This window comes from Allomuricauda sp. XS_ASV26 (assembly GCF_041224615.1).
Taxonomy (GTDB): domain Bacteria; phylum Bacteroidota; class Bacteroidia; order Flavobacteriales; family Flavobacteriaceae; genus Flagellimonas; species Flagellimonas alginolytica.
Map to the genome: position 1 here is coordinate 403,701 of NZ_JBGFGK010000031.1, position 115,343 is coordinate 519,043.

Here is a 115,343-nt window from a genome sequence, read left to right on the forward strand (position 1 = left end):
CGCAAACAAAGAAGGGAAACAAGAATATGTCTGGGCAACCTCATGGGGTGTTTCCACCAGATTGATGGGAGCCTTGGTAATGACGCACAGCGATGACAATGGTTTGGTGTTGCCCCCTAAATTGGCACCGATCCAGGTAGTTATTGTTCCGATTTATAAAGGGTTGGATCAGTTGGATGCCATTTCAGAAAAAGTGGATCCATTGGTGAAAGAGTTAAGGGATAGGGGGATTACCGTTAAGTATGACACTCGCGATACTCATAAACCAGGCTTTAAATTCAATGAATATGAGCTTAAGGGCGTGCCTGTTCGTTTAGCCGTGGGCCAACGGGACCTTGCCAATGGTACTTTTGAGGTTGCGAGACGGGATACCTTGACCAAGGAAATCGTAAAAGCCGAAGAGGTTGTGGATAAGGTAGTCTCTTTAATGGGTGATATTCAGGAAAACATTTTCAAGAAAGCTTTGGATTACCGCAAAGAACATATAACCCAAGTAGATTCTTACGATGAGTTTAAAAAAATAATCGAGGAAAAGGGCGGATTTGTTTCGGCCCATTGGGATGGTACCACAGAGACGGAGGATAAGATAAAAGAGGAGACCAAGGCCACTATTCGCTGTATCCCATTGAACGCGGAAAAGGAGGAAGGTAGCTGTATGGTAACAGGAAAACCTTCTGTTCGGAGGGTGTTGTTTGCAAAGGCCTATTAAACAGATGTCAAAAAAACAAAATTACTGTTGCAAGACTTAAAAATAGTTGTATTTTTGCATCCGCAATTATGCAAACATAATGGCCCGTTCGTCTAGGGGTTAGGACGCCAGGTTTTCATCCTGGTAACAGGGGTTCGATTCCCCTACGGGCTACAAAGGTTGTTGAAACCTGTATATTTGGGTTGTCCCGGATAGTATTGAAATCAATGGCCCGTTCGTCTAGGGGTTAGGACGCCAGGTTTTCATCCTGGTAACAGGGGTTCGATTCCCCTACGGGCTACAAAAAAAAGGATTAAGAAAGAATTAATTTTTAGCAATGGCAAACCATAAGTCAGCATTAAAGAGAATCAGAAGAAACGAAGCAGTGCGTTTGCGTAATAGGTATCAGCACAAAACTGTGCGTAACGCCATCAAAAAATTACGTAACGAAGAAGATAAAAAAGCTGCTGAAGCTTTGTTGCCCACTGTTGTTGGAATGATAGATAAATTGGCAAAGAAAAACATCATTCATAATAATAAGGCGGCAAACCTTAAAAGCAAATTGATGACCAAGGTTGCAGCGATGTAAATCTTGATTTATTATAATATCAGCGCCTCCCATCGGGAGGCGTTTTTGTTTGGGCTTATTTTTATCTAAATGCCCTTCTACGGTGAATCAGGACCCCGATTAAAAACGAACCGTACATTATCAAAATAAGAATTTTGAGGACTTCCCTAAAATTATAGGTTATCCAAATATTGGGAGCCTCGTAACCAATAATTATAAGGTAGGGAAAGAAAAGTTGAAAAATGGCCAACCCTGCACTTGTCCAAAACAATAGGTTATATCTTAATGGATAAGGACTTATTTCTGCCTTCTTTTCTTTAAGGTATAGCCAAATACTAAACAAAAGTACCCACGAAGCCAATAAGTCGGCATAGTAAAGGTCGGAATAAAAAGGGTTCTGAAAAAAAAGACTGATGGCATATCCGGTTAAGCTGATGCCTGCTCCATAACGTATCCATTTTTTGTGTTTTTCTTCTTTTACCGTTTTCCAATAGATATAATAAAAGAACAAATAGGATAGGGTGAGATATATGTTGTAGATTATTACGTTGTACCAATCGTAATCGTTATTGCTCACTATTTGAAACTCTTCGTGGAACTTGATAAAATATCCCAATATTTCTGTCATAAATGTGTACATCAGATATATGGGGTAATATTTTAATTGGGTATCAAAATAAGTACGGTATCTTGCCATGGCCACTAGCCAAACTATAAGATAAAATGGGAGGATGTAATGTTCGCGTAAAAAAGTGAATAGCTCCTCCATGTGTGGGCAACAGGCTAAGTGTCAAGGTTTTTAAAAGAGCTAAAATAAGGAATATAAGTCTTTGTGCTTTATTGATTGATGAAGATGTAGTTTATCGGAACGCTTTTCTTTTACCAGCGATCAATCCAACAATGATCAAACCGTACATTAGGGCTATTGAAGTGAGGAGTATAGGTCTAAAATATATTTGTACGCCAATATTGAGTTTTAGTAGATAAATCATCGATATTATTGGGAAGAAAGTGTAAAATATGGTCAGGCCGGAACTTAGCCAAAACATCAAATTGAATTTAAGAGGGTATGGTGATTCCTCCAAGTACTTTTCCCTAAAATAGATAACGAGTACATAAAGTAAAATCAGAGACCCGATAATGTGGGCATAGGTGGTTTGGTTGTGCAGGGGATTATAGGCGATAGCATTGATTGTATAGGAAAGAACGCAAACAATGTTCAAGTAGCGAATCTGCTTTTTGACCTTCTTGCTCTTGATTACTTTTTTGTATACCTGAAGGAAAAAAACGAAGAACACTACTTGGTAGATATTATAAATTATTACGTTGTGCCAATTGTATCTCCCATCGGAAAAAAATTGATACTCATCATTATACTTGATAAAATATCCCAATACTTCGGTGAAAAAAGTATAAATGATGAGTATCGGTAAATGTTTTAGGGCAGTGTCAAAAAAACTTTTGTAGCGCCATAGTGATATCATCCACGTTATAAGATAAAGCGGAATATAAAACTGTTTTAAAAGAAAATCCAGGCTAAAAAAGCTTTCAAACATCATGCACTATTGAAAATCGGTATATGGCGGAGGACCAGAGTTGCCATGGTTTAAGTTTAAGCTCGTTCCGTCATCCTGAAAAAGAGTGGGAATCATACTGGCCTTGGCAGTGTTCCCTTCGTCGTTTCCTTGGTCTTCGGAACTGCCCACCACGTTTTTAATAGGTTTTGCTTTTCCTTCAGCATCAATGTAAAACCCGAGCTCTTCCCCATCAATAATAGTGGTGGGAACAATAAAAATAGAGTTTTGTCTTGGGTGGACCACCTTCTCTCCGTCGGGAAAATCAGGTTTGTTGGGGTAATTGGCAAAGTATAGTCTTAAAGAAGCAACTTCTACCCCTGCCTCTTTGGCTTCTTGCTCTACGTAAGCCATATAATTTTTCATATCGGCGTAGGTAAAGGAGGTGAAGCGTGCGGCATCGAATTCTTTTTCGGGCTCTCTCTCCGCTTCGAACTCTTCGATCATGTCCACTCTGTTTTTCGTGTAATTGTCGTAAAGTGATTTGGATTCCTTTAAGGAGATTATGCCTTTTGGCGGTGGAACAGGTTCGGTTTGTTCTGCTGTAGGATTGGCAGGTTCGGTCGATTCTTCTTTTTTGTTGCCCTGTTGGCAGGAGGCCAAAAATAGTAAGCTGGCCCCAAAAATAGCAAGGAGGGCTCTTTTGTTGTTTTTCATAGTTAAGTATTTAATGTTCAGTTTTGAGGAAACCGAAATAAAGATATGCCTTTTCTACAAAACGGGTCAAAAAAAGCCCTTCAAAATATTGAAGGGCCTTTAATCTTATTTTATAAAGTACTGTATGTTTTTACTCACTCATGGTAAGTAAAAATTCTTCATTGTTTTTTGTTTGTTTAATGCGCTGCTCCATAAACTCCATAGCTTCAACCGGGTTCATGTCCGCAAGATATTTTCGCATTATCCACATGCGTTGAATGGTATTTTCATCCAATAATAGGTCATCTCTTCGAGTAGATGAAGAAATTAGGTCGATAGCAGGGAAAATTCTTCTGTTGGATATTCTTCTATCCAACTGAAGTTCCATGTTGCCAGTACCCTTGAACTCTTCAAAAATCACCTCGTCCATTTTAGAGCCGGTCTCCGTTAGGGCTGTGGCGATAATGGAAAGGGACCCGCCATTTTCAATATTACGTGCCGCACCGAAGAAACGTTTCGGCTTGTGCAGTGCATTGGCATCCACACCACCACTCAATACTTTACCGGAAGCTGGCTGTACGGTGTTGTAGGCACGGGCCAAACGGGTAATGGAATCCAACAGGATTACCACATCGTGGCCGCATTCCACCAATCTTTTTGCTTTGTCCAGAACAATGTTTGCAACCCTTACGTGCTCTGTGGCTTCTTTGTCAAAAGTAGAAGCAACTACTTCACCTCGCACATTGCGTTGCATATCTGTAACCTCTTCTGGGCGTTCATCGATCAAAAGAATGATTTGGTAAACCTCTGGGTGGTTGGCTGCGATTGCGTTGGCAATATCTTTCAACAACATGGTCTTACCTGTTTTGGGTTGGGAAACGATCATTCCCCTTTGTCCTTTTCCAATAGGAGAGAACAAATCCATGATTCTTGTGGAAAGTGTACTTTGTTTTTCGGCTAAATTGAACTTTTCCTGAGGGAACAATGGGGTAAGGTGCTCAAAAGCTACCCTGTCACGAACCACTTGGGGGTCGAGTCCATTTATTTTGTTCACTTTGATCAAGGGGAAATATTTTTCACCTTCCTTTGGCGGCCTTATGTTCCCGAGAACAGTATCCCCGGACTTAAGTCCGAACAATCGAATTTGTGATTGGGAAACATAAATATCATCCGGTGATGACAGGTAGTTGTAATCCGAAGACCTTAGGAACCCGTAGCCATCCTGCATAATGTCCAGGACCCCTTCACTCTCGATAATGCTATCGAACTCATATTCAGGTTCTTTGTACCTGTTTTTTAAATCCTTATCGAAATTGCTGTTCTTTTTATCGTGATGGCCTTTGTTATGTTGTTTGGTCCTTCTGTTATTTTGATTTTTTTGCTGGCCGCCCTCGTTTTGTTGAGGGGTGTTGTCCTTTTTTTGAGGTTGCCCTTGTCCTTGATTTTTTCCTTTGGCGTTGTCGTTGGAACTCTTGGGCTCTCTTTTCTGTGGGGCTTTTTCCGTGGTTTCTCCCTCTTTGCTTTTGGTGTCGGTAGTTTTAGGTCGGGGAGTTCTTGTTCTTTTTGGTTTGGGCTCTGGCGCTGGTTTCTCGTCTTTGTTCGCAGCAACGGTTTCTGCAACCGCTTTTGGGTTGGAGGCCTGTACGTCCAGAATTTGGTAGACCAGGTCCAATTTTTTTAACGATTTGTATTTGGGAACATTAAGATCCTTTGCAATTTCTTGCAACTCAGGAAGCTTTTTAGCTTTTAGATCTGAAATCTCGAACATTAAGTAATGGAATATGTTAAACTTGTGTGATGCTAAATATTAGAAGTAAAGTTATTTTTGAATGCTACTGGAGAAAGAATTCCGAGGTAGGTGCTTGCTAATAACGCAACAATATTACAAATAAATTTTGAAGAATTAGGCCTTATTTATCAAAAAAGACTTCTATTTTTGCATTTGGAAAGCAAATTCAACAATGATTCAGCGGATACAAACGTTATATTTACTGATTGTAGGTCTTATTTCGGGAATACTTCCGTTTTTTCTGAATCTATGGGTCGAAGTAGACGGAAAAGAGGTATATGCCCAGGACCAAGTGCTTGTTAGCCTTGTTTTTTATGTGGCCGCCGTACTTTCCGTGGTTTCGATTTTATTGTACAAAAAGCGACAAAATCAATTTGTGGTAAACAGATTGAATATGATATTGAATCTTTTTTTACTAGGATTTTTCGTTTATCGATCGCTAAGTTTATCCGGAGAAACTGTAGTTTCTGAGAAGGGTATTGGGATGCTGATTCCTGTATTTTCTATCGTTTTTCTGGTCCTGGCCAACAGGGCTATCAAAAAGGATGAAGATCTTGTAAAATCTGTTGATCGCTTACGTTGAACCTAACATCTTAGTAGTATTAGTGCGAAAAAACCCTGGCTTAGGCCGGGGTTTTTATGTTTTGGTCAGCGCTTTCCCAACTCTACAACCTCCAGGTCCGATATTTTGTCGCCATCGATCACAAATCGCAACATGGTACGTACTTGATGGAACCCATGTTTGCCACATGCTCCGGGGTTCATGTGCAATAGGCCTAGTTTTTTATCATGCATCACTTTTAAGATATGGGAATGTCCGCAGATAAAAAGTTTTGGGGGATTGACCTTGATCTCTTCACGAACCCGCACATTATATTTGTTGGGGTAGCCCCCAATGTGTGTGATCCAAACATCCACGCCTTCGCACATAAATCTATTATTTTCCGGAAATTCCTTCTGTATTACATGGTCGTCAATATTGCCATGTACCCCTCGAACAGGTTTCAAAGCTTCCAATTGGTCGGTTACGGATAGACTTCCAATATCTCCGGCATGCCAGATTTCATCGGCCTGCGCAGCATACTTTAAAATGGATCTATCCATGTGTCCGTGGGTATCGGAAAGCAATAAAATCTTGGTCATAACGCTAAAAATATGCTAAAAAAATAGGGTCGGATTCGTGTTGGGTAGGATTGAATTATCTTTACCGACCTAAAAGTAAGGGATTCCATTGAGATACTTCATCCAATTTTCATATTTCGGAAAAGCATATCACGGTTGGCAAAACCAACCGAACGCCATAACCGTACAAGAAGTGTTGGAGAAAGCGTTAAGCACCTTGCTTCGTGACAAAATTGATGTGGTTGGTGCTGGCAGAACCGATGCAGGTGTCCATGCCAAACAAATGTTCTGTCATTTTGATTTTGATTCGATTGACGATAAAAAGGATTTGGCATACAGGCTAAATGCATTTTTGCCAGATGATATTGCAGTACAAGAAATTAGAACCGTTGTTGATGGCGCCCATGCCCGGTTCGATGCCATTGAACGCACTTACGAGTATTGGCTGGTACGGGAAAAAGACCCTTTTCTTTTTGATTATGCCCATTGGGTGAAGCATCCATTGGATTTACCCGCCATGAACGAGGCGGCAAAAATGCTCTTGGAGTACACTGATTTTGAATGCTTTTCCAAATCCAATACCGATGTAAAAACGTTTAATTGTGATGTACGCCAGGCTTACTGGGAAGCTCGCGCGGACAAATGGGTGTTTACCATTACTGCAGACCGTTTTTTGAGAAATATGGTTCGGGCCGTGGTTGGTACCTTGCTGGATGTTGGGTTGAAGAAAATCAAAAGTGAAGACATGCACCGAATCATAGCAAGTAAAGATAGGAGCGAGGCTGGCGTGTCCGTCCCTGCAAAAGGGTTATATTTGACCAAGGTTATCTATCCAAAAGATATTTTTTGATGAGCAAAAAAGAGGAAATAGGAAAAGCGTTCGATTTTAGATTGTTCAAGCGTGTTTTTTCAAGAACAAGACCTTATCGGGGTATTTTTTGGTTGGTTGCGGTAGTAGCCATACTCTCGGCAGCGTTTGCTATCGGAATCCCGTTGTTGGTCAAAAATATCATCAATCAATCATTGGAGAGCAAAGATGCGGCCCAATTGCTGAACCATGTGCTGTTAATGCTGGTGTTTTTACTAGGTCAGGTAACCACCCAATTGTTGTTCAACTATTATGCAAACTTGTTGGGCGAATCCGTTATAAAAGACATACGGATCAATCTTTTTGAAAAGATGACCAGCTTTAAAATGACCTATTTTGATAATTCATCGATCGGCGTTTTGGTCACTCGGGCCGTTGCCGATATGCAGCGAATAGGGGAAATTTTTAGCCAAGGATTTTTTATGATCGTCGCCGATGCCTTAAAAATGTTGTCCGCGGCCGTGATCATGGTGGTGATCAATTGGAAACTGGCCTTGATCGTGTTTGCCATTCTTCCCGTAATTTTAGTGGCTACGCGTCTTTTTCAGCAGGCAATGAAGGTGGCCTTTATCGAAGTGCGCGCCCAAGTATCCAACCTAAACTCCTTTGTTCAGGAGCGGATAGCCGGAATGAAGATCGTACAGCTCTTTAACCGAGAGGAAATAGAAAAGGAAAAGTTCAGGGTCATTAACGAAAAACACCAGAATGCATGGTTGAAAACAGTATGGTACAACTCCATATTTTTTCCTGTGGCCGAAATATCCAATTCAATTGGTATTGGTTTGGTGGTATATTTTGGTGTAATACAGAATATCGAAAATGTAGGGCTCGACAATAAAGGGGCCATCGTAGCTTTCTTTTTCTTGATGGATCTTTTGTTCCGTCCACTGCGTCAGATTGCGGATAAATTCAATACCCTGCAAATGGGAATGGTGGCTGCGAATAGGGTGTTTAAAATTTTGGATACCGATAGCCATATCGACGACAACGGTACGGTAGAAAAGCAAAGCGTAAAGGGAGATATCGAGTTTAAAGATGTACATTTTGGTTATGTGCCGGATGAAGAAGTCCTTCATGGTATATCGTTCAACGTAAAAGCAGGTGAAACTGTGGCCATTGTGGGGGCCACAGGAGCAGGAAAATCTACAATCATAAATTTGCTCAACCGATTCTATGAGATAAATTCAGGTAAAATTATGGTGGACGGCGTATGCTTGGACGACTATACTTTGAAGTCGCTCCGTTCCCATATCGCCATTGTGTTACAAGACGTTTTCCTGTTTGCCGATACCATAGCACACAATATTTCGCTTCGTGATGAAAATATCTCTACGGAAGAAATAGAAGCTGCCGCCAAGCAGATCGGGGTACACGAGTTTATTTCCAGTTTACCGGGCGGTTACCAATACAACGTTAAAGAGCGAGGAACCATGCTCTCCAGTGGGCAACGTCAATTGATCGCATTTTTACGCGCTTACGTGAGCAATCCCAGTATTCTTATTTTAGATGAAGCTACTTCTTCCGTGGATACGTATTCCGAGCAGTTGATCCAACAGGCCACCGACAAGATTACCGAAGGCAGAACATCAATTATAATTGCCCACCGTTTGGCAACTATTAAAAAGGCGGATAAGATCATAGTGATGGATGCTGGTAAAATCATAGAAACCGGTACTCACAAAGAACTTCTGGAGAAAGGCGGTTACTACAACGACCTGTACAATGCCCAATTCTTGGCCGAGGAAGTGGCGTAATCAGTTTTGGGGAGGAGGTGGTACTAAATCTTGTAAACTTATTTCTCCGATCAAAAGCATGATGATCGGTATAAGCAGTGAACTCAGGAAATAGAGAATTCCAAAAATCATATAGAACAAGAGTAGTCTTGCGATAAGGGAAACTCCTTTGGAGTTGCTGATTCTAATGATTACATATCCAACATAAACCATCATTACCAAAACACTTACCAATGAAAATGACATATAGATTTCCGGAGCAAAAAGGAGAATGGGTAGAGAAGGTATAAAAATGAGAAGACTATAATGGGCAAGTGTATAAGTAAAAATAATGATGCGCTCTGCAAAATTGTACTTCTTCTCATCAAAACATAACCAACCCGATATCGCCGTTAATGGAATGTAAAGGATGAATATCAAAGTTTGATAATCCAAAATAAAACCCATTAATTTTTCTTGGTAAACCGATTGGGCCTCCGATTCCAAAAAACCAAAATCTATACTATCCAAAGATTTGGACATAATAAACATGAGCAATCCAGAAAGTGTTAATGCAATACCAACATAGCTGATGGGATTTAGATATTTTCTGCGAATCCCCTGCAAATAACCCTCGATGACCACTTCGGGTTTACTGAACAAATGGATAAAGGTTTTTATAAAAGTGTTGTCGAGATTAAAATATCTTTCTAAAAAATCAACCCAAAGATTTTTAATGGTAATTCTGTTGCGAACCACTTTTGCGCCACATGCCGGACAATACAAAAAATCGGTTCGAAGTCTTGCTTCACAATTTTTGCAGGTCATTGTTCCAAGTCCTTTTTAATTCGCTTAACCAATTCTTCCTTACCTTTAAATGGTATAAACTCACCATTTTTTATATATGATATTGAACCGGTTTCTTCGCTCACGACAAGGGAGAGTGCATCTGTTTTTTCGGTAATGCCCACAGCGGCCCTGTGCCGTAAACCAAATCTTAACGGAATATTACGGTCGTTGGAAACGGGCAGAATTACCCGGGTTGCCGTAATAAAATTGTCCTGGACCACGATGGCGCCATCATGCAACGGACTATTTTTAAAGAAGATGCTTTCTAAAATGGGTTGGGTAACCTTAATGTTCATGGCGTCGCCAGTGGATTTTATAAAATCCAAAGAATTGTTGCGCTCAATAACGATCAAAGCTCCCGTTTTGGAAGTTCCCATACGTTCGCAGGCACTTATTATGGCATCTACATCTGTATTGGTGGAAATAGCTTCCTGTTTTAGGAACTTAAAATGTTTAAATATGTTTCTTTTGGAAGCAAAGTTAGTGGAGCCGATCATCAACAGGAATTTCCTGATCTCTTGCTGAAAAACTATAATCAATGCAATCAGGCCAATGTTCATAAACCCGCCCACCATGCTGCTGATCATCTTCATTTGGAGTAGTTCGGTAAGTTTCCAAAGTGCCCAGACAATAACAATTCCAATAAAAATATTGATGGCCACGGTTCCCTTGACCAGCTTGTAAATATAATAGAGCAATGCGGCGACCAGGACTATGTCGATGACATCGGTAATCTTAAATTCGAGAAAGTTTAAAAAATCCAACTGCAGCGTTTTTGTAAAATTAGCAAAATTAGGAGAACATCAAATCAGAGGGCATTCTCTTTTAGAGCTTTCACAAGTTTAATACATTCCGATACTTCTTTTACATCATGTGCACGAATAATGTTGGCTCCTTTTAAAAGGGCAATGGTGTGCAAGGCCGTTGTTCCGTTCAATGCTTCTTTCGGGGATGATTCCAAAATTTTATAAATCATTGATTTTCTGCTCAAACCGATCAAAATGGGCAAACCAAAGGTTTGGAACATGTCTAAATGGTTTAAAAGAGTATAGTTCTGGGCCGTGGTCTTTGCAAAACCAAATCCTGGATCTAGAATAATATCGTTGATTTTTTTGCCGGAGCTTTCTTTTACTTTTTCAGAGAAATAAAATCTAAGGTCATTGATCAAGTCCTCGTAAACAGCTTCTTTCTGCATGGATTGTGGAGTGCCTTTCATGTGCATCATAATATAAGGGACCTGATGCTTGGCAACCGTATCAAACATCTTCTTATCCAAATTTCCCGCAGAAATATCGTTGATCAAGGCCGCTCCGTGCTCAATACTTATCGATGCCACCTTGCTCCGAAATGTGTCCACTGATATTAAAGTATCTGGAAACTTTTTCAGGATAAGATCCATAATGGGAATCAATCTTTTTAATTCTTCATCTTCGGGTACGTGCTCGGCACCTGGTCTTGAACTATAGGCGCCCATATCTATAAAGGCGGCTCCATGGTTCAACATATAATCGACCTGCGATAGTATGGACGTTTCATCTTTGTACTTTCCACCATCAAAAAACGAGTCTGGTGTAAGATTAAGAATTCCCATTACTTTGGGAGATGATAGGTCTATTAATTCACCTTTGCAGTTTATCGTCATAAAAAATATCTGCTTAGTTGGGTTTCATTATCTTTGGCAATGTGCTTTTTTGGCACAAACAAGTTGGACGAAATTTACGCAAATTAGCAACAATACATGCAGCATACTTCCCAACAATACGATGCGGTGATACAAACCTGCCGGGAATTGTTTTTAAAAAAGGCCAAGGATTATGGCACAGCTTGGAGAATCCTGAGGTTACCATCCTTAACAGATCAGATTTTTATTAAGACACAACGTATCCGAAGCCTTCAGCAAAATGACGTGCGGAAAGTGGACGAGGGCGAATATTCAGAGTTCATTGGAATTATCAATTATTCCATTATGGCCTTGATCCAACTTAAGAAAGGAGTGGTGGACCAACCGGATCTTACCGCAGATGAAGCCATTGAGCTCTACGATGCGGAAGTTGCCATCACCAAAAAATTGATGGAAAACAAGAACCATGATTATGGTGAAGCTTGGAGGGATATGAGGGTAAGTTCGTTGACGGATCTGATTTTACAAAAATTGTTGCGCGTAAAACAAATTGAAGACAACCAAGGTACGACCTTGGTAAGCGAAGGCGTGGATGCCAACTATCAGGATATGGTTAATTATGCGGTTTTTGCATTGATTCATTTAAAAGAAGAAGAATGAAATATTTGGTTTGGATATCAAGAATTTTTGTGGGCATATTGTTCATTATAAGTGGACTCATCAAGCTCAACGACCCCATGGGTTTCTCTTTTAAATTGGAGGAATATTTTAGCCCGAGTGTGCTAGATCTTACCTTTTTTACACCTCTGGCCTTGGAAATTTCCATTTTTGTGGTGATTGCAGAGGTAATTCTAGGGATTTTGTTATTGATCGGGTTTAAACCAAAATTCACTGTTTGGAGTCTTTTGCTAATGATCGTTTTCTTCACATTCCTTACATTTTACTCCGCGTATTTTAATAAAGTAACGGATTGCGGATGCTTTGGAGATGCAGTTAAACTTACACCATGGGAATCCTTTACCAAAGATGTGATTCTGTTGGTGTTTGTTCTAGTACTTTTCTTTGGTAAAAAATATATTACACCCATGTTCAGTTCCAAAGTAAATTGGATTATTGGGGGAGTTGCCCTTTTGGCATGTATGTTGTTCGCCAACCATGTGTTGGCCCATTTGCCCTCGGTGGATTTTAGACCCTACAAAATCGGTGCGAACATACAAGAAGGAATGTCCGTTCCAGAAAATGCACCTAAGCCAGTTTACGAATATGCATGGCGATTTAAGGTCAACGGGGAAGAAAAAGTAATTGTGACCGAAGGAGATTATCCATCCGTTGATGGTGAATTTATCGATGTGGAGACCACCGAGATCCAAGCTGGATACGAGCCGCCAATACACGATTTTACCATTGAGCAAGAAGGACAGGATTATGCGGCAGAATTACTTGAAGAGGAGAAATTGGTAATGGTTATAGCCTATGATATGGCAAAAAGCGATTACGAGGCCTTTGAGCAGGTGGCCAAAGTTACTGCCGAAGCAAAGCGTAAAGGCTACAAAGTAATAGGAATGTCAGCGTCCAGTAGTGATACGGCCGAAAAATTGATAAAATCCTACGGCTTGGACTTTGAGTTCTACTTTACGGATGAAACTACCTTAAAGACCATAGTGCGTTCCAATCCGGGTATCTTGGTGTTGAACAAGGGGACTATTCGGCAAAAGGCACATTACAATGATTTTGAAGAACTTACTTTCTAAATATAAAACTGAGAAAAACCAGAGAAAATGAGAACAAAAATAGTGGCAGGAAACTGGAAAATGAACAAGAATCTTCAGGAAACAGAAGAATTGTTGGCCGAGCTTTCCGCTAAATTACCCGATACCGATGCAGATATCATAGTAGCGCCCACTTTTGTAAACCTTCAAGCAGCAAAGGAAGCATTGCAAGATTCAAAAATACAGGTCGCAGCACAGAATATGCACTTTGCCGAAAATGGTGCATACACCGGCGAGATTTCTGCCGATATGCTACTTGCCCTCGGTGTGGACACTGTAATCATCGGTCATTCCGAAAGGCGAGCCTATTTTGGGGAAGATGATGCGCTTTTGTCCAAAAAGGTAAGAACGGCCGTAGAAAAAGGACTTAAGGTAATCTTCTGTTTTGGAGAAGAATTGGAGGATAGAAAATCCGACAAGCATTTTACCGTAGTGGAAAACCAGTTAAAAAATGCCCTTTTTGATTTAGATGCCAGCGCATGGAGTAAAATTGTACTTGCCTACGAGCCTGTTTGGGCCATTGGTACTGGCGAGACCGCGAGTCCGGAACAAGCACAGGAAATGCACGCTTTTATAAGAAAAACTATAGCAGATGGGTTTAATTCCTCCATTGCGGAAGATGTTTCCATACTATATGGTGGAAGCGTAAAACCGGCAAATGCATCGGAAATTTTCTCCAAGCCCGATGTGGATGGAGGTTTGATCGGTGGCGCATCCTTAAAAGCTACAGATTTTTCCGAAATAATTAAGGCTATTTAAAATTTGGCACTTGGTATACCTCGAATACGATTTTAAGATCGACCCGCCCCAACCCGCAACAGATATTTTGATTGCGGAGTTGGGAGAATTGGGTTTTGAAAGCTTTGTGGAAAACGAAACAGGGCTGTTGGCCTATGTTTTAAAGTCGGAATGGAAGGGGGGCATGCTAAGTGAACTGTTCGTTTCCCAAAACCCAAATTTTAAGATAAGTTGGACCAGCAAGGAAATTGAGCAGCAAAACTGGAATGCCGAATGGGAAAAGAATTTTCACCCCATTAAGGTCGGTGACCAATGTATGGTTCGGGCACCTTTTCACGACCCAGCTAAGGTAGAATACGATATAGTGATCGAGCCAAAAATGAGTTTTGGTACGGGACATCATGAAACTACCCATATGATGCTCGAGCATATCCTCGTAAACGATTTTGAGGGTAAATCGGTTTTGGATATGGGGTGCGGTACCGGTGTGTTGGCTATTTTGGCAAAAAAACGCGGTGCTACGGATGTGGATGCCATAGATATAGATGAATGGTGCTATCTGAATACCCAGGAAAATGTGGAACGAAACAATTGTCCCGAAATCAAAACCTATCAAGGAGATAGCAATTTGCTCAAGGATAAAAAATATGATGTTATTTTGGCCAACATCAATAGAAATATTTTATTGGAGGACATTCCGATATACGCAGATTGTTTAGCAAAAGAAGGTACGCTTTTTTTAAGTGGTTTTTATTTGGAAGATTTAGATGCAATATCTTCAAAATGTGCGGCACATGGTTTGGAATTTGAAAAAAATCTGGAGAAGAACAATTGGATTGCAGCAAAATATGTAAATTAGAATAGCATAAACCTCAAGTATTATGGGCACTAGGGAAAAGGAATTGGAAGATGTCCTTCTGGAAGAAGAAACGGTGAAGGAGCACGAGATCGTACTTTTTAATGATGACGTGAATACTTTCGACCATGTTATCGAAACCCTTATCAATGTGTGCGAGCATACGCCCGAGCAAGCGGAGCAATGCTCCATAATTGTTCATTATAAAGGAAAATGTACGGTTAAAACGGGTGAATATTCCTATTTAGAGCCCAGATGCAGCAAACTTTTGCAGGCAGGTTTGAGCGCAGAGATTTTGTGATAGACCGGTTTTACCCTTTTTAGTATTACTATTTTAATTGTTTTAAAAGAATCTGATTAAGCAATAATTTCATGAATTCTTTACCTTGACCTAGAACTTTTTGCCGTCCCACTTCTTTATTTTTAGCCTAAACAACCATAACCAACCCAATAACGCCCATTTTTAAAAATGAGTGAATTTTTTAAGGCAGAACTAAAAGATCGTTTTTTGGAATATGCTTTGGACCGAAACGACTATTTTCAGATCCACACACTTTACGACGAATTTTTACGACCACATTATAGCTTGGAATATGTACAGAGGTTGGTACAGGAAATCCAGAATTACGATTCCACTTTACTGGATGTTATGGGAGGCAATGGAATGGATATGTTTATGTTGGCTTCAACGCCTAACACCCAAGATTTTTTGGACGAAGGAGGGTTTATGAACCTTTATGTAAAAGAGGAGGAAAAATGGGACACATTTTTGGGACATTTATCGAACACTCCAAAGCTCACCAAAGATGAGAGAAAACTGCTCAAGAAGAAAGCATCAACCTCCAAAAGGGAAAAAGCGTTGCTTATCGGTTTGGTCTCTGCGTTGGCAATCAGTTTTTTGTTTACGATAATCAGTATTTTTTCCGAGGTTTTTTTGCGTCCGGAATACGTGCCTGCCGATGAATTTGAACGTAAGATCAATCAATTGAAGGAACAGAGTATTTTGGAAAATCAAAAGCTCAAGAATCAACTGGAACTGACAAAGAAGCAACTGGATTCACTCAAAAATCTAAAAGATTAAAAAATCCGGGAGCATATTACAATTGGCCCATAATCTCGCCAATCTTACGTATGGTTTCCTTGATTTGTTTTTGGTTTACCGAGCAAAACCCCATAACCAGCCCATTGGCATCATTTGGTAAAATATAATATCTGCTCAATGCATGTACACGAATGTTTTGGTCCATTAACTTCTGTTCTATATATAGGTCACTCTGTTTTTTTTTGATATGAGCGATCAAGTGGAGCCCCAAACAGGACGTTTCTAGCTGGAACCAATCTCCTAAAATGGCATTGAATTGTTCTACAAAATATTCTTTTCTATGTTGGGCCGTGTCGATTACCTTTCTTAGGTGTTTGTTTAAATAATCTTTTTGGATAAAAGCGCTCATGGCTTTCTGGTCTTGTCTTGGTACGAACCTGCTGGACTGCTGGTACAGGCCACTTACAGGACCGATCAGTTGTTCAGGTAGAATTATGTAGCCCAACCGCAGGGATGGGTGTATCAATTTATTGAACGTGCCCAAATAGACCACTCTCTCCTGTAAATCCATTCCGAACAACGACCCCAATGGCTTTTCCCAATTACTGAATTCGTGGTTATAATCATCTTCAATGATATAGGTTTCATTCACTGTTGCCCAATTTAACAATTGGAATCTTCTGGACATGCTCATTTTTACACCAGTTGGGTACTGGCAGGATGGTGTGGTGTAAACAAATTTCGGGTTTGTGCAATTAATGCCTTTTAGATTGATTCCTTCATCATCTACCGGCGCGGGTTGTATCACGGCGCCCAAGTTTTTGAAAAGACTATGGGCCATTGGATACATTGGGTTTTCAACTACAATATTGTCATTTTTTTCAAGGAGAATGCTCGAGACCAAAAAAAGGGAATGTAATGATCCAGTGGTAACGATTATTCGATCGGGCGAACAATTAATGTTCCTATATACTTTTAAGTATTGGGAAATATTCTCTCTTAGACAATTTAGGCCCTTCGTATCACTGTAGGATAACTCAGAAGGAGTAATACGTTTCCAATAGTCGTCGATGAGTTTTTTCCAAATTTGGACGGGGAAAATATCCAAAGGAGGTAATCCCGGCCTAAAAGCGACCTCTTTTATGGAATCTTGTCCGGCCCAAAGATTGTTTTCCGAAAAAGCTATTCCTTGTTTGGATAGCTTTGGATGGCCACCTTTATGGTCGAGAGCGGAAATATTGAGCCTTATTTTTTTGTCTTCAGTTGCTCGAACATAATATCCAGAACCTCTTTTGGATGTAATATAATTCTCCACCAACAATAGGTCAATGGCTTTTAAGACGGTGCTTCGGGATATGCCAAGGTCCGTTGCCAGAACCCTGGAAGGGGGCAGTTTGGTACCGTTCTCGAGGGAGCGGTTCAATATAGCTTTTCTGAACGCCGTGTAGAGGTTGACATAAATTTGAGGTTGATTTGCATCCAAAAAAAAGCCATTTCTTTCTAAAAGGCCTTTAATGTTAAAGTGCATAATTGGTATGCTAAATCAAATAAGATTGGTATGCGGAAGGTAGTGGTTTATCTTTTAATTTTCAGTTTTTTAACAAAAGGTTTACAATGCAGTTCCCAAATCCTACAAGTAGAGCTTTGTTGTTCAAGTGCTATAGCGAAGTGGTTTTTACACCTGGCTTGAACGGTTGGACAAGCTTCTTTTTTGAATTTGATAGTTTAAGCTTTCATACTTGCTGGATCAATATCAGGCCTCGGCCTCAGTATCCCGAACCTGTTTTTTACAAACATCAAGACCAATCTAATCACGTTTAAACCTACTTACCAATGCCCATAAACCAAAATATATGCCTGTGTCTGCTTTTACTGTTTTCTTTCACTATAAACGCACAACGACAGATCAATGGAAAGGTAAGTGATGCCTCTGGGCCATTGCCCGGCGCCAGTGTTGTTGTAAAAGGTACCAGTGTAGGAACTACCACCAATTTTGATGGGGAATACACAATTACTGTTCAAAACGGAGCAGATGTTTTGGAATTTAGCTACATAGGGTTCACATCACAGGAAGTCGTTGTGGGCAATCAAAATGAGATCAATGTGCTATTGGTGGAAAGTACAGAGCTTTTGGACGAAGTAATAGTGACCGCCCAGGGAATTAAAAAGTCCAAAAAAGCACTTGGTTATGCCATTGCCAATGTAAAATCAGAAGAAGTTGAAAAAAGGCCCGAAGCGGATTTGGCGCGTACTCTGCAAGGTAAGGTCGCTGGTGTAGCGATAACCCCGGCCGATGGTCAAACAGGCTCATCTTCCACAATTCGAATTCGGGGAAATATTTCGTTGACTGGTTCTAACGCACCTTTGATAGTGGTAAACGATGTTCCGTTCAATGGACTTTTAAGGGATCTAGATCCAAACGATATCGAAAATATAAGCATCTTAAAAGGGTTCAATGCTGCTGTTCTATATGGTAGCGAAGGAAGAAACGGGGTCATCTTGATTCAGACCAAGAGTGGTTCGGCAAAAATAGGCGAAGCTAGCACAACGGTAACTTATGCCACCTCGGTGTACACTAATATGGTGTCCCAATTGCCAAAATACCAAAACACATATTCCAACGGACTGGAAGGGGTACAATTTGGCGCGACGATATTTTCAAACTTTGGACCGGCTTTTTCGGAAATGGACCCAGTACCGCACCCTTATGCCAATATGGGCGATATTTTTCCTGAGTATGCGGACAAAATGATCAAAATAGGCCCAAAACCGGATAACGTGAAGAATATTTTTAGAATGGGAATAGGAACAAATCATTCCTTGACCTTTTCAACATCCAAAGAAAAAGTGGGCTTTAACTTATCGGCCGGATATACCGATGAGTCTGGAGTAATTGACCACAACGATTTAAAGCGTTTTAATTTGAGCTTGGGAGGAAAGGCCCAGCTTGGTGAAAAACTGGATGTTTCCGCAAATATTGGGTATTCGACCAGAAAGGTAAATTTGATCAATGATGAGGATATTTTTAATCTGGTGTTCTATTTGCCCCGATGGATAGATTTAACAGAGTTGCCCTATCAGAACCCTTTGACAGGGGAGTCTGTCTATTACCGTAACGATACCAATCCACTTTGGATTCTAAACAATTCCGGGAATTATGATGATAAAGTCCGTGTTTTTGGAAATGTAACCGCAAATTATCAGCTCTCCAACTCGCTGAATGTTACATACCGCGCAGGTTTTGATTCAGAGAGCTATACGGGCTTCGATTTTTCCAATAAAGGCGGGTATGATGATGTGTATCAGCAAGGATATCTCAATATAGGGGATAGTAAGGAGGTAATTGTAAATCAAACTGCTATACTCGGGTTTAATAAGGAGTTGATCAAAAACTTGAGTCTGGAAGCACAGATAGGGCTCAACAGCCAAATAACGCGATACGTAGGAAATTCATCAAACTCGGATGGTCAAATTGTATATGGATTTTTAAGGCCGAGTAATTTTACCGTAACGGAATCCAGCTACAGCCGTACTAACGAGAATTTGGCTGGTGCCTTTGGTCAATTTCAATTTGCGTACAAGAGTTATTTGTATGCCACAATATCTGGTAGAAACGATTGGGGCAGTACGGTAGAAAAAGATAACCGATCACTTTTCTACCCAGGGGCATCCTTATCGTTTATTCCGACCAGTGCGTTTAATTTTGGAGGAAACACACTTAACTATCTTAAATTTAGGGGAGCGTATGCAACATCATCAGGGTATCCCGCGCCGTATAGAACGCGAAGTACATTGATCATTGATCCCTTGAGGTTTGCCGCTCCCGACGGAACCTATCCGGTAACCAATAGATATAGTACCCGCTACGCCAATCTAAATTTAAAACCAGAACTGCATAAAGAAATTGAGTTTGGTATAGAATCCAAACTGTTTCACAATAGAGCCTCTTTAGAGGTGTCCGTTTATCAACGCGTATCGGAAGACCAGATTGTAGAGTCGCCGGTAGCCCCCGCCACTGGATACGATGATCAGTTTATAAACTTAGGAAGAATAGATAGTGAAGGAATCGAGGTTGATCTAGGTGTCGATATTTTTCGAGGGGATAAATTTCGTTGGAATTTCAGGAACATAGTCACTGCGGACGAATCCATGGTTCGTGAAACCACGCCAACCGGAGCGGATATAAATATCCGTGAAGATAGATTTGCCGTGGAAGGCGAGCCTTTTGGTGTTATAAAAGGGGACTATGCCTTAAGGGATGAGGATGGAAACCTACTGATCAATGGCAATGGCTCGGCGACCAGAGTAGGTGAAGTAATTACCAGTAACGATATTGGCCTGCCTAACAAAGTTATTGGAGATCCCAATCCAGATTGGAGGCTTACCAATATAAATAGATTTGGTATCGGGAGTTTTTCGATCAGTGCTCAAATAGAATACCGCCATGGGGGCGAAATTTACTCCACAGCGGTAAAAAATATGCTTGAACGTGGCGTGGCAAAGGAAACCGAGGATAGAGAAGGGTCATTTGTGTTGCCTGGTTTTTTGGCGGACGATGTTACGGGCGAACCATTATTGGATGCCAATGGAAATCAAATTCCCAATAATATTCAATTAAATAGCGGAAGATTGGGTTATTCCAACTATTACAATGCTAACGATCTTGCCATGTGGGACACGTCGATCTTTAGGCTTAGGGAAGTGGCGGTAGGCTACACGTTGAAACCAAAAAAAGCTGACAGATTGCCGTTCAAAAGAATGGACCTTACCCTTTCGGCACGAAACTTATGGTATGTGGCCCCCAATTTTCCAAAATATATCAATTACGACCCGGAAAGTGATGGTCTGGATGGGGATAGCACCGTCCCATCAACAAAAAGGTTTGCCTTTATTGTATCAGTGTCCTTCTAATTCAAAAATAATTTAAACCACATGCGAAGAACAATAGAATATTTTGGTAGAATAGCATTGATATCCATAGCGTTGCTAGGGTGTGAAGTTTCTGATTTTGACTTACAGGACAACCCTAATTTCCTTACCCCGAAAAGCGCGGACCCTGAATATCTTTTGAACGAAATCCAGTATCAGTTTCAATCCCTAATGGGACTTATGATATTAAATACGGACGATCTTATGCGTTATGAAGCAATGACCGATACCTATGGTGATTTGGTCTCCGTAACAGTATTGGATACTGAATGGGAAAGCTATTTTGAGGCCCTGAACAATTCCAAGACCATAGAAGCTTTGGCAGAAAAGGATGAAACCTTATTATTCCATAACGCCATCAATAAATTGCTTTTGGGATACCTTACCATAACTATGGTGGACTATATGGGGGCAATACCTTACACTGAGGCGGTTGTCCCATCCGAATACCCGAACCCAGGATTGGAAAGCGGTATAGATATTTATAAAAAAGTCCTGAATGATATTGATCGGGCCATATTGGATATTGAGAACTCCACCTTCAACTTTTCTACAGATTTGTTCTATGATAGCGATAAGGATAAATGGATAGCTTTTGCCAATTCTTTTAAGCTCAAGATTTTGGTGCAGACCCGATTGGCGAGTTCTGAAATTGGGGTATCAGATATTGCATTGGCAATTAATGAACTGTTGGAAAAAGATTTGATAGATTCAGAAACTGAAGATTTCCAATACACCTTTTCCACTGTGGAGGAGCCAGAAAGTCGCCATCGTTATTTCCGTAGAGGGTATGTGAGCAATTTTGGACAATACATGGGCAACTATTTTATGTTTATGCTCAAAGATTCCAAAAGCGTTGCGGACCCACGGCTACGTTACTATTTGTATAGGCAGTCCGATTCCAGTCCGTTCAGTATTGTGCCCTATTCAACGTGTTTGCAAGAGTCCAATGTGGATTATTGTTATATCGGGGATTTTTACCGAGGACTGGACCATGGAGAAAGTCGTACTGGCTTTGGAGATAATGAGGAAAGAACAGTATATGGTTTGTATCCCGGAGGTGGAACATTTGATGAGGACCAGTTTGTATCCGCCCCAAAAACCTCTACACATTTGGATGGAGCGGGTATTTTACCCCTTTTAACATCTTCCTTTGTAAAGTTTTTAAGGGCAGAGGCAGCATTAATGCTGAGTACGGGCGAAGACCCGGAAAAACTATTAAGGGAAGCAATACAGGATTCTATGGACAAAGTTCTCTCTTTCGGAGAAGTAGATTCGGACTTTGAGTCCACGGATGAAGAAGTAGAAGCATATATTGATGAGGTTCTTTTCAATTTTAACAATGTGGCCACTAACGAACAAAAACTCGATATAATTATAACGGAGTATTATTTGGCAGCCTTCGGAAATTCGATGGAATCCTACAACGCATATAGAAGAACAGGATACCCTTCTAATATTCAAGTCCCCATAGATAACGATAACCCAACATTCCCACGAAGCTTTCCTTATTCGGCACGGGCGGTAGAGATAAACTCCTCATTAACCCAAAAGCTGAATACAGATAGGGTTTTTTGGGATACCAACCCGGAAGGGTTCATAAAATAACTAGAAAACTTGTCAATATGTATAGAAAAGTACTTTGGATTGTTGCATTGGTGTTGGCTCTATCCTGCGATAATGAGAACAATACTCTCGAGGATATTGCATTCAAGGGTGGTTATATCACATTTGTAGAAGCACCGAACCTTAGTTTTAATATTTTAAAGGTTGACTCGGAAGTGTTTACGGCGACGTTGCAAGACCCGAATCAGAATGCATCAAGCTATACCTTGGATGTATTGTACAAAGATGGCGAAGCGGTCATAGAAGATTATATCGAGATAAGTAGTTTTCCATATACCCTAACATTTGATCTCTCCGATGTACTTGAAGCTTTACAAGTAGAAGAAACCGAAGTAGAGCTAACGGATAGAATAACGTTTGTAGCAACTGTTGTGACCCCAACAGGAACCTTTAATGGAAGGTCGCCGGATTTTGATTTTAATTATATCAACCAAGGTGGACAAACCACAGACCGGTTAAAGCAATCTGAACATAACAATGCAATGGAATTTACCATTGGGTTCTATCAGCCGCCTGGTGTAAAGATCAGAGGAACTTCTTTCGAAGAACCTGCCGTAGCAGGAGATGAAGATGTTTACAATAGAAATGGTACAAACGATGAAACACTCGACCTGATCAATGGACCAAGTCCGCCCTACGTGGATTATGTAGCGCAAGGGTCCGGACCAGATAATGAGTTAGGCTTCGATACCGAGTATTTGGCCATTCCCAATATCAGTACCAGTAGCCTTGGCTTTTCGGAAGAACGCATAGGAGTAATGTCTTTATTCGAGGATTACGAAGAATATCCGGATGGAGTGCAGGGATTCCATTCGGAAGACGCTGATGGCGCTCTGAGAATAACTTTTGATACGGTACATGTTCCCGAAGGGCAAAACAACTCGGGAATCTCTTTTGAAGTTTTCTTTGGGGACACCAGTTGGGAGGACTTGGACGGTATCCACGCCTATGCAAATATAACCACAGACAATGGCGATGAGGTTTTGGAACTAATAAATATCTATAACGATGATGTAGAGGCCGTAGCTGGCCAATGGATGGAGGTAAACAGCGGGTTTCAAAAAGGAATTCGCTCGTATCAATTGGTTGTTCAAATACAATCAGGAGCCACGGCAGAATCGTTCGATTTGGATAATATCATTGTTTATGAAGCTGAAGACTAAACCTCATTAATTGGAGACTTAAATTAAAAGTTATGGATTTAATAATAAAAAGAAGAAGTTGTTCGCAAACAATCATCAGTTTTTTATGGCTATTGTTGGGAGCTATCTCTTGCTCATCCGAGGATAAAGAAAATACTGAAACAGCTGTAGATCTGGACCCCCCTACCATACCAGTAGGTTTAAAGGCCGAAAATATTACACAACGGACATTATTTTTGTATTGGAACCCCGCAGAAGATAATGTAAACGTAAAGAATTACTCCTTGTATCAAAACGGTGAATTTTTAGTGGGGTCGGGCAAGCCATCTTATTATTTGGATGATCTGGTACCGGGAACCGATTATACTTTTCAAGTACTGGCTACCGATGAAGCAGGAAACTCATCTAAACTCAGCGACCCTATCAATGTGCATACATCCGACCCCCTTGTGGCGGAACTGCAGTTTGCCTCCGGTAACTTGGAGGATTACTTAAGGGATTTGCTGGATATTGTGCCGGGTATATCGGCCAAGAAATACAAAGTCCCCACGGACAACGAATTGGATCAATGGGACTCCATTATAGATGCTATTTTGGATGAAGACATCACCAAAGCTGTTGATGAAGCCGTGTATCTAAATTATCAGATAGTGGAGTTTACGGATATTTATTCCTCTCCGAATCAAGTTTACTATATTATAAAGGAATATCAAGAAAGACAGAACTACTGGGGGACTTATGTTTTTAGCAAGACCCCAAAACGAAAAGACTTGGTTTTGGCTGCTCCTCACGTATTGCACGATCAAAAAACTGGATACCAGGCAGCATTCGCCTTTAGAAGGAACGTAGCTAGGGCATTGTTTTTAAGCGGGGCCCACCGATGTGATCAAGAAGGTTCCTCTACATGCGATGGCACAACCAAATCTTGTAGCTCATATTTTGGGGCATATAGGATATCGGATGTTCCACACAATACCAATACTACATTTCAGGTCACAACCGAAAATCTGTTTAATGCACTTCCTTCCAGTGTTTTTGTTCAACTTCATGGATTTGGTAAGGAGCCGACCGATCCTTACGTTATTTTAAGTAATGGAACCAATAAAACACCGGCAAAAGATTATGTGGTTATGCTTAGGGATGCCCTTCTTGAAGAAGATAATACCTTGACCTTTAAAATTCCGCACATCGATCTAAATTGGACACGATATGCAGCGTTCGATAATACCCAAGGCAGATATATAAACGGTTCGGCATCTCCTTGCAGTGTGCCGGCAACAGGGACAACAGGTAGATTTGTGCATATAGAGCAAGAGCGCTCAAAACTTCGGCAAGATGAGTCTGGGTGGATTAAAATCAGTAATGCATTGGGCAAAGTGTTTTAAAATGATAGGTTCAATGACAATTGAAACTATGACTTTGTTAGGTTTCACCTATATTTATGGATGATGAGGCAACTAATGAAACTCTGATCAATTGGGTGTAAAGATTAAATATAAGGTGTTTTGTGTCGGTGCAGTGCTCACATTGCTATTTGTTGCAGCCTGTATCCACCCTGCAATTAAAGCCGATATACTAATTAAAAACGGAACCGTGTACAATGGGATGGATACCGTTCCGAGTATAGTGGATATAGCCGTTAAAGAAGATAAAATCGCTTATGTTGGCAGTGCGGGCAAAGTTCAAATAAACGCTTCAAAAATAATTAATGCCGCAGGATTGACAGTATCACCGGGCTTTATTGATCCCCATACACATGCAACCAACGATTTGGTAAACGAAAATTTGTCGGACAATAAACCGTTTCTTTTTCAAGGCGTAACAACGGTAGTAGTGGGCAACGATGGTAGTAGCCCATATCCATTCGTAAAATATGCTGCCAAATGCGAAGAGCATGGGGTCGGTACCAATGTAGCAGTGTTTGTAGGGCATGGCACGGTAAGGAAAATGGTAGTAGGATCCAGCGACCGTAAGGCAACACAGCAAGAAATAACAAAAATGCAAAAGGTAATCCGAGCAGAAATGGATGCAGGGGCCTTTGGTATGTCCACCGGATTGTTCTATGCCCCGGGAAGTTATTCCGATACCGATGAAATAATAGCATTGGCAGAAGTCGTTGCCGAAACAAAAGGTGTTTATGATACACATTTGAGAGACGAAAGCACATACTCCATAGGATTGATCCCCGCAATAAAAGAAACCATAGAAATCGGAGAAAAAGCGGGTTTGCCCGTACATATTTCGCACATTAAATGTTTGGGAGTAGATGTATGGAAACAAAGTGATTCCATTATAACCATTATTGAAGCTGCACAAAAAAAGGGAATTCAGGTAACCGCAAATCAATATCCATATAATGCATCGGCTACTGGACTTCAAGCTGCAGTAGTACCACGCTGGGCAGAAAGTGGGGGTAGGGATTCGTTGGTTGTTCGTATTAATACCTCTGGGCAAAGAACTAAGATATTGGAAGAAACCAAAATTAATATCGCAAGAAGGGGAGGGCCAAAAACCTTATTGATCGTTCAGTCGCCCAACAAACTGTATGAAGGTAAAAATCTTGAGGAAATATCCGAGATTCATAATATGCCTCCAGAAGAAACCGTCTTTAAAATCTTGGAGGACGGTTATGCAAAGATCGCCTCCTTTAATATGACTAGGTATGACATTGCAAATTTTATGGATGAGCCATGGGTGGTAACAGGTTCGGATGGCGGTTCGGGACACCCGAGAAAGTATGGTTCGTTTCCAAGAAAATATAATACCTATGTTAAGCAGGATAGTGTATTAACTACAGCAGCCTTCATTAACCGAAGCAGTGCAGTAACCGCAGATATTCTTCGGATCCCTAATCGGGGTAAGTTGTTGGAGGGGTATTTTGCAGATATCATTATTTTCGACCCCGCTACTTTTATGGATAAAGCTACTTATGAAGATGCTTTTAAATTGGCCGAAGGGTTAAAATATAGTATCATCAACGGGAAGATTGCCATTGATGAAGGAAAATATACAGGACAAAAAAATGGTGCGGTTCTTAGGAAAAAACAAGAAAAAGGTGTCTAATTCTTTCTAAGACTTAATGCCTGTTTGAAAAATTTGGTTTTAAAGAATTCCACAAGGTAGATGCGGTTGGTTCTAACTTAGTTTTTTTGATGTTTATCGATATTTCAATTTAGGACTTATTGAATTTTACGGATAATTGCCTTTAATTTCAGAATCAAATCGCTAAAAATGTGAATTCGGGTATATTAATTTAAGTAAGCCATTGTTTTTTGTTAAATTGGTCTTGTCTTATCCAAAGAAATCTAAGAGCAATTGTATTGATGGGCGAACCGATTTGCCCTCGTAACCATCCAACTAAAACCAAAAAGATCATGAAAAAAATATTCCTTACACTGATTCTCTTTATTACTTTTTTTAGTTTATCCAATCAAAAAGCGATCGGGCAGTCCCAATTGGATGCCGAAACGGTAAACGATTTAAAAAATACGACCCAGTTCGCTATCGGCGTAAGTGACGAGCGACATTTTAAAGGAGCTTTGAGCATGTACGATTTTTTGGTGGAAAATGGGGTGGAAATAACCGACTACGAAATTGTGGTAAAAGGTAAAATTGTGGCAAAATTGGTAAAGGGATCGGAATTGGAGGTCTTTTTTCAAAAATATAGGTCAAAGGTGCGCGTAAGCCTTTGCAGTGTTGCCATGAAAAAACAAAATGTTACCAAAGAGCAGATTATCGAAGGTCTTGTTCCGGTCCCCACATGGTCCGTCCGAATCTTGCAGTTGCAGGCCAAAGGGTACAACACGCTTACCTATTGAATTCTGATTTAGAAGTATTTGTTTTTCTTTCATTGTAAAAGAATGTTGGCATAACAAATTATTATACTTTTGCTGATTGAATCAATGTATTTAAAATTGGTAAAAGGGCGAAAATCATATGTTTTTGTTGCATTGTTGGCAGTGTATGCTTGGGCGATGGCATTGGGGTATTCATCACTCCATTCGGTCCATGGATCTCCAAAGGCACTAAGTCAACAATGGTACCAATTGGACGATACGTCCGATGGCTTCCAGCACACATTGCCCGCTGTTTATTCCGATTATATTAACAGTGCTTCGGAGAACAATCAACATTTAGGTACAGATAGTCACATTGTCGCAGGTTTACATGGTCTATTGCATCCGATGGTTTCTCATCTAGATGCGCTTCCAATAAAATCACCAAATGGCCTCATTAATAAGAACAAGGCCAATTTACTTTATCCTTTCCATTTCTTTTTTTGAAATCTTTTTGATTTTTCCGTGACATGGATTGTGTCATACACATCTATTTAAGCCCTCACATACGTGCTGGGTTATATTATTTTATTTAAAAAATCAAAAAATGGAATTAGGAACAATTAGTATTGGGGTTGTAGTTATAGCCCTTTCCGCTATGCCATTTGTACTCATGGCAAAAGGAAAAAAGAGAAAACAAAAAGAACTTCTGGATAAATTAAAGAATATAGCTGCATCACTCGGGTCCGACGTTGCCAACGTGGATTATGGACGTAAAATGGCGTTAGGCATATCCAGCGCCAAAAACTATATTTTGTTTTATAAGGAAACCAAAGATAAGATTGTGGAAAAGACCGTGCCTGTAAATACACTACTTAAATGCGAGGTGAATGAGGCAAAGCAACGTGTTAGGGTGAACAAGAGAACCGAGGAAATTTTGGAAAGAATAGAACTTGTTTTTTACTCCAAGGACAAAAGTGCTGCACCGATCAGTTTTGAGCTTTATAATGCAGACGAATATTTACAACTGAACGGGGAACTTCAACTTGCCAAAAAATGGCATGGTATTACCAAAGAAGCGATGGAGTTTTATGCCCATTGATCAAACTGTGATCTTATTTTTAAGGCCTCTGGAATTTTCTGGGGGCTTTTTTGTTGATGGGCCTTAACTGATCTTGTGATTCGTTATTTGATACTTCCTCGGGAGAACCATCGGTTTTGAAATTACATCAACCGTTTGAGCAAAGCTTCTTTTCTTCGTACGGCGACCTCAATTTTATTGCCGTCGGACAGGGTTAAGTATCCGCCCTTCCCTTTATTGTAGGATTCTATGAATTTAAGATGTACCAAATGGGATTTGTGTACCCGGAAAAAATTTTGTCCTTCCAAAAGCTCCTCAAAAAATTTAATGGTCTTGGATGCCGTAATCTTTTTTTGGGTAGCGGTGTAAATATGCGTGTAGTTGGCATCGGACTGCAATCGTACAATGTTACCGGTGTCCACCATAGTAAAACCCTCAATGGTTGGGATTGCTATCCGTTTTGAGGAATCGTTGGTATCTTTAAAGTTATGGAAAAGGACATCAATCTTTTTTGATGTTTCCTTTAAGTTGTTTTGTTGTCGTAGTTTTTGAAGCGATTGGATAAAATCTGTTTTGTCGATAGGTTTTAAGAGATAATCCAATGCCGAAAATTTAAAAGCCTTTAATGCATAGTTGTCATAAGATGTGGTGAAGATTACTTCAAAATCGATTTGGGACAATTGTGAAAGTAGGTCGAATCCGGTGTTGTTCCCCAATTGAACATCCAAAAATAAAATATCGGGGGATTCACGTTCTATTTCTGATTTTGCCTCCTTAATGGAATGGCATCGTGCCAAAACATTTACATCGTTTCCATACTCTTGGAGTAAACCGTCCAGTCGGTTTATGCAATGTTGTTCATCGTCTACTATTATTGCTTTTAGCATAGGGAATTAAAATTGGGCTTCATACGGAAGTCTGATCTCTACACGGACCCCTTCGTTTTTATCAAACAATTTAAGTGATCCTTTGGTATTTTTTAAATGGTTGATAATATCTATTCTATTCTTTGTAATTTTTAACCCAAATGAGTTGTTCTTGTGCGTTTGGCCATGGTTTTTTAATCGTCCTACACCATTATCGTCCACGGAACAAACAAGCATGTCTTCAGCTTTTTTAATGGAAAGGTCTATTTGCCCAAGCCCGTTTTTTGGAGCGATGCCATGCCAAATACTATTCTCTATAAATGGTTGTAAAATAAAAGGTGGTATCAAAGTATTGTCGGTTTCAATGGACTCGTCAATGGTGATGGTATAGGTGAGTTTCTCTTCCAAACGCAAAGCTTCCAACTGTATGTAAAGTTCCATCAGTTCTAGATCTTCCTCCAAAGGAATCCATTTTTTTTCCGAGTTTTCAAGGATAGATCTGGTCAGCTTGGAAAATTTTACCAGATAATCATCCGCTTGTTTGATGTCTTTTCGTGCAATAAAATCGCTTATCGAATTTAGCGAGTTGAATATAAAATGGGGATTCATCTGAGAGCGCAGGGCCTTTAGCTCCGTCTCGGCCACTTTGGCATTAAACTCGGCTATTTTCTTTTTTTCCAAGGCATCTCGCCTACGTTTGTAAAAAACATATCCCAAGGCGCTTATGATCAAGAGCACCAATGTGCCGATCAAATAACCATTCTTCACCAAACGTTCTCTTTTTATTTCTTCTTGGGCTATGGCCTGTTGACGCTCCATTTTGAACTGCATTTCCTTTCGGGTCAGTTCCGATTTTTTTTCTTCGCTCAACACGCTGTCCCTTAGTGTAATATATTCCTTGTAAGCATAAAGTGCCTCGGCCAATTTGCCTTTGTTTTCAAAAGCACTGCTAAGGACTTTCCACGAATCTGCTTGCCACTCCACGGCCCCGATTTCCTTGGAAATGGAAAGGGCGCGATCGGCATTGGTCTCGGCAACTGAAAAATTTTGCAGTAGCGCGTTGATTTCTCCAATACTGTTCAGTGCAGAGGCTTCGATGTATTTGTTGCCGATTTGTTGGGCCAAGTCTGCGGCCTTTTGGTAGTTTACCAAGGCCTTTTCGTGGGCACCTGCTTTTTTTTGGGCCAACGCCAGGTTGTTGGTAATGGCGGCCACAAATAGATCATTGTTCTCTAGTTTGGCCAGTTCCAATGCTTTTTCCAAATACGAAATTCCTTCTTCAAAGTTTTCGGAGTCGTTGTACACAATGGCTATGTTGGAAAGTGCCTTAATTTCATCAGGTCGACTGCCCAATTCCCGGGCAGTATTAAGGTAAGCACGATAATTTTCCAGAGCGCGATCATACTCTTTTAGATCTGCATGTATATTGCCTATGTTGCTCAATAAGCTGGACTCAAGGGGTTTGTCCGATATATTCTTGCTCAGAAGCACTGCTTTTTGATAAGCGTCCAATGCATTTAGGTTGTCTCCCAATACGTAATAGAGGTTGCCTTTTTGCCGTAATCCCAAGGCTTCGCCCTTCGTCCATTTTTCATTTCTAGAAATCGAAATCGATTCATCAATTAAAGGGAAGGCCTCATTCGGGTCAGAATACGTCATTTCAGAAACGGTACGGATCAATAGGCTTGCTCTAACGGTGTCTTGTAGGGTGTGGTTCCGCAACTCGACCTGTAAGGAGTCTAGGGTTTTTTCTTGTGACCGGACTTTAAAAACAATAAGAAAAAGCAAACAAAAACAAAGACTATTTGGTATGGTTGGGCGCATGTTGAGAGGTTGGTTGCTTCCAAATTTAATCCTTTTGTCCAAAAAAATAACCATAAAGTGGGTATTGCGGATATCTACCCATCGGGTACGGTACGGTATTAAATGGGCACGTAGAATAAATCAAGGTGGTGTACTTCGTTTTAAAAATATAGTTTAGAGATTGCTATATACATAAACCATCAACTATATGAAATTTAAAACTATGTACTGCTTGTTATCTGCCATGTTTTTTTTGCTTTTTAGTTGCGATAACAACAACGAAGACGATAATGAGGACACACTGACCACAGCACAAGGGACCATACGTTTGTCAGGAAATGAAACGCAGGTACTGGGAACAAGCTTGACGGTCGGTAATTTGGAAGTTGGCAATGTTGCGTTGTCGGGTACCAATAAATCGGTAATCCTGATGTCGGAAAACATAGCGGTTGTGGATAACGAGCTCGTTTATGAAAATGACCAAAACGGGTTTGTAATCGTAGCTGCGGATTTCTCCACTGGAGGTTCACCAAATATAGACAAAAGTATATCCATGACCATAGTAAAAGATGGTGAAGAATATAGGCATGCCTGCACTTCTCCCTATCAAAACTTTTTTATTGCTTGTGGTGACGGGTATGAGGTTGATTTTGAGGCGAAAACCATTACTTTAGAGGAAACAACGGTAATCAATACCGATACCAATGTGATTTTGACCTTGGACGGAACCATTACTTGGGATTAAAATATGAAGGATAAAATTATGGCAAGATCAATTTTATACATCGTTTTCTGTTTTTTGGGAATTCTGGTCGGCAGAGCACAATCTACAAGTGATAAAGAACTGGTCGTGCTCCAAGCGCCTTCTGACAAATTTGTTTCCATAACATTGCAAACACATAAGGGCTTGCTGCGTTTCGGGGCTTTGAACATGTATCGGGGACAGGCTACTGGACAAAGACAGGGAATACGAGGGGGCAGACCGGTTCGTGGTGCCGGCGACCCTAATGGCATGCAGAAAAATAAAATCGTTGCTTCGGGCATGAACAATTTTGCCTTATTGGTCAGTCTAAAGTATCTACAACCGTTTATGAAAGATTTGGATCGGGAGCGGTTGACCACAATGACCTCCAATATGTCCGAAAAAGATGCGAATTCGGCCTTTTTACAACGGTTTTTAAGGCGTCGGGTGGCTCCAGATCTATGCTTGGCAGAAGAGTGTAAGAATGCCGGCCAAGGCAAAAATGAATTTGAAATTCTTCGCAACTATACGTCTTTCGTCGATAACTGTTTAGACCCACTTTTGGATTGGAGCAAAACTGTTATGAAGAACGATGAGTTGGTTGTTTACCATGTATCTATACTGAATATTGGCGGTACTTATGATTTTGATAAAAAAGGATATACCGTATATCACCTTCTAAAGCTAAATAACATTTTTCCGATGAAGCAGGGCATCTTGAACAAGGTGGAGTTCGAACCCGTGAAACCTTTCGAGTTAGCGCTCCGAAACGCGGTTGATAAGAGGATGGCCATCAAATTTTTACTTCAGATAGATGAACAAATGGCAGAGCAATTTCAGAAAGAAGGGATAAGACATTTGTATGCCGTGAAAAAAATAAAGGTAAAATGGGCGAACAAACCTATGGGGGCTGCTTCTGATCCCTTGGAATTTACATATTCGCACGAAAACGCCGATTTGGAAATTTATACCGACGAGGCACTGACACAACACTTTAAAACATTGTCCCTTGCCGATCTAACTCATTGATTTATGAAACAAATACTATTTATATTCATCGCATTTTCAGGGCTGTTTTCAGTTTGTGGGCAAGGAAAAGAGAAGGTCTACAAAGCCCCTTCACCCAATTTTATAGATCTGTCGCTACAGACGCATAACAACAAATTGCGTTTTGGGGTGCAAGATGAGTATTATTTAAAATCGGATGGTAGTTACGTAAAGCCGAGTGATGCAACGTATATGGATATCGACAAGCGATTCAGTCACAACAATGCCAGTAGACATGCTTTTGCAGAACTTTTAAAGATTAGGTTTAAAGAAGAGATGTTTGCGGCTATGGACAGGGATTATTTTACAGAGCGAACCAATACGATGTTCGAAAAAGATAAAATGTCCCATACCGCCCAGCAACATACTTTGCTTCTTGCTAATGCACTCAGCACCAATGAACACGCAATGAGCTATTTCTGTAATCAAAAAGAAGATTCGGATTGTACATCGAGATTTCCACAAGAAGGATATTACAACGAGCCAAGTAACATAAGGCCATGGGGTGGGAGGGGAGCCACCGATTTTCAGCAACTAAGGGCCTACACTACATTTGCCAAGAACGATTTGCCCGTGATCGTAAAATGGGGAAGTACGTTGCTCCCAGACAATACACTTAATGGTTACTATGTAACCAGGACCCATCTGGGGAAATACGATTTTAAGGCTGGGGGGTTTTGGTTGATAACACATCAATTTTACAATCAAGGATTTTTGTTAAAGTGGTATGGATTGCAGCCTGGCAATTCAGCAGAAAGAAAATTAATGCACCCCAACGGTGCCTCCATATTATTAAAAATGTCGCCTGAGAAAGCCGAAACCTTTTCGGAAAAAGTACAGCAGATACATTTGGTGTTCAATGTGACCGGAAAGTTGAACGGGCTCGAAAGTTATAGGGCAGACCAGTTAAAAACCACATTCAAATTGAACTCCCCGATAATTGAAATCTATTCGGATGACAGCTTGACAAAAAAGGTTGACGAAATTGATATTAATACGATGGTGACCAAAACCAGATAACAAATGATGAGAACCAAAAACACACAAACTATTCTATTGATCTTGTTCGGGGCAATGGTCTTTTTGAAGCCTATTTCTACGAATGCCCAATTTTTTAAGAAATTAAAAAAAAGTATAGAGGATAAGGTTGTAGAAACGGCAAACTCCAAAACGGATAAATTTTTGAACGGGGAAAACAATACTGCTTCAACCGGCCCTGTTGTACAATCTCCACCCAAGGTTGGGACCAACAATCCTGCTGACCAGGCAAAGCCAATCAACGTAAAAAATACTGGCCAGAATCAAGATCAGGAAGTATTGCGATTCCCGGCCCCATCCAAGGATTTTCGTGATATAGTTATTCAATCCCATAAGGGTTTGCCAAGATATGGAGCGCTACATTTCAAGAGAAATACACATAAACTGATTACCAATAAGGCCTATAAGGCTATTTTGGAGATGCGGTTTTTAGAGGAAACGCTCAAAGATATGGACCGTTCAAAACTCATTAAAAATCAACACTCAACAGGAGACCTGAGTAAAAGGAATTCGGAGTTTGCCCAGAATCATGTAAGGATCCTGGCAGGGGAAACGCTATCCGACGATAAATTGAAAGACTACTTTTGTGATTCCGAAGCAGCATCGCCCTGTAATTTCTATAATCCGTCAGGAGAGCGGATAAACGTTTCCTATTGGGGGGGCATGGGTAACAACGAGTTTGCCCAGAACCGCAGTTATACCGGTTTTGTGAAGAATTATTTCGACACTCTAAAGGATTGGAGTAAGACCTTCTATGCCGATGGTAGCGACGTTGCGTATTATGTGGCAAAGGGTATGGTGGCCGAAAAATATGATTTTAAAGAAAAAGGCTATTGGATAGGGAATCTATTTTCCATAGGAGGGGATTTCATACTACATCATTCCAATTTTATACCCTATACCGAGAACGAGAAAGCAATAAGGCACCAACGCAAAAAAATATTCTTGCCCATAGATGCCCAAAAGGCCAAGAACTACAAATTAATTCCAAGGTCACCGGTTTTTGTGGTGTTCAAGGTTCGGGTAAACCCCAAACCCTATAATACGACCTCTGTAACTTGGGAATACGAACTGGAGAGTCCGATCATTGAATTTTACAAAGATGTGGCACTTACCAATAAAATGGGCGAGGTGGATATAAATAGTGCAAATCTTAAACAATAATCAAAATGGGGAATAATCGGGCATATATGTTGATCATGGCGGGGCTAGTGTTTACCATATCGCCCAAGGCCAATGCCCAATTTTTCAAAAAGCTGAAACAACAAGCAGAAGAAAAATTGCTCAAAAAGGCAAACAATGGGATAGATGTTGTTTTTACCGAAAATAAAAGTGGCACTAAGGAAGCTGGGGACGCTAAAGGTCCTGTAACGGTCAAAAACGATCAAGATAAATCGGCATCCCCCAAGGCCGTAGAGCAATCAAAAACCACGTATAACGAATCGGATTATTTGGTGTACAAATCTCCGGACCCTGCCTTTAAGGATATAGTGATTCAAAAACACAAGGGACTTCCCCGATTTGGGGCCGTAGATTTTTATATGAAGCGGGACAACCCCAAGCAGGTAGACCTTTCAAAGGAGGCGGCGGACAAAAGAAACCTCACGGGCTTGGGCTATACGGGTTTTGCCCATTTGGTACGTATCCATATGTTAAAAGAGCATTTTAAGGCGATGGATAAAACGACCCTTACCCAACAGACCAAAGGAAAGATCATAGAACAAGAGGCGAAATCCAGTCTGGCGCAAAAAGTATTAAAAGAGTTTGCTTTTGATATGGGTACCGATGCCTTAAAAAGGGAATATTTTATGAACGATTGGAGCGGCGACGGAAAAAGTCCGTTTGTTCGTAAATGGGGCGGTCACCAGGCCGATGATTTTACCGAGAACGAAAGGTATGTTTCGTTTGTGGACAAGTATTTGGACACCATATTAAAATGGAGCGAAGCCTTTTTTTCGGACGGGACCGAAGATTTTCAGTTGGTGCATGATATAAAGTTTCACGGGCAATATGATTTTGACAAAGGTGGATTCTGGATTCAATTACCTTTAAGAAGCAAATCGATCAAGGTGTCTTCTTTGGATTATTTTTCTGAATTTTTGCCCCAGACACCGTATGGGCAAGAGATTGCCAATAAAACGAGCCAAGTGGAGTATATAAATGGGTATGTCCTCTTTAAGATAGCCCCGGAAAAGGCCGAGGCCCTGATCAATGATAAAAGCGTACTCCTACAGCTTACCATGAAAGTAAGGTCGGTTTTTAAAGATTTTCAAACGGACAACCCTTTCGTGTATGGAGCTCGTTACAGCTATCATTTCTTAGAGCCGGCAATGGAGCTGTACTCTAATGCAGAGCTTACCCAGAAAATTGGGGAAATTGATTTGCAAGACCTAATTTATAAAGGGTCTAACTAACAGTAGGCCAATTTTGTTCAAAAAAGGAAAGTCTTTACGGTGGCTCGCATAAAGGCATAGGCTCGCTTTATCTGGGTTTTTACCGTGTTTACAGATATGCCATTGGCCTCTGCGATCTCAGCATAGCTATGGCCATTGATCACCGAAGCTTCAAAGATCTTTTTTCTTTTTGGAGGTAAAGATTCCATTAGCCTAGAAAGATTAAGTTCCCGTGGGTCAACTTCCATGGCCGGATGGTCGATTACTTCTGTTTCTTTTGGAAGATTTTGAAGTAGAGCTCTTTCTTGACTGGTTTTTCGTAAAAAAGTATAGCTCATGTTTTTTACAGCACGCACTGCATACGCTTGGAAAGATACTTTTAGGGCAATGGATTCATTTTTGTTGATGTAGTATTCAAAAAAATCTTGAACAATGTCGCAGGCAATATTTTTATCCTTAAGAATAGTGTAGGATGTTATCAGCAACAACTCATAATTTTCTTTGAATTGAAGTTCTATATCCACTTTGTCACTATTCAATTTTTCTTTCACTATTGGGGTTACAGGTATTTTGAGATTAGAAAAACCTTCATAAAAATAGTAATTGCTCATTAAATGTGTAAAAAAATTGTCTTACAACCATGTTTTTTTAGAAAAAAGTTAAAATTTAACAAGCAACTGTCACCCTATTGTAAAACTGTCCCTACTTATAATTAGAAAAACACAGTTGTGGAAAAATCAAGACTAAGACAATTATTGCACCGGATAAAATCCTCGGATGTTATTGATCAGGAATTGCTGAAAGACTTGACTCCCGAAGAAAAGGAGTTGGTACAGAAATTACATGCGGAAGGATTGGTGGAAAGTTATTTGGAGGAAACACATTCGCTCAACATCGATGAAGAATGGACACGATTCCAAAAAAGACTGCAAAAGAAAAATGGAGTACAAACACGGGTAGTGCCCTTGTGGAAAAATGTTCTAAAGTATGCCGCAGTGGCCATTGTGCTGTTAGGGGCAACAATTATCTTTAAAATAGTTAAATCTCCAGAACTGCCCGAGCAGCCGGTCAATGGGGAAGTGGTGACCTTAAAAGGAGCCGATCACGATGTTCGGATTATTGATGAGGACGGCAATGGCCAGATCCGCTCTTCAACCGGGGAGCTGATTGCCGAACAAAAAGGGAACAGGATCAAGTACGTATCACAGTCCAGTATCAAAAAATTGGAATACAACGAATTAAAGATTCCATATGGACAAGTGTTCGAACTTGAGTTGTCCGACGGTACCTTGGTTCATCTTAATTCAGGAACGACCATTACATATCCAATAAATTTTATCAAAGGAAAAAATAGAGAGGTATTTATAAAAGGAGAGGCCTATTTTGATGTAACCTCGGATAAGGCCCATCCGTTTTTGGTGCATTCCGATAAAGTAACCGTGGAAGTATTGGGTACACAGTTTAATGTGAGTTCGTATCCAGAGAACCCAGAAATACAAACAGTACTTGTTGAAGGGCAGGTGGCCATGAGAAACTCGGAAACCGATGAAGGGGATATGATACTGACCCCCGGCACCAAGGGATCGTGGAACAAAACAACACTTTCTTCTCGCATGTCCGACGTGGATGTAGACCTTTATACAAGTTGGATAGGAGGTGAACTGGTTTTTAGGGACACTCCTTTTAATGAAATACTCACCATGCTCGAGCGCAGGTACAATGTAAGTATCGAAAACAAAAACACCGATTTAAATAATAAAGTGTTGAACGCCAGATTCAGTGTGGAGATTGAAACTATAGATGATGTGCTTCGATCAATGAAGAATATACTGGGCTACAATTACCAAATAGATGGCAAAACCATACAAATAGAATAAAAAACACCTGATAGTTCCCGAAGCAAATACGAATTCCTATACAACCATAAGAAACCAGGCCAATTAGTCCAACCAGTGTTGGGCCAAAAAACCAATTGGCTTTACTAATAACTAACTTCAAACTCAAATAACATGGAAAAAACCCCAACTAGGATTATTAGGCCAGACCAATCAACGGTCAAAAGGTCCAAGCTTAATCTGTTAACCTTTTTCTTGGCGCTGAGTCTTTTTCAGCTTCAGGCAAACGATCGGTCATCCGAAGTCCCACTAAATCTGCACATGAAAAATGTGACGGTGGAACAAGTATTCAAAAAGATAGAATCGTTGACTACCTACCGTTTTTTGTATGAAAGTGGTATTACTTCTTTAGATCAAAAAGTAACCTTAAAGATAGAGAATGGTGACATTACGGATGTATTGAACACCGTATTTAAAAACACAAAATTGTCCTATGCCATTCAAGGTCGTCAGATAATTGTAAATATAGCTGCGAATCCGCCTACGGCTAAAAAAGCGATGCCCAATGAGGACATTGAGAGCGAACAAAACCAAATCAGTGGAGTTGTTTCCGATAATAATGGAATGCCGTTGCCGGGAGCAAATGTGGTGGAAAAAGGTACCTCAAACGGAACACAAACTGATTTTGATGGTAAGTTTTCATTGACCGTTGCTCCGGGGGCAGTTTTGGCAGTAACCTATTTAGGATTTAAACCGTTGGAAGTGCCGGTAAACGACCAAAGCAACCTTACTATAACCATGGTGGAAGATTCGGAGCAGTTGAGTGAAGTAGTGGTAGTTGCCTATGGTGAGCAGAACCGTGAAACTTTGACCAGTAATGTTTCGTCGGTTAAGGCAGAGGAAATTGAAAACCTACCGGTAGCTAGCTCAGATCAACTTTTGCAAGGGCGTGCTCCCGGAGTATTTGTTTCCACCAACTCGGGCGATCCAGGAGGAGGTGTTTTTGTTAGGGTCCGTGGTTCCTCTTCCATAAGTGGGTCCAGTGATCCACTCTATGTAGTGGACGGAATTCCAATCCAAAGTGGAAACCTTTCCCAAAACGATGTCGGTGGAGCAACGGTTAGCCCAATTGCAGATATAAACCCTGCCGATATTGAATCCATAGATATCTTAAAAGATGCTTCTGCTACTGCAATTTATGGTTCCAGGGCGGCAAACGGAGTGGTACTCATTACTACTAAAAAAGGTACGCGGGACAAGGCCGTGGTCAGTATTGGAGTTTATGGAGGTGTACAGAGTTATGTAAAGAAACCATCATTGGTAACAGGCCAACAGTTCGAAACTCTTATGAATGAGAGTGCCCGTAACAATGGCCGTCCAGAGCCCTATGCCGATCCGGCCAACGCCGTTAATACCAATTGGAACGATTTGGTGGTGAACGATGGAGCTCCCATTCGAAACATAGATCTTTCCGTGAAAGGAGGAGGAGAAAAAGCAAGATACTTTGTTTCGGCCAACAACTATTCGCAAGAGGGATTGATCAAAAACTCTGGTTTTGAGCGTTTCTCAGGAAGGGTGAACATGGATTTTAGGGTAAATTCCAAACTAAACATGGGAACAAGTATGCTATACTCCCGTTCCAATCGGGATATAGTGCCCAATAGCGATAATATTGCCGGAGCCTTTGCCGGTTCGCACTTTTACCCTTCAAATATGGAGGTGTTGGATGCAGATGGCAACTATAATCGTATCCCTACCATTGACCACCCTTTGGCAACGATCAACGATGTGGATATCCAAATGGAAACAGGAAGATTTCTAGGTACCGTTTTTGCCGAATATACCTTTTTGCCCGGGTTGAGGTTAAAATCTTCATTTAGTGCGGATTATACCAATAATAGGGAAACGGAATACCTTAATACCAATACAAATGCGGGTAGTGCCGTACAGGGAAGTGCAGATTTATATACCCTCGATGATTATAACTGGATTCAGGAAAATGTTTTGAGTTATCAGTTTAATTTGGAAAAAAATGCATTTAATATTTTGGTGGGTAATTCCGTTCAAAAGTCGATCAGAAGATATGGTTTTTCGAGTGGGACCGGTTTTCCTACCAACGATTTTAGACAAATAAGCTCAGCAGCTATTTTAGATGCCAGTTCAGGGAGCACGAGCTATGGATTGGCCTCCATATTTTCGAGGGTCAATTATAATTTTGATCAAAAATATTTGGTCACATTAAACTTAAGGGGCGATGCCTCATCCCGATTTGGAAAGGACAATCGTTGGGGAATTTTCCCAGCGGTAGGCTTGGGATGGGTCATATCCAAAGAAAAATTTCTACAGGACGTTAAGTTTTTGAACAACCTAAAGTTTATGGTGGGCTACGGTATCACCGGTAACCAAAGTGGAATTACCGATTTTAATTCGGTCGGTCTTTGGGAAGGAGCTGCATACACCTCTGAGCCAGGCGTACGTCCTCTACAATTGGAAAATCCTTCGCTCAAGTGGGAAACTACAAAGCAGACGGATATCAGTATGGATATGACCATGTTCGATAACCGAGTCAACTTTACGGCCGGCTATTATTATAAAAAGACCGAAGATCTATTGTTGGAAGTACCTGTGCCAACTACATCCGGATTTGAGTCGGTGATCCAAAATTCGGGAGCTATCCAAAACCAAGGTGTGGAAATAGGTCTGGGTGTGGAAGTATTCCCAACGGATAATGATTTGACTTGGTACATCAATGGAAATATTTCCGGGAATAGAAATAAAATTTTAGATCTGGCAGCTCCTTTCAATGTGTACAACAGGGATTTGTTCCGATATGAAGAAGGTGCACCGATGTATTCCTACTACATGCACAAACAATTGGGCGTAGATCCACAGACAGGTGATGCCATTTTTGAAGATTATGATGGGGATGGAGAATTTTCAACCAGCTCCGACCGATATATTGTTGGCGATGCCAACCCGGACTTTTTTGGAGGACTTACCAATACTTTGAAATACAAGGGAGTTGATCTTAGCTTTTTCTGGCAATTCTCCTACGGAAACGAGCAATTGAACTTTACACGCTTTTTTATGGAACATGGCGGTAGTAGGGGTACCAACTACACGACTTCGCAATTGGCCAGATGGCAACAGCCGGGCGATATTACTGATGTACCAAGAATGTCTGCGGCCAATTATGCATCGGATCTTAGACCATCTCGATTTGTGGAAGACGGTTCCTATTTAAGATTGAAAAACATATCATTGGGTTATACTTTGCCATCTTCGATCACGGAATCTTTAAAAATGTCAACGGCAAGAGTATATGTTTCAGGTCAGAATATTGTGACCATTACAAATTATTCGGGATTAGATCCGGAAGTGACTGCAACTGCAGATACATCATTGACCCAAGGAGTTGAGTTTTTTACCACTCCTTCCCCAATGACGATCATGGCAGGTATCAACCTAAGTTTTTAATTGAAAAACAAAGAAATAGGAGTGAAAAACTTAAAAAAAAATAAACCAATGTATAAGACCATAAATATAAACGTGAAGACTTTCCTGAGATATACCACCGTGCTCGGATTGTTGATAACCACCGCATGCGATGATATACTGGAGAGGACACCTGAAAATCAAGTGGAGGAAGCTTCAGTGGTTACCGATGAGACCAGTGCCCGTGCCGCGGTAAACGGTATGTACAACGAATTGCAAAGCTCGGACTACTACGGTGACAATTTCCTGATCATGGGAGATGTATCGTCCGATATAGCCCAAAGTATTGGAACTTGGGATTTTTATCGTGAAATGGACACTTACGAAGTATCGGCCGCGGGGAATACCGAGAACGATAATTTTTATAAAAGAGCCAATTCTGCCATTAATATTGCCAACAATGTGCTCAAAAAAGTTGCAGAATTGGATAATATCACCGACGAAAGCAAGGATGCAAAATTGGGCGCAGCATATTTTATTAGAGCGTTGGCCTTGTTCGACTTAAACCGGGTGTACGGAGGTGTTCCCGGGGTGGTAGGGACCATGGGTATGCCAGTAATAAGAGAGGCAACGGGATCTATCGAGGAGATCACCTATCCAGAAAGGCCCGCACTGCTGGATTCCTATTTGGCAGTAGAAGAAGATTTGTTGAACGCTATAGAGCTGTTGCCGGATACCAACGACAAAACAGTGGCATCCAAAGGAGCGGCACGGGCATTAATTTCTAGATTGTATCTGTATTTAGAATACTACGAAGACGTAATCGATTATTCAACAGATGTAATTGCTGACCCTAAGTACACACTAAACCCAAATTTTTTGGACATATTTGTCACCAAATCCAACCAAGAATCGGTTTTTGAACTCGATTTTAACACTACCGATCAAAGTGGCATCCGAAACTGGTACAATCCCAATGGCGGCCGTGGGGATTTAACCTCGCACCAGGAGTTTTATTTGGAGGCTTCATCCGATCCAATGGATGTTCGCGGACAGTTATTTGGATTTTCCGAGTCCAACGGCAATTTTCAAATCAAATATCAAAAAGCAGGCGGACTGGATAACATCCATATCATCCGTATTTCCGAAATGTATCTAAATAGGGCAGAGGCCTTGGCCCAGACCGATGACCTTGATGGGGCAATCGACGATTTGAACGAGGTTAGAACTAGAGCAGGTATTGATGCCATTGCAGTTACCCCAGCAACTAAACAGGAAGTTTTAGAGCTAATCTGGCAAGAAAGAAAACTGGAGTTTGCCTTCGAGGGACACCGTTTCTTTGATTTGACCCGAACAGGACAGATTATGGATGTACTTCAAAATATCAACAGAAACAATGGGCCGGCGGTAAGCATTCCAGAAATCGGAAGGGCAGTTTTTCCAATCCCAAGATTTGAACTCGATGCAAATCCAAATCTCGAGCAAAACGAAGCGTATCGCTAATTTATCTAACCAATAAAACAACAATTATGAAACACTTTAAAAAGATAAAATATATTGCACTAAGTGGTTTGGGCTTCTGTATCTCACTTTTGGGTACAAATGCAAAGGCGCAGAACAAACCTTTGGACACTACACTTTTTAAATCCATGGAATATCGCGTAGCAGGGCCATACCGTGGCGGACGTTCCATTGGTATTGCAGGTCACGCGGACCGACAGAACGAATACTATTTTGGTGCTACCGGCGGAGGACTTTGGAAAACCACCGATGGAGGTAACACATGGGACCCAGTTACCGACGGACAGATCAATTCGTCCTCTGTAGGCGCGGTGGATGTGGCCGATAGTGACCCGGATATCGTATACATTGGTACGGGAGAGTCAGAGTTTAGAGGCAACATTATGCAGGGTGATGGTGTTTACAAATCCACCGATGCGGGAAAAACCTGGGTACATGCCGGTTTAAAAGATTCGCAGACCATTTCGAGGATACGGATCCACCCGACCAACCCCGATATTGTATATGCAGCAGTTTTGGGTCATCCTTTTGGCCCAAACGAAGAAAGAGGTGTGTTTAAAACCACAGATGGAGGGGACACCTGGAAAAAAATCCTGTACAAGGGCCCAAAAGCAGGTGCGGCCGATTTGATCTTGGATCCTTCCGATCCAAATACGATTTACGCTTCTATCTGGGAAGTATACAGAACCCCGTGGAAAATGTGGGGAGGTGGTGGAGCATCTGCCCTGTTTAAATCCACCGATGGAGGTGAAAGCTGGGAAGAGCTGAGCAATTTACCAGGAATGCCAGAAGCTCCGATCGGTAAAATAGGGGTAACTGTATCCCCGGTAGATTCCAACCGTGTTTGGGCCATAATCGAAGCCAATAACGGCGGTGTTTTTCGTTCCGATGATGGGGGGAAAACTTGGAAACAGACCAACAACGAACGAAAATTGCGTCAGCGGGCATTTTACTATACACGTATTTATGCAGATCCAAAGGACAAGGATGTGGTTTATGTGCTCAACGTAAATTTCTGGAAATCCACCGACGGTGGAGAAAAGTTCGATACAGAGATTAAAGTGCCGCATGGCGACAACCATGATCTATGGATAGACCCTAACAATCCAATGCGTATGGCACAGGCCAACGATGGAGGAGGAACTATTTCGGTAAATGGCGGTAAAACCTGGACAGATGAAAATTTTCCGACCGCTCAACTTTACCATATTACTGCGACGAACGATTTTCCATATTTTGTGGCAGGTGCCCAGCAAGACAATAGTACCATTGCTGTCCCGAGCGAAGGGTGGAACTTTTTAACGGCAAGAACAAACACTTTAAAAAAATCCACGCCCCATTATGCCGTTGGTGGAGGTGAGAGCGGGTATATAACCCAAGACCCGGAAGACTTGGATGTTTTCTATGCCGGTAGTTATTCCGGAGTACTTACCCGCTATAATAGGAGAACAGGAGAAAGTAGGAGAATTGAGCCATATCCACGTTATTTTATGGGTGAACCGGCAGAAACTTTGCCCGAGCGTGTACATTGGACCTATCCTATAGTATTTTCCCCACTGGATTCGGATAGACTTTACGTAACTTCCCAACACGTATGGGTCTCCAACGATCGTGGGCAATCCTGGGAAAAAATCAGTCCAGACTTAACTTATGCCGACCCGGAGACCATGGGGGAAAGCGGAGGGGTCGTTACCCTGGATATGAGTGGTCCCGAATTATATGCCACTGTTTATGCATTGGCACCTTCGTACCATGATGTGAATACTATTTGGGCAGGCTCAGATGATGGAATGTTGCACATTACCCGAAACCATGGTAAATCTTGGGAAAATATAACACCTCCCGATGTGCCGAAACACTCAAGAATCAGTATTATCGATGCTTCAAGGCATGATGCCGGTACAGCTTATGTTGCCATAAAAAGGTATCAAATGAACGACCGTGCCCCATATATCTACAAAACTACCGATTACGGTGCCACTTGGACCAAGATCATCAATGGTATTGCAGAAGGTCATTATGTACATGCCGTTCGAGAAGATATACAAGTGCCCGGATTGCTTTATGCAGGTACCGAACACGGAATGTATGTGTCTTTTGATGCGGGGGAAAATTGGAAATCGTTCCAGTTGAACCTACCCGATGTAGCTGTGCGCGATCTAGTCGTTACCGAAAAGGACATTGCTATTGCAACCCATGGTAGATCTATGTGGATTTTGGATGATATATCCCCGATACGTGAGTACAAAGAAGATATTTTACAGAAAGATCTGCATGTGTACACCCCGTATTATTCAGTAAGACGAGTGCAAGATGCTGTTTTTCAGTACTATTTGGGTAAAGAAGCCAATGAGGTAACCATCGAGATTTTGGATGGATCCGGAAATGTAATCAGAAAGTTTGCCCCCAAAGATCCTACCGAGGAAATGGCAACCGAAGAGAAGGATAAGAACGAGGAAGAAGAAGGCAAGAAGAAAAAAGATAAGGATGTGCCCACTACTCACATGGGGCTGAACACCTTTAACTGGGACCTTCGTTATCCAGGCGCCACTGTTTTCGATAAAATGATCCTGTGGTCTGCACGCCCTAAAAGAGGTCCAATGGCCCTTCCTGGAAAATATCAGGTAAGGATAACCGCAGATGGCAAAAGCGAGACCAAAGAATTTGAAGTGAAAATGGATCCAAGGGTGAAGAACGTGAGTTCGGCCGATCTTAAAAAGCAATTTGACCTTTTAATGAATTTAAGGAACAAATTAAGCGAGGCCAACGAAGCTGTTATCGCCATCCGAAAATACAAAAAGGAAATGGGGGACGATATCAGAAAATCCACATTAAAAAAATTGGATGCCATAGAAAGTGAATTGTACCAGGTTAAAAATGAAAGTAATCAGGATCCTTTAAACTATCCTATAAAATTGAACAACAAGTTGGCCAGCCTTAGTTTAATAGTGGATAGCGCAGAATCAAAACCTACCAATGGTGCCTACCAAGTTTACGAAGAGCTGAGTCAAGAACTGGCAAAATTATTGGACGAACTGAATGCGTTGAATTTGGAGAAAAAAATGGCGAAGAAAATCAAGGGTTAAAATGAATTAGCTAAACAACAATCCAAAACCTTATACGTAAGGTGTTAAGTTTTGACCTCTTGTTTATCGATTGACCCAAAACTTCAATCGTAACGATCCCCCTAATTTTAGGGGGATCATTTTTTTTTCAAGGTTGGTAATGGGGGGTTCTATAGACTGGTTATTGTAGTATAGTTTACAAACGTAATTCAGTGAATGCGCAGGATATGCTTCATTTTTTGCGGGGACAAATACTCAAAATAACGATGGGTAACTTCGAATTTAGTATTAAAAATAATTATGGATGGAAGCGAAAAAGGGTGATTTGTTCTTGAAGCAAGAAGAATTGGGATTTCATGTATAGGTGCTCTTTCCAAACCAACTTGCTTGTTCATAAATGTCTCTCCCGCAAAAGTAATGGTGTCGGTACTCTCTGCATTCATTTTTACGGCATAATACTCCCTGTTCAATTTGGTGATTATCTCCTTGTCCCGAAAAGCAACTTTATCCATCTTTTTACAATAGGCACACCATTCGGCATAGAAATCGACGAAGACTTTTTTAGGGTTTACGGCCAACGAATCTTCTAACTGGCCAAATGTTATCCAGTTGATTTGATCGCTTTTTTGTGCTGTTATGTTTTGAGACAGTAACAGTAAAGAACATATTCCGAGCCATGTTTTAACTATCATACTATATGTTAATGTAACTTTCCAATTTTGATTCCTGCAAATACGGATCTTGGGGCAGCGGGTCCATAGACATAGTCCGAGTCACGGGTCGGTCCCGAATCAAAATCGTTCTGATAACTGTCAAAAATATTTTTGACACCTCCAAAGAGGGTGATCATAAAATCATCGTTAAAATCCCAGTGACTTTCCAATTTAATATTGAGGTCAAAAAAGGCATCTACTTCATTTAACTGTAAAAATCCAGTATCACTGATGACCAAGGGAACGGTCATTCTACCTGTATAGGTCCCGGTAAGGTCTATATTGAAAGCTGTATTCGGAATCCAAGAGGTATTCGCGTAGCCATATAGATTAGGGTTTCGGACAAACTCATCTATGATGATGTCGGTTTCTCCAAGGGTGCCATCACTTTCAAAAAGAATTTGAGTATTATTATATTTAGATTGTTGCAATGTGCCGCCCAACTGAAACCGCCACTTAGGGTCCGGCGAAAGCCCCAATTCAAAATTGGAGCCATATACTTTTGCCCCAGAACCATTTCGAACTTCTTCCAAAATAGAACCATTGGCAAGCGTGGCGCCTGTACTCACTGTTGTAAACGGATCTTGTATGGTGGTGTAAAATCCTTCGAGCAGGGCATCGAATTGCAGTAGACCCTTGGTTTTGGAATAATTTAATGAAGCTGTATAGGCATTGGAATATTCGGTTTCCAGGTCATCCGACAGAATAACAAACAATGGCTCGCCGCCCACACTGGAAATATGAAGGTCCTCGTTAAATGCCTGAGGTGCCCTAAAGCCTCGGGCGTACCCTCCGCGAAAACGCAATTCATCCGTAAAAAGATAGGATATGGTCAACCTTGGGGAAAGAACGGTTTGACTAATATCCACATCTCTGGAAATATTACCAATGGTATAAAGACCATCAACCTTTATGTTATCTAATCGAGCTCCCAACAGGGCAGTGAACTTTTCGGTAGGTTTCCATTCGTATTGTGCATAGGCCCCCAATGAATTTACACTTTGATCTACACGTCTATTGTATCCAGGTATGCCATCTTCTGTGTTGCTATGGATGTATTCCGATCCGGTCGTTAGCACATCACCGTTTTTAAAGGTTTTGGTGTATTGTATGCCATTAACCCAAGCAAGGTCCTTGGTGCTACCGTAGGCATTGTTCGCCAAGGTACTATCTTGACGTGTTCGGCCACCCCCTAGACCTCCGTAGTAACTCTTTCGGTTGGTGTACGATGCCGAAGTGTAAACTTGGAACTTATTGGAGCGATCCTTACTGTTTATTTCATATTCTGTACCGCCTATAAAAGTATCGTGGTCTAACTGTTCTGTGATATCGGTAAACTGTGGGGCCAAATCCAGCCGGTTACCTCCTCGTCTAAATTCTTTTATGGCATTTAAGTTGATGGAAATCCTACTTAGGTCACTTGGTCTGTAAAATGCTTTTGCGCCAACGGTGGTGTTCCGTAGTTCCACCATTTCGGTAAAGCCATCATCATTGGCATCGTAGGCATCTCGGTTACGATACGCGCCAAAGAGTGTTATACCGCTATACAGGTCATCGGATATAATAGAGGCATTAAAGTTTACATTACGGTCAACTGCGTCCCTGTCTACCAACGCCAAATTGCTGCCAATTTCCCAAGTATTCAAAACAGGATCTTTGGTTATAACATTTACGGTTCCGGCAATTGCATTGGAGCCATAGAGAGCGGAACCTCCGCTTCTTACAACTTCTATCCTTTCGATTATATTCGTAGGGATCTGTTCTAGTCCATACACCCCCAATAAGGATGAGAATATGGGCCTGCTATTGAGCAATATTTGCGTATATCCACCTTCGAGGCCGTTTAATCTAACTTGGGTAAAACCACAGTTTTGGCAATTGGTCTCCACTCTAACACCGGGAGCAAAGTTCAATCCTTCTGCGAGGGTAGGAGACTGGGTCGCCGCCAATAAGCGGGGTTTAATGGAAGAAACAACAACGGGAGTGCTTTTTCTTTCTACTCGGTTTCTTGTGGCACTTACCACTACTTCCTCGAGTCCCAGCGCGTCCTCGATCATTTCAAAATTGAATTGTTGTTTTTGAACTGGATTCACTTCTTGCCGTAAGGTTCTGTATCCTTGGGCCTGAACAACGATTGTGCCAACTGTAGTTGGGACTTCCAGTTCGTAATATCCGTCAAAATCTGCACTCGCACCTTGGGTATCGCCCTCCATATAAACTGTAGCAAAGGGTATTGGATTGCCATGCGACGTAACAGAACCGGATATTTTTATCCTTTGGTTTTGGGCCGTTAACATCGATGTGAACAACAATAGGAGGGGAAATAAGTTTTTCATTTGAATACAAAGGTTTAATGCGATGGTTTAGAAATTATACCACGGATATGGTCAAAGGTCAATAAGGTTTTGGAATCAATTATTCCATAAGATGGACTCTTTGGACGGGCCATTCGTCATCATAGCCACTTTGCCATTTTTTGGTAGAAAGCTCCTCGTCTGTAGCCAAGCATGCGTTCAGGCTCTGTGCAATCAACTGTTGGTCCATGTTTTGCCCTATAAAAACAATTTCATTTTTTCTGTCACCGAATTTTGGGTCCCATTCTGCTTCTATTTGCTGTTGATTTTGTGCAAAGGACATAAACTGTATCCTTTTGTTGAAAGGCATACTGCTCCACCAAAGCCCTGCGCTGTCGGCTCTTAACGAACCTCCGGCCTGACTCCATACCAGAGCTTGTTCCGGTCTTGAGGCAACCCAGAACAAACCCTTGCTCCTTATTATGGTATGGGGGAATTTTTGTGAAACATAGTCCCAAAATCTTATGGGATCGAAGGGCTTTTTACTTCTATAAACAAAAGAACCTATCCCATACTCCTCGGTTTCCGGGGTGTGTTCTTCCTTATTTAATTCCTCTATCCATCCGGCACTTTGTTCAGCTTCTTCAAAATTGAAGAGTCCTGCATTCAAGATTTTATTTGGATCAACTTTGCTAAAACTGGATTCGATAATACATGCGGAAGGATTCAATTTTTGAATGGATGCTTTTAGGACTCCCAAATGCTCTTCGGAGACCAGGTCTGTTTTGTTCAAAACGATTACATTGGCAAACTCTATTTGATCGGTCAGTAGGTTTACGACGGTTCGGTAATCACCTTCAATATCAGTAAGGCTCCTGTCCATAAGGGTTTCGGGACTTCCAAAATCCTTGAAAAAGTTGAAGGCATCCACAACGGTGACCATGGTATCTATATAACTAAAACGGGAAAGATCTATTCCCTGTTCCTCGTCCACAAATGAGAAGGTCTGCGCAACAGGCACAGGTTCGCTGATACCTGTACTTTCGATCAATAGATAATCGAACCGGTTTTCCTTGGCCAAGCGTTCTACTTCGATCATTAGATCTTCGCGCAATGTACAGCAAATACAGCCATTGCTCATTTCTACAAGTTTTTCTTCTGTTCTGGATAAGGTGTTTTCGTTTTTAACTAATTCAGCGTCAACATTAACCTCGCTCATATCGTTTACGATCACAGCTACCTTTAGGCCGGCCTTATTGTGTAAAATGTGGTTGAGCAATGTTGTTTTACCGGCCCCAAGAAATCCACTTAATATGGTTACGGGCAATTTGTTGGTTTTGTTCATGTTTTATTGTGGGTATTTTCTAGACTATGACTACTAGGGTAGGCCATGTTTCTCATTTCCTTTTTCTGCGTTCAAACTTTACCGATAACAGTTTTATTCTCCGTTTTCTTTGTTGAGCGCATTAAGGAATTCATTCCTGGTTGCTGGTTTTTCAAAGTCTCCACCATATTCGATGGTAATGGTTGAACTGGATATATCCTTTATGCCACGGGAAGAGACGCAAAGGTGCTTGGCCGTTATCATTACAATTACACAACGGGTGTTCAATGTTTTTTGTAAATCTTCCAAGATTTGCTTGCACAATCGCTCCTGTACTTGAGGTCTATGTGCATAATAGTTCACCAACCTATTTATTTTGGATAGGCCTATTACCCTTTCGTTGGGAATGTACGCCACATGCGCATGACCGGTAATGGGTAAAAAATGGTGTTCACAGGCAGAATCAATGGTGATATTTTGTTCTATCAGCATTTTTTTATACCCATACTTGTTCTGGAATGTGGAAAGTTTTGGCTTGTTTATAGGGTTAAGACCATAAAAGAGTTCCTTAACGTACATTTTGGCAACGCGGTACGGTGTTCCGGAAAGACTGTCGTCGGTCAGATCCAGCCCTAACTCTTCCATTATCTGTTTAAAATGTGCTTGGATGTTTTTTATTTTTTCCTCATCACTTTTGATAAAAGCATCATCTCGTAAAGGAGTTTCTACAGAAGAGGATAGGTGCATGTCCCCTATTTCCTCTATAAGCGCTGTTTTATTTTTTTTCATATACCTATTTTGATAGGGAAAGTATGCTCACATTAAAATAACGCGACACAGTCGCAAAAATAGATAACTACAATTTAAATGCAACATAATCGCAATAATATATTTCCCATTTTCATTATTGGTACGTCGGGTTACCAACTATTTTCTGCCATTTAACCCCATAAACCTGCACTCCTGTACTTTTCCTGTACAGAGTAGGATGATTTTCATTGCTTTGTATCAAGTTATTCATCAATCAAAAAACGAACAAATGAGAAAAGGAGTAATTGCAAAACTTGTATTAGTATTGATTTTCACTAGCTGTGCATCAAAAAAAACCAATGAACCCATTGTAAAAGATTACCAAATGGGAGAAAAATGGACTTGGAAATGGGAACGAAAAGTAGATGGTGAAGTTCGGGCAGAAGGCGAGGATGTACAAGAAGTTGTTAAATACAAGAGTACCTTGGGGCTGTGGAACGGAGCGGATACCCTTCAAATTCCTACTGAAATAAATAAAAACCAGAGCAGTACACCATTTAGGAGTTGGCCTTTGCAAGTAGGAAAAAAATGGAAGTATGTTTCCGAATGGGCGAACAACGAGGGAACCACCGGAAAAACCAGTCAGGATGTTGAAGTTGTTTCCTTTGAAGAACTGAATGTAGAAGCAGGGAAATTCGAGGCCTATAAAATTGAATATAAAGGGATTGTGACAAATTCAAGAGGTTTTAAGGGTGAGATGACCGATATTTGGTGGTATGCCCCAGCATTGAAAACATACATCAAACATATAAATGATGATGGTTATGGTTTGTATACCAATGAATTGACCAGTTATTCAAAAGTCGGCGAGTAATATTTTTTAGTATAAAGTACATTTCAAATAAGAGCATTGGAAAATAAAGGCACACATATGGGATTATCACTTTATTGGAAATGCCAACTTATAGGTTGGGGCATGGTATCCTTGTTGTGGCTTTATATTGCACTGGACAGAGACCAATTTACCGTTTCCCATGCCATGATCAACTATGTGCTCGATGTTTCCATCTGCATTGGGCTTACCCACGCATATAGGACCATAGCATTGCATTTTAAATGGAATCAAATGGGCATTAGACCATTGTTGAAAAAGCTCATACCGTCCATATTGATTTTGGCCGTTTTGTTTATGCAGCTCATGAATTTAAAAACATCGGCATATATCTATTTGGTCAATGAGGTAAATGTCTTTGTGGAAAATATCTTGGTTTGGAACCCGGTTTTGATCACAGGTTTGAGGCATATGGCAATTTGGGTACTGGCCTATCACGCGTATCATTTTTATATGAGAGAAGTAAATACGACAAAAGTAAATGCCCAACTTACCATCAAAGCAAAGCAAAGTCAGTTGGATAATTTATCGGCACAGCTCAATCCTCATTTCTTGTTCAATTCTTTGAACTCGATCAAGGCGCTGGTTGTTGAGAACCCGACCGGAGCAAGAAGGGCCATCGATTTGTTGTCCGATCTATTGCGTACATCGCTCTACGATAAGGAGCACTTGACCATTTCCATAGCCGAAGAAATGGCTTTGGTAAACGATTATGTGGAGTTGGAAAAGCTTCGGTTTGAAGAACGATTGACCATTAAAATGAACCTTGACAAATCCCTCGATAAAGTAAAAATTCCACCTTTGAGTATCCAACTATTGGTGGAGAATGCCATAAAGCATGGCGTGGATAAACAAATACAAGGAGGTACGGTAGATATTTCAGTCCAAAAAAAGGAAGGTTATGTCGTGGTTCAGGTAAAGAATCCTGGGGTCTTCTTAAAAGGAGAAGATGCGGGAGTAGGGCTTAAAAATCTAAGTGAACGCCTTTTGTTGCAATATGATGGTCTAGCGAAGATCGAGATTGAAACGCCTTCGGAAAATGTGGTTCTGGCCACTTTACTAATTCCAATTGAACAATAATGGGCAATTATAGAACATTGATCATAGATGATGAACGCTTGGCTCGTGAAGAGGTACGAAGAGCACTGGAACACTATCCGGAATTTACCATAATTGGGGAGGCAAACAATGTGGAAGTAGCCAAAGTATTGGTGGAAAAGGAACAGCCGGACCTCATTTTTTTGGACATCCACATGCCCGGAAAATCAGGTTTTGATTTATTGGAGGAGTTGGGAACTGTCCCAGAAGTGGTGTTCACGACTGCTTATGATCAATATGCGGTTCAGGCCTTTGAAGTAAATGCACTGGATTATTTGGTAAAACCGCTTCGGGAAGAACGTTTTGCCAAGACTATCGAAAAAGTAAAGCTTGAGTTTAAAAAGCAGGAAGAAGAGCAGAAGGTACCCTTGGCGAGCCATCAAAAAATCTTTATTAAAGATGGTGAAAAGGTGTACTTTATTGCATTGGCGGAGGTTAGTTTAATCGAGTCCATGGACAACTATGCGCGGCTATATTTTGGTGATGAAAAACCTATGATCAAACGCTCGTTGAACCAATTGGAGAAGAGATTGGACCCTGATATCTTTTTTAGGGCAAATAGAGGTCAGATCATCAACACCGAGTACATTAAGGAAATTCAGCCCTATTTTAATAACAAACTACGACTTGTATTGACCACGGGGGAAATTGTTGATCTATCGAGTAGGCAATCCGTAAGCTTCAAAAAACGAAATAGTTTGTAGCTATTTACAAACAATCACATTCAAAAACGAACAAAAAAAGCAAACAGCAGTAGGACATCTATGTCCCAATCCTAACATCAATCAAAATGAAAAAATCAATCAGTTTAATAGCTTTTGGTATTGCAATAGTCCTTGTTTTTTTTGCTGCATGCAAGGAGCAAAATCAAGTTCGGCCCCCTAGAATCATTACTGAAAATAATTCATCCTATCTGGTTCAGGATAGTATCTTGATCCCAACAGCCGATGGCGCAAATATCCATGCGATAATCGTTCGAAATTCCGAATTGGAGGAGCCAGCCCCAACTATTTTGTTCCACACCATTTATGCCCGTAAAAATGACCTGGACAGGGCAAAAATGGCGGCCGACCATGGGTATATAGGTGTGGTTTCGTACACCCGAGGCAAAGGATTGAGCCCGGATTCGATTGTACCCTATAAATATGAGGCAAAAGATGCGTATGAAGTAATCGACTGGATCAGCAAACAGGATTGGAGCAATCAAAAAGTGGGGATGTACGGTGGAAGTTACGTGGGGTTTACCCAATGGGCCGCGGTAAAATACAAGGTGCATTCAGCGCTTAAAACTATTGTGCCCTCCGTTTCGGCAGCACCCGGTATAGCCGAACCTATGGAGAATGGCATTCATTGGAACTTTCATTATCCTTGGAACCATTATGTGTCCAACAACAAGTATTTGGACACCACATTGTATAACAATTGGCAACGTTGGAACAATTTGAACTTGAAATGGTTTGAAACCGGCGTAGCTTACAAAGCAATGGATAGCTTGGATGGATTGCCCAATCCACAGTTTCGAGAGCGCTTATTACACCCAACATATGATGATTATTGGCAAAACATGATGCCCTACAAAGAAGAATTTGCCCATATCAATATTCCTGTTTTGGCCACGACTGGATATTATGATGGGGGGCAAGTGGGAACACAGTATTATTTAAAAGAACATACCAAATTCAAAACAAATGCAGCACATTATCTAGTGATTGGACCCTACACCCATTTTGGGGCCCAGGAGAAACCTAATCGTCATATTATGGGATACGATATTGATCCAGTGGCCCAAATTGATATCACAAGCTTGATCTTTGAGTGGTTTGATCATATTTTAAAAGGAAAAGCCAAACCAGCATTGTTACAGGATAAAATCAATTATCAGGTAATGGGAGCGAACAAATGGGGTCATGCCCCTTCTTTGCAGGCCATGGCAACTGATACTTTAAAGTATTATTTAGGCAATGGGCGTTCGGGTGTAACTTTCGCATCTTTGTTTGGAACGGGAAACAATGACAAGGATGAACATTACACTCTCTCCCAGCAACCCTTGGATTCCAGCGAATATTTGGAACAGGTCATAGATTTTACCGACCGTAGCGATCGAACTTGGAATTCGAGTGGATGGCGGGCAATTGTTACGGATAGCCTTATGGTTGGCGGTGGTTTTTCTTTTATCACCCAACCTTTTGAATCCGATGTTGAATTGAACGGATCCTTTGGTGGCGAAATTTCGGTGTCCATTAACAAAAAAGATTTTGATTATACGGTAGTCTTGTTTGAACAGACCCCAGATGGTAAATTCTTTGCCTTGACCTTGCCCTATAAGGCTAGAGCCAGTTTTGCGCATAGTCTTGAGAAACGGCAGTTGTTGATACCCAACAAGAAAACAAAACTTCCTTTTGGCATTGTGCGGATCACCAGTAAAAAGATAAGCAAGGGCAGTCGTTTGGTAGTGGTCGTCAACGGAAACAAAGAACCCTTTACGGAAATAAATTATGGAACGGGAAAAAATGTCAGCGAAGAAACCATCAATGATGCGAAAGAGCCTTTGATCATTAAATGGTATGGGGATGGTTATATTGAAATACCGTTAAGGATAGATAGTAATACGGTTGGAAATGTAGGAGATTAATATACAGGGGTGCCAGAAATAAAAAAGGAGCTATTTTTAATAGCTCCTTTTCTGTGACCGCGGCAGGATTCAAACCTGCAACCTTCTGAGCCGTAATCAGATGCGCTATTCAGTTGCGCCACGCGGCCTTATTTAAGGGCTGCAAATATATTTCTTTTTAACTTTACCACAAAACCCTAGCGAACAAAAATGGATTTTGAACCCTACATTCGTGATATTAAGCATTTCCCAAAACCGGGCGTGACTTTTAAGGATATAACGCCCCTATTAAAAAATGCCACAGCGCTGCAAAAGGCGGCCAATGCCTTGGTGGGGTTTATTGGCAATACGAAAATTGATAAAGTAGTAGGGGTGGACAGCCGAGGTTTTATTTTTGCTCCCATGTTGGCCGAAAAACTAGGTGCTGGTTTTGTAACTGTCCGAAAATCAGGAAAGCTGCCTTATACGACTATTTCTGAGTCCTATGATCTGGAATATGGAAAGGGGATCTTGGAAATCCACACGGACGCCATTGAGGAAGGGGACAAGGTGTTGGTGCACGACGATGTACTGGCAACAGGCGGGACTGCCGAAGCCGTATGTAAATTAGTGGAGAAGCTAGGGGGAGAGGTGGTCCAGTGCAATTTTCTAATCGAACTTTCCTTTTTAAAGGGGGGCGATAAGCTCAACGGTTATCCTGTAAAAGCCCTACTGAGATATTAACTATTGTCCAAAGCCTTGGTGGTTACAAAATAGCGCCACCCGATTATCGCTAGCTGCAATTTACTTGCCTTGGATAGATCCAGTCCCTTTTTAGAATATGACGGGAGAATAACCTTGTTTATTTTGGCCAAAACCTTGTAAAACATAAATTAATTGGGTTTAGGACAAATATAGGCAAAGCAACTTATAGGTTATATCTTATAAGGTTGCAGGTAGCTCGGTGTTTTTTAAATAAAAATTAGAGTCAGGAGTTGCATTAAAAGAGCGATGAAAAACTTTACGATTGCGATCATTTTTTAGATTGGTTTAAATGTTGAACAAACAACTATTTTGCTTGTATGTTTTTCGAATATAGAATGATAAAAGTCATGCTTCCAAGCAATTGAGTAAAAATCTATGCAATTGAATACGAGATTGAATCTTTTAAAACGGTAAGCTGCTATAAGTGTAATATTGATGCTTGGTAAAAATTAATATATGTAACCTATAAGTGTGTATGTGATTAAATAATGTTAGAATTGTAGGGGGTCTTTTAATAGGTTTACCAAAACCTAGGGAGGTTTCGTTTAAAAAAGCGCTATTTTTAGCTGTTTCGTTTCTCGATAAAAAAAAGAGCCGCTAAAAAAAGCGACTCATTCAACATTAAGTTTTTATGGTTTAAAAAGGAATTATTTATTTTTTTTGGTGGTTATCTCAACCACTCCATTTGTAGCTTTTTTACCATATTTTTCAATAGCAGGGTCTCCCTTTAAAACGGTTACATTTTCAATATCGGATGGTGATATTTTATTGACAATTTTTTGTTTTGTTTTTTTACCATCCACAATATACAGTGGTCGACCTTTATCATCAGAACTTATAAAAAGGAAGTTCGAGTCATCACCGCTGACTTCGATATCCTCGTCATCATCGGAATCCCTAATGACCATTACATTTGTTTTATTCTCAATGTTCACATCCTTGTCGTCAATCATTTTCATTACAAATGCACCGTCTTTCTTTTTTCCAATTTTCTCAATTTTTACATTCTTCTTTCCGTTACCCTTTTGTTTGACTATAAAAACACTTTCTTCATCACTATCCTCATTTAAATGTATATCCATGGTATGTAGCTTATCTTCATTGACCTCCTCACCATTGACGAATACCTTCTTTTTACCATCTACTTTTTTTACGATAATTTCTTTTTCGTCATCCGTACTCCATGAGGCGTCACTATCATCCGTTCTATGGATTTTAACCTTACTTTTCTTTTTTGCGTTCCAAAAGGAGACCGCATTGTTCGTATCATCGTATAGTACGGTTATAGGGTTGATCGGACTATCGGAATTTGAGTTGTAATTCCCACTAAAGTCTTTACCGTTTGCGTTTTTTCCGCTTAGGTTCAACGAGATAGAAATAATTTCGCCGTCGTCGTTCCTTACTGTGGTATAGCTAAAGTCCACACCCTCTTTGGCCAAATCTTTTTTAATGTTGTCCAAATCCGCATCTGTGGTGTTCTTGTCAATGGTTAGCTCTACCATCTTGTCGTCTTTTGGTGTTTCTTTTACCATAACGTTATCGAGGGTGACGGAATCTTTATAAAGATATTTTTTCTCAATATTGAAACTCACAAGCAGCAATCCCAATAGAGGCATTATGGCCAGTGTTTTAAGAATGTTGATTTTTTTCGATTGATTTTGATTTAACATGACTATTCGTTTTTTGATTAATGAATTATAAAATGAGTTGGCCAATGTGTATTCTTTTTGATCGACCGCCTGTTTTAGCATAAGGTACTGGTAGGATTTTTTGTTGTCCGTTTCTTCCACGGCGTAATGATCCGCCAAATACTCTAGGTTCTGTTTTATTGCACTTTGATACAACCATAGAATTGGATTGAACCAGAAAACTATCTTTAAAACTTCCAATAATAGAATATCCAAGGTGTGATATTGTCTTGCATGGACCTTTTCGTGTTCCAAAACCGAGCGTAGTTCGTTTGGTTCGAACAATCGCGGATTATAAAAAATATAATTGAAGAACGAGAAGGGGGAAATCCGCTTTTCCGTAATCATATGAACATACGGACTTTCCTTTTTAATATTTGCGGTTCTGGATAGCTTTCTTAGCGAAAGCAACCTTGTAATGAATTTTATAAATAATAAAATGGCGACCGATAAATATAAGGCTATGATTAAACCCTCGGGGACAATAAAGCCATTTTGACCTGTTGTGGCGGGTACTTGGGAGGAGGTTTCGCCGACTTGCACTAAAATAGGTTGGGCCGCTACAACGGTTTGCTGAATTTTAAGTAATGGAAAGATAAAGGACAGTACCAGGCCTGCAACCAAAAACAGCCGATTCTCCATAAAAAGGGTCTCCTTTTTTAGAAAAATATGGTACACCGCCAAAAAACCACCGGCCACAAGAAAGGATTGTAAAATATATAGTAGAATGGTTTCCATTACTTTTTCTTTTCAATTAGGTCAATAATCTCTTTTAGCTCGGAAACCGATATCTTTTCTTCTTGTGCAAAATGTGAGACCAAACTCTTAAAAGAGTCGTTATAGTAATCGGCAATTGCGGCATTTACATATTTTTTGCGGTACTGTTCTTTGGTGATCAAAGGGAAATACCGATGGGTGTTACCGAACGCTTCGTGGTCTACGAATCCTTTTTCCTGTAGGTTTCTAACTATGGTGGACAAGGTGTTGTAATGAGGTCTTTCACCTCTAATTTCTTCAAGAATTTCTTTTACAAACGCTTTTTTGAGCTCCCAGAGAATTTTCATGATTTCCTCTTCCTTGTTGGTCAATTTTTGCATAATACTGTATTTGTTGCCCAAACATAATACTAATCTTATAGTTAAGCAACTATTTTTATAGTTTATTAACTAAAAAAGTAGTTTTTATTTTTGTTATAACCTTCTTGGGTGAGTTATTCTTCCATTATATTTGCATGCAAATCATACATTTTTGGGAAATCTACTTTTTATTGTTTTAGGATTGGTTCTGCTTATAGCAGGTGGAAATTGGTTGTTAAAATCGGCGGTAGCCCTGTCCTTGCGGCTCTATATCCCTAAAATTGTTATTGGTATGACGGTGGTTTCCTTTGCCACCTCTGCCCCTGAGCTTATTGTAAGCATTAAGGCGGCTTTGGATGGGTTTCCGGACCTTTCCCTGGGCAATGTTGTGGGGTCCAATATCGCAAATCTGGGACTGGTTTTGGCCATTACCGTAATAATGGGAAGTATAGATGTACGTAAAAGTTTTTACACTACCGATTGGCCGGTTATGATAGTTGCTTCGTTGTTGTTTTGTGGCTTTATTTATTTTGATGGGGTTCTGGAACAATATGAAGGGATCATAATGGTATCCTTGCTATTTGTGTTCCTTGTTTACTTGCTGAGGTTTCAAAAAACAGCGGTAGTGGACGAAATGCCGGAGGACGATGTTCCTTTGCCATTGTATAAAATAGTCCTGTTTCTGGGGATAGGGGGAACTGCACTTTGGGGAGGTTCCGAGCTGCTTATTGATGGTGCAGTGGGTCTGGCATCCTCCTTTGGAGTAAGTGATCGTGTAATTGGGATAACCATAGTGTCCGTAGGAACCAGTATTCCGGAGTTGGCAGCATCGGTAATCGCGGTGATCAAACAGGAAAAAGCGATTTCTTTAGGGAATTTGATCGGGTCCAATATTTTTAATCTGCTCGCAGTATTGGGAATAACTTCGATAATTACCCCGATAACCGTAATGGACGAGGGGTTGTTGTCCAGCGATATCTTTTGGATGCTTGGGATATCTTTTCTTATTTTTCCATTGGTGTTTTTTCCAAAAGGATTACGGTTGGGCTGGAGAGATGGTTTAATTCTTTTAACCTTCTATGTGGTATTTATATATATGACCATAACATAAAAACCGCCCCAAATCTGGGACGGTTTTCATATATAATCAACAACTAATTAATATGTGTACTTATATATCCGCGGATTTAACCGTTTTAATAATTCTGGCAGCTACCTTATAAGGGTCGGCATTGGAAGCAGGTCTTCTGTCTTCCAACCATCCTTTCCAGCCCTTTTCCACGGTCATGATCGGAATCCTGATAGAGGCACCTCTATCGGAAACACCGTAGCTAAAGTCCTTAATGGAAGCTGTTTCGTGCTGTCCGGTCAATCTTTCATCGTTAAATTCACCGTAAACGGCAATATGCTCTTTGGTAACCGGGCGGAAAGCTTCACATACTTTTTCATATGTTTCTTTAGATCCACAGGTCCTCAACAACGTATTGGAGAAGTTGGCGTGCATACCGGAACCGTTCCAATCCCCTTTGATCGGTTTTGGGTGGTACTCAATATAGTATCCGTAACTTTCTGTCAATCTCTGTAATAGGTAACGTGCGACCCAAATCTCGTCTCCGGCCTTTTTGGCGCCTTTGGCGAACAATTGGAACTCCCACTGCCCGGCAGCAACCTCTTGGTTAATACCTTCGAACTGAAGACCAGCATCCAAACAAAGGTCGGCGTGTTCCTCAACAAGATCCCTGCCCCAAGTATTTTTACCACCTACGGAACAATAGTATAATCCTTGTGGACCCGGATAACCGCCAACGGGGAAGCCTAACGGCAGCTGGGTGGCCGTATCCATTATAAAGTACTCTTGTTCAAAACCAAACCAGAAATCGTGATCGGCATCGTCTATGGTCGCCCTCGAATTACTGGCATGAGGCGTTCCATCCGGATTTAAAACCTCTGTCATTACCAAAAAACCATTTCTTCTGGCTGGATCTGGATAAATGGCAACGGGTTTCAATAAACAGTCGGAATTACCACCTTCTGCCTGTTTTGTGGATGAACCGTCAAAAGACCACATGGGGCAATCTTCTAGTTTGCCGCTGAAGTTTTCTTCTATTCTGGTCTTACTTCTGATGTTGGCTGTTGGGTCATATCCATCCAACCATAGATACTCTAATTTAGATTTGCTCATAATTCCGGTAGTTAATCGTTTTATATTTTATGATTCACAAAAATAATTGTTTCGATGGAATATCTGTATTTTGAGGGGGTAAAATCACAAATTTTCGTTTAATGTTTAAAATACCCCTTTTTAAGGTGGGGTCAAATATCAAAAAAGTAATTTTTTGATTATTAATTATTAAATTCTTAATTGTAGATTTGAAAATTAAAAATACTTCAATATGCCGCAAACAAGATTTCAAGCACTGACCGAAAGCCGCAATCGAACATATACCAATATCAACGAAACGGGCAAAAGGTCCGAACTCTTTGGGAAAAATGTTTTCAATGAAGAGAAAATGCTTCAGTTTTTAACTGCAGAAGCATTGGATAACGTAAAATCGGCAATATTTCAAGGAACCAAAATCGATCGTAAAATCGCCAATCAGGTAGCGGAGGGGATGAAAGCGTGGGCATTATCGGTCGGAGCGACCCATTATACCCATTGGTTTCAACCGCTCACAGGTTCTACAGCTGAAAAACAGGATGCATTTTTTGATCTGCTTCCAGATGGTAGGGCCATGGAGAAGTTTGGAGGGGCCCAGTTGGTGCAGCAAGAACCGGATGCATCCAGTTTTCCCAGTGGCGGTATCCGAAATACGTTCGAAGCCCGAGGATATACGGCTTGGGACCCAACATCTCCTGCATTTATTTATAAGACCACTCTTTGTATACCTACCATATTCGTGGCGTATACCGGCGAGGCGTTGGATAATAAAGCGCCATTGCTGCGGGCATTGAGCGCTGTGGATGAAGCGGCGACCTCCGTAGCACAGTATTTTGATAAAAATGTTAGAAAAGTACATGCTACCTTGGGTTGGGAACAAGAGTATTTTTTAATCGATAAATCTTTGGCCAAATCCAGGATAGACCTTTCGGTCACCGGACGAACTTTAGTGGGGAGTTTTTCTGCCAAAGGACAACAGTTGGACGATCATTATTTTGGGGTGATTCCTGCCCGGGCTTTGGCATTTATGAGCGAACTCGAAAAAGAATGCACCAAATTGGGAATCCCCGTCAAAACCCGTCATAATGAGGTGGCGCCGAACCAATTTGAATTGGCCTCGGTTTTTGAAGAAGCCAATCTCTCCGTAGACCATAATCTATTACTAATGGATGTTATGGAGGAAATTGCCGATAAATTCAATTTCACCGTGCTCTTCCACGAAAAACCATTTGCTGGAATAAATGGGTCCGGAAAACACAACAACTGGTCTTTGGCCACCGATACGGGAGTAAACCTGTTGAGTCCTGGAACCACGCCAATGAAAAACCTTCAATTCCTTACATTTTTTGTAAACACCATTAAGGCGGTGGATACCTATGAGGAATTGTTGAGGTCTTCCATTGCATCTGCGAGCAATGATTATAGGTTGGGGGCTAACGAAGCGCCTCCACCAATAATTTCCATATTTATAGGTAAACAATTGAGCGATGTGCTCGACGAACTCGAAGGGGTTTCCAAGGGAAAGCTGTCTCCTAAAGAAAAAACCGAGCTCAAACTTAATGTGGTAGGTAAAATACCAGAGATACTGCTGGACAATACGGATAGGAACCGAACTTCTCCGTTTGCCTTTACCGGGAACAAATTTGAAATGAGGGGGGTTGGGGCCAAAACCAACTGCGCCAAGCCCATGACCTTGCTCAACACTATTGTGGCCAAGCAACTTACAGATTTTAAAAAGGAGGTCGATACCCTGATCGACAAGAAAAACCTGAAAAAGGACGAGGCGGTCTTTAACGTATTGCGAGAATATATCAAAACCTCCAAGCGTATCCGTTTCGAAGGAGATGGATATGGACTGGAGTGGCAAGAAGAGGCACGCAGACGCAAATTGAGCATCAACAAAAATACTCCCGAAGCACTACAGGTAATTACTTCCAAAGAAAGTATTTCGCTGTTCAAACAGATGAAAGTACTGAGCGAAGTGGAGCTTAAAGCACATAAGGAAGTAGAGTTGGGTGCCTATATTTTCCATATCCAGATAGAGGGAAGGGTATTGGGAGAAATGGTGTACAACCATATTATTCCTGCAGCCGTAAAATACCAAAATGTGTTGTTAAAGAACATTCGAGGGTTAAAAGAAGTATATGGGGCGGCACACAAAAAAGTCGCAGAAAGCCAATTGAATATTTTGGAACAGGTCGGAGAACACATCCTTAGTATAAAAAAACTTACCGACGAGATGGCGGATGCACGCAAACGTGCCAATGGCATGTCCATGGTGGATAGAAAGGCCAAGGCGTATTGCGATAATGTGAGGCCATATTTTGAAAAGATCCGGGAGCATTCCGATAAATTGGAAAAATTGATTGCAGACGAGTTTTGGCCTTTGACCAAGTATCGCGAAATATTGTTCTCCAAGTAGTTTGGTGACAAAGAGGAAAAGATGGAAAGCATGTCAATAGTTTGATGGCTTTCCGTTATTTTTGCGCAAAGTATTCATATGTCATCCGATACCAGTAAAAGATATGCACAACGAGGAGTTTCTGCCTCCAAAGAAGACGTGCACAACGCCATCAAAAATATAGACAAAGGACTTTTTCCCAAGGCATTTTGTAAAATAGTGCCCGATTATCTCACCGGGAGCCACGAACATTGTTTGGTAATGCATGCCGACGGTGCTGGGACAAAATCCTCATTGGCATATATGTACTGGAAAGAAACCGGGGATATTTCGGTTTGGAAAGGTATAGCCCAAGACGCCCTAATTATGAACGTGGACGATCTTATTTGTGTAGGCGCTACCGATAATATAATGCTGTCATCCACCATTGGGCGAAACAAGAACTTGATTCCTGGTGAGGTGATTTCTGCCATCATCAATGGTACGGAGGAGCTTATTTCAGATTTGGGCAAACACGGGATTACCATACGTTCCACTGGAGGTGAGACCGCGGATGTCGGTGACCTGGTTCGTACCATTATCGTAGACTCCACGGTAACGGCTCGTATGGAACGTAAAAACGTTATAGACAATGCCAATATAAAGGCGGGGGATGTGATTGTCGGTTTGGCATCGTTTGGAAAAGCGTCTTACGAAACCGAGTACAATGGGGGAATGGGCAGTAACGGGCTGACATCGGCCAGGCATGATGTATTCTCCAAGTATCTTGCGGATAAATACCCTGAAAGTTTTGATGCTTCAGTGCCTGAAGAATTGGTGTATTCCGGGAATACAGGTTTAACGGACGCTGTATCCGATTCACCGCTTGATGCTGGTAAATTGGTTTTGTCGCCAACCAGAACCTATGCACCGATCATTAAAAAAATATTGGACAAATACACCTCACAACAAATTCATGGTATGGTGCATTGTAGTGGAGGTGCTCAGACCAAAATTCTTCATTTTGTGGAGAATCTCCATATAGTAAAGGATAATATGTTTTCCATTCCACCTTTGTTTAAATTGATCCAGGAACAATCCGGAACCGATTGGAAAGAAATGTACCAGGTTTTTAACTGTGGACATCGAATGGAGTTGTATGTGGATGAAGGAGTGGCGGAAGATATTGTGTCCATTTCCAATAGTTTTGATGTGGATGCTCAGATAATTGGGCGCGTGGAAGCATCCGACACTAAAAAATTGACCATTCGGAGTCCCTACGGGAAGTTTGAATATTAGCATACGATTTGCTCGGAAATAGCGTTTGAGTATATAAACCTTACGCTATGGAAAGAAAAGAGTTTTTGAAAAGTTTGGGAGCTGGTGCCGCTTTTGCCCTAACCTTCCCATGTCTGCACGGTTGCTCCAGTGATGAAGTGGACGGTAATTTGGTAGAAGAACCTATCGGAGTCGATTTTATTATCGACCTTAATTCTGCCGAAGCAGCCAATCTCTCCGAGAATGGCGGGTTTATTTTAAAGAATTTGGTCGTAGTTGCTAGGAATTTGCAAGGAGAATATGTGGCGGCCAGCCAAGTTTGCAGTCATCAATCCTATGATCAAGTGCGGTTTGTGGATCAAAATGGAGGAATTTTCTATTGCGATGTGCATGGTTCCCGTTTTGATCAGGATGGGACACCTCTGAACCAAGTGGATAATACGGCGGCAAAGGCGCTCAAGGTCTATAATACCGAACTCGACGGCACTGCGCTTAGGGTGTTCGAATAGTTTTTGAAACCCAAATTTTATGAAAAATATAATCTACATTTTGCTCTTTGTCTGGGGAGGCATGCTCCATGCGCAACAATGGCACGAAAACTACGATGAAGCCCTGGCCCAAGCCGCGGGTGAGGACAAGCCGATTATTTTGGTGTTTTCTGGATCGGATTGGTGCGCGCCCTGCATCAGGCTGAAGAAACATATTTTTGATAGCGATACATTTAAGACGTTTGCTGCCGAACATTATGTGTTATATAATGCCGATTTTCCCAGAAAAAAGAAAAATCAACTGCCGCAAGATAAACTCAACCGGAACAAATCCTTGGCCGAAAATTATAACCCAAAGGGTTATTTTCCCTTGGTCGTGGTTTTGGATAAAAATGAAAATGTTTTGGGCACCACAGGCTTTGTGGCCCGCACCAAACCCGAAAAATATATTAAGACGATCAACAAGTTCCTAAAATGAGAATTTTTACGGCCCTTTTTTGCATTTTCTTCTCCTTGCTTACCTATGGGCAGGCAAGGCAAAATTTGGTTACCGTAAAAAAGACCCTTAAATTGATGGGAACCCGTTTCGAGATTACCGTGGTGGCACCAAACGAGGAGATAGGCTACATCAATATTCATGAAGCCGTTTCGGAAATAGAGCGGATAGAGAAAATTATTTCATCATGGGACAAAGACTCCCAAACCTCTTTGATCAATAAGAATGCAGGTATAAAACCGGTAAAGGTAGGCAAGGAGTTGTTCGATATTATTGAGAGGTCCATTAAAATATCGGAACTTACGGATGGTGCCTTCGACATCACCTATGCTTCTATGGACCATATTTGGAAATTTGATGGAACAATGGATAAAGCCCCGACCGAAGCGGAAATCAAAAAATCAGTATCTAAGATCGGGTATAAAAAAATAGTGCTGGACGCTGAAAACAGAACCGTCTATTTGCCAGTTAAAGGTATGCGAATCGGATTTGGCGCAATCGGTAAGGGGTACGCTGCGGACAAGGCCAAGGAACTTTTGGTCTCCAAAGATGTCAAAGGGGGTATAATCAACGCATCTGGAGATCTTACAACCTGGGGTACCAAGGTAACCGGAGAAAAATGGTTGGTGGGCATAGCCAATCCCTTGAGCAAGGACAGGGTTTTTAGTTGGTTGCCCGTTGTGGAATCGTCTGTGGCCACCTCCGGCAATTATGAAAAATACATCGTGTTGAACGGTGAAAAATACTCTCACATCATCGACCCACGAACGGGATACCCCACAAGAGGAATCAATAGCGTATCCATTTTTGCCAAACAGGCCGAATTGTGCGATGCACTTGCAACCGCAGTGTTTATTTTGGGAAGGGACGTTGGGCTCCATATGATCAACCAGATAGATGGGGTGGAAGCCGTTGTTGTGGATGGTGAGAACAAAGTTCATAGGAGTTCCGGTATTGTGTTCGATACGAATTAGTACATTTGAAGTATGGTTAAAACCTTAGCTTTCGTATTACTTTTGATTTTGGCAAGTTCATGCGTAACCGTTCGTGAATATGAAAAGGCATACCTGAACGATGAGGATATGCAATTAAGTGCTAGGCCCAGCGAACGTTTTGAGAATAATTTTCAAGTGTACCGAGAAGCATCTTCAGGTGCCAACGGCGGAAAAACTGGAGGTGGCTGTGGTTGTAATTGATAACATTACTCGTTTTTTGATATAAAGCCAATGTACTTCCAAGCTCAAAACCTAAAGCATTCCATTTTCCTTCTATCATTTTTGATGGTGTCCATAATGTGGTCGCAACAAAGCGATACGTCCTATAAAAAAAGAGTATTGGAAGCCAGTGAGGTGGATATTCTCTTCAGTTATTATGATCAAGATGGGCAAAATGCAGCTGTAACCGGAGGGGAAGGTACCGAGGAATTAACGGATGCAACATCGAGTATAGTGCTTCGCATGCCCATGAACGAAGATGATATTTTGACTGTGGATGTGGGGCTTTCCGCTTACACCTCCGCATCATCGAGTAATGTAAACCCCTTGGATGGCGGACTGCTTGTGAGCCCGTTCGATGCCTCATCGGGTGAATCCCGTAAAGATGTCCTGGTTTACATTAACCCTAGTTATCAGCATAGCTCCGAGAATCGGAATTCCATTTGGAGCGTTAATGGGTACGTATCGTCGGAATATGATTATTTTTCCATAGGATTTGGAGGCAGTTTTACCAAGTTGTTCAATGAGAGAAATACCGAAGTGACCTTGAGTGCCAATGTGTTCTTGGACAAATGGAACTCGCAATATCCGATTGAGCTTCGTGAAGGTTTTTTTGATGATCGAATTTCTGGTAATGGAGCATACAGCCCTATTTTTTCCGAGTTTGAAGATGAAAACAGAAATTCCTATTCAATTTCCCTTGGGTTTTCCCAGATTTTGAGCCGAAAACTACAAGGAGCTTTGTTTATGGACCTGGTTTCGCAGAATGGATTGTTGAGTACCCCTTTCCAGCGTGTATATTTTTCTGATTTCGAAGATTTTTATATCGATGACTTCCAATTGGCGGATAATGTAGAACAGCTGCCCGATAGCCGTTTTAAGATTCCTGTGGGGGGACGGTTAAATTATTATTTGAACGATTTGATCGTTTTGCGATCTTACTATCGATTCTATTGGGACAATTGGGGAATACGTTCGCATACGGCCAGTTTGGAAGTGCCGATTAAACTCACCGATAAGTTTACTTTATATCCCACTTACCGCTACTATACCCAAACGGCAGCGGATTATTTTTATGCCAAGGAGCAAGCCCTTTCTACTTTTGTACATTATACATCGGATTACGACCTGTCCAAATACAATGCCCATCAATATGGGGTTGGAGTGCGGTACAACGACATTTTTACAAGTGCCCGCGTTTTTAATTTTGGTCTAAAAGCCATTGACCTTCGGTTTGGTCAATACGAACGTAACGATGGCTTAAATGCATTCATTATTACCTTGGGAACTACTTTTGTTGGTAACTGACACCTTTTGTTGGGAAAATAATCCGACTAAAAAATCGTAAATTCGCAATTCCTATACGAGGATCTATTTATGCTAGACAAACTCAACATTGTAAAACAACGTTTTGATGAGGTTTCGGACCTGATCATACAACCAGATATTATTGCGGACCAAAAAAGGTACGTTAAGCTCAATAAAGAGTACAAGGACCTTAAAGTGCTTAGCGATAAACGCGACGAGTATATTACCCTTGCCAACAATATCCAAGAAGCCGAGGAGATAATCGCCGATGGCAGTGATACGGAAATGGTGGAAATGGCCAAAATGCAGTTGGACGAGGCCAAAGGCGCATTGCCCAAGTTGGAAGAGGAAATCAAGTATTTGTTGATTCCAAAGGACCCTGAGGACGAGAAGAACGTGGTGATGGAAATTCGGGCCGGAACCGGAGGTGACGAGGCGAGTATTTTTGCTGGAGACCTTTTTCGGATGTACACTAAATATTGCGAATCCAAAGGTTGGAAGACCAATGTTATCGATTTGAGCGAGGGGACCAGTGGCGGATTCAAGGAAATCCATTTTGAAGTTAACGGGGAAGATGTGTACGGAACGCTAAAGTTCGAAGCTGGCGTGCACCGTGTACAACGTGTGCCACAGACGGAAACCCAAGGTCGTGTGCACACCAGTGCCGCGACCGTAATGGTAATTCCCGAAGCAGAGGAGTTTGATGTGCAGATAGACCCAAAAGATGTTCGTATCGATTACTTCTGTTCCTCTGGACCAGGTGGGCAATCCGTGAACACTACCTATTCTGCAGTGCGGTTGACCCACGTTCCAACAGGTATCGTGGCACAATGTCAAGACGAAAAATCGCAGCACAAAAACAAGGATAAGGCTTTTAAGGTACTTCGTGCACGTTTGTACGATATGGAATTGGCCAAAAAGCAGGCAGAAGATGCCGCTAAACGTAATTCACAGGTAAGTAGTGGCGACCGCTCGGCGAAAATTCGTACCTATAACTACCCCCAAGGGAGGGTTACCGATCACAGAATCGGATTAACATTATATGACCTTCAAAATATTATGAATGGTGATATACAAAAAATCATTGACGAGCTTATGTTGGTAGAGAACACCGAAAAACTCAAGGAAGCTTCAGAGATATTTTAATAAAATTTTTAATCCAAATTCTGTATCGGAAACAACCCACCAGCATGAAGATAGAGGACTTAATCTCACAAATTCGTCAAAAAAAATCATTTCTCTGTGTTGGTCTTGATACCGACCTGGATAAAATTCCAAGGCATCTTTTGGAAGAAGAAGATCCCATTTTTGCTTTTAACAAGGCAATAATCGATGCTACGCACCCTTATTGTGTGGCATACAAGCCCAATATTGCTTTTTATGAAGCCTATGGGCTGAATGGTTGGAGATCTTTGGAACGGACCATGGTATATTTGAACGAAAAGCATCCGGAAATATTTACGATTGCAGATGCCAAACGCGGCGATATCGGGAATACATCTACCCGTTATGCAAAAGCATTCTTTGAAACCATGAATTTTGATTCGATTACCATTGCACCGTATATGGGAAAGGATTCGGTAGAGCCTTTTTTGGAATTTAAGGATAGGCATACCATATTATTGGCGCTCACTTCCAATCAGGGTGCTTTTGATTTTCAGACCAAAAATGTGTCCGGTAGGGAATTGTACAAAGAAGTATTGTCCGTTTCCAAGACCTATAAAGGAGCAGAAAGGTTGATGTATGTTGTGGGTGCTACAAAAGCCACATATTTGGCCGATGTTCGAAAGCTTGTTCCGGAAAGCTTTTTATTGGTGCCAGGTGTAGGTGCTCAAGGCGGAAGCTTGCAAGAGGTTTGCAAGTATGGAATTACCAAGGATGTGGGCTTATTGGTGAATTCTTCCCGTGGAATTATCTATGCTTCGGCAGAGACTGATTTTGCCGAAAGTGCAGAAAAAAAGGCACAACAAATCCAAGAGGAAATGGAAATAGAGCTAGCTAAGATCAATTAAGTGGAATTGCCTATAAGCTTTCCAATACCTTTTTAATGCTTTGAGCCTTGTTTCTGAAAAAATCACCCAATTGGGAATCCTTTCCAGAAACACTGGCGGCCTTTTCTATAAAATTATTGTGCATTACTTCCAAAACCGATGCGGCCTGGCTTAAACCTGTGATAGGGGTTACCGTTCCAACTTTGCAATACTGATTATTCATAGCGATTCAGATTTGTTACTTACAAAGATACGTTCAAAACAGCCTTTTGGACTATTGTGAAAAGGGGTACACGTCTAAAAATCAGGTAATTTATCTAAAATTTAACGTATCTTAATTGAAGCGGCGCTTTTGCTTACATTGGGTTGGAATAAAATTAACGTACCTTTAATAGAACTCGATTTTTCCTTGATGCGAAAAACATTTTTTATTCTTATCGTTTTAATTCAGGTGAAGCTGTTTGCCCAAGTAGCAAATAACTGTAATTGTTGTACCCAGAACCATAGTGCTTTCGATTTTTGGGTCGGGGAATGGAATGTGATCAATTCCATAAATGGAACGCCGGCAGGAACCAGTGTAATAGAGAAGGTAGAAGATGGTTGTGCGATACGGGAATATTGGACCAGCGAACAAGCGGGGTATACCGGGACCAGTTTAAACTTCTTCAATACAACCACTGGTCAATGGGAGCAGTTGTGGATAGACAACGCAGGGGCTGTTTTAAAATTAAAGGGTGGACGAACGGGTAATCGAATGATTCTAATTTCCAACCCAATTAAGGGTGCGGATGGCAAAACTTACATAAACCAAATTACATGGACCAATAATACGAACGGATCGGTACGGCAACTCTGGGAGGTACTCCGGGATGGTCAGGTAAGTTCGGTTGCTTTTGATGGCATATATACCAAAGTAGAAAAAACAAAAAACCGGTGAACTTCACCGGTTTTTAAACTAACTAACTCAAAAAAATGCTAACTCAGATAACTGATACAAAATTCCATTTAAACCTTCAGGTGTAGGTTAATTTAACTTTAGGAATTTGTTATAATTAAACTCAATTATTGAAATTAGAACGTATTCTTTTTAAAGTTATTATATTTTTTTCAAAAAATTATGATTTATCTTGAAGAGCAAACACTTTTTTTAACAAATCTGTTGTTCTGGACGAAACTTTTGTCCTAATTTCCTTTTCTTCTATCGATATCATGGTGTACACACCTTCCAGAGCTTCATTTGTGGTGTAATCCGTTAAATCTGGATTTACATCGTTTGTCAAGGGCAGATTATTGTATTTGGTAATAATGTTGCTCCAAATTTGGTCTGCACCAACTTTTTTAAATGAGTTTTTAATAATGGGATTGAATTTGTTGTATAGCTGGGTCTTTGTCGCTTGCTGTAAATATTGTGTGGCAGCGTTATCATTACCTAAAAGAATTTGTTTGGCATCATTGAAGGTGATTCCCTTAACAGCATCAACAAAAATGGGTGTTGCCTCGCTAACGGCATCTTCTGCCGCCCGGTTGATTATTTTTAATCCTTCGTCCGCTAGGCTGGACAATCCTATGTCGCGAAGGGTCTTATCTACTTTTTGTAACTCTTCGGGCAAAAGGATCTTAACCAGTTCGTTGCGAAAAAAGCCGTTTTCCAATGCTAGTTTGTTCACTTGTTTATCGATTCCCATATTAAGGGCCTCTCGTAATCCTTGGGCAATTTGTTCGTTTCCGATTCCGGTTGTTCCTTGTGGCAATTGGTTTACGACTTGCTGGAGTTCTGCACACCCAGCCAGTTGCAATACCAAAAAACAGAGCAGTAATTTTTTCATTTCGATGATTTTAATTGACCTAATTTAATTCTAATATCTGTTGATTTGCAGTGCTTTATCCATTTTGGATAAAATTCTGAATTGTAGTTTGCTAACGGAAATATGAACGGGCTTAGTATAAATCAAAAACTAAGCCTGATTTGTTGCCGATTTCCAATAGTTTACCAATTCCGTTTTCTTTCTAGCTCAGTAATACAGATTCGCCGTTTACCAATATTTCCAGTGTTTCTCCAGAATCTATATCGAATGTGGTGCCATCTTGTGCCACGGTTACTTTTAAAATTCTTTCCCTAAAGTTGATCTTAAAGGAATATTTCTCCCATTGTTTTGGAATTTTGGGTGCAAAAGAAAGTTTTCCATTTTTTATGCGCATCCCACCAAAACCTTCTACAATGCTCATCCAAGTACCGGCCATGGAGGTAATATGCAAACCTTCTTCAACTTCTTTATTGTAATCGTCCAAATCTAAGCGAGAGGTTCTCAAATAAAAGGTGTAAGCTTGGTCCATGCGGTCCAATTTAGCTGCCTGTACCGAGTGTACGCACGGTGATAAGGAAGATTCATGGACCGTATATGGTTCATAGAAATCAAAATGTTTTTCCAGCTCGACATCGGTAAAGTGGTCCTCAAAAAAATAGAAACCTTGTAATGTATCCGCCTGTTTAATGTAGGGCGATCTTAGAATACGGTCCCAACTCCAATGTTGATTGATAGGACGTTCTTTTTTGTTCAGATCCTCTACGGGTACCAAATCCTTATCCAAAAATCCATCTTGTTGCAAATAGACGCCGTGTTGCTCGGAATAAGGGAGGTACATTTGGTCGGCCACTTTTTTCCACAACCCTGTTTCATCGTTGGTCAACTTGGTTTTGTCCAAAATCCTTTTATAGTCGCTCGTGTAGTTTTGTTGTACATGATCCAACTGTTCCAAGGCATACTCCAAACACCATTTGGCAATGTAGTTGGTGTACCAGTTGTTGTTTACATTGTTTTCGTATTCGTTAGGCCCGGTTACCCCAAGCATTACGTATTTGTTACGATTGGTGGACCAGTTGACCCTTTGTTGCCAAAAACGGGCAATACCGATCAATACTTCCAACCCCATTTCTGGAATATAGGTATGGTCTTGAGTGTAACGGGTGTAGTTAAAAATGGCAAATGCAATAGCGCCGTTTCTGTGGATTTCTTCAAAAGTAATTTCCCATTCATTATGGCATTCTTCACCGTTCATGGTAACCATGGGGTAGAGTGCGGCACCGTTTTTAAAACCCAGCTTTTCCGCGTTTTCGATGGCCCTTTCCAAATGGTTGTAACGATATTTCAATAGTTTTCGCGCTACATCTTGGTTTTTGGTCGCCATGTAGAACGGTATGCAGTAAGCTTCGGTGTCCCAGTAGGTACTCCCTCCATATTTTTCTCCAGTGAATCCTTTGGGACCAATGTTTAATCGAGAATCTGTGCCCGTATAGGTTTGGTTCAATTGGAAGATGTTAAAACGTATGCCCTGCTGTGCTTTCACATCGCCTTCGATGTGGATATCGCTCATTTCCCAAACGCTCGCCCAGGCTTTTTTTTGTTCGTCCAAGAGCGCATCAAACCCTAAGGAAAAAACTTGGTCCAATAGGGTGTTGGATACTTTTTTTAATTGATCTGCTTCGTGGTTTCTGTCTACAGTGTAGCCTCCAAATTTTATTAAAGAGACCTGTTCGCCCTTTTTTACTTTTTGAGAGAATTCAAATCCGACGGACAATTCACTTTCATTGATCGAATCGGGTGCTTCCTTGGTAGTATTGCCATACACCATTTTTGCCTGCATAAAAGTGCAGACCTTAAAGTTGGTTTTCATGGTGTGGGATTCGATGAATGCCCTGTTCTTTTCCGAGCTAATTTTGGTAGTGTTCCAAAACTTGTCGTCCCAGTTACTATCTTCGTTGGTTATACCTGCATCGAGATAGGGTTTTAAAACAACTTCGGCATCCGTATTAATGGGTTTGATCTCAAATTTGATGGCGCCAACTTCATCCTGTAGTAAACTTAAAAAACGGGTGGCAATCACTTCGATTTCCACATTGTTTGGGGTGGTCGCGACAAAATTTCGTCGGTACCATCCTTCCTTCATGTTGAGCTCTCGTTTAAAATTTTTGATATGGGAGCACGTGGCCAAATCCAAAGGTATTCCATCTATTTCCACATCGATACCGATCCAATTGGGTGCGTTCAATACCTTGGCGAAATATTCCGGATAGCCATTTTTCCACCAACCAACACGGGTTTTATCGGGATAATATACCCCGGCAATATAACTACCCTGAAAAGTGGGCCCAGAATAGGTCTCTTCAAAATTTGCGCGTTGCCCCATGGCACCATTTCCTATACTAAAAAGGCTTTCGGAAGATTTAACACGATCCTTGTCGAATCCTTCTTCAATTATGCTCCATGCATTTGGTTGTATATAGTCTTGATTCATTTTTGCTGTTGATTGATGTTTATAGTATTTTGAATATTAAGTGTTCTTTATCTGAGTGTTAGCTCGATCGGGAATATAGGAAAATCAATTATAACTCTAGTGCTTTATCGTCCGTATCCTCTACTTTTAAAACAAGTAGTGCAGCGATCAGAAAAGCAACACCACTTGTTACCAATGCATAAATGGGCTGGCCATTATAAAAGTACTTTACAATGGGGCCGCCGATCAATGCGTTTATAATTTGTGGTATCACAATAAAAAAATTGAAAATGCCCATATATACGCCCATTTTTTGCGGGGGAATGGCCCCGGCCAATATTGCATAGGGCATTGCCAAAATACTGGCCCAAGCAATTCCAATACCGAACATGGACAAAATGAGCCAATTTTCGTTGGGCATAATATAAATGGATAAAAACCCGAGCGCACCAATGATCAAGGAAATGCTATGGGTTTTTTTACGTCCTACCTTTTTGGCAATAGCCGGTAGAAAAAAGGCAAAAATTGCTGAGACCCCATTATATACTCCGAATAAAATGCCGACCCAATCCCCGGCATTTTGATAGGCAGAACTTTGGCTATTGTTGGGGTCCAAACCATAGATATGTTCGGCGATGGCCGGTGTGGCGAACACCCAAAGCCCAAACAAGCCGAACCAGGAAAAGAACTGCACCCAGCTCAATTGCCGCATGGTAACGGGCATTTTTGCAAAATCAGAAAAAATATCCAACAGACTGCTCTTTTCGTCAATGGTCTCTTTGTTGTTTTCTTGTTTGTTCAGCAGGGCCATTTCGGCTGGTGTATATTCCTTTGTGGTGAATACGGTTATGGCAACACTGGTAACAAGTACCAAGGCACCTATTACAAAGGAAATCAATAAATTCAATGGGACTTCCCCTGCAGTTGCAGTGTTGCTTATACCGACCCAGTTGGTCAGAACATAGGGCAACCAAGAACCTATTACTGCACCAATCCCGATCAAAACTGTTTGGACACTATAGCCCAGGGTGCGCTGATCGGAGGGCAACATATCCGCAATCAATGCCCTAAAAGGCTCCATTGCAATATTGAATGAGGCATCCATGATCATAAGCATACCTGCTCCGACCCAAAGCGATGGCATAATGGCCGTAAACATATCTGCGTTGGGCATTAGCACAAGCCCCAACGAAGCCAACAATGCACCTGTTAGAAAGTAGGGGCGGCGACGCCCAAGGCGTGTCCAAGTCTGATCGCTATAATGACCGACAATGGGTTGTACTATTAATCCTGTAAGTGGGGCAACGATCCAGAACCAGGAAAGTTCGTGCACATCGGCACCAAAACTTTGGAGTATTCTACTGGCGTTGGCATTTTGAAGGGCAAATCCCATTTGTATTCCTAGAAATCCAAAACTTAGGTTCCAGATTTCCCAGAAGCTTAATCGACGCTTTTGAAACATTGTAGTTGATATTTATTTCAAAGTTGGAACAGTTCATCTGACCAACCAATATTTACTGGGGAGTAAGATATAAACGTTGACTCTATCAAAGGTAAACTTTTTTCAATTTCCCCGATTTGTGAGTAGAAAATTTATGAGAAAATAACAGTTTTATTATTGTACACCATAGTTTTTCGGGCAACATGAAGTTGAACTGCACGCGATAGTACAATGCGCTCCAAGTCTCTTCCCTTGGCAATAAAATCTTTAACCGAGTGGGTGTGGGAAACTGTGGTCACATCTTGTTCAATAATGGGTCCGGCATCCAGATCTTCTGTAACATAATGACTCGTGGCCCCAATAATTTTTACACCTCGGTTAAAAGCCGCATGGTACGGCTTTGCCCCCGCAAAAGCTGGTAAAAAGGAATGGTGAATGTTAATGATTCGTTGTGGAAAAACATTGATCACCTTTGGGGATACAATTTGCATATATCTTGCCAGCACAATAAAATCTACATCAAACTTTTTCAAAAGATCAAGTTGTTTGTCCTCGGCTTCTGCTTTGTTTTCCTTGGTCACGGGAATATGGAAATAAGGTATGTTGAATTGTTCCGCGACGTATTCCAAATCTTTATGGTTGCTCAGTATAAAAGGAATTTCGACCGATAGCTCGCCCGAATTATATCGGCTTAGTAGATCATATAAACAATGATTGTACTTAGAAACGAACACAGCCATTTTTGGTTGATGGCCATCAGTATAAGCATCCCATTCCATATTGAATCCATGGGCGACTTCCTTTTCAAAATCATGTTTAAAATGGTCCAAGGAGACCGTATTTTCGAACTCGCTTTGTAAGCGCATAAAAAATACCCCAGCCTGTTTGTCCACATGCTGGTCCAAGTAAACAACATTGCCTTTTTGTTTATGGATAAAAGTGGTTACGGATCTAATAATCCCCGATTGGTCAGGGCAATTAATGAGAACGGTAAGTTTCATGCGGTATAATTAAGTGGGTAAAATTATGATATTCAAAATAGCAAGCCCAGACTTACAATATTTTTTGTATAATCTTAATCAAAATCAATTTTCAATTGCATTTTCCGTAAATTGCAGAGCAAATTTTCAGCTTTTATTACAGATGGAACAAATTAAACCTTATAAACCCAAACATAAAATCAGAATTGTTACGGCAGCTTCCTTGTTCGATGGCCATGATGCGGCCATTAATATAATGAGGCGAATTATCCAGGCTACAGGAGTGGAGGTAATTCATTTGGGACACGATAGGAGTGTGGCCGAGGTGGTAGATTGCGCCATTCAAGAGGATGCCAACGCCATTGCGATGACCTCTTACCAAGGAGGGCACAACGAATATTTTAGGTATATGTTCGATTTGTTGAAGGAAAGAGGTGCTGGACATATCAAAATTTTTGGCGGCGGTGGCGGTGTAATCTTGCCCGATGAAATAAAAGAACTGATGGAATACGGGATCGAACGTATCTACTCTCCGGATGACGGACGTGAACTCGGACTTCAGGGCATGATCAACGATTTGATTCAAAGATGTGATACAGCAGTCCCCGATATGCCTCTCTCCAAAGGAGAGTCCTTGGAAAACAAATTGGCAGAAAAGGATTCAAATACATTGGCCCGTTTAATTTCTTTGGCAGAAAATCGTCATGAAGAATTCGAAAAATTTGAAGCTATTATTGCCAAGGAAAAAGGAAACGTTCCAGTTTTGGGAATTACCGGTACAGGAGGGGCTGGTAAATCCAGCCTGGTGGATGAACTCGTGCGCCGATTTTTAATGGATTTCCCCGATAAACACATTGGGCTTATTTCCGTAGATCCATCTAAGCGAAAAACCGGGGGTGCGCTTTTGGGGGACAGGATCCGTATGAACGCTATCAACAACGAAAGGGTTTATATGAGGTCTTTGGCCACTCGGCAATCCAATTTGGCCTTGTCCAAATACGTAGCGGAAGCTGTTGATGTGCTCAAGGCGGCAAAATATGACCTAATTGTGTTGGAGACCTCTGGGATAGGTCAGTCGGACACCGAAATATTGGAACATAGCGATGTCTCCCTATATGTGATGACCCCGGAATTTGGAGCCGCCACACAATTGGAGAAAATAGATATGCTGGATTTTGCGGATATCGTGGCCATAAATAAGTTTGATAAAAGGGGAGCCCTCGATGCTATCCGCGATGTAAAAAAGCAATACGCCCGTAACCACGGACTGTGGCATGCCAATGAAGATGAACTTCCTATTTTTGGAACCATTGCTTCGCAGTTCAATGATCCTGGGATGAACAGCTTGTATAAAATGGTGATGGATACACTGCAAGAAAAAGCGGATTCCAACCTAAAATCTCAGATGGAGATCACACATGAAATGGCCGAAAAAATCTATGTGATCCCACCGGCACGTACCCGATATTTATCTGAAATTGCCGAGAACAATAGGAGTTATGATGAAAAGGCCAAGTACGAAGCCAAGATAGCCCAAAAACTCTATGGAGTCTTTTTGACCATCACATCTACCTTGGAAATAGATCAAGAACGTGCCGAAGAATTGTTTTTGGATAAATCCGGGCTGAACGAAGATGAAATTCGGTCGAACATCAAAAATGAAGCTTCGGGCGAATTGGTCGAGCTGCTGATCAAAGAGTTTGATCGGATAAAAATGCACTTGAATCCCTTGCATTGGGATGCCATTATAAGATGGAGAGAAAAAGTAGAACGCTATAAATCCGAAGTTTACTCATTTAAAGTAAGGGATAAAGAAGTAAAAATAAAAACCCATACCGAGTCACTATCCCATAGTCAGATTCCAAAAGTGGCTCTGCCCAAATACAAGGCTTGGGGCGATATTTTACAATGGATTTTACAAGAAAACGTACCCGGTGAGTTTCCGTACACAGCTGGTTTGTACCCGTTTAAAAGAGAAGGGGAGGATCCAACAAGAATGTTTGCCGGCGAAGGTGGACCCGAACGGACCAATCGTCGCTTTCATTATGTGAGCATGGATATGCCCGCAAAACGGTTGTCCACCGCCTTTGATTCCGTTACCCTGTACGGTAATGACCCCGATCACAGACCCGATATTTATGGCAAAATAGGCAATGCCGGTGTTTCCATTTGTTGTTTGGACGATGCCAAAAAACTGTATTCCGGCTTTGACCTGAGTAGTCCAATGACCTCGGTGAGCATGACCATTAATGGTCCCGCCCCTATGCTTTTGGCATTTTTTATGAATGCCGCCATAGATCAAAACTGTGAGAAGTACATCAAGGAAAATAACTTGGAGCAAGAAGTGAAGAATAAACTGCAATCCATATTCAAGGCCAAGGGTGTAGAACAGCCCCAATATTATGGCGATTTGCCCGAGGGAAATAATGGATTGGGGTTAATGCTTTTGGGCGTGACCGGAGACCAGGTGCTCCCGAAAGCGGTTTATGAAGCTATTAAACAAAAAACTTTGAACCATGTTAGGGGTACGGTACAAGCAGATATCTTAAAAGAAGATCAAGCGCAGAACACCTGTATTTTTTCAACCGAATTTGCATTGCGCTTAATGGGCGATGTGCAGGAGTATTTTATTGAGCAGCAAGTCCGAAATTTTTATTCGGTTTCCATTTCGGGATACCATATTGCGGAGGCAGGTGCCAATCCTATTACGCAATTGGCATTTACTCTTTCCAATGGTTTTACTTATGTGGAATACTACCTGAGCCGTGGAATGGATATCAATAAATTTGGACCTAACCTTTCATTTTTCTTTTCCAACGGGGTGGACCCGGAATATGCCGTAATCGGAAGGGTGGCAAGACGTATTTGGTCCAAGGCATTAAAGGAAAAATATGGGGCCGATCCAAGGGCACAAATGCTTAAATATCATATCCAGACTTCGGGAAGGAGCTTGCACGCCCAAGAAATCGATTTCAACGATATCCGTACCACCCTCCAAGCTTTGTATGCCATTTACGATAATTGTAACTCACTGCATACCAACGCGTATGATGAGGCCATTACCACACCTACCGAAGAGTCTGTGCGCAGGGCCATGGCCATTCAATTGATCATTAATAAGGAATTGGGCCTCGCAAAAAATGAAAACCCAATTCAAGGCTCTTTTATAATTGAAGAATTAACCGACTTGGTGGAAGAGGCAGTTTTAATGGAATTTGACAGGATTACGGAGCGGGGCGGCGTTCTGGGAGCTATGGAAACCATGTACCAACGCTCAAAAATTCAGGAAGAGAGCTTGCATTACGAGACCTTGAAGCACTCCGGTGAATACCCTATAATCGGAGTAAATACCTTTTTGAGTTCCAAGGGTTCCCCTACTATTTTGCCCGCCGAGGTTATCCGAGCTACCGAAACAGAAAAGGAGAATCAAATTAAAACCTTGGAAAACCTCCATAAAAGAGAGGCGCAAAAAGCAAAAACACAGTTAAGCGAATTGCAGCAAGTTGCAACCCATAACGAGAACATTTTCGAAAAACTGATGGAAGTGTCCAAATACTGTTCGCTGGGTCAAATTACCGAAGCCCTTTTTCAAGTGGGCGGACAGTATCGCAGAAATATGTAGGAATCCTTAATCGTTCTTGGAAATCAAGGACTTTCTCCATTTTTTAAAGGAAATCCGAAAGATTCGGATTTCTTTTCGAAGGAGGTTCAGGTATTCTTTTTCTTTTACCCCATCTCTTTCCAAACCATTGCAGTAGGCGAGAATATTCCGGGTCATAATGTTGACGTAAGATAGGCTCTTCATTCTGACCGATGGACAGCTGCTCAAAGCGGCTTGCTCGACCTCTTTGGTGATCAGATCCGCATCTGCCATAAGGGATTTGGAGATGTCGTCCCTAAAAGAATCGATTTTGCGAAATGATAAAATTTCTCTGTTCTGCGCAAAATACGAGGCCACAGCTTCGCTCATGTCGCGTAGCGCCAAAGATTTACGGTAGATACTAAGGGAGTTAAGAGAATTTCTCTCCATGATTTCACAGCAATTTTGAAATATAAAATTACACACGATTAGAATTTTTTTACTTTTGTTATAAAAGCAATTGGTCGATTTTACTTTCGATTGCAAAAAAATATAACTAATCTACTTTGCGTATGAAGATAGATGACTTGAATTGGCAAATACTAAATCATATACAACAAAATGCAAGGGAATCATTTGCCAATATTGGAAGGAAAATTGGGCTGACACCACCTGCTGTGGCCGAGCGTGTAAAGAAAATGGAAGACCTCGGAATTATTGAAAATTATGGCGCCAATATTTCCTATGTAGAAGCAGGTTATCAATTAAAGGCCATAATAATGCTCCGTGCATTTATGGGTAAATTAAAACCGTTTTTGGATAAGGTAAAAACTTATCAAGAAGTGGTGAATTGTTATCGGATCACGGGCAACGAGAATATAATAATGGAAGTAATTCTAAAAGATCAGTCCCATTTGGAGAAATTTATAGACGAACTCATCGTATATGGAGAGTGTAGGACCCATATTGTGCTATCCAGTGTGGTAAGCAACGCCCCTATCAAAAAAAGCAGGGGGAGTAAGTAACGAATTGTTAATTTGATGATTTCGAAACAGACTTTGGCTAGATTTTTGATAAAATTGAGTTATGAAAAAAACGTATTTGTTACCAATTCTGACTGTTTTTTGCACACTTTCTGTCTTTTCGCAACAAATGGTTTTAAAAAAGGGGGAAATAATTGAAAACCTTCCACTGAACGATACTACCGAAAACACGTATTCCTTGTTTATTCCGAAAGAATTTTCCATGGATAAGAGGTGGCCTTTGCTTTTGGTCACCGATACCAAAGGCGAAGAAAAAAGTGCACTTTCCATGTTTGTTATGGCAGCGGAGAAAGAAGGTTATGTTTTGGCGGCACCAAAGTTATCGGACACTTTATCACTGACAAAAAATATGCTGGTCACAAGTGGCACTATAAAAAGAATAACGGAAATGTTGCCCATACATACAGACCGAATTTACGCTGCAGGTCAGGATTCCGGCGGGCAGTTGGCCAGCTTGGTGCCAATACTCATTAAAGCTGTAAATGGCGCTATCTCCATAAATGCATCCCTTGCCAACAGGGAACTGATTAATATGAAAGAACCGTTTCATTTCATCGCTATTGTAAACAAAGAAAATTACCGGTACCCCTATACGCTAACCGATGCTAAACTATTGGATCAATTTAAATTCCCAAATCAAGTGTTGTTGTACGATGGAGATGGGGAGTGGCCAGGTGTTGCATATCTGGAGAAAGCAATGCAACTCTTTACTTTGGATGCCATGGGCCGAAATAGAATTCCAAAGGATACCCTATATATGGAAAAAGCTTTTAAAAAAGATATCGCCCACTTAAATCAACTCGGTAAAATCGGGGATTTGCTCTGGAAAGAGCAATATATAACCGAAATGATGTCCATGTACCGCGCCATGAAAAATATGGACTCACTTAGATCTGTGCAGCGTGATTTAAGAAGAAGCAAGGAATACAAAGTAATGAAACGGGCGGAAAACGCCGCTTTTTTACAAGAGAACATGCTAAAGGAAGATTATCAATATTATATGGATGAAGACCTTTATACCCACAATTACAATAATTTGGGGTGGTGGAAATATCAAAAAACAGAGATCGAAAAGTTTATCGATGGGAGCAAACCGTTCGAAAAACAAATGGGGCATAGGTTAAAAGGTTTTGTAAATGCCCTTGCCGAAGATAATATAAGCATAGAAATGGCAGAGGAGGTCGTCGATGAAAATGCTTTGGCATTTTTGTACATGCTCAAAACAATTTTAGAACCTGGTAATTACGAATACTACCTAAAAACCATATCCCTGAGCGCAAAGAACGATGATTTTGGAACCTCTTTGTTCTATTTGGAAGAGCTTTTAAAAAAAGGGTTTAAGGATAAAGAAAAACTTTATAATATAGAGCATACCGCACTCTTCCGGATTATGCCCGAGTTCAACGAAATGGTCTCAAAGTATTTGGATGATGCCAGATACCACATTAAGATAGAAGAAAACTAAATGTCCGCATAATTCAGTTATCTTGATTTGGTTTAGAACCGTATTTTTGTACAAATACTTTCTGTATGAAATATACCATATTACTTTCGGTCATTTTTTTGATTTCCTGCGGACAAGGTAAAAAGTATCACGACAATGATAAAGTCGAGCCCGCTTCATCGGATTTGGTAGCGGATATTTTAAAGTATCAAAAGGAGCAAAATGAAAGTCTGAAAGATCCGGATACATCTCCCTTACCGGACAAATACAGGAAGAATTTTGAGGGTTTGGATTTTTTTGAGCCGGATACGGCCTACGTGGTCAAAGCACGTTTTGAACGTACCCCGGATGCCACTCCTTTTATGATGCCCAGTACGACCGATTTGCAGTCCCAAGAAGTAGTTTACGGCATTGCCCACTTTAGGCTCAACGGAAAGGAACATAAATTGGAAGTGTACCAAAGTCTGGATTTGATGGGGGAAGAAGGTTATGAAGATTACCTGTTTTTGCCGTTTATGGATGAAACCAACGGAGAGGAAACCTATGGAGGGGGCAGGTATATTGATTTGACCATCCCAGAGGGGGATACATTGGTAATCGATTTTAATAAATCATACAACCCTTATTGTGTTTACAATAAAAAGTACTCCTGCCCTCTAGTGCCAAGGCAAAATTATTTGAGAACTAATGTGAGAGCAGGAGTGAAAAACTTTATAAAGGATTAAAAAAAGCCTTAATCCCAATGGAATAAGGCTTTCGTTGTTTTTTTAACTAGCATTGAGGTTAGAAGGAATAGATCGCAGCGATCAAAAATGAAGATTGATTACTGGTAAAACCTCCGTCGCCATCCGCATAGGGCTCAAGGTCATTGCCCCAAGTATCCAAGCGTACCTCAGGTTTTATTATTAGATTTTCCTTTGTAAAACTTCCGGTCAACGTTAAACCAAGTACTGGGGAGTCGTCCTCAAGGGCATCATCAGTGAAGGTCATGTATTCACCGCGAAGCCCAATGGCAAAACTATCGGAAGTCGTCAATTGTGGGTAGATCGCAGCTCCATAAAAACCAGTTCCTGTTTCGGAATTGTCGTTATAGGCTGCATTGATGCCGAAGAAGAAATCCTCGGTCACATCAAATCCACCGGTATAATCAACTTCAAAACCAAGGCCGCCACTTTTTCCACTATCGTAATATAGGTTCAGGAATTGATCATAAAAACCTAGTTGGCCACCCAAGGAGTATTCACCAGAATCACTAATATCATTGGTATCCCATGGATTCATTACCGCAAGCATTAAGCTTACATCGTCCGATAGGGCAAAATCTGCTTTTATGCCCAAGTGCGAAAATGGTCCGTTGGAGAACAGGTAAGAAACGCTATAGTTAAAGTTTGCCTGTGGGGCGATAACCTCATACCCTAAAAAGGTGTTGAAACGACCCATGGTCAAGGTCGTACCTTCGGAGACATTCCAATACACATAGGCCTGGTTGATGATACCGTTAAGTACATCATTTTCAAAAGTGGCCTCGGTACCTCTAGGTCCAAAAACCAAGTCAACTACGACACCAGTGTCTCCCATGTCATAGGTGCCTACAAGATTGGCCATGCCCAGTGCAAAACCAGTTTGGTTGGCAAAGGATGTAAAAGTTGCGGTATCCGCTTCTCCAGCATCCTTAAAGGTAGTTCTGTAATAAGCATCAACAGACCCGCTAAGGCTAAACTTGGAGGTGGTTTCTTCTTCCTGTGCAGAGACAGAAAATGATAGTGTTGAAATTATGGCAATCGCCATAATTTTTCCGAAATTTGTATTCATAATCGTTTTCATATCATGATCATTTTAAGTTGTCCTTTTTATTAAGGACCGTTAGTTGTTTTATAGTGAGTTGTGTTTGAAAAGGTTATTTAACGGAGCGTTTGGCAGAACGCTCCGTTTCCTTTGGCAATCTTTGGTTATTTGTAGGGCTATTTATCTTGAGAAATGTGTTCCGGATAGGCTTCCACGCCATGTTCGTGAATGTCCAAGCCGTCAATTTCTTCTTGTTCGGACACTCGTAGCCCAATGGTTTTCTTTAAAATAAAGAGAACTATAAAAGATGCAACGGCAGCCCAAATAATATAGGCCAATGACCCGTAGGTCTGTACCCATAAAAGTTTTCCGCTTCCTCCGTAGAACAATCCGCCATCAAGTGCAAATAGGCCGATTAAAACAGTTCCAAGGAAACCGCATACTCCGTGAACTGAAATCGCGCCCACGGGATCATCTATCTTAAGTTTTTTATCAATAAGTTCGATGGACACTACCACTACTAGACCGCAGATCAAACCAATGGCAAGAGCTCCCCATGCATTAACTGAACCACATCCAGCAGTAATACCTACCAAACCGGCCAAAGCACCGTTGAGTGTCATGGAAATGTCGGCTTTCCCATACCTTGCCCATGTAAAAAACAAGGCGGCTATGGCTCCTATTGCAGCAGCCAGGTTGGTGTTGATGATTACACTAGTGGCTCCAATGGTATCATCTCCGCCCCAGGCCAATTGTGAACCTCCGTTGAACCCGAACCATCCTAACCAGAGGATGAAAGCACCCAATGCACCGAACGCCATGTTGTGACCGGGAATTGCTTGTGCCTTGCCATCTACATATTTTCCGATTCTGGGTCCTACTAGTATCGCTGCCACCAAAGCTGCCGCACCACCAACGGCGTGTACTACCGAAGAACCTGCAAAATCAACAAATCCTGCAGTGTTGAGCCAGGCATCGTCGTCGAAAGGCCAGTACCAGCTACCGGAGATAGGATAGATAAGTGTGGTAAGGATAACAGAAAAAATTAGATACGTGGAAAATTTGGTCCGACCCGCAATAGCACCCGATACAATGGTTGCTGCGGTCGCGCAGAAAACTGTTTGGAAGAAAAGGTTGTACCAATCGTCGGCACTAAAAAAGAAGTACCCCTGATCTGACGGACTGGATCTAAAAAAACCGCCACCTACAAGGTCGCTGCCATACATAATGGCATAACCTACGGCCCAGAACATAACGGAGCCAGCGGCCAGGTCCATTATGTTTTTCATGATGATGTTGCCGGTGTTCTTACTGCGTGTAAAACCAATTTCCAATAAGGTGAACCCTGCCTGCATAAAAAATACCAAAATGGCCGCAAGGGTTATCCATAAAGCTCCCATATCGCCTGTAATGGCTTCCACGGCTTTGTCTATTGCTTCTTGTTCTTGTACAATCATAATCTAAGTTTTTAAGTTTTTGGCTATTAGTGTTAGTTGATTCCTGCGCTTCCGCTTTCTTTGGTCCTTATTCGATAGGCTTCGATCACATCGGAGACAAATATTTTTCCGTCACCAACATTACCAGTGCTTGCCGTATCCAATAAAACATTCACGGTTTTTTCCAGAAAGTCATCGCTGACCACGATAACCAAATACCTTCGTTGTATTTCGCTAGTGCTGTACGATATACCACGATAGACGTGTCCAAGTTTTTCATTTCCAACTCCTGTTACATCCCAGTAACTGAAGAAGTTGACCTCAATTTGATGTAAGGCTTTTTTAACCTCATCAAATTTGGATTTTCGAATAATTGCCTCGACTTTTTTCATAATTAAGTAGTTAATTGTTGTTTCAAATATATCTTAATTAAACAAAGGGGCTGTAAAAAGAGGGGTGGTTGTAGTGATTTTTGTTACTATAAAAAAAATACCCCTAATAATTTAGGGGTATCCAATTTATAATAAACTTTTATCAATTATTTGTTGATCTTATGTTAACATATGGTGTTAAAACTTTGATTTTTTTCATAAAAAAGCTGATTCAACCCATAAAATGTTAAATATTTAACAAAAATTAACTAATATGATTTGGTTTGTAACGGCTAGGGTTGTTTGGTTAACCATAAACCTAAAACAACCGACAAGATACCAAGGATAATACTGGCCATCATATAAATAGCGAAATTAAGGTAATCGCCACTTTTTAAAAATGTATGCTTTTCAAAAGCAAATGCGGAGAAAGTGGTAAAGCCACCACAAAAACCTGTGGCCAATAATAGGCTGTTGTTCTCGGAGAGTATATCGCCTTTAGCAGAAAAACCTAAAACAAGCCCGATGATAAGACAGCCCAAAATATTAACTGTAAAAGTTCCGACAAAGAAATTCTGAGAAATGGAATTGAGAGGTTTTGATACTAGATAGCGCAATACGCTGCCAAATCCTCCTCCTAAAAAAACAAGTAAGGCCTGTTTCATGCCTCAAAGTTACAAACTAAACCGCTTTTTTGTATTCGGTTTCTAAAGACTCCCGAGGAAAAAGCTTGGTAGTGGCAGATTCGGAAATTTTACGAATCGGTTTTGTAAATGTCTCCTTGGCACCATTTACGCTGAAAATCAAAAGAATGGCGTTAATGGTGAGCAATACGAAAAGTATACTAAGAAAAACAGTCATTTAGGTTAGGTGCTAAAATAATGTTAAACAAAAGTACGGGTTTTCCTATAAGAACGAAATCCAAGTGCTACTAATGTTGTGAAAATGAGGATTTTTGTTGCGATTGCAATTAATCTGTTAATTTTTGAGAAAAAATTTAATAAGGAACAGTGTAACTATGAAAATCAGAAAAGAAACAAGAATCCAGATAACACCTTTATAATTTTTTTTGTGCAATTTTTTGTCTTTTCGATAAGAAAGGGAGATAATTGCCACAAAAGCAATAAAAAACAAAGCTGCAAAAACAATCTGTCCTGTACTGAACATATTTTATATTTTTATGCAAAGCTAAATCAAAATTAGATAATGGAAAGTAAAATAAAAGCCGTGGAATTATTCCACAATTCTTTTGGGCTTGGAGTTTCCCAACAGCCAAAAGCCAATTTGGGAGAAGAAAAAAATCTACTGCGATTTAATTTAATGGACGAAGAAAATCGGGAATACTTGGAAGCGGCCAACAATAACGATTTGGTGGAAGTGGCCGACGCCTTGGGGGATATGTTGTATATTTTATGTGGGACGATCTTGGAACATGGTATGCAATACAAAATTGAAGAGGTGTTCGAGGAAATACAGCGAAGCAATATGAGCAAGCTTGGTGCGGATGGGAAACCTATTTATAGGGAAGACGGGAAAGTGCTCAAAGGGCCAAACTATACCAGACCGGATATTCAAACGATAATGGATAAATAAAAAAGGCGCCGAAACGGCGCCTTTTTTGTTAGATGACTTCGTGTCGCCATCCAAATTTATCTTCTGATCGGTTATATTGAATATCCGTGATTCTTTTTTTCAATAAGGACGCGTAGCTGTTATCCACTTCGGGAAGTTCGTAATCCTTTCCATGGTAGCCGAATCCAGAAATAGGAGATACTACAGCTGCGGTACCTGCTCCGAACATTTCCTTTAGGGATCCGTTCTCTGCAGCTTCAACAAGTTCATGTACCGAAATTTTACGGACTTCGGTTTTTATGCCTTCATCCTCTGCAATTTTTAAAATGCTCTTTCTTGTGATACCATCCAAAATACGATCACTTGTAGGTGCTGTCATCAATGTATCGTTGATCCTCACAAAAACATTCATAGCGCCCGCTTCTTCAATAAATTCATGGGTATTGTCGTCTGTCCAGATTACTTGCTGGTAACCCTTGTCGGCCGCAAGTTTGGTAGGGTAAAACTGCCCGGCATAGTTGCCGCCCGCCTTGGCGTAGCCAACACCGCCGTTTGCTGCCCTGGAATAGGTCTCCTCGATCAATACTTTTACTCTACCTGAAAAATAAGATCCAGAAGGCGCACAGGCAATTATAAATTTGTACTCGTCCGCAGGAGATGCATGGAAACCATTGCCGGATGCAAAAACGAACGGTCTAATGTATAAAGAGCTTCCGGGATTTTGAGGAATCCAATCTTTTTCCAATTGGATCAAGGTTTGTAGCCCTTCCATAAAATAGGCTTCCGGTATTTCCGGAATCGCCAAACGTTGTGCTGATTTGTTCAATCTTTTGCAATTGTCCAAAGGTCTAAAGAGCCAAACCTTCCCGTTCTCATCCTTGTAGGCTTTCATTCCCTCAAAAATGGACTGTCCGTAATGGAAGATTTTGGCCGAAGGATCAAGCGTAATAGGTTGGTAAGGAACCACTTTTGGAGTGTTCCACTCGCCGTTTTTATAGTCGCAAACCAACATATGGTCCGAATAGACACTTCCAAAGGAAAGATTGTCAAAATCAATATCTTGGATTTTTGAAGATTTAGTCTTTTCTATAGCAATTTTGTTAGCCATTGTTTCCATATCACTTACATTTACAGTGTTAAAATTAGCTATTTATTGTTAGTTTTGGACGATTCACAAATCTAAATGTTATACTTAATCTACATTTACTTAAATGTTATCAAAAATGAGATATTTTAACACAATTGCTACTGTATTTTTAGTAGGAGTTCTTTTTGTCTCCTGTAAACAAGAAACGATACAAGGGGATTATTTCGGTCAGGAATTCCAGGTTTCTGGAAAAGCGTCCAAAACCGCTGCACCTTTTGATCAAATTTCAGAGAAAGATTCGCTTCAGACCCAAATGATCGGTGAAATCAAAGAAGTTTGCCAGGCAAAAGGATGTTGGATGAAGGTTAAACTTGAATCCGATGAGGAAGTGTTTGTCCGGTTTAAGGATTATGGCTTTTTTGTGCCCAAGGATGCTGCGGGTAAGAAAGTTGTGATGAACGGCGCCGCATTTTTAGAAGAAATGTCCGTAGAAGACCAAAAACACTATGCTGAGGACGAGGGTGCTTCTGAAGAAGAATTGGCCCAGATCACCGCCCCGAAAAGAACACTTAGGTTCGAAGCTGATGGTGTTTTGATCGCAAACCAGCCTTGAAACGAAGAATAATCACGACAGGGGACGGTTCCAAGACCATTCAAATAGAGGATTGGAACGAACAATACCATTCCAAACATGGCGCAGTGCAAGAAGCTTACCATGTATTTATTGAACACGGGCTGCGGTTGTTCAACAATACATCCATTACCGTTCTGGAAGTTGGTTTCGGTACAGGGCTTAATGCACTTATTACCTTATTGGAGGCTGCCAAACAACAACTAACGGTCGATTATATTGGAGTAGAGGCCTTTCCTGTTTCTGTGGATGAAATAAGCGCTCTGGATTATTGTAGTCAGTTGGGTGCAGATAATGTTGAAGCATCTTTTAATAAAATGCATAGTTCCAACTGGGAAGAAGAGGTAGCTATAACACCGGATTTTTCGTTGCTCAAACAAAAAAAGGATTTTAGGCAGATCGACGAGGAAAACCTTGTCGATCTTGTTTATTTTGATGCATTCGGGGCACGTGTGCAACCCGACCTGTGGACCGAAGAAATTTTCTCGATCATGCACAATGCACTCAAGCAAGAGGGCGTATTGGTCACGTATGCGGCAAAAGGTAGTGTAAGAAGGGCGATGCAGGCTGTTGGATTTACCGTGGAAAGGTTGCCTGGACCACCCGGAAAAAGAGAAATGTTAAGGGCTATAAAGATGTGATTCCTAACAATTTGTTAACCCATGGTGCTTTACAGGGCTGTTTGGCACTAAAGTTTAAACAAATATGTTAAACCTAAATTAAGGTCTGATCAACAGACGATTAAACCTGTAAATTTGTACAAAATGTTGCTATGAAGGTGTTGATAACAGGAGCTACGGGTTTGGTCGGGCAGGCCATTGTAAAGGTACTTCACGATAAAGGAATACCCGTAAATTATTTGACCACAAGTAAAAACAAGATTACCTCCCAAGAGGATTTTCAAGGTTATTATTGGAATCCTTCCAAAGGAGAAATAGATTTGGATTGCTTTAAAAATGTTCAAGCAATAATAAACTTGGCAGGTACCACCATTGCTAAACGTTGGACGCCAAATCACAGAAAAAAAGTTCTCCTAAGCCGAATTAATAGTCTGCAAACCTTAAAAAATGGATTGGAGCAATCCAATAACAAGGAAGTTGAATGCCTAATTTCTGCATCGGCGGTTGGGATATACCCAGATTCCATAAGTGACTTTTACGACGAGACCGAGACCAAAGTTGACGACGGTTTTTTGGGCGATGTGGTCCAAAAGTGGGAGGCCGAGGCCGACTCGTTTCAACAGTTGGACATAGACGTGGCCAAAATAAGAATTGGAATCGTATTGGACAAAGATGAAGGAGCTTTGCCCAAAATGTCGCAACCGGTCAAGAACTTTGTTGGGGCGCCCTTGGGCAGTGGTGATCAATGGCAATCTTGGATCCATATCGAAGATTTGGCACAAATGTTCGTGTTTGCCGTGGAAAACAACCTCAAAGGAATCTATAACGGGGTCGCACCAAATCCGGTTACCAATACCAAAATGACCAAGGAATTGGCAAAAATATTGGACAGGCCTTTATGGTTGCCAAACATCCCGGCATTTTTATTGAAGGCAATTTTGGGTAAAATGTCAGCCTTGGTATTGTCCAGCCAAAGGGTGAGCAGTAAAAAAATCGAGGAAGAAGGTTTCACATTTCAATACGTGAACATTTGCCAAGCATTAAGGAGCTTGTACAGTTCAGAAGCCTCGGATGTTCCAGCTTCTGTAGAGGCATAGACATATTTAACTTTATGACGATATTGATGGGAAAAGTCCGCTTAGGCGGCTTTTTTTATGATTTGCGGTGACATTTTGACATTTTTGGACAATTGGCAGTACTTTTGCCACTTCAAATTCGAATAAAACAATTGAACATGAGCAATAAAAGTAAGGTTGAGGAAATAGAAGATGAGCCTAAAAAAGGGCAAACCGAAGAGAGTACTGAGCTGAACGATGATCATATAGAAACCAGCGACACGGAAGAAAACAATGAAGAATTGTCCGAGGAAGAAAAACTACGTGAAGATTTGGCCAAAGAGAAAGAAAAATTTTTAAGACTCTTTGCCGAATTTGAAAATTACAAGCGCAGGACGTCCAAAGAACGTATGGATCTGTTCAAAACGGCAGGACAAGAAGTCATGGTGGCATTGTTGCCCATTTTGGACGACTTTGATCGAGCCTTGAAAGAACTCTCCAAATCCGAGGATAAGGAAATGTTCAAAGGTGTGGAACTTATCAGCAATAAATTTAAAGAGACCCTGAAAAACAAAGGATTGGAGCCTGTGCAGGCCGAACCAGGGGATACTTTTGATGCGGAAGTGCACGATGCCATAACCCAAATTCCTGCACCGGACAAAAAAATGAAAGGGAAAATAATCGATGTGGTCGAAAAAGGGTTCAAGCTCGGAGATCGTATCATTAGACACCCAAAAGTAGTAGTAGGAAACTAAGAGTGTATGAAGGAGGATTATTACGAAATATTAGGAGTATCCAAAGGAGCTTCGGCCGCAGAAATAAAAAAAGCCTACAGGAAAAAGGCAATCGAGTACCACCCGGATAAAAACCCAGGCGATGCCAAAGCAGAAGAAATGTTCAAAAAATCTGCCGAAGCATACGAGGTATTGGGAAATCCGGACAAAAGGGCAAAATACGACCAGTTTGGCCATGCCGCGTTCGATGGCAGTGGAGGCTTTGGTGGCGGAGGTATGAACATGGACGATATCTTCAGTCAGTTCGGTGATATTTTTGGCGGTGCTTTTGGTGGAGGTGGATTCAGTGGTTTTGGCGGTTTTGGCGGTGGACAGCGAAGAACCAAAGGGAGCAATTTGCGCATCCGTGTAAAACTCACCCTAGAGGAAGTTGCCAATGGAGTAGAGAAAAAGGTAAAAGTAAGACGCAAGCGACAAGCAGAGGGAGTTACCTATAAAACCTGCCCCACTTGTAATGGAACCGGACAGATTACCAAGATCACCAATACGATATTGGGTAGGATGCAAACGGCGACCACATGTACCACTTGTGGCGGCGCCGGACAAACTATTGATAAAAAGCCTGCAGGAGCAGATGCACAGGGATTAATTGTGGAAGAAGAAACAGTTTCCATTAAAATTCCACCAGGTGTAGAGGACGGTATGCAATTAAAAGTATCCGGCAAGGGTAATGATGCTCCCGGAAACGGAATCGCAGGTGACCTCTTGGTAGCCATTGAAACCCTTGAACACGAAACGCTAAAGCGCGAAGGAGACAATTTACATTACGACCTTTATATAAGTATGCCAGAAGCGGTTCTTGGAAGTTCCAAAGAAATAGACGCTATTGGCGGAAAGGTTCGTATAAAATTGGAATCCGGTATTCAGTCGGGAAAAATTTTGAGACTCCGAGGAAAGGGAATCAATAGCCTAAATGGCTATGGCAGTGGTGATTTGCTGGTGCATGTAAACGTTTGGACCCCTAAAAACATAAATAAAGAGCAGAAGGAGTTTTTTGAACGTATGCAGGGCGACGACAACTTTGCCCCAAGTCCCGAAAAATCGGATAAATCCTTTTTTGAAAAGGTAAAAGACATGTTCTCTTAAGAATAAAAACCTTCTGTTTAAATAAAAAACGTATATTTGAAACTGATGTTGGGTGACCGATATCTAATTTTCTTTTTCATAGCAATTTTTTTCCCATCCTTGATTTTTTTAAGGGTGGGTTTTTGTTTTTATAGAAAATGCAGGTTATCTGCAAATACATATCTTTGAAAAAATACTATACATGGATCATATCCTTGTTGCCGAAAATGTGACCAAATCGTACGGCAACTATACTGCCTTGAGCAACATATCTCTTCAAATACCCAAGAACTGCATATACGGACTATTGGGTCCCAATGGTGCGGGCAAAACCTCGTTCATTAGAATTATTAATCAGATTACGCACCAAGATTCCGGAGAAATTTTTTTAAATGGAGAGCCGTTGGCGCCAAAGCATATCGCTTCCATAGGGTACTTGCCCGAGGAAAGGGGCTTGTACAAAAGCATGAAGGTAGGGGAGCAGGCCCTTTATTTGGCACAGTTAAAAGGGCTGTCCAAGAGCGAGGCCAAGACTCGATTAAAATATTGGTTCGATAGATTGGATATTGGGGATTGGTGGGATAAAAAGATTCAGGAACTCTCTAAAGGCATGGCCCAGAAGATTCAATTTATTGTAACGGTATTGCACGAGCCAAAGTTGTTGATTTTTGATGAACCTTTTAGTGGTTTCGATCCAATAAACGCAAACATCATAAAAGACGAAATTCTGCAATTAAAGGAAAATGGAACTTCGATTATTTTCTCTACCCACCGGATGGAATCGGTCGAAGAACTTTGCGAGCACATTGCCTTGATCCATAAATCCGAGAAAATATTGGATGGGAAGCTATCCGACATCAAAAAGGCATACAAGAACAATATTTTTAATGTGGGCGTACAATTGGAATCGGACGTTGTTATATTCCTGCAAACACTAAAGGAAAAATTCAATATACTTTCCTCGGATATTGATGAGGTTGAGCAACAGGTTAATTTTAAGGTGCAGTTACCGTCGTCCCAAACAGGTGAAATTTTGACAGAACTTTCCAAAACCACCAACATAAATAGGTTTGAAGAAACCATTCCTTCGGCCAACGATATTTTTATACAAACCGTAAATAGCAAGGATAATGGCAAGTAAGCTTGGACTGATCATAAAACGGGAATATTTGGCCAAGGTCCGAAATCGTTCCTTTATAGTGATGACGATATTGAGTCCACTTCTAATTGTTGGGATGATCGTGCTAATCGCTTATTTGGCAAAGATCAATGATGATGAAACAAGGGTCGTGTCGGTTCTTAACGAAAGTGCATTTTTTCTGGATGAATTAAAGCCTTCAAAAAGTATCTCCTACGTTTATTTTGATGATTTGGCCTTGCAGCAAGCCAAAGATTCTACCAATTCCTTGGAGTATTATGGATTGTTGTACATACCCAATCTACCTTCGGTGGAAGAAGCTGCCAAAAATAGTTATCTGTTTACCAAGGACAATCCCAATACATCCGTAACAAAAGAATTGGAAGCCGTTTTTCAAAAAAAATTAAGACAAGATCGTTTGCGAAAGCTCGGGGTATCGGCAGAACAGTTCTCGAGCGTGGAAAAATCCTTTGAGATCAACCTGTCAACATTTGAAGGCGAAAAAAGTATCAAGGGAATCAATGAGATCAAGGCATTTATAGGAGGTGGTTTTGGTTATGCGATTATGATGTTCATTATCATTTACGGTGGGTTCGTTATGCGGAGCGTGATCGAAGAGAAAACCAGCCGGATCATAGAAGTGATCATATCTTCGGTAAAACCATTTCAGTTGATGCTGGGAAAAATAATAGGCAATTCTTTGGCAGGGATTACACAGTTTTCCATTTGGATCGTCTCTGCATCGGCATTAATGTTTGTCGCTGTTCTAATTTTTGGGATAGATCTCTCGGCACTTTCTGGGGAATCGGCAATGCCCGCAGGGCCGATGGGAAGCATGTCGCAATTGGGGGCAATGGACACCGAAATGATGCTGTATGCCAAGGAAATCTACGATATTCCTTGGGGGTTGCTCATTGTGTCCTTTTTTATCTATTTTATTCTCGGTTACCTTATATATAGTTCCATTTATGCGGCGATCGGTGCGGCAGTGGATAATGAGACGGATACACAGCAATTTATATTTCCTATTATATTACCTTTAATGTTGGCTATTTATGTAGGATTCTTTTCTGTTTTTAGCAATCCTCACGGGCCCATTGCAGTTGGGTTTTCATTGTTTCCATTAACATCGCCCATTGTAATGTTGATGCGATTACCGGGCGGGATTGGTGAGGGCGGCGTACCTTTATGGCAGTTTATCACCTCGATTTTGTTGTTGGTCATAACCTTTTTTGGTATTGTATCGTTGGCGGCCAAGATTTATAGAACAGGCATTTTAATGTACGGTAAAAAACCTACGTACAAGGAATTGATTAAATGGTTAAGATATTAGGATCTTATGCAAGAAGGCGCAGAGGACATAAAAGAAATTATTAAGGAGGATGTTTGGGGGACCATTAAGGATTTCCTCGACTTGGGGTTCCATCTTGGTGAAGGTGAAAAATCCATTGACCTTACCATAGGTCTGCTCCTACTGTTAACGGTGACATTGATCGCCACAAAGTTTATCCTTAAATGGTTGCGCAACATCTTTACCAGGAAGATGGAACAAGAGGACAAACAAAAATTCTCCAGCGTTTTTAAATTTATCAATTATGTGATTTATCTGGTGGCTGTGCTTGTAACATTGAGCGCGGCCGGGGTGGATATCACCCTGATCATTACTGCATCGGCTGCACTTTTTGTAGGGCTTGGCCTTGCATTGCAGGAGTTGTTCAAGGATATCCTTGGCGGAATATTTATAATCGTGGACAAATCGCTCCAAGTAGGCGATGTAGTAGAGGTGGACGGTAAAGTGGGAAAGGTGTTCGAGATCAAATTAAGAACCACTAGGGCCATTACCCGCGACGACAAAGTTCTTATTCTCCCCAACCATAAGTTTATAAGTGATATTGTCTACAACTACACCCAAAACCATAAAACCACTCGCGAAAAGGTTAGTGTGGGTGTGGCATATGGGAGCGATGTGGATTTGGTGACCAAAATATTGGAAGAAGTGGCCCATAATCAACGACAGGTACTCAAAAACCCCAAACCCTTTGTTTTATTCGAGGATTTTGGGGATTCCGCACTTATGTTCTCCGTGTATTTCTTTACCAATGATACCTTTAGGGATCCACGGATAAAAAGTGAGATGAGATATAAGATCAATGCCAAGTTCAAGGAGAGCAACATTAGTATTCCTTTTCCGCAGCGCGATATACATATTATTCAGCCTAAACAATAAATAGACATAAAAACCATAGTTCATCATAGTACAATCTGGAAGTGGTTCGCTTTCATTGTAACACTAAGCAGTTCCAATCTTTGCGCGCAGAGCACGGATATTTTGAGGGTGGAGTATCTGAATATTCCTGAAAATGATACAGGGATAAAGACACAGCGGTACAAAGCGTTGATAAATTTGCCCATAAAACTCAACGAGAAAAAAGATTACCTGATCACAGGATTGGAATATAACCGTTTCGATATGGGATATTCCGCCGATCTGCCGTTCGATAAAAGCGAGTTGATTCGATTTCATGTTCTTGATTTGAACCTGGGGTTTATAACCAAATGGAACGAAAATTGGAACTTGGTGACCATACTTACACCTCGATTTGCCTCTAATTTTGTTAGCGGTACCATTACAGACGATTTTTTTATGAACGCAACCGCTACTTTTTGGAAGGAACGGGCCGATGCGGATAAACCTTACCGTATTGTACTTGGTTTAACCTACAACAGCACAACAGGATTGCCGGTACCATTGCCATTGGTGAATTACTATAGAAAATTTCATCCTAATTGGTCGTTTACCTTCGGGATACCTAAATCCAGTCTTAAGCATCACATCAACAACAGGCACTCTTTGGAAATGGCATTATTATTGGATGGTTACTTCATAAATCTTCAGAACGGAATTGAACTGGAGAATGGTCAGGTGGCTTCAAAAATATCGTTGACCTCTTTACTGGGAACTTTGGTATATCAGTACAATATTTCCAAGCGGATGTCCATTTTTGCCATGTTGGGGAAAACCATTGTTCAAGAAGGAATGTTAAGAAATGATGATCAAGGCAAGGTTTATTTATTGAATGACGAGTCAAATTTTTATATTAGGACTGGTTTCAAAATTGGAATTTTTTAAAACGTAGCATATGTCTAAAATTTTGGTGATCGAAGATGAATCGGCAATTAGAAGAGTACTGGTGAAAATATTGGCAGAAGAGAGCGATGATTATAATGTAGTGGAGGCCGAGGATGGCAAAGCAGGGATCGATTTGATCAAAAAAGAAGATTTCGACCTTGTACTTTGCGATATTAAAATGCCAAAAATGGACGGTGTCGAAGTTTTGGAGGCCGCTAAAAAAATTAAACCCGAAATACCATTTATAATGATTTCCGGCCACGGTGATCTGGATACCGCCGTGAATACCATGAGATTGGGTGCCTATGATTATATTTCCAAACCACCGGACCTTAATCGATTGCTTACTACGGTTAGGAATGCCTTGGATAGAAAAGAGTTGGTGGTCGAGAACAAAGTGCTCAAGAAAAAAATATCCAAAAATTATGAAATGATCGGTGAGAGCAATGAAATTGGATCAATAAAGGAGATGATCGAAAAAGTGGCCCCGACCGATGCAAGAGTGCTTATTACGGGCTCCAATGGTACCGGAAAGGAATTGGTAGCGCACTGGCTGCACGAAAAAAGCCCGCGTTCTTCTTCGCCATTTGTAGAGGTCAATTGTGCGGCGATTCCATCCGAATTGATAGAGAGTGAACTCTTTGGGCACGTGAAAGGTGCATTTACCTCTGCGGTAAAGGACAGGGCAGGAAAATTTGAAGCAGCCAACAAGGGGACCATTTTTTTGGACGAAATCGGGGATATGAGTCTTTCGGCACAGGCAAAAGTCTTGCGTGCCCTCCAAGAGAACAAGATAAGCCGTGTGGGTTCCGATAAGGATATAAAGGTGGATGTTCGCGTGCTGGCGGCTACCAATAAAGATTTAAAAAAAGAGATCGAGGACGGAAAATTCCGGGAAGATCTTTATCATCGTTTAGCGGTAATCTTGATCAAGGTACCGACCCTTAATGATAGGCGTGATGATATACCATTGCTCATAGAGCATTTTTCCAATAAAATAGCATCCGAACAAGGAACCGGGCAAAAAACGTTCTCCAAAAAGGCGATAGACCTGCTCAAAAGTTATGACTGGACGGGCAATGTGCGGGAACTCAGAAATGTAGTGGAGCGTTTGATCATTTTAGGTGGTAAGGAGGTATCCGAAGAGGATGTGAAGTTATTTGCCAGCAAGTAATTTACTGGCAATTCTCCAATTCCGTTAGGGCCTCTTTTGTTAAAGTTTTTACGCGTTGGTGGTATTCTTTTTTATGTTGGGATAGTTTGGTATTGAGCAATATTAACCGTGATTCCTCATAAATATTCGTAATAAACCTTCGGGCATCTTCGCAATCTACATCGGACACCACTTTGTTCAATGAAGACTCAAAGCCCAAAAGGCATTGGTGGACCTGTTTTTTTACCGTGGAGCCTTGTGTCAACATCATGCCATCGTCAAAATCCAGGACATCCGAAGTGTTCATTACCAATACGTTGCTTCCGTACTCACTGGAGGTTTCTTTTTCGAAATCCTTTAGGACTTTAATGCCGATGATCGTAGTCTCTAAAGCTTTGTGCAATTCCAATTTTGAGTTGTTATAATCACTGGCCTTGGTCGCCGATTTTAACATGGAAAGTGTGGTTTCAAGACTTTCAATTGCACCTTCACAACCACAATCCAAAAAATTATCCTTGGTCTTCTCGATTCCGTTCAATGCCTTGTAAGCGTGGTACCTGGCCATGTTCAGGTCTTTGGACATTGCAGCATCTTCTATTTTACTTTTGATGTATTCCAGATTGGAACTTGCATACTGGCAAGCATTGGCGGGTTTGCTAAAGGAGCTCAATAGTAAAAGAGCTATTAAACCAATAGCAAAGACTATTAGTAGAAGTAGGTTCTTCCTTTTCATAACGCTTTTAGATTTGGGACTTTGCGTCACTGATTTTTCTAAAGTTACATGTACAGCACCTAAACGGGGAATTAGATCGATTAAATAACCAACTTTGGGTACAAGAGGTCAAAATATCGATGAAATACACTGATTGGGTTACAGTTGAAGGTATAAGCAAAAAGAATTATATTCATTCCCATGAAAAAAATCAGAACAGAAGAATATAGGATAAAGGATACTATTAAACTCTCTGAATTAGCGACCCATGAAGATTTTGACCTATCCGACAAAGAGTTAAAGGAGAAACTGGGGGAAGTCCGTAAAGACTTGGGAGAGTTCCAGGATACGTTATATGCCCACGGCAAATATGGGGTGCTGGTTTGTTTACAGGGAATAGATACAGCAGGGAAGGATAGTCTAATTCGTGAAGTATTTAAGGATTTTAATGCTCGTGGCGTTGTAGTTCACAGTTTTAAGGTGCCCTCTGCAAAAGAAAAAAAGCACGACTATATTTGGCGACATTATATTGCACTGCCCGAAAGGGGAAAGTTCTCGGTCTTTAATAGGACACATTACGAGAATGTGTTGGTCACAAAGGTGCATCCAGAATATATTTTGGGCGAAAATCTACCCAACGTTCAAACCGTGAATGATATTGACGATGAGTTTTGGGCCAAACGCTACAGGCAAATCAATGATTTTGAAAGGCACATTGCGGAGAACGGAACCATTATTTTTAAATTTTTCCTGCACCTGTCCAAAGAAGAACAGCGCCAACGTTTGTTGAGAAGATTGGAGCTTAAGCGAAAAAATTGGAAATTTTCACCTGCCGATCTTGAGGAAAGAAAGCTTTGGGACACGTACGAGGCATGCTACGAAGAGGCTCTGAACAAAACAGCTAAAGAACACGCACCTTGGTATGTAATTCCTGCGGACAATAAAAAAGCGGCAAGGTTAATAGTGGCCACCATTATGTTGGAAGCGTTAAAAAAGTACAAAGATATTCGCGAACCCGAGCTTGACGATGAAATAAAAGCTAACTTGGAAATGTTTAAACAACAACTGGAAAAAGAAACCCCATGAGAACAATCTTATTTTTGACCATTTTTCTCGTCAGTACACCATTTTTTTCTCAGAACGAAGATGAAAAACAAATCAAGGCAATCTATGACAAAGCCTTGACCAACGGTAAAGCTTATGATTGGCTCAATCACTTGTCCAATCAAATAGGAGGGAGGTTATCCGGGTCCGTGCAGGCACAACAAGCTGTAGATTACACCAAGGCCCAACTAGAACTGCTCGGATTGGACAAAGTTTGGTTGCAACCTGTAATGGTGCCAAAATGGGTTAGGGGCATACCTGAATTTGCTTATTTGGAGACCAAGCCAGGCTTAACCACCAATGTACCCATTTGTGCGCTCGGTGGTTCGGTTGCTACACCGGATGGAGGTTTAAAGGCCAGCGTGGTCGAAGTACAGGGGATAGAAGACCTTGAGAAATTGGGCAAAGAAGCCATACAGGGCAAAATAGTCTTTTACAACCGCCCCATGGATCCAACTAAAATAAACACCTTTTCTGCGTATGCCAGTTGTGCGGATCAACGCTATTCTGGAGCAGCAGAAGCATCTAAATATGGGGCAGTGGGAGTTATTGTACGCTCCTTGAACCTTAGATTGGACGATTACCCGCACACAGGATCTATGGCCTATGGAAATATTCCGGTAAACCAGAGGATTCCAGCGGCGGCCATAAGCACCAAGGGAGCCGAGCTTATAAGTACCACTCTAAAGCTAAATCCGGATGCAAAATTTTATTTTAAACAAAATTGCAAGCAATTGGACGATGTTATGTCCTATAACGTGATAGGAGAAATAACGGGCAGTACCTATCCCGATGAAATTATGCTGGTTGGTGGGCATCTGGATTCCTGGGATTTGGGGGATGGCTCACATGATGATGGGGCCGGATGCGTACAAAGTATGGATGTGTTACGGCTGTTGAAGGAAACCGGTTATAAACCCAAACGAACCCTACGTGTTGTATTGTTTATGAATGAAGAGAACGGCTTGCGAGGCGGTAAGGAATATGCCAAAGTGGCCCAGAGTAAAAAGGAGAAGCATATTTTTGCACTTGAGAGTGATTCCGGAGGATTTACGCCACGGGGTTTTTCCATAGATGCCGACCCGGAAAACCTTAAACAGATCCAGGGCTGGAGAAGTTTGTTTGAACCATATTTGATTCATCTCTTTCAAGAAGGAGGCAGTGGTGCCGATATTGGCCCTTTAAAAAACGATGGAATTGTACTTGCTGGTTTACGACCCGATTCGCAGCGTTATTTTGATCATCACCACGCAGAAAACGACACTTTTGAACATGTAAATAAACGAGAGTTGGAACTTGGCGCGGCAACAATGGCAAGTTTGGTTTATCTTATAGACAAATACGGTACTGTTCCCCCCACGAAAATCAAAGGGTAATCTATTAAAATTAACAGATAGATGCCGTCCTTACCCAAAATAGGGACGGTTTTTTTATGGAATTAAGATTTTTTTCCTTTTCTCATCCGCTTTGGGCCATACCACAACCAAAATCCGGTTATGGTAAAAACCAAGAGTGAGGTTCCCATTACAGTGGTATACCCGAGTTTAATATAGCCATCGGTGGATAGGTAATCGTCTAGTAAAGACCCATCGTGTACGGCTTCTAAAAAGTCGGATCTTCTTTGGCCGATGGAAAGAACGTTCCCGTTTGCCCCGTCCAATTGGATTTCGTAAAAAGAATCTATAAAAACAAATTTAACGGAGCCTTTTTCCTGTCTAAGATCTATTCGGTCCAAAGCCAAATCTAAATCTTTGGAGACCTTGCTATGTAGGGTGTTGCATGCAATGGTGTGCAGGCTGTCCATGGAAAGCCATTCCTTTAAATTGGTGGAGGTTCCTTCTTGTGTTTCCGGGAGAATATAACCGTTGGAATTCTTCTTCCACCCTAAAAGAAGTCCAGAGATTGAAATAATAAAGAAAAATATAAATAGTAAAGCTCCTGTGGTTCTATGTACTTTTCGAAAGATTCGTAATACTTTGGCCTGCTTCTTCCTTTTGCCCATTCCTGCCTATTAAAAACCTTAAATATCTACAAAATTTATCAAATCCGAGAGCGGTTCTGTCTCCGATTTAACCAAAACGAGTGCATTTAACAAAAATTTTAGAATGTTGTGCCCGCTATGGAAAGTATACGGCACAGGACATCAATTGCCGGCAAAGGGAGTGTTAAATAGACCTACGGCCAATTCGATCCAAACCAATAAAAACAAAATAAATATGGCTAAAAGTATAAGGGGTCTTTTATTGCGAGATCGGGTTTTGCAGAGTACAAAATCAATGGTAAAACCTATGATCGAAAGTAGAATGCCGGCGCCGATAAAATCGAATAACGACCAATTTACTTCGGATGAGAACTGCATGGCCACAAAGGGTACGGCCAACAAAACTGCAATCGAAAAAAGAATAAAAATCTGTCTTTTGCTGATTAACATGGTGGAAATGGAATTTTAGAGGAATGTACCATTGTAAACAGTATTTAGTACCATACAACATCCAGTTTTTGTAGTTCTCCATCCAAATCTTTGATGGATTCGGGAGCTATGATCAAAGTGTTTATTACAAATTCTTTCGAATCTGTTTTTAGGATATAGTCGCCCGCAAATTTTCTGATACGATCAACCTCCCCAAGCTTTACTTTTTTTCCAAAAGGTGAATTCTTTTTGATCCAACCGTCCGAGATGGTGAGGTATTTGTTTTGTCTTTGATATAAATACAAGCCAAAATAGATCATGGAAAATAAGCCTAAACCGTAATCATGCCAATCAGTTCCTTCGGAAGAAAAGTAAATAGTAATAAACCAAAATAACCACACCATGCCCAAAGCTAGGTTTATGTTCAAGTGTCTATTTCTGTATTTTATCTTCAATTTTGGAGGTGCTTACATTAAAAGTAGTAAAAAATCAGGTTCTTGTGTGTTGCTAAATGGAAATATAATGGTTGGGCACTCGTAAAGACCACATGTCTTGTGTTCCGGATACTGCACGTTAGCGCAATGATGTGTTTATACTTGTTTTTGAATCCATATTGGAAGCCTTTATTTTGATTTAGCTCTCGTTAACGCATAAACTATATTGATCGGAAATATGAATTGAACTAAAAGTATTAGCAAGACCAGGACCGATATGACGGCACTTAGATAGTTATTGAATTTATATTCCATAATATCGGTCCGATAAAATCCGCTCAATATCCAGACCAGTAGAATCCCTCCAAAAGTGAAGCCTACATGGATCCAGATCAAACGATTTAATTGTTTCCTTCCGGCCTCTTTCATCAATGCATACCCCAAGCCCATAATTCCAAAAAGTATGCAGGCAAGAATGGCAAGGTCCCAAAAGGAGGCAACGTAATAAGTGTCGTAAAGGCTTACATCCAAAACATCATCCCCATGCCATAACGCAATTACCAAGAATAAGGGTATGGCGAGCAAAAAATAGAGATAAGGTTTATCGATTAATTGGCGCATTTTGATTATGGCAAAAATGGTTTGTCCCGATTATTTTACCATAAATATAACGAATTACCGAACCTTATTTTTGATAAGCCCCAGAAGAATAGGTCAATTCGTAGCTATGGGTGTAGATTTCAAAGACAATCCCAAAAGGATCTTCCACATAGACCATTTTATACGGTTTTTCATTGGGATAATATTCCCTAATGGGCATTCTCTGTTTACCGCCGGCCTCGACTATTTTTTTGGTTAAATTTTCAATATCCGGATCTTGCACGCAAAAGTGAAAAAGTCCAGTATTGAATGGATTAAACTCGGGAGCTTCTTTTTTTCCGTGTGAAAAGGCGAACAGTTCAATTCCAATACCATCCGAAGTGGACATGTGGGCAATTTCAAATTCTTCCCAATCCTCTCCAAAAACATCTATGCACATTTGTCCAATGGCGGTGTCGGTCTCTTTCTTTACTGTGGATGGAGGCATTATAACATACCAACCCATAACGTTTTCGTAAAATTCAACAGCTTTTTTAATGTCTGGAACCGTTATTCCGATATGGGATAAGGACTTGGGATATGTATTCTCTTTCATGTTGCTATGGTTTTAAATGCAAAGTTCCACAAATTTTATGGGATGAGGAGAAAGAAGGCTTATCGGATTTGTGTTATATCCAACAAAAAGATGTGCAAAAATTACAGTTTAATTGTCGCGTAGTGTTTTAAAGGACTAATTTGAGCACTATCATATCTTTTAATCGAATTCCGTTTTCGTAAATGGGCATATCGTAATTTTTTAAAAAGAACGACTTCCTAATTGAGTCCAATTCGAAACCACATTTTAGGTAAAATAATAGTTGTAAAACAGATGCATCTCCTGTGCCTACCAAAATTTCCTGCTTCCCCGTTTTTTGATAATATCGCTTTACCCAATTTATAATGTTTTTGCCAATGCCTTTATTTTGATATGCTTTGTCAACAGCAATATTTTTTATCTCGATCACCGATTTATTAAGTTGTTCAATGGCGACTACTGCTATGGTTTTATGTTTTTGTTCAAGGATAAAAACTTCACAATGGTTTATGTAGGTGTCAATTACCGGTTTCGATTCGTCGGCCAACAACAGTAATCTGTAGGGGAGTTCGCCGTTTAACGGCTCCATTTCGAATTCAATTTTTACCTTTTCCATTGGTGGTAGAAAATAATAGTGTTAAAAGTATCCCCAAAATAGCTAAAAACAAGACAATTATAGGATACCAAAAATGAGATCCGGCTGAATACATTCCATAACCATTTATGCCCTGTGCAATTAGAGCCACAAAAAGGTAGGTCCAAGTGGACCAGGATAAATTTTTTCTGATTCCAAAGTGCGTTAAAGCGAACATGGATGTTCCCGCAGACATTAATCCACCACCTGCGGAATGTAGCATTAGCATTGATAAACTTTCTGCTTTTCTAAATAGTTCGGAGTCCTCTGGATTTCCAAGATAATTTAGATGGACATCCAAATAATGGGTAATAAACTGATCTCCTAGACCTCCAATAAACATTAAAATGCTCGAAACATACAATAGAACAATACCTGTTTTCCTCATTTTTGATTTAATTAAAGTATAAAGTTTAGCTTGGAGTGCAATTGGGGTACTCACAAACATGCTGAGGTTGAACCAGTATTTGTTTTATCTGGTATTGCGTAAATTTTTTATGTTACCAGATATAGAATTAACTGTAATGGCAACCAGTTAATTGTGGGTCAAAGATATACCTTTTTTCTTTTGCTGGAAGGTAAGCGCCTAATTGAGAATATTGGTTGTTTCAATTTACTTTCTCATTTCAAAAAAAAATATTTTGTATGGATTCACCGATCAATAGAGCATAAAATGGTCAATGTGACATCCCAAAAGCTTTTATTGTAATGGTCGATGGTACATTGAATCTACACTCCCGTTTTTTGACCTAAAGCATAAAGCCCTATCTTTGCAGCCTTGGAAAAATCCGAGAACCACGTATTCTAATAATCTATTAATCAAGATACAATGCAAGACGGAATCTACGCAAAATTCAATACCACCAAAGGTGAAATTTTGGTAAAACTTACTCACGATAAAACACCGGGGACCGTGGGCAATTTTGTTGCACTGGCAGAAGGAAATATGGAGAACAGTGTAAAACCACAGGGCAAACCATATTACGATGGCTTAAAGTTCCATAGGGTAATCGCCGATTTTATGATACAGGGCGGATGCCCAACAGGAACAGGGACCGGGGACCCAGGTTATAAGTTTGATGATGAGTTCCATCCCGACCTTATACATGATGGTCCCGGTGTGCTTTCAATGGCCAATGCCGGACCCGGAACCAATGGAAGCCAGTTTTTTATTACCCATGTGGCCACACCTTGGTTGGACAACAAGCACACAGTGTTTGGAAAGGTGGCGGAAGGTCAGGATATTGTAGATGCCATTGCACAAGGGGACGCTATAGAAACTTTGGAAATTGTACGAGTTGGTGAAGAGGCCAAAAAATGGAATGCCATTGAGGCTTTTCGAACGTTCGAGGGAGCCAGGGAAAAACGTATAGCCGAGCAAAAGGCTCAAGCCGAGGCAGAAATGGAAAAATTGGCTGCAGGTTTTGAAAAGACCGATAGTGGACTACGTTACCAAATTATCCAAAAGGGAAGCGGTTCTAAAGCGGAAAAAGGCAAAACCGTGTCCGTACATTATGAAGGTGCATTGGCCAACGGTCAGGTTTTTGATTCATCATACAAAAGAAATCAACCCATAGATTTTGCTCTTGGTGTAGGGCAAGTAATTCCCGGATGGGACGAGGGTATTGGGCTATTGCAAGTTGGTGATAAGGCCAGATTTGTGATTCCTTCCCATTTGGCTTATGGAAGTGCGGGAGCCGGAGGGGTAATTCCTCCTAATGCTACACTGATTTTTGACGTGGAGTTAATGAATGTAAAATAAAATAATCCTTCTTAGATTATATAGGTGAAGCTTTCAGAAATGGAAGCTTTTTTATTTGGCCCGGTTTACGCTCAATAGCAATAAACAAAAATTAAGGGCAAGCAGAACTAATAGTACGCTAAAAAAAGTGGTCATGGTTGTAAGTGTTTATTCCGTAACAATTCAACGTTAAAAAACCCTACCTATTGTCCGTGTTAAAAATTAAGCTACTTTTTAGAACCGTTTACACTCCAGGCCAATAGTAACGCATTTACGATCAAAAGGAAGGTGAGTACTCCAAAAAAGGTGTTCATTGCTATAGGTTTAATGGTTGTGGGGAACAAAGCTTGTTTACCCAATAGATAGCAAAAAAGAAAATGGTTGCGTAGGGATTTAAAAAAATAAAAAAGGCCCGAGCATTGCTCGGGCCTTAACTATAAAAAAGTATGCTATAACTTATTCCGCAACTTGTACATTAACGGCGTTTAATCCTTTTTTACCTTGTTGTAGTTCGAATTCTACAACATCACCTTCTCTAATTTCATCGATCAAACCTGAAATGTGTACGAAGTGATCTGTGTTTGAACCATCTTCAGTGATAAATCCGTAACCTTTAGAATCATTGAAGAATTTTACTGTTCCTTTACTCATAATATAAATTGAAAAAAATTAATTGGCTCCAAAGGTACGTTTAATTTATTGGGTATCAGGTTTTTTTTCAAATATTAATTAAAATTAATTTGTAGGGTCTGGCGTCAATCGTAAATATGGCTTAATTTCCTCGACCCCTTTGGTAAAGATTCCCTTGGCCTCTTCCGTTGGAATTGCTGGGCTTACCACCACTTTTTCGCCATTTTTCCAGTTGGCAGGAGTGGCTACTTTGTGGTTTGCGGTCAATTGCAAAGAATCGATTACTCGCAACAGTTCGTAAAAATTACGTCCTGTGGAGGCCGGATAGGTTAGGGTAAGTTTAATTTTTTTATCGGGATCTATAATAAATACGGAGCGAACAGTAAGGGTGTCATCGGCATTTGGGTGAATCATGTCGTACAAGTCGGATACTTTTCTTTCCACATCGGCCACTATGGGAAAGTTGACTTCGGTATTCTGGGTTTCGTTTATGTCCTTTATCCAATCCATGTGCGATGCGGCACCATCTACACTTAGGGCCATCATTTTTACGTTTCTTTTGTCGAATTCGTCCTTAAACTTGGCGGCAGCGCCTAATTCCGTGGTGCAGACAGGGGTAAAATCCGCAGGGTGCGAAAACAGGATGCCCCAGCTATCTCCTAAATATTCATAAAAATTAAGTGTTCCTTGGGAGGTAACCGCGGTAAAATCCGGAGCGGTATCCCCTAATCTTAAAGTTGCCATATATTTTAGATTTTAAAGTTTATAAAAAGTACTCTACAAAATTACTAGATTATTTGGTCAAATTATTATGTGTCAGTTAAAACTGTATTAAAATCTTAGAAAGAATCCCTTGGGATGCTAGCTTTAGCTAAACGAAGATTCTTATTTTTAAGGCATGGAAAAAGAAGCTTTGGAACAATTAAAATATCCGATTGGTAAATTCGAAGTGCCGAAAACCATTTCGAGTAGCGATTTGGAGGGATGGATAGCCGTTTTGGAAGAATTACCGGGGAAGCTGAGCGATTTGGTCTCCGCACTTTCGACCGATCAATTGGAAACCCCTTACCGTCCCGGAGGATGGACGGTTAGGCAACTGGTGCATCATATTTCCGATAGCCACCACAATAGCTATATTCGGTTTAAATGGGCCTTGACGGAAAATACGCCTGTTATAAAGCCATACAATGAAAAAGAGTGGGCAGAACTTTTTGATAGCCGTACCGCTCCGGTTCAAATGTCGTTGGATCATTTAAAAGCAGTACACGCAAAACTAGTTTTTTTGATAAAGGGTTTGTCCGAGGAGGATCTACAGCGATCATTTGTTCACCCTGATGGAAACCTGCAATCCACCCTCAAGGAAAATATTGGACGATATGCATGGCATGGAACGCATCATTATACCCAAATAAAAAATTTAATTGAACGGGAGGGTTGGTAGGCTAAAGGGTTTTGGTCAAAATCCACATGTGCTTTTCCGAGGGCTTTACATTAGGAAGCACAACTTCGCTTTCTCTTTTAATGGAGTAGCCATTGTTTTTATAAAAATGAATAGGGTTTCCCTTTTGCATGGTATCCAACCAAACCACTTTTTTATTTAATTTTATAGCTATTTCCTCAATACTAAGAAGCAATTGTTTGCCAATTCCCTTACCTGAGTGTTTTTTGAGTAGATAGATTTTTTCCGCTTTTATGGCGTCCGTATCAGGAATTTCATCGATTCCGCAGTTTATTATCAATTTTAGGATACCGACAGCTACAGTATTATGGTAGACGATGTAATTCAATGTATCGGGGTCCTGTAGTTCTTCAAAGACCACTTCTTTCGTTAACCATTTCGAAATATAAGGTGAAGGGTCGTTGTGCTGCCATAAATGACAATAATGCTCACTGTAGGATGCTATTGCAACCTCTAAATAAGTGCCAAGATTATAGCTGTCTGTTGGTTGTATGGTTAGAGCAGCGGAATCCATAACGCAATTTAGTAGGTCGACCATTTAATATTACAGCCCAAACTGGGTTTTTGATCCCGAAATACCTCCTTGTTTTCCAGAACGGCATCCATTGCATTTTTTAGGTCGGTACCGGACAAGGGTATGTTGTTTCCAGGTCTGGAATCATCTAACTGACCTCTATAAACTAGTCTCATATCCGAATTAAAAAGATAAAAATCGGGTGTGCAGGCAGCATCATATGCCTTGGCGACCTGCTGGGTCTTGTCGTACAGATATGGAAAAGGATAGCCTTCTTCCTTGGCTTTCACCGTCATTAAATGGGGGGCATCTTGCGGATAGTTTTCCACATCGTTGCTGGAGATGGCAATAAAGTTAATGCCTTTTTGCTGATATGTTTGGGCCAGTTTGACCAGCATGGAATTTACATGGACCACAAAAGGACAGTGGTTACATATAAACATGACCACAGTGCCTTTTTCCCCTTTCATATCTACTAAAGAAAGGGTTTGTGCCGATACGGTGTCCCACAGTTCAAAATCGGGGGCTTGTGTGCCTAGGGGAAGCATATTGCTAGGAGTGCGTGCCATGTTTCCTGGGTTTTATGTTGCAAAAATTACGAGCAGTACAAAAATAAAAAACGACCTGCAGAAAAACAGGTCGTTTTAATTTTAAAGGGAATAACTTTTTTAGATGTCGTCGAAACTTACATCGGTAAAGTTGTTCTCGGAAGGGTTTCCGTTTTCGCTGAAGCTTTCTTCCTCCTTTTTAAAATCTTTCTGGTGGCGTTCGGAAATTACTTCGGTACCTTTTTCATCGATAATGTAATCCATCATCTCTTCCATTATTTCCCGAAAAGCGCTAAAATCTTCTTTATAAAGATAGATTTTGTGCTTTTTGTAATGGAAAGAACCATCATCGTGCGTAAACTTTTTACTTTCTGTGATGGTAAGGTAATAATCTCCGGCCTTGGTACTTCTTACATCAAAAAAGTAGGTTCTTCTCCCTGCTCTTAAGACTTTCGAATAAATCTCTTCCTGATCCATTGTATCTTTCTGGCCCATATGGTATAGTGTATTTGGTACTATGTTGAATTCTAGTACCAAAAATGTAAAAAAAAAGCTAATTCAGCAACTTTTTTATGATTCTTTACCAGAGAGTTGGTCAATATAGAGCTCTTTATAATACCCTTCGGTATTGTTCAGTTCCTCGTGGGTGCCCTGTTGAATAATCTTTCCTTTGTCGAGCACAATGATCTTGTCGGCGTTCTTGGCAGAAGATACCCTATGGCTAACGATCAGCGTAGTTTTGCTCTCGGAAACCCTTTTTAGGTTGTTCAAGATTTCTTCTTCGGTTTCGGTATCCACTGCGGAGAGGCAGTCATCAAAAAGATAGATCTTGGGGTCTTTTAACAATGCCCGGGCAATGGATACCCGTTGTTTTTGACCACCGCTCAATGTAATTCCACGTTCCCCTAAAATTGTATGGTACTTTTTGGCAAATCCTTCAATATTTTTGTGTACCACAGCTTTTTTTGCAACCTCCACAATGTCGTTGTGTGATGCATTTTCGTTACCAAAACGGATATTGTTCTCAATAGTATCCGAAAACAGGAATGCATCCTGTGGCACGGCACCAATGGAACTGCGAAGGCTGTCCAAATTAAGGTCTTGGACGGGAACTCCATCGATCAACACCTCACCGGAGGAAGTATCGTACAAACGTGCGACCAAATCCAATATGGTGGATTTTCCCGAGCCTGTTTTGCCTAAAATAGCAACCGTTTCTCCTGCTTTTATGGAGAAGGATACATTTTTCAATGCAGTAATATTGGTATCCTCGTAGGTAAAGGTTACATTTTTGAATTCGATATTGCCCACAATCGGGGTAGGGGACTTCACTTTGTTCAGAATGGAGGGTTCTTCCTTTAAAAACTCGTTGATACGCTTTTGAGAGGCTTCAGCCCTTTGTACTATAGAAGTAAGCCAACCTACTATGGCAACGGGCCACGTAAGCATGTTAACGTAAAGAATAAATTCTGCGATGATCCCTATGGTTTCAATTTCGCCATTTATGTACTGTTGCCCGCCAATATAGATTACAAAAACATTGCTTATTCCGATCAATAGGATCATTAAAGGAAAAAACCAGGCATTTACCTTTGCAAGTGCCATACTGGTATCCTTGCCTTCTTGTGCCAGCTCCCTTAATTCGCTATTTATCCTCGGCTCAATACTGTAGGCCTTGATCACGGATATTCCTGAAAACGATTCTTGGGTAAACGTGGAAAGTGTAGAAAGATACTCTTGTACCTTGGTGCTCCTTTTGTGTATTATTTTACTGATCTGGTAGATCAGAACGGATAGAATGGGGAGTGGCAGTAAGGTGTATGCTGCAAGTGTGGGTGCTTTTATAAACATTAAGGGTATCAAACAGACAAATAGTGTTAGGGTTTGGATACCGTACATTATGGCAGGGCCACCATATAATCGAACCTGGTTGATATCTTCGCTTATCCGGTTCATTAAATCCCCTATCCTATTTTTTTTATAAAAATTAAGGCTGAGCAGTTGGTAATGATCAAAAACCTCATTTTTAAGATCGTATTCGATATATCGGGATACATTTATAATGGTCTGTCTCATTAAAAAAGTAAAGAGACCTGATAAAATTGCGGCTCCGACGATAACCAAAATATATTGCAACAACAATCCTTTTGCTTCCGATAAGTTGATTGCGTTTGAGGCAAAATCCTCGACAGCCTGTATGGATTTGTTCACATACGATGGCATGATGAGGGAAAAAACACGGGCAATAATGGTGATCAAAATCCCCAGTAACAATTTGAGCCAGTATTTTTTAAAGTATTTATTTAGGTGTTTAAGTTCCTTCATATTGGAGAAAGGCAATTTTAGCTTCCAAATTTGCGGACAATCCCGCAAAGATATACCATACCGTACAAAGTAAATGTTATAAAACTGATAAGAAAACAACTTTGGTAGGTAAGATTCAAATATAAGATTACTTTTGCCGTGTGAAAGCCGAACAATCACTTTAAAAGTTCTTTAAACATGCTCACCAGAAGGCACATTAGAGTAAAAGTTATGCAGTGCATATATGCATTGGTGCAATCCAAGGACGATTCTTTGCAAAAACAAGAAAAGTTCCTGCGAGTAAGTATAGACAATATGTACGTTCTGTATCTTTTGATTTTAAGCCTCTTGGCCGAACTTCACCGTTTGGCGGAAAAACATGTGAACCATGCATCCAAAAAATATGTGGCCACGGAAGAAGATACATACCCCGATCCCCGAAAATTTGTAAAAAACCGACTGTTGTTGCAATTGGTGAACAACGAAGCATTGAAGAGCGAACTGTCCGATCGCAAATTGGACAATTGGTATTTGAACGATGAGTATGTGAAGATCATACACAAAGCGATCGTGACCAGTGACATTTACAAGGAATACATGTTGAGCGGAGACGACAGTTATTCGGACGACCGTAAGTTGGTGATACAACTGTTCAAGGAAATTATTGCCCCTAACGAAAAAATCTACGATTATTTTGAAGATGATAAATTGACCTGGGTAGACGATTTCCCAATTGTAAATACATTTTTGGTAAAACGTTTAAAGAAGGCCAAACCAGATTCCGGCGACCGTTTCTTTTTACCGGCATTGTTAAAAGATCAACAGGATATGGACTTTGCAAACGACCTGTTGACCAAGACCTTGCTCAACGATGCCAAATGGGAAAAAGAAATCGAGGGAAAAACACCGAACTGGGACAACGACAGAATCGCGGAGATTGACTCCATCATCCTAAAAATGGCTATTTGCGAGCTGCTCAATTTTCCATCAATTCCCGAAAAAGTAACCCTGAACGAGTACTTGGAGATAGCCAAGGAGTATTCCACTCCCAAGAGCAGCATATTTATAAATGGGGTTTTGGATAAATTGGCCAAGGAATACAAAACCGATGGAAGACTGCAAAAAATAGGAAGGGGTCTACAGTAAACAATTATTCCTTAATTTTGGAAAAACAAATTTTAATCATGAAAAAAATAACAACAATTTTTAGTTTGATCATGGTGGTTGCCCTAACCAGCGTATCATGCAAGGACAAAGCATCTGAAAAAATAGTTGCTGACAATGTTGAAAGCGCCGTTAACAGAGATGAAGCAGATAAAATGGTGCCGGTAATGACTTTTGAAAAGACCGAGCACGATTTTGGTACCATAGAAAGGGGTGCGGCTCAAGAAACTGTTTTTACTTTCACTAACACGGGTAATGCCCCACTAATTATTACCGATGCCAAGAGTAGCTGCGGTTGTACAGTTCCAAATCCGCCAAAAGAACCTATTGCACCGGGAGAGACCGGTGAGCTTACTGTAAGGTTCAATGGTTCTGGTCAAAATCAGGTTACAAAGACCATTACGGTAACAGCAAATACGGCCAAAGGTTCGGAGCTATTAAGAATCAAAGCTTTTGTACAGGCGCCTGGAGCAGTTCCAGCGGGTCCTGTTAAATAATTAAAAGACCTCAATGGAAAACCTAGGACAATTTTTACCTCTGATATTGATTTTTGCAGTGGCCTATTTTTTTATGATTCGCCCACAGATCAAGCGTCAGAAGGATGAGAAAAAATTCGCTTCAGAATTGAAAAAGGGTGATAAAATTATCACCAAAAGTGGATTGCACGGCAAAATAGTGGAACTGAACGACAAGGATTTTTCCTGTGTAATCGAAACCATGGCTGGCCGATTAAAATTCGACCGTTCCGCCATTTCCATGGAAATGAGCCAAAAGTTGAACAAACCCGCAGAAAAAAAGTAAGCGTATTTTAAGATATACATATTAAGGCGTCCCTTGGAAGTTAAAATTTCAAGGGACGTTTTTTTTTGCTATGGATGTACTAGGACCCTTCCCGAAGAAAGATTAAAAGTGAACTATGGGGTAGGTAAATGGTTGGTACCGAAAAACAGAATTTAAATAACCGGGATGTTGCTTAGCGGTATTTGTCGTTCAGCCCGACCCCGTCCTTGATCATAGGGATAATCTTTTCCAATCTTCGTAGTTTCGTTTTCTCCTGTTTGGCCTCGGCAATATATTCGCAGAATTCCTTTTGCTTGTAGGGCGTAAACTTCTCAAAAGCAACCTGTAATTGTGAATTTTTGGTCAATTCGGATAGCAATAACTCGGGAATAACAACCTTTTTGGATTTTTCAGGTTTGATCTCCAAACCTTTTTTTTGGTTTTCCAAGGCCTCTTTCATGTAATCTAACACGGTTTTTTTGTCCACTTCGTCTAAATCGTGGA

Annotated in this window: 113 protein-coding genes and 3 tRNA genes (2 of these 116 cut by a window edge); 68 read left to right on the forward strand and 48 right to left on the reverse strand. The window is 40.8% G+C overall.

Annotation, left to right across the window (positions count from 1 at the left end; genetic code table 11):
• From proS to rpsT, 4 genes are all read left to right on the forward strand, one after another.
• A protein-coding gene (gene proS, locus AB9K32_RS09250; protein WP_369885007.1) for a proline--tRNA ligase crosses the window boundary here: on the forward strand, positions 1 to 709 show its 3' end. The gene continues 767 nt to the left of window position 1, outside the view; only the last 709 of its 1,476 coding nucleotides appear in the window; the start codon falls outside the window, past its left edge; it ends in the stop codon at positions 707 to 709.
• 81 nt (positions 710 to 790) lie between these two features.
• A tRNA-Glu gene (locus AB9K32_RS09255) sits at positions 791 to 862 on the forward strand.
• 55 nt (positions 863 to 917) lie between these two features.
• Positions 918 to 989, forward strand: a tRNA-Glu gene (locus AB9K32_RS09260).
• Positions 990 to 1,025: 36 nt separating this feature from the next.
• Positions 1,026 to 1,277 carry a 30S ribosomal protein S20 gene (gene rpsT, locus AB9K32_RS09265; protein ID WP_207069686.1) on the forward strand — a complete coding sequence of 84 codons (252 nt, stop codon included), beginning with the start codon at positions 1,026 to 1,028 and terminating at the stop codon, positions 1,275 to 1,277.
• Between the two features lie 61 nt (positions 1,278 to 1,338).
• On the opposite strand, the gene AB9K32_RS09270 is transcribed toward rpsT, so the two are convergent.
• The 4 genes from AB9K32_RS09270 to rho all read right to left on the reverse strand — a co-directional run bounded on the left by AB9K32_RS09270 (position 1,339) and on the right by rho (position 5,234).
• Entirely contained in the window at positions 1,339 to 2,025 is a 687-nt protein-coding gene (locus AB9K32_RS09270) for a hypothetical protein (protein ID WP_369885008.1), read from the reverse strand.
• A 91-nt stretch (positions 2,026 to 2,116) separates the two neighbouring features.
• Positions 2,117 to 2,740, reverse strand: coding sequence for a hypothetical protein (locus AB9K32_RS09275; protein WP_293294084.1), 624 nt, complete (start codon positions 2,738 to 2,740; stop codon positions 2,117 to 2,119).
• 78 nt (positions 2,741 to 2,818) lie between these two features.
• A complete protein-coding gene (locus AB9K32_RS09280) occupies positions 2,819 to 3,487 on the reverse strand; it encodes a hypothetical protein (protein ID WP_224835306.1) in 669 nt (222 codons plus the stop codon).
• A gap of 130 nt (positions 3,488 to 3,617) precedes the next feature.
• Positions 3,618 to 5,234, reverse strand: coding sequence for a transcription termination factor Rho (rho, locus tag AB9K32_RS09285; protein ID WP_224835305.1), 1,617 nt, complete (start codon positions 5,232 to 5,234; stop codon positions 3,618 to 3,620).
• Between the two features lie 193 nt (positions 5,235 to 5,427).
• On the opposite strand from rho, the gene AB9K32_RS09290 reads away from it, so the two are divergent.
• On the forward strand, positions 5,428 to 5,838 hold the full coding sequence (locus tag AB9K32_RS09290) for a DUF4293 domain-containing protein (protein WP_224835304.1): 411 nt from the start codon (positions 5,428 to 5,430) through the stop codon (positions 5,836 to 5,838).
• 65 nt (positions 5,839 to 5,903) lie between these two features.
• Here the strand turns inward: AB9K32_RS09290 and AB9K32_RS09295 are convergent, their stop codons facing one another.
• Positions 5,904 to 6,398 carry a metallophosphoesterase gene (locus tag AB9K32_RS09295; RefSeq protein ID WP_369885009.1) on the reverse strand — a complete coding sequence of 165 codons (495 nt, stop codon included), beginning with the start codon at positions 6,396 to 6,398 and terminating at the stop codon, positions 5,904 to 5,906.
• 88 nt (positions 6,399 to 6,486) lie between these two features.
• Here AB9K32_RS09295 and truA point away from each other — a divergent pair, with 88 nt between their 5' ends.
• Both truA and AB9K32_RS09305 read left to right on the forward strand, forming a co-directional pair.
• Positions 6,487 to 7,227, forward strand: coding sequence for a tRNA pseudouridine(38-40) synthase TruA (truA, locus tag AB9K32_RS09300; RefSeq protein WP_369885010.1), 741 nt, complete (start codon positions 6,487 to 6,489; stop codon positions 7,225 to 7,227).
• Positions 7,227 to 8,999: an ABC transporter ATP-binding protein gene (locus AB9K32_RS09305; protein WP_224835301.1), complete on the forward strand. Its 1,773-nt coding sequence runs from the start codon at positions 7,227 to 7,229 to the stop codon at positions 8,997 to 8,999. Before truA ends, AB9K32_RS09305 begins: the two co-directional genes overlap by 1 nt.
• Here the strand turns inward: AB9K32_RS09305 and AB9K32_RS09310 are convergent, their stop codons facing one another.
• The 3 genes from AB9K32_RS09310 to folP are packed head-to-tail and all read right to left on the reverse strand — an operon-like array spanning position 9,000 to position 11,448.
• A complete protein-coding gene (locus tag AB9K32_RS09310; protein ID WP_224835300.1) occupies positions 9,000 to 9,785 on the reverse strand; it encodes a DUF3667 domain-containing protein in 786 nt (261 codons plus the stop codon).
• A complete protein-coding gene (gene cdaA / locus AB9K32_RS09315) occupies positions 9,782 to 10,570 on the reverse strand; it encodes a diadenylate cyclase CdaA (protein WP_369885011.1) in 789 nt (262 codons plus the stop codon). Before cdaA ends, AB9K32_RS09310 begins: the two co-directional genes overlap by 4 nt.
• Positions 10,571 to 10,614: 44 nt before the next feature.
• Positions 10,615 to 11,448: a dihydropteroate synthase gene (folP, locus tag AB9K32_RS09320; protein ID WP_369885012.1), complete on the reverse strand. Its 834-nt coding sequence runs from the start codon at positions 11,446 to 11,448 to the stop codon at positions 10,615 to 10,617.
• 96 nt (positions 11,449 to 11,544) lie between these two features.
• On the opposite strand from folP, the gene AB9K32_RS09325 reads away from it, so the two are divergent.
• From AB9K32_RS09325 to AB9K32_RS09350, 6 genes are all read left to right on the forward strand, one after another.
• Positions 11,545 to 12,087, forward strand: a complete 543-nt coding sequence (locus AB9K32_RS09325; protein WP_369885013.1) for a DUF1599 domain-containing protein — start codon at positions 11,545 to 11,547, stop codon at positions 12,085 to 12,087.
• The gene (locus AB9K32_RS09330; RefSeq protein WP_252079093.1) at positions 12,084 to 13,178 is read left to right on the forward strand and encodes a BT_3928 family protein; all 1,095 of its coding nucleotides are present in this window, start codon (positions 12,084 to 12,086) and stop codon (positions 13,176 to 13,178) included. The genes AB9K32_RS09325 and AB9K32_RS09330 overlap by 4 nt, the downstream gene beginning before the upstream one ends.
• 27 nt (positions 13,179 to 13,205) lie before the next feature.
• Complete coding sequence (gene tpiA, locus AB9K32_RS09335) at positions 13,206 to 13,955, forward strand: triose-phosphate isomerase (protein ID WP_224835295.1); 750 nt, start codon at positions 13,206 to 13,208, stop codon at positions 13,953 to 13,955.
• 1 nt (position 13,956) lies between these two features.
• Complete coding sequence (gene prmA / locus AB9K32_RS09340; protein ID WP_224835652.1) at positions 13,957 to 14,793, forward strand: 50S ribosomal protein L11 methyltransferase; 837 nt, start codon at positions 13,957 to 13,959, stop codon at positions 14,791 to 14,793.
• Between the two features lie 22 nt (positions 14,794 to 14,815).
• A complete protein-coding gene (locus AB9K32_RS09345; RefSeq protein ID WP_224835294.1) occupies positions 14,816 to 15,091 on the forward strand; it encodes an ATP-dependent Clp protease adaptor ClpS in 276 nt (91 codons plus the stop codon).
• A gap of 168 nt (positions 15,092 to 15,259) precedes the next feature.
• Positions 15,260 to 15,871 carry a hypothetical protein gene (locus AB9K32_RS09350; protein ID WP_369885014.1) on the forward strand — a complete coding sequence of 204 codons (612 nt, stop codon included), beginning with the start codon at positions 15,260 to 15,262 and terminating at the stop codon, positions 15,869 to 15,871.
• Between the two features lie 16 nt (positions 15,872 to 15,887).
• On the opposite strand, the gene AB9K32_RS09355 is transcribed toward AB9K32_RS09350, so the two are convergent.
• A complete protein-coding gene (locus tag AB9K32_RS09355) occupies positions 15,888 to 17,360 on the reverse strand; it encodes a PLP-dependent aminotransferase family protein (protein ID WP_369885015.1) in 1,473 nt (490 codons plus the stop codon).
• Between the two features lie 305 nt (positions 17,361 to 17,665).
• Here AB9K32_RS09355 and AB9K32_RS09360 point away from each other — a divergent pair, with 305 nt between their 5' ends.
• From AB9K32_RS09360 to AB9K32_RS09395, 8 genes are all read left to right on the forward strand, one after another.
• Complete coding sequence (locus AB9K32_RS09360; protein ID WP_369885016.1) at positions 17,666 to 20,743, forward strand: SusC/RagA family TonB-linked outer membrane protein; 3,078 nt, start codon at positions 17,666 to 17,668, stop codon at positions 20,741 to 20,743.
• A gap of 21 nt (positions 20,744 to 20,764) precedes the next feature.
• Positions 20,765 to 22,369, forward strand: a complete 1,605-nt coding sequence (locus AB9K32_RS09365; RefSeq protein ID WP_252079097.1) for a SusD/RagB family nutrient-binding outer membrane lipoprotein — start codon at positions 20,765 to 20,767, stop codon at positions 22,367 to 22,369.
• 17 nt (positions 22,370 to 22,386) lie between these two features.
• A complete protein-coding gene (locus tag AB9K32_RS09370) occupies positions 22,387 to 23,550 on the forward strand; it encodes a hypothetical protein (RefSeq protein ID WP_224835289.1) in 1,164 nt (387 codons plus the stop codon).
• A 32-nt stretch (positions 23,551 to 23,582) separates the two neighbouring features.
• Entirely contained in the window at positions 23,583 to 24,914 is a 1,332-nt protein-coding gene (locus tag AB9K32_RS09375; RefSeq protein WP_252079098.1) for a fibronectin type III domain-containing protein, read from the forward strand.
• 91 nt (positions 24,915 to 25,005) lie between these two features.
• A complete protein-coding gene (locus AB9K32_RS09380; RefSeq protein ID WP_369885017.1) occupies positions 25,006 to 26,592 on the forward strand; it encodes an amidohydrolase family protein in 1,587 nt (528 codons plus the stop codon).
• A 311-nt stretch (positions 26,593 to 26,903) separates the two neighbouring features.
• Positions 26,904 to 27,347 (forward strand): hypothetical protein, encoded by a 444-nt coding sequence (locus AB9K32_RS09385; RefSeq protein ID WP_369885018.1) that lies wholly within the window; start codon positions 26,904 to 26,906, stop codon positions 27,345 to 27,347.
• Between the two features lie 69 nt (positions 27,348 to 27,416).
• Positions 27,417 to 27,812, forward strand: coding sequence for a hypothetical protein (locus tag AB9K32_RS09390; RefSeq protein WP_293294122.1), 396 nt, complete (start codon positions 27,417 to 27,419; stop codon positions 27,810 to 27,812).
• Between the two features lie 100 nt (positions 27,813 to 27,912).
• Positions 27,913 to 28,407 (forward strand): hypothetical protein, encoded by a 495-nt coding sequence (locus AB9K32_RS09395; protein WP_369885019.1) that lies wholly within the window; start codon positions 27,913 to 27,915, stop codon positions 28,405 to 28,407.
• Positions 28,408 to 28,529: 122 nt separating this feature from the next.
• Here AB9K32_RS09395 and AB9K32_RS09400 read toward each other — a convergent pair whose 3' ends face one another.
• Together AB9K32_RS09400 and AB9K32_RS09405 are read right to left on the reverse strand one after the other, a co-directional pair.
• Positions 28,530 to 29,273, reverse strand: coding sequence for a LytTR family DNA-binding domain-containing protein (locus tag AB9K32_RS09400; RefSeq protein ID WP_224835283.1), 744 nt, complete (start codon positions 29,271 to 29,273; stop codon positions 28,530 to 28,532).
• 6 nt (positions 29,274 to 29,279) lie between these two features.
• The gene (locus tag AB9K32_RS09405) at positions 29,280 to 31,076 is read right to left on the reverse strand and encodes a tetratricopeptide repeat protein (protein WP_369885020.1); all 1,797 of its coding nucleotides are present in this window, start codon (positions 31,074 to 31,076) and stop codon (positions 29,280 to 29,282) included.
• A gap of 187 nt (positions 31,077 to 31,263) precedes the next feature.
• Here AB9K32_RS09405 and AB9K32_RS09410 point away from each other — a divergent pair, with 187 nt between their 5' ends.
• From AB9K32_RS09410 to AB9K32_RS09430, 5 genes are read left to right on the forward strand one after another with little or no spacing between them, the layout of a single operon-like run.
• A complete protein-coding gene (locus tag AB9K32_RS09410) occupies positions 31,264 to 31,800 on the forward strand; it encodes a hypothetical protein (protein ID WP_224835281.1) in 537 nt (178 codons plus the stop codon).
• 3 nt (positions 31,801 to 31,803) lie between these two features.
• The gene (locus AB9K32_RS09415; protein WP_369885021.1) at positions 31,804 to 32,826 is read left to right on the forward strand and encodes a hypothetical protein; all 1,023 of its coding nucleotides are present in this window, start codon (positions 31,804 to 31,806) and stop codon (positions 32,824 to 32,826) included.
• Between the two features lie 3 nt (positions 32,827 to 32,829).
• A complete protein-coding gene (locus AB9K32_RS09420; protein WP_369885022.1) occupies positions 32,830 to 33,864 on the forward strand; it encodes a hypothetical protein in 1,035 nt (344 codons plus the stop codon).
• Between the two features lie 3 nt (positions 33,865 to 33,867).
• A complete protein-coding gene (locus AB9K32_RS09425) occupies positions 33,868 to 35,046 on the forward strand; it encodes a hypothetical protein (protein ID WP_369885023.1) in 1,179 nt (392 codons plus the stop codon).
• Positions 35,047 to 35,051: 5 nt separating this feature from the next.
• The gene (locus AB9K32_RS09430) at positions 35,052 to 36,296 is read left to right on the forward strand and encodes a hypothetical protein (RefSeq protein ID WP_369885025.1); all 1,245 of its coding nucleotides are present in this window, start codon (positions 35,052 to 35,054) and stop codon (positions 36,294 to 36,296) included.
• A 17-nt stretch (positions 36,297 to 36,313) separates the two neighbouring features.
• Here the strand turns inward: AB9K32_RS09430 and AB9K32_RS09435 are convergent, their stop codons facing one another.
• Entirely contained in the window at positions 36,314 to 36,886 is a 573-nt protein-coding gene (locus AB9K32_RS09435; RefSeq protein WP_369885026.1) for a sigma-70 family RNA polymerase sigma factor, read from the reverse strand.
• A gap of 117 nt (positions 36,887 to 37,003) precedes the next feature.
• On the opposite strand from AB9K32_RS09435, the gene AB9K32_RS09440 reads away from it, so the two are divergent.
• From AB9K32_RS09440 to AB9K32_RS09455, 4 genes are all read left to right on the forward strand, one after another.
• Positions 37,004 to 38,152, forward strand: coding sequence for a FecR family protein (locus AB9K32_RS09440; RefSeq protein WP_369885027.1), 1,149 nt, complete (start codon positions 37,004 to 37,006; stop codon positions 38,150 to 38,152).
• 279 nt (positions 38,153 to 38,431) lie between these two features.
• Complete coding sequence (locus AB9K32_RS09445; protein WP_369885028.1) at positions 38,432 to 41,587, forward strand: TonB-dependent receptor; 3,156 nt, start codon at positions 38,432 to 38,434, stop codon at positions 41,585 to 41,587.
• A gap of 48 nt (positions 41,588 to 41,635) precedes the next feature.
• Complete coding sequence (locus AB9K32_RS09450; RefSeq protein ID WP_338193448.1) at positions 41,636 to 43,048, forward strand: RagB/SusD family nutrient uptake outer membrane protein; 1,413 nt, start codon at positions 41,636 to 41,638, stop codon at positions 43,046 to 43,048.
• A gap of 26 nt (positions 43,049 to 43,074) precedes the next feature.
• Entirely contained in the window at positions 43,075 to 46,152 is a 3,078-nt protein-coding gene (locus tag AB9K32_RS09455; protein WP_369885029.1) for a WD40/YVTN/BNR-like repeat-containing protein, read from the forward strand.
• Between the two features lie 188 nt (positions 46,153 to 46,340).
• On the opposite strand, the gene AB9K32_RS09460 is transcribed toward AB9K32_RS09455, so the two are convergent.
• The 4 genes from AB9K32_RS09460 to folE form a co-directional block, all read right to left on the reverse strand.
• Positions 46,341 to 46,823, reverse strand: a complete 483-nt coding sequence (locus AB9K32_RS09460) for a thioredoxin fold domain-containing protein (protein ID WP_338193450.1) — start codon at positions 46,821 to 46,823, stop codon at positions 46,341 to 46,343.
• A gap of 8 nt (positions 46,824 to 46,831) precedes the next feature.
• Positions 46,832 to 49,180 carry a TonB-dependent receptor domain-containing protein gene (locus AB9K32_RS09465; RefSeq protein WP_369885030.1) on the reverse strand — a complete coding sequence of 783 codons (2,349 nt, stop codon included), beginning with the start codon at positions 49,178 to 49,180 and terminating at the stop codon, positions 46,832 to 46,834.
• Positions 49,181 to 49,259: 79 nt separating this feature from the next.
• A complete protein-coding gene (locus AB9K32_RS09470; RefSeq protein ID WP_369885031.1) occupies positions 49,260 to 50,483 on the reverse strand; it encodes a GTP-binding protein in 1,224 nt (407 codons plus the stop codon).
• A gap of 93 nt (positions 50,484 to 50,576) precedes the next feature.
• Entirely contained in the window at positions 50,577 to 51,251 is a 675-nt protein-coding gene (gene folE / locus AB9K32_RS09475; RefSeq protein ID WP_369885032.1) for a GTP cyclohydrolase I FolE, read from the reverse strand.
• 250 nt (positions 51,252 to 51,501) lie between these two features.
• Here folE and AB9K32_RS09480 point away from each other — a divergent pair, with 250 nt between their 5' ends.
• From AB9K32_RS09480 to AB9K32_RS09495, 4 genes are all read left to right on the forward strand, one after another.
• Positions 51,502 to 52,086: a hypothetical protein gene (locus AB9K32_RS09480; protein WP_369885033.1), complete on the forward strand. Its 585-nt coding sequence runs from the start codon at positions 51,502 to 51,504 to the stop codon at positions 52,084 to 52,086.
• A 57-nt stretch (positions 52,087 to 52,143) separates the two neighbouring features.
• Positions 52,144 to 53,184 carry a sensor histidine kinase gene (locus tag AB9K32_RS09485; RefSeq protein WP_369885034.1) on the forward strand — a complete coding sequence of 347 codons (1,041 nt, stop codon included), beginning with the start codon at positions 52,144 to 52,146 and terminating at the stop codon, positions 53,182 to 53,184.
• Entirely contained in the window at positions 53,184 to 53,906 is a 723-nt protein-coding gene (locus tag AB9K32_RS09490) for a LytR/AlgR family response regulator transcription factor (protein WP_369885035.1), read from the forward strand. The genes AB9K32_RS09485 and AB9K32_RS09490 overlap by 1 nt, the downstream gene beginning before the upstream one ends.
• A gap of 86 nt (positions 53,907 to 53,992) precedes the next feature.
• Complete coding sequence (locus tag AB9K32_RS09495) at positions 53,993 to 55,834, forward strand: CocE/NonD family hydrolase (RefSeq protein ID WP_369885036.1); 1,842 nt, start codon at positions 53,993 to 53,995, stop codon at positions 55,832 to 55,834.
• 54 nt (positions 55,835 to 55,888) lie between these two features.
• Here AB9K32_RS09495 and AB9K32_RS09500 read toward each other — a convergent pair.
• Positions 55,889 to 55,962, reverse strand: a tRNA-Arg gene (locus tag AB9K32_RS09500).
• A gap of 61 nt (positions 55,963 to 56,023) precedes the next feature.
• On the opposite strand from AB9K32_RS09500, the gene AB9K32_RS09505 reads away from it, so the two are divergent.
• Positions 56,024 to 56,536: an adenine phosphoribosyltransferase gene (locus tag AB9K32_RS09505; RefSeq protein ID WP_369885037.1), complete on the forward strand. Its 513-nt coding sequence runs from the start codon at positions 56,024 to 56,026 to the stop codon at positions 56,534 to 56,536.
• Here AB9K32_RS09505 and AB9K32_RS09510 read toward each other — a convergent pair.
• The 3 genes from AB9K32_RS09510 to AB9K32_RS09520 form a co-directional block, all read right to left on the reverse strand.
• The gene (locus AB9K32_RS09510) at positions 56,533 to 56,682 is read right to left on the reverse strand and encodes an SsrA-binding protein (protein WP_369885038.1); all 150 of its coding nucleotides are present in this window, start codon (positions 56,680 to 56,682) and stop codon (positions 56,533 to 56,535) included. The genes AB9K32_RS09505 and AB9K32_RS09510 overlap by 4 nt on opposite strands.
• A 522-nt stretch (positions 56,683 to 57,204) precedes the next feature.
• Positions 57,205 to 58,983 (reverse strand): M56 family metallopeptidase, encoded by a 1,779-nt coding sequence (locus AB9K32_RS09515; RefSeq protein ID WP_369885039.1) that lies wholly within the window; start codon positions 58,981 to 58,983, stop codon positions 57,205 to 57,207.
• Positions 58,983 to 59,342: a BlaI/MecI/CopY family transcriptional regulator gene (locus AB9K32_RS09520; protein WP_369885040.1), complete on the reverse strand. Its 360-nt coding sequence runs from the start codon at positions 59,340 to 59,342 to the stop codon at positions 58,983 to 58,985. The genes AB9K32_RS09515 and AB9K32_RS09520 overlap by 1 nt, the downstream gene beginning before the upstream one ends.
• A 151-nt stretch (positions 59,343 to 59,493) precedes the next feature.
• Here AB9K32_RS09520 and AB9K32_RS09525 point away from each other — a divergent pair, with 151 nt between their 5' ends.
• Positions 59,494 to 60,432: a calcium/sodium antiporter gene (locus AB9K32_RS09525; protein WP_338193466.1), complete on the forward strand. Its 939-nt coding sequence runs from the start codon at positions 59,494 to 59,496 to the stop codon at positions 60,430 to 60,432.
• A 60-nt stretch (positions 60,433 to 60,492) separates the two neighbouring features.
• On the opposite strand, the gene AB9K32_RS09530 is transcribed toward AB9K32_RS09525, so the two are convergent.
• Positions 60,493 to 61,503, reverse strand: a complete 1,011-nt coding sequence (locus tag AB9K32_RS09530; RefSeq protein ID WP_224835258.1) for a glutamine synthetase beta-grasp domain-containing protein — start codon at positions 61,501 to 61,503, stop codon at positions 60,493 to 60,495.
• Between the two features lie 211 nt (positions 61,504 to 61,714).
• On the opposite strand from AB9K32_RS09530, the gene AB9K32_RS09535 reads away from it, so the two are divergent.
• The 9 genes from AB9K32_RS09535 to pyrF all read left to right on the forward strand — a co-directional run bounded on the left by AB9K32_RS09535 (position 61,715) and on the right by pyrF (position 70,655).
• Positions 61,715 to 63,901, forward strand: coding sequence for a glutamine synthetase III (locus tag AB9K32_RS09535; RefSeq protein ID WP_369885041.1), 2,187 nt, complete (start codon positions 61,715 to 61,717; stop codon positions 63,899 to 63,901).
• A gap of 78 nt (positions 63,902 to 63,979) precedes the next feature.
• Positions 63,980 to 65,158: an AIR synthase related protein gene (locus tag AB9K32_RS09540; protein WP_224835256.1), complete on the forward strand. Its 1,179-nt coding sequence runs from the start codon at positions 63,980 to 63,982 to the stop codon at positions 65,156 to 65,158.
• Between the two features lie 47 nt (positions 65,159 to 65,205).
• The gene (locus AB9K32_RS09545; protein ID WP_224835255.1) at positions 65,206 to 65,646 is read left to right on the forward strand and encodes a ubiquinol-cytochrome c reductase iron-sulfur subunit; all 441 of its coding nucleotides are present in this window, start codon (positions 65,206 to 65,208) and stop codon (positions 65,644 to 65,646) included.
• Between the two features lie 19 nt (positions 65,647 to 65,665).
• Positions 65,666 to 66,103 carry a thioredoxin family protein gene (locus AB9K32_RS09550; protein WP_252079126.1) on the forward strand — a complete coding sequence of 146 codons (438 nt, stop codon included), beginning with the start codon at positions 65,666 to 65,668 and terminating at the stop codon, positions 66,101 to 66,103.
• Positions 66,100 to 67,095 carry an FAD:protein FMN transferase gene (locus AB9K32_RS09555; protein WP_224835253.1) on the forward strand — a complete coding sequence of 332 codons (996 nt, stop codon included), beginning with the start codon at positions 66,100 to 66,102 and terminating at the stop codon, positions 67,093 to 67,095. Before AB9K32_RS09550 ends, AB9K32_RS09555 begins: the two co-directional genes overlap by 4 nt.
• 12 nt (positions 67,096 to 67,107) lie before the next feature.
• The gene (locus tag AB9K32_RS09560) at positions 67,108 to 67,317 is read left to right on the forward strand and encodes a DUF4266 domain-containing protein (protein WP_224835252.1); all 210 of its coding nucleotides are present in this window, start codon (positions 67,108 to 67,110) and stop codon (positions 67,315 to 67,317) included.
• Between the two features lie 30 nt (positions 67,318 to 67,347).
• Entirely contained in the window at positions 67,348 to 68,643 is a 1,296-nt protein-coding gene (locus AB9K32_RS09565; protein ID WP_369885042.1) for a DUF3570 domain-containing protein, read from the forward strand.
• 69 nt (positions 68,644 to 68,712) lie between these two features.
• Positions 68,713 to 69,789, forward strand: a complete 1,077-nt coding sequence (prfA, locus tag AB9K32_RS09570; protein ID WP_369885043.1) for a peptide chain release factor 1 — start codon at positions 68,713 to 68,715, stop codon at positions 69,787 to 69,789.
• Between the two features lie 44 nt (positions 69,790 to 69,833).
• Positions 69,834 to 70,655: an orotidine-5'-phosphate decarboxylase gene (gene pyrF / locus AB9K32_RS09575; RefSeq protein ID WP_293294173.1), complete on the forward strand. Its 822-nt coding sequence runs from the start codon at positions 69,834 to 69,836 to the stop codon at positions 70,653 to 70,655.
• Between the two features lie 10 nt (positions 70,656 to 70,665).
• Here the strand turns inward: pyrF and AB9K32_RS09580 are convergent, their stop codons facing one another.
• Positions 70,666 to 70,857 carry a hypothetical protein gene (locus AB9K32_RS09580; RefSeq protein ID WP_224835248.1) on the reverse strand — a complete coding sequence of 64 codons (192 nt, stop codon included), beginning with the start codon at positions 70,855 to 70,857 and terminating at the stop codon, positions 70,666 to 70,668.
• Positions 70,858 to 71,046: 189 nt separating this feature from the next.
• Here AB9K32_RS09580 and AB9K32_RS09585 point away from each other — a divergent pair, with 189 nt between their 5' ends.
• Positions 71,047 to 71,571: a hypothetical protein gene (locus tag AB9K32_RS09585; protein ID WP_369885044.1), complete on the forward strand. Its 525-nt coding sequence runs from the start codon at positions 71,047 to 71,049 to the stop codon at positions 71,569 to 71,571.
• Positions 71,572 to 71,749: 178 nt separating this feature from the next.
• Here the strand turns inward: AB9K32_RS09585 and AB9K32_RS09590 are convergent, their stop codons facing one another.
• The 4 genes from AB9K32_RS09590 to purU form a co-directional block, all read right to left on the reverse strand.
• A complete protein-coding gene (locus AB9K32_RS09590) occupies positions 71,750 to 72,460 on the reverse strand; it encodes a DUF4197 domain-containing protein (RefSeq protein WP_224835246.1) in 711 nt (236 codons plus the stop codon).
• A 181-nt stretch (positions 72,461 to 72,641) separates the two neighbouring features.
• Positions 72,642 to 74,927: a glycoside hydrolase family 65 protein gene (locus tag AB9K32_RS09595; protein ID WP_369885045.1), complete on the reverse strand. Its 2,286-nt coding sequence runs from the start codon at positions 74,925 to 74,927 to the stop codon at positions 72,642 to 72,644.
• Positions 74,928 to 75,015: 88 nt separating this feature from the next.
• Positions 75,016 to 76,368, reverse strand: coding sequence for an MFS transporter (locus AB9K32_RS09600; RefSeq protein ID WP_224835244.1), 1,353 nt, complete (start codon positions 76,366 to 76,368; stop codon positions 75,016 to 75,018).
• A 131-nt stretch (positions 76,369 to 76,499) separates the two neighbouring features.
• Positions 76,500 to 77,348 carry a formyltetrahydrofolate deformylase gene (gene purU, locus AB9K32_RS09605; RefSeq protein WP_224835243.1) on the reverse strand — a complete coding sequence of 283 codons (849 nt, stop codon included), beginning with the start codon at positions 77,346 to 77,348 and terminating at the stop codon, positions 76,500 to 76,502.
• A gap of 142 nt (positions 77,349 to 77,490) precedes the next feature.
• Between purU and AB9K32_RS09610 the strand changes: the two genes are divergently transcribed.
• On the forward strand, positions 77,491 to 80,949 hold the full coding sequence (locus tag AB9K32_RS09610; protein ID WP_369885046.1) for a methylmalonyl-CoA mutase family protein: 3,459 nt from the start codon (positions 77,491 to 77,493) through the stop codon (positions 80,947 to 80,949).
• A 6-nt stretch (positions 80,950 to 80,955) separates the two neighbouring features.
• Here AB9K32_RS09610 and AB9K32_RS09615 read toward each other — a convergent pair whose 3' ends face one another.
• A complete protein-coding gene (locus AB9K32_RS09615) occupies positions 80,956 to 81,357 on the reverse strand; it encodes a hypothetical protein (protein WP_224835241.1) in 402 nt (133 codons plus the stop codon).
• 122 nt (positions 81,358 to 81,479) lie between these two features.
• Here AB9K32_RS09615 and AB9K32_RS09620 point away from each other — a divergent pair, with 122 nt between their 5' ends.
• From AB9K32_RS09620 to AB9K32_RS09630, 3 genes are all read left to right on the forward strand, one after another.
• A complete protein-coding gene (locus tag AB9K32_RS09620) occupies positions 81,480 to 81,932 on the forward strand; it encodes an Lrp/AsnC family transcriptional regulator (RefSeq protein ID WP_369885047.1) in 453 nt (150 codons plus the stop codon).
• 61 nt (positions 81,933 to 81,993) lie between these two features.
• Positions 81,994 to 83,415 carry an alpha/beta hydrolase gene (locus AB9K32_RS09625; protein ID WP_369885049.1) on the forward strand — a complete coding sequence of 474 codons (1,422 nt, stop codon included), beginning with the start codon at positions 81,994 to 81,996 and terminating at the stop codon, positions 83,413 to 83,415.
• Between the two features lie 65 nt (positions 83,416 to 83,480).
• Positions 83,481 to 84,119: a DUF1684 domain-containing protein gene (locus AB9K32_RS09630; protein WP_369885050.1), complete on the forward strand. Its 639-nt coding sequence runs from the start codon at positions 83,481 to 83,483 to the stop codon at positions 84,117 to 84,119.
• Positions 84,120 to 84,177: 58 nt separating this feature from the next.
• Here AB9K32_RS09630 and AB9K32_RS09635 read toward each other — a convergent pair whose 3' ends face one another.
• The 5 genes from AB9K32_RS09635 to AB9K32_RS09655 all read right to left on the reverse strand — a co-directional run bounded on the left by AB9K32_RS09635 (position 84,178) and on the right by AB9K32_RS09655 (position 87,847).
• Positions 84,178 to 85,218 carry an outer membrane beta-barrel protein gene (locus tag AB9K32_RS09635; protein WP_369885051.1) on the reverse strand — a complete coding sequence of 347 codons (1,041 nt, stop codon included), beginning with the start codon at positions 85,216 to 85,218 and terminating at the stop codon, positions 84,178 to 84,180.
• 137 nt (positions 85,219 to 85,355) lie between these two features.
• A complete protein-coding gene (locus tag AB9K32_RS09640) occupies positions 85,356 to 86,636 on the reverse strand; it encodes an ammonium transporter (protein WP_369885052.1) in 1,281 nt (426 codons plus the stop codon).
• 32 nt (positions 86,637 to 86,668) lie between these two features.
• Complete coding sequence (locus tag AB9K32_RS09645) at positions 86,669 to 87,007, reverse strand: P-II family nitrogen regulator (RefSeq protein ID WP_224835235.1); 339 nt, start codon at positions 87,005 to 87,007, stop codon at positions 86,669 to 86,671.
• Positions 87,008 to 87,279: 272 nt separating this feature from the next.
• Complete coding sequence (crcB, locus tag AB9K32_RS09650) at positions 87,280 to 87,651, reverse strand: fluoride efflux transporter CrcB (protein ID WP_369885053.1); 372 nt, start codon at positions 87,649 to 87,651, stop codon at positions 87,280 to 87,282.
• Between the two features lie 16 nt (positions 87,652 to 87,667).
• Positions 87,668 to 87,847 carry a hypothetical protein gene (locus tag AB9K32_RS09655; protein ID WP_224835233.1) on the reverse strand — a complete coding sequence of 60 codons (180 nt, stop codon included), beginning with the start codon at positions 87,845 to 87,847 and terminating at the stop codon, positions 87,668 to 87,670.
• A 345-nt stretch (positions 87,848 to 88,192) separates the two neighbouring features.
• On the opposite strand from AB9K32_RS09655, the gene AB9K32_RS09660 reads away from it, so the two are divergent.
• Positions 88,193 to 88,579 carry a nucleoside triphosphate pyrophosphohydrolase family protein gene (locus tag AB9K32_RS09660; protein ID WP_338193492.1) on the forward strand — a complete coding sequence of 129 codons (387 nt, stop codon included), beginning with the start codon at positions 88,193 to 88,195 and terminating at the stop codon, positions 88,577 to 88,579.
• A 28-nt stretch (positions 88,580 to 88,607) separates the two neighbouring features.
• Here AB9K32_RS09660 and AB9K32_RS09665 read toward each other — a convergent pair whose 3' ends face one another.
• Positions 88,608 to 89,675, reverse strand: a complete 1,068-nt coding sequence (locus AB9K32_RS09665) for a branched-chain amino acid aminotransferase (RefSeq protein ID WP_293294220.1) — start codon at positions 89,673 to 89,675, stop codon at positions 88,608 to 88,610.
• 106 nt (positions 89,676 to 89,781) lie between these two features.
• Here AB9K32_RS09665 and AB9K32_RS09670 point away from each other — a divergent pair, with 106 nt between their 5' ends.
• From AB9K32_RS09670 to AB9K32_RS09715, 10 genes are all read left to right on the forward strand, one after another.
• A complete protein-coding gene (locus tag AB9K32_RS09670; protein ID WP_252079142.1) occupies positions 89,782 to 90,258 on the forward strand; it encodes a DUF4920 domain-containing protein in 477 nt (158 codons plus the stop codon).
• Positions 90,255 to 90,917, forward strand: coding sequence for a tRNA (5-methylaminomethyl-2-thiouridine)(34)-methyltransferase MnmD (gene mnmD, locus AB9K32_RS09675; RefSeq protein ID WP_369885054.1), 663 nt, complete (start codon positions 90,255 to 90,257; stop codon positions 90,915 to 90,917). Before AB9K32_RS09670 ends, mnmD begins: the two co-directional genes overlap by 4 nt.
• 131 nt (positions 90,918 to 91,048) lie before the next feature.
• A complete protein-coding gene (locus AB9K32_RS09680) occupies positions 91,049 to 91,993 on the forward strand; it encodes a TIGR01777 family oxidoreductase (protein ID WP_252079144.1) in 945 nt (314 codons plus the stop codon).
• A gap of 137 nt (positions 91,994 to 92,130) precedes the next feature.
• Positions 92,131 to 92,706 carry a nucleotide exchange factor GrpE gene (locus AB9K32_RS09685; RefSeq protein WP_224835226.1) on the forward strand — a complete coding sequence of 192 codons (576 nt, stop codon included), beginning with the start codon at positions 92,131 to 92,133 and terminating at the stop codon, positions 92,704 to 92,706.
• 6 nt (positions 92,707 to 92,712) lie between these two features.
• Entirely contained in the window at positions 92,713 to 93,831 is a 1,119-nt protein-coding gene (dnaJ, locus tag AB9K32_RS09690; RefSeq protein ID WP_224835225.1) for a molecular chaperone DnaJ, read from the forward strand.
• 181 nt (positions 93,832 to 94,012) lie between these two features.
• A complete protein-coding gene (locus AB9K32_RS09695) occupies positions 94,013 to 94,951 on the forward strand; it encodes an ABC transporter ATP-binding protein (RefSeq protein WP_252079147.1) in 939 nt (312 codons plus the stop codon).
• Positions 94,941 to 96,281: an ABC transporter permease gene (locus AB9K32_RS09700; RefSeq protein WP_369885055.1), complete on the forward strand. Its 1,341-nt coding sequence runs from the start codon at positions 94,941 to 94,943 to the stop codon at positions 96,279 to 96,281. The genes AB9K32_RS09695 and AB9K32_RS09700 overlap by 11 nt, the downstream gene beginning before the upstream one ends.
• A 6-nt stretch (positions 96,282 to 96,287) precedes the next feature.
• The gene (locus AB9K32_RS09705; RefSeq protein WP_252079149.1) at positions 96,288 to 97,175 is read left to right on the forward strand and encodes a mechanosensitive ion channel family protein; all 888 of its coding nucleotides are present in this window, start codon (positions 96,288 to 96,290) and stop codon (positions 97,173 to 97,175) included.
• A gap of 108 nt (positions 97,176 to 97,283) precedes the next feature.
• Positions 97,284 to 98,078, forward strand: coding sequence for a DUF6268 family outer membrane beta-barrel protein (locus AB9K32_RS09710; RefSeq protein ID WP_224835221.1), 795 nt, complete (start codon positions 97,284 to 97,286; stop codon positions 98,076 to 98,078).
• 10 nt (positions 98,079 to 98,088) lie between these two features.
• Entirely contained in the window at positions 98,089 to 99,252 is a 1,164-nt protein-coding gene (locus AB9K32_RS09715; RefSeq protein ID WP_369885056.1) for a sigma-54-dependent transcriptional regulator, read from the forward strand.
• Between the two features lies 1 nt (position 99,253).
• On the opposite strand, the gene AB9K32_RS09720 is transcribed toward AB9K32_RS09715, so the two are convergent.
• Entirely contained in the window at positions 99,254 to 99,964 is a 711-nt protein-coding gene (locus AB9K32_RS09720) for a hypothetical protein (protein ID WP_369885057.1), read from the reverse strand.
• 180 nt (positions 99,965 to 100,144) lie between these two features.
• Here AB9K32_RS09720 and AB9K32_RS09725 point away from each other — a divergent pair, with 180 nt between their 5' ends.
• Both AB9K32_RS09725 and AB9K32_RS09730 read left to right on the forward strand, forming a co-directional pair.
• Positions 100,145 to 101,029, forward strand: coding sequence for a PPK2 family polyphosphate kinase (locus tag AB9K32_RS09725; protein ID WP_224835218.1), 885 nt, complete (start codon positions 100,145 to 100,147; stop codon positions 101,027 to 101,029).
• A complete protein-coding gene (locus tag AB9K32_RS09730) occupies positions 101,026 to 102,423 on the forward strand; it encodes a M20/M25/M40 family metallo-hydrolase (protein ID WP_338193504.1) in 1,398 nt (465 codons plus the stop codon). Before AB9K32_RS09725 ends, AB9K32_RS09730 begins: the two co-directional genes overlap by 4 nt.
• Positions 102,424 to 102,485: 62 nt before the next feature.
• On the opposite strand, the gene AB9K32_RS09735 is transcribed toward AB9K32_RS09730, so the two are convergent.
• The 7 genes from AB9K32_RS09735 to AB9K32_RS09765 form a co-directional block, all read right to left on the reverse strand.
• Complete coding sequence (locus tag AB9K32_RS09735; protein WP_293294238.1) at positions 102,486 to 103,049, reverse strand: PepSY domain-containing protein; 564 nt, start codon at positions 103,047 to 103,049, stop codon at positions 102,486 to 102,488.
• A gap of 141 nt (positions 103,050 to 103,190) precedes the next feature.
• Entirely contained in the window at positions 103,191 to 103,478 is a 288-nt protein-coding gene (locus AB9K32_RS09740; RefSeq protein ID WP_369885058.1) for a hypothetical protein, read from the reverse strand.
• Between the two features lie 44 nt (positions 103,479 to 103,522).
• The gene (locus AB9K32_RS09745; protein ID WP_369885059.1) at positions 103,523 to 103,885 is read right to left on the reverse strand and encodes a hypothetical protein; all 363 of its coding nucleotides are present in this window, start codon (positions 103,883 to 103,885) and stop codon (positions 103,523 to 103,525) included.
• A gap of 195 nt (positions 103,886 to 104,080) precedes the next feature.
• Positions 104,081 to 104,512, reverse strand: coding sequence for a hypothetical protein (locus AB9K32_RS09750; protein ID WP_369885060.1), 432 nt, complete (start codon positions 104,510 to 104,512; stop codon positions 104,081 to 104,083).
• Positions 104,513 to 104,576: 64 nt separating this feature from the next.
• Positions 104,577 to 105,086 (reverse strand): lactoylglutathione lyase family protein, encoded by a 510-nt coding sequence (locus AB9K32_RS09755; protein WP_369885061.1) that lies wholly within the window; start codon positions 105,084 to 105,086, stop codon positions 104,577 to 104,579.
• A gap of 127 nt (positions 105,087 to 105,213) precedes the next feature.
• Positions 105,214 to 105,681 (reverse strand): GNAT family N-acetyltransferase, encoded by a 468-nt coding sequence (locus AB9K32_RS09760; protein ID WP_369885062.1) that lies wholly within the window; start codon positions 105,679 to 105,681, stop codon positions 105,214 to 105,216.
• Positions 105,662 to 106,087: a hypothetical protein gene (locus tag AB9K32_RS09765; RefSeq protein WP_369885063.1), complete on the reverse strand. Its 426-nt coding sequence runs from the start codon at positions 106,085 to 106,087 to the stop codon at positions 105,662 to 105,664. The genes AB9K32_RS09760 and AB9K32_RS09765 overlap by 20 nt, the downstream gene beginning before the upstream one ends.
• Before the next feature lie 441 nt (positions 106,088 to 106,528).
• Here AB9K32_RS09765 and AB9K32_RS09770 point away from each other — a divergent pair, with 441 nt between their 5' ends.
• Positions 106,529 to 107,461 carry a peptidylprolyl isomerase gene (locus AB9K32_RS09770; protein ID WP_224835209.1) on the forward strand — a complete coding sequence of 311 codons (933 nt, stop codon included), beginning with the start codon at positions 106,529 to 106,531 and terminating at the stop codon, positions 107,459 to 107,461.
• Between the two features lie 435 nt (positions 107,462 to 107,896).
• On the opposite strand, the gene AB9K32_RS09775 is transcribed toward AB9K32_RS09770, so the two are convergent.
• Both AB9K32_RS09775 and AB9K32_RS09780 read right to left on the reverse strand, forming a co-directional pair.
• On the reverse strand, positions 107,897 to 108,091 hold the full coding sequence (locus AB9K32_RS09775) for a cold-shock protein (RefSeq protein ID WP_127142008.1): 195 nt from the start codon (positions 108,089 to 108,091) through the stop codon (positions 107,897 to 107,899).
• Between the two features lie 84 nt (positions 108,092 to 108,175).
• Positions 108,176 to 108,814, reverse strand: coding sequence for a peroxiredoxin (locus tag AB9K32_RS09780; protein ID WP_369885064.1), 639 nt, complete (start codon positions 108,812 to 108,814; stop codon positions 108,176 to 108,178).
• A 154-nt stretch (positions 108,815 to 108,968) separates the two neighbouring features.
• Here AB9K32_RS09780 and AB9K32_RS09785 point away from each other — a divergent pair, with 154 nt between their 5' ends.
• Positions 108,969 to 109,511, forward strand: a complete 543-nt coding sequence (locus tag AB9K32_RS09785) for a YfiT family bacillithiol transferase (RefSeq protein WP_369885065.1) — start codon at positions 108,969 to 108,971, stop codon at positions 109,509 to 109,511.
• 1 nt (position 109,512) lies between these two features.
• On the opposite strand, the gene AB9K32_RS09790 is transcribed toward AB9K32_RS09785, so the two are convergent.
• From AB9K32_RS09790 to AB9K32_RS09805, 4 genes are all read right to left on the reverse strand, one after another.
• Positions 109,513 to 110,043, reverse strand: a complete 531-nt coding sequence (locus AB9K32_RS09790) for a GNAT family N-acetyltransferase (protein ID WP_369885066.1) — start codon at positions 110,041 to 110,043, stop codon at positions 109,513 to 109,515.
• 8 nt (positions 110,044 to 110,051) lie between these two features.
• Positions 110,052 to 110,612: a thioredoxin family protein gene (locus AB9K32_RS09795; protein WP_224835205.1), complete on the reverse strand. Its 561-nt coding sequence runs from the start codon at positions 110,610 to 110,612 to the stop codon at positions 110,052 to 110,054.
• Between the two features lie 99 nt (positions 110,613 to 110,711).
• Positions 110,712 to 111,086: a PUR family DNA/RNA-binding protein gene (locus tag AB9K32_RS09800; RefSeq protein WP_369885067.1), complete on the reverse strand. Its 375-nt coding sequence runs from the start codon at positions 111,084 to 111,086 to the stop codon at positions 110,712 to 110,714.
• Positions 111,087 to 111,161: 75 nt separating this feature from the next.
• Positions 111,162 to 112,916 carry an ABC transporter ATP-binding protein gene (locus AB9K32_RS09805; protein WP_252079162.1) on the reverse strand — a complete coding sequence of 585 codons (1,755 nt, stop codon included), beginning with the start codon at positions 112,914 to 112,916 and terminating at the stop codon, positions 111,162 to 111,164.
• Positions 112,917 to 113,093: 177 nt separating this feature from the next.
• Here AB9K32_RS09805 and nusB point away from each other — a divergent pair, with 177 nt between their 5' ends.
• From nusB to yajC, 3 genes are read left to right on the forward strand one after another with little or no spacing between them, the layout of a single operon-like run.
• Positions 113,094 to 114,041: a transcription antitermination factor NusB gene (gene nusB, locus AB9K32_RS09810; RefSeq protein ID WP_293294257.1), complete on the forward strand. Its 948-nt coding sequence runs from the start codon at positions 113,094 to 113,096 to the stop codon at positions 114,039 to 114,041.
• Between the two features lie 38 nt (positions 114,042 to 114,079).
• Positions 114,080 to 114,556 (forward strand): DUF1573 domain-containing protein, encoded by a 477-nt coding sequence (locus tag AB9K32_RS09815; RefSeq protein ID WP_224835201.1) that lies wholly within the window; start codon positions 114,080 to 114,082, stop codon positions 114,554 to 114,556.
• Between the two features lie 13 nt (positions 114,557 to 114,569).
• The gene (yajC, locus tag AB9K32_RS09820) at positions 114,570 to 114,860 is read left to right on the forward strand and encodes a preprotein translocase subunit YajC (RefSeq protein ID WP_252079163.1); all 291 of its coding nucleotides are present in this window, start codon (positions 114,570 to 114,572) and stop codon (positions 114,858 to 114,860) included.
• 172 nt (positions 114,861 to 115,032) lie between these two features.
• Here yajC and AB9K32_RS09825 read toward each other — a convergent pair whose 3' ends face one another.
• Positions 115,033 to 115,343 carry the 3' portion of a YdeI family protein gene (locus AB9K32_RS09825; protein ID WP_369885068.1) on the reverse strand. Its footprint extends 280 nt past the window's final position, so only the last 311 of its 591 coding nucleotides appear in the window; its start codon lies beyond the right edge, outside the window — the gene reads right to left on this strand; it ends in the stop codon at positions 115,033 to 115,035.

Coding starts and splice junctions, on each gene's coding strand:
- rpsT (WP_207069686.1), top strand. CDS start 1,026: ATGGCAAACCATAAGTCAGCATTAAAGAGAATCAGAAGAAACGAAGCA.
- AB9K32_RS09270 (WP_369885008.1), bottom strand. CDS start 2,025: ATGGAGGAGCTATTCACTTTTTTACGCGAACATTACATCCTCCCATTT.
- AB9K32_RS09275 (WP_293294084.1), bottom strand. CDS start 2,740: ATGATATCACTATGGCGCTACAAAAGTTTTTTTGACACTGCCCTAAAA.
- AB9K32_RS09280 (WP_224835306.1), bottom strand. CDS start 3,487: ATGAAAAACAACAAAAGAGCCCTCCTTGCTATTTTTGGGGCCAGCTTA.
- rho (WP_224835305.1), bottom strand. CDS start 5,234: ATGTTCGAGATTTCAGATCTAAAAGCTAAAAAGCTTCCTGAGTTGCAA.
- AB9K32_RS09290 (WP_224835304.1), top strand. CDS start 5,428: ATGATTCAGCGGATACAAACGTTATATTTACTGATTGTAGGTCTTATT.
- AB9K32_RS09295 (WP_369885009.1), bottom strand. CDS start 6,398: ATGACCAAGATTTTATTGCTTTCCGATACCCACGGACACATGGATAGA.
- AB9K32_RS09305 (WP_224835301.1), top strand. CDS start 7,227: ATGAGCAAAAAAGAGGAAATAGGAAAAGCGTTCGATTTTAGATTGTTC.
- AB9K32_RS09310 (WP_224835300.1), bottom strand. CDS start 9,785: ATGACCTGCAAAAATTGTGAAGCAAGACTTCGAACCGATTTTTTGTAT.
- folP (WP_369885012.1), bottom strand. CDS start 11,448: ATGACGATAAACTGCAAAGGTGAATTAATAGACCTATCATCTCCCAAA.
- AB9K32_RS09325 (WP_369885013.1), top strand. CDS start 11,545: ATGCAGCATACTTCCCAACAATACGATGCGGTGATACAAACCTGCCGG.
- AB9K32_RS09330 (WP_252079093.1), top strand. CDS start 12,084: ATGAAATATTTGGTTTGGATATCAAGAATTTTTGTGGGCATATTGTTC.
- tpiA (WP_224835295.1), top strand. CDS start 13,206: ATGAGAACAAAAATAGTGGCAGGAAACTGGAAAATGAACAAGAATCTT.
- AB9K32_RS09345 (WP_224835294.1), top strand. CDS start 14,816: ATGGGCACTAGGGAAAAGGAATTGGAAGATGTCCTTCTGGAAGAAGAA.
- AB9K32_RS09350 (WP_369885014.1), top strand. CDS start 15,260: ATGAGTGAATTTTTTAAGGCAGAACTAAAAGATCGTTTTTTGGAATAT.
- AB9K32_RS09355 (WP_369885015.1), bottom strand. CDS start 17,360: ATGCACTTTAACATTAAAGGCCTTTTAGAAAGAAATGGCTTTTTTTTG.
- AB9K32_RS09360 (WP_369885016.1), top strand. CDS start 17,666: ATGCCCATAAACCAAAATATATGCCTGTGTCTGCTTTTACTGTTTTCT.
- AB9K32_RS09365 (WP_252079097.1), top strand. CDS start 20,765: ATGCGAAGAACAATAGAATATTTTGGTAGAATAGCATTGATATCCATA.
- AB9K32_RS09370 (WP_224835289.1), top strand. CDS start 22,387: ATGTATAGAAAAGTACTTTGGATTGTTGCATTGGTGTTGGCTCTATCC.
- AB9K32_RS09375 (WP_252079098.1), top strand. CDS start 23,583: ATGGATTTAATAATAAAAAGAAGAAGTTGTTCGCAAACAATCATCAGT.
- AB9K32_RS09385 (WP_369885018.1), top strand. CDS start 26,904: ATGAAAAAAATATTCCTTACACTGATTCTCTTTATTACTTTTTTTAGT.
- AB9K32_RS09395 (WP_369885019.1), top strand. CDS start 27,913: ATGGAATTAGGAACAATTAGTATTGGGGTTGTAGTTATAGCCCTTTCC.
- AB9K32_RS09400 (WP_224835283.1), bottom strand. CDS start 29,273: ATGCTAAAAGCAATAATAGTAGACGATGAACAACATTGCATAAACCGA.
- AB9K32_RS09405 (WP_369885020.1), bottom strand. CDS start 31,076: ATGCGCCCAACCATACCAAATAGTCTTTGTTTTTGTTTGCTTTTTCTT.
- AB9K32_RS09410 (WP_224835281.1), top strand. CDS start 31,264: ATGAAATTTAAAACTATGTACTGCTTGTTATCTGCCATGTTTTTTTTG.
- AB9K32_RS09415 (WP_369885021.1), top strand. CDS start 31,804: ATGAAGGATAAAATTATGGCAAGATCAATTTTATACATCGTTTTCTGT.
- AB9K32_RS09420 (WP_369885022.1), top strand. CDS start 32,830: ATGAAACAAATACTATTTATATTCATCGCATTTTCAGGGCTGTTTTCA.
- AB9K32_RS09425 (WP_369885023.1), top strand. CDS start 33,868: ATGATGAGAACCAAAAACACACAAACTATTCTATTGATCTTGTTCGGG.
- AB9K32_RS09430 (WP_369885025.1), top strand. CDS start 35,052: ATGGGGAATAATCGGGCATATATGTTGATCATGGCGGGGCTAGTGTTT.
- AB9K32_RS09435 (WP_369885026.1), bottom strand. CDS start 36,886: ATGAGCAATTACTATTTTTATGAAGGTTTTTCTAATCTCAAAATACCT.
- AB9K32_RS09445 (WP_369885028.1), top strand. CDS start 38,432: ATGAAAAATGTGACGGTGGAACAAGTATTCAAAAAGATAGAATCGTTG.
- AB9K32_RS09450 (WP_338193448.1), top strand. CDS start 41,636: ATGTATAAGACCATAAATATAAACGTGAAGACTTTCCTGAGATATACC.
- AB9K32_RS09455 (WP_369885029.1), top strand. CDS start 43,075: ATGAAACACTTTAAAAAGATAAAATATATTGCACTAAGTGGTTTGGGC.
- AB9K32_RS09460 (WP_338193450.1), bottom strand. CDS start 46,823: ATGATAGTTAAAACATGGCTCGGAATATGTTCTTTACTGTTACTGTCT.
- AB9K32_RS09465 (WP_369885030.1), bottom strand. CDS start 49,180: ATGAAAAACTTATTTCCCCTCCTATTGTTGTTCACATCGATGTTAACG.
- AB9K32_RS09470 (WP_369885031.1), bottom strand. CDS start 50,483: ATGAACAAAACCAACAAATTGCCCGTAACCATATTAAGTGGATTTCTT.
- folE (WP_369885032.1), bottom strand. CDS start 51,251: ATGAAAAAAAATAAAACAGCGCTTATAGAGGAAATAGGGGACATGCAC.
- AB9K32_RS09480 (WP_369885033.1), top strand. CDS start 51,502: ATGAGAAAAGGAGTAATTGCAAAACTTGTATTAGTATTGATTTTCACT.
- AB9K32_RS09485 (WP_369885034.1), top strand. CDS start 52,144: ATGGGATTATCACTTTATTGGAAATGCCAACTTATAGGTTGGGGCATG.
- AB9K32_RS09490 (WP_369885035.1), top strand. CDS start 53,184: ATGGGCAATTATAGAACATTGATCATAGATGATGAACGCTTGGCTCGT.
- AB9K32_RS09495 (WP_369885036.1), top strand. CDS start 53,993: ATGAAAAAATCAATCAGTTTAATAGCTTTTGGTATTGCAATAGTCCTT.
- AB9K32_RS09505 (WP_369885037.1), top strand. CDS start 56,024: ATGGATTTTGAACCCTACATTCGTGATATTAAGCATTTCCCAAAACCG.
- AB9K32_RS09510 (WP_369885038.1), bottom strand. CDS start 56,682: ATGTTTTACAAGGTTTTGGCCAAAATAAACAAGGTTATTCTCCCGTCA.
- AB9K32_RS09515 (WP_369885039.1), bottom strand. CDS start 58,983: ATGGAAACCATTCTACTATATATTTTACAATCCTTTCTTGTGGCCGGT.
- AB9K32_RS09520 (WP_369885040.1), bottom strand. CDS start 59,342: ATGCAAAAATTGACCAACAAGGAAGAGGAAATCATGAAAATTCTCTGG.
- AB9K32_RS09530 (WP_224835258.1), bottom strand. CDS start 61,503: ATGAGCAAATCTAAATTAGAGTATCTATGGTTGGATGGATATGACCCA.
- AB9K32_RS09535 (WP_369885041.1), top strand. CDS start 61,715: ATGCCGCAAACAAGATTTCAAGCACTGACCGAAAGCCGCAATCGAACA.
- AB9K32_RS09540 (WP_224835256.1), top strand. CDS start 63,980: ATGTCATCCGATACCAGTAAAAGATATGCACAACGAGGAGTTTCTGCC.
- AB9K32_RS09545 (WP_224835255.1), top strand. CDS start 65,206: ATGGAAAGAAAAGAGTTTTTGAAAAGTTTGGGAGCTGGTGCCGCTTTT.
- AB9K32_RS09550 (WP_252079126.1), top strand. CDS start 65,666: ATGAAAAATATAATCTACATTTTGCTCTTTGTCTGGGGAGGCATGCTC.
- AB9K32_RS09555 (WP_224835253.1), top strand. CDS start 66,100: ATGAGAATTTTTACGGCCCTTTTTTGCATTTTCTTCTCCTTGCTTACC.
- AB9K32_RS09560 (WP_224835252.1), top strand. CDS start 67,108: ATGGTTAAAACCTTAGCTTTCGTATTACTTTTGATTTTGGCAAGTTCA.
- AB9K32_RS09565 (WP_369885042.1), top strand. CDS start 67,348: ATGTACTTCCAAGCTCAAAACCTAAAGCATTCCATTTTCCTTCTATCA.
- prfA (WP_369885043.1), top strand. CDS start 68,713: ATGCTAGACAAACTCAACATTGTAAAACAACGTTTTGATGAGGTTTCG.
- pyrF (WP_293294173.1), top strand. CDS start 69,834: ATGAAGATAGAGGACTTAATCTCACAAATTCGTCAAAAAAAATCATTT.
- AB9K32_RS09580 (WP_224835248.1), bottom strand. CDS start 70,857: ATGAATAATCAGTATTGCAAAGTTGGAACGGTAACCCCTATCACAGGT.
- AB9K32_RS09585 (WP_369885044.1), top strand. CDS start 71,047: ATGCGAAAAACATTTTTTATTCTTATCGTTTTAATTCAGGTGAAGCTG.
- AB9K32_RS09590 (WP_224835246.1), bottom strand. CDS start 72,460: ATGAAAAAATTACTGCTCTGTTTTTTGGTATTGCAACTGGCTGGGTGT.
- AB9K32_RS09595 (WP_369885045.1), bottom strand. CDS start 74,927: ATGAATCAAGACTATATACAACCAAATGCATGGAGCATAATTGAAGAA.
- AB9K32_RS09600 (WP_224835244.1), bottom strand. CDS start 76,368: ATGTTTCAAAAGCGTCGATTAAGCTTCTGGGAAATCTGGAACCTAAGT.
- purU (WP_224835243.1), bottom strand. CDS start 77,348: ATGAAACTTACCGTTCTCATTAATTGCCCTGACCAATCGGGGATTATT.
- AB9K32_RS09610 (WP_369885046.1), top strand. CDS start 77,491: ATGGAACAAATTAAACCTTATAAACCCAAACATAAAATCAGAATTGTT.
- AB9K32_RS09615 (WP_224835241.1), bottom strand. CDS start 81,357: ATGGAGAGAAATTCTCTTAACTCCCTTAGTATCTACCGTAAATCTTTG.
- AB9K32_RS09620 (WP_369885047.1), top strand. CDS start 81,480: ATGAAGATAGATGACTTGAATTGGCAAATACTAAATCATATACAACAA.
- AB9K32_RS09625 (WP_369885049.1), top strand. CDS start 81,994: ATGAAAAAAACGTATTTGTTACCAATTCTGACTGTTTTTTGCACACTT.
- AB9K32_RS09630 (WP_369885050.1), top strand. CDS start 83,481: ATGAAATATACCATATTACTTTCGGTCATTTTTTTGATTTCCTGCGGA.
- AB9K32_RS09635 (WP_369885051.1), bottom strand. CDS start 85,218: ATGAAAACGATTATGAATACAAATTTCGGAAAAATTATGGCGATTGCC.
- AB9K32_RS09640 (WP_369885052.1), bottom strand. CDS start 86,636: ATGATTGTACAAGAACAAGAAGCAATAGACAAAGCCGTGGAAGCCATT.
- AB9K32_RS09645 (WP_224835235.1), bottom strand. CDS start 87,007: ATGAAAAAAGTCGAGGCAATTATTCGAAAATCCAAATTTGATGAGGTT.
- crcB (WP_369885053.1), bottom strand. CDS start 87,651: ATGAAACAGGCCTTACTTGTTTTTTTAGGAGGAGGATTTGGCAGCGTA.
- AB9K32_RS09655 (WP_224835233.1), bottom strand. CDS start 87,847: ATGACTGTTTTTCTTAGTATACTTTTCGTATTGCTCACCATTAACGCC.
- AB9K32_RS09660 (WP_338193492.1), top strand. CDS start 88,193: ATGGAAAGTAAAATAAAAGCCGTGGAATTATTCCACAATTCTTTTGGG.
- AB9K32_RS09665 (WP_293294220.1), bottom strand. CDS start 89,675: ATGGAAACAATGGCTAACAAAATTGCTATAGAAAAGACTAAATCTTCA.
- AB9K32_RS09670 (WP_252079142.1), top strand. CDS start 89,782: ATGAGATATTTTAACACAATTGCTACTGTATTTTTAGTAGGAGTTCTT.
- AB9K32_RS09680 (WP_252079144.1), top strand. CDS start 91,049: ATGAAGGTGTTGATAACAGGAGCTACGGGTTTGGTCGGGCAGGCCATT.
- AB9K32_RS09685 (WP_224835226.1), top strand. CDS start 92,131: ATGAGCAATAAAAGTAAGGTTGAGGAAATAGAAGATGAGCCTAAAAAA.
- dnaJ (WP_224835225.1), top strand. CDS start 92,713: ATGAAGGAGGATTATTACGAAATATTAGGAGTATCCAAAGGAGCTTCG.
- AB9K32_RS09695 (WP_252079147.1), top strand. CDS start 94,013: ATGGATCATATCCTTGTTGCCGAAAATGTGACCAAATCGTACGGCAAC.
- AB9K32_RS09700 (WP_369885055.1), top strand. CDS start 94,941: ATGGCAAGTAAGCTTGGACTGATCATAAAACGGGAATATTTGGCCAAG.
- AB9K32_RS09705 (WP_252079149.1), top strand. CDS start 96,288: ATGCAAGAAGGCGCAGAGGACATAAAAGAAATTATTAAGGAGGATGTT.
- AB9K32_RS09715 (WP_369885056.1), top strand. CDS start 98,089: ATGTCTAAAATTTTGGTGATCGAAGATGAATCGGCAATTAGAAGAGTA.
- AB9K32_RS09720 (WP_369885057.1), bottom strand. CDS start 99,964: ATGAAAAGGAAGAACCTACTTCTACTAATAGTCTTTGCTATTGGTTTA.
- AB9K32_RS09725 (WP_224835218.1), top strand. CDS start 100,145: ATGAAAAAAATCAGAACAGAAGAATATAGGATAAAGGATACTATTAAA.
- AB9K32_RS09730 (WP_338193504.1), top strand. CDS start 101,026: ATGAGAACAATCTTATTTTTGACCATTTTTCTCGTCAGTACACCATTT.
- AB9K32_RS09735 (WP_293294238.1), bottom strand. CDS start 103,049: ATGGGCAAAAGGAAGAAGCAGGCCAAAGTATTACGAATCTTTCGAAAA.
- AB9K32_RS09740 (WP_369885058.1), bottom strand. CDS start 103,478: ATGTTAATCAGCAAAAGACAGATTTTTATTCTTTTTTCGATTGCAGTT.
- AB9K32_RS09750 (WP_369885060.1), bottom strand. CDS start 104,512: ATGCGCCAATTAATCGATAAACCTTATCTCTATTTTTTGCTCGCCATA.
- AB9K32_RS09755 (WP_369885061.1), bottom strand. CDS start 105,086: ATGAAAGAGAATACATATCCCAAGTCCTTATCCCATATCGGAATAACG.
- AB9K32_RS09760 (WP_369885062.1), bottom strand. CDS start 105,681: ATGGAAAAGGTAAAAATTGAATTCGAAATGGAGCCGTTAAACGGCGAA.
- AB9K32_RS09765 (WP_369885063.1), bottom strand. CDS start 106,087: ATGAGGAAAACAGGTATTGTTCTATTGTATGTTTCGAGCATTTTAATG.
- AB9K32_RS09770 (WP_224835209.1), top strand. CDS start 106,529: ATGCAAGACGGAATCTACGCAAAATTCAATACCACCAAAGGTGAAATT.
- AB9K32_RS09775 (WP_127142008.1), bottom strand. CDS start 108,091: ATGAGTAAAGGAACAGTAAAATTCTTCAATGATTCTAAAGGTTACGGA.
- AB9K32_RS09780 (WP_369885064.1), bottom strand. CDS start 108,814: ATGGCAACTTTAAGATTAGGGGATACCGCTCCGGATTTTACCGCGGTT.
- AB9K32_RS09785 (WP_369885065.1), top strand. CDS start 108,969: ATGGAAAAAGAAGCTTTGGAACAATTAAAATATCCGATTGGTAAATTC.
- AB9K32_RS09790 (WP_369885066.1), bottom strand. CDS start 110,043: ATGGATTCCGCTGCTCTAACCATACAACCAACAGACAGCTATAATCTT.
- AB9K32_RS09795 (WP_224835205.1), bottom strand. CDS start 110,612: ATGGCACGCACTCCTAGCAATATGCTTCCCCTAGGCACACAAGCCCCC.
- AB9K32_RS09800 (WP_369885067.1), bottom strand. CDS start 111,086: ATGGGCCAGAAAGATACAATGGATCAGGAAGAGATTTATTCGAAAGTC.
- AB9K32_RS09805 (WP_252079162.1), bottom strand. CDS start 112,916: ATGAAGGAACTTAAACACCTAAATAAATACTTTAAAAAATACTGGCTC.
- nusB (WP_293294257.1), top strand. CDS start 113,094: ATGCTCACCAGAAGGCACATTAGAGTAAAAGTTATGCAGTGCATATAT.
- AB9K32_RS09815 (WP_224835201.1), top strand. CDS start 114,080: ATGAAAAAAATAACAACAATTTTTAGTTTGATCATGGTGGTTGCCCTA.
- yajC (WP_252079163.1), top strand. CDS start 114,570: ATGGAAAACCTAGGACAATTTTTACCTCTGATATTGATTTTTGCAGTG.